This window comes from Candidatus Saccharibacteria bacterium (assembly GCA_016699955.1).
In the GTDB taxonomy this organism is placed as follows: Bacteria; Patescibacteriota; Saccharimonadia; order Saccharimonadales; family UBA4665; genus JAGXIT01.
In genome coordinates this window covers 921,827-1,037,169 of sequence record CP064993.1, presented here as the reverse complement: position 1 = coordinate 1,037,169, position 115,343 = coordinate 921,827, and the positions used below count along the sequence as shown (strand labels likewise).

General features: G+C 47.9%; 120 protein-coding genes, 8 tRNA genes, 1 pseudogene and 1 other annotated feature (2 of these 130 running past the window's edge). Of the genes and pseudogenes, 108 read left to right on the top strand and 21 right to left on the bottom strand.

The window, feature by feature from the left end; translation table 11 throughout:
* Window positions 1-1,000 carry the 5' end (the start) of a M1 family metallopeptidase gene (locus IPL85_05360; protein ID QQS19666.1) on the bottom strand. Its footprint begins 1,571 nt before the window's first position, so 1,000 of the gene's 2,571 nt are visible here — the first part of the coding sequence; its start codon is at window positions 998-1,000; the stop codon falls past the left edge of the window.
* A 37-nt stretch (window positions 1,001-1,037) separates the two neighbouring features.
* The gene (locus IPL85_05355) at window positions 1,038-1,655 is read right to left on the bottom strand and encodes a hypothetical protein (protein QQS19665.1); all 618 of its coding nucleotides are present in this window, start codon (window positions 1,653-1,655) and stop codon (window positions 1,038-1,040) included.
* A gap of 185 nt (window positions 1,656-1,840) precedes the next feature.
* Here IPL85_05355 and IPL85_05350 point away from each other — a divergent pair, with 185 nt between their 5' ends.
* The 5 genes and pseudogenes from IPL85_05350 to radA all read left to right on the top strand — a co-directional run bounded on the left by IPL85_05350 (window position 1,841) and on the right by radA (window position 8,986).
* Window positions 1,841-2,587, top strand: a complete 747-nt coding sequence (locus IPL85_05350; GenBank protein ID QQS19664.1) for a hypothetical protein — start codon at window positions 1,841-1,843, stop codon at window positions 2,585-2,587.
* Between the two features lie 110 nt (window positions 2,588-2,697).
* Window positions 2,698-3,846: a transcription termination/antitermination protein NusA gene (gene nusA / locus IPL85_05345; protein QQS19663.1), complete on the top strand. Its 1,149-nt coding sequence runs from the start codon at window positions 2,698-2,700 to the stop codon at window positions 3,844-3,846.
* Window positions 3,847-4,009: 163 nt separating this feature from the next.
* Window positions 4,010-6,492 (top strand): annotated as a pseudogene (locus IPL85_05340) (ATP-dependent Clp protease ATP-binding subunit).
* A gap of 55 nt (window positions 6,493-6,547) precedes the next feature.
* Window positions 6,548-7,534, top strand: a complete 987-nt coding sequence (locus tag IPL85_05335; GenBank protein ID QQS19662.1) for a hypothetical protein — start codon at window positions 6,548-6,550, stop codon at window positions 7,532-7,534.
* A gap of 99 nt (window positions 7,535-7,633) precedes the next feature.
* On the top strand, window positions 7,634-8,986 hold the full coding sequence (gene radA / locus IPL85_05330) for a DNA repair protein RadA (GenBank protein ID QQS19661.1): 1,353 nt from the start codon (window positions 7,634-7,636) through the stop codon (window positions 8,984-8,986).
* A gap of 26 nt (window positions 8,987-9,012) precedes the next feature.
* On the opposite strand, the gene IPL85_05325 is transcribed toward radA, so the two are convergent.
* Window positions 9,013-11,943 (bottom strand): penicillin-binding protein, encoded by a 2,931-nt coding sequence (locus IPL85_05325; protein ID QQS19660.1) that lies wholly within the window; start codon window positions 11,941-11,943, stop codon window positions 9,013-9,015.
* Window positions 11,944-12,107: 164 nt separating this feature from the next.
* On the opposite strand from IPL85_05325, the gene IPL85_05320 reads away from it, so the two are divergent.
* The 8 genes from IPL85_05320 to IPL85_05285 all read left to right on the top strand — a co-directional run bounded on the left by IPL85_05320 (window position 12,108) and on the right by IPL85_05285 (window position 20,359).
* Window positions 12,108-13,355 carry a tyrosine--tRNA ligase gene (locus IPL85_05320; protein ID QQS19659.1) on the top strand — a complete coding sequence of 416 codons (1,248 nt, stop codon included), beginning with the start codon at window positions 12,108-12,110 and terminating at the stop codon, window positions 13,353-13,355.
* Between the two features lie 14 nt (window positions 13,356-13,369).
* A complete protein-coding gene (locus IPL85_05315; protein ID QQS19658.1) occupies window positions 13,370-14,656 on the top strand; it encodes a DUF1727 domain-containing protein in 1,287 nt (428 codons plus the stop codon).
* Entirely contained in the window at window positions 14,653-15,558 is a 906-nt protein-coding gene (locus IPL85_05310) for a glutamine amidotransferase (protein ID QQS19657.1), read from the top strand. The genes IPL85_05315 and IPL85_05310 overlap by 4 nt, the downstream gene beginning before the upstream one ends.
* 215 nt (window positions 15,559-15,773) lie before the next feature.
* Window positions 15,774-17,819: an ATP-dependent DNA helicase RecG gene (recG, locus tag IPL85_05305; GenBank protein ID QQS19656.1), complete on the top strand. Its 2,046-nt coding sequence runs from the start codon at window positions 15,774-15,776 to the stop codon at window positions 17,817-17,819.
* Between the two features lie 140 nt (window positions 17,820-17,959).
* Entirely contained in the window at window positions 17,960-18,796 is an 837-nt protein-coding gene (locus IPL85_05300) for a hypothetical protein (GenBank protein QQS19655.1), read from the top strand.
* The gene (locus tag IPL85_05295) at window positions 18,793-19,326 is read left to right on the top strand and encodes an RsmD family RNA methyltransferase (protein QQS19654.1); all 534 of its coding nucleotides are present in this window, start codon (window positions 18,793-18,795) and stop codon (window positions 19,324-19,326) included. The genes IPL85_05300 and IPL85_05295 overlap by 4 nt, the downstream gene beginning before the upstream one ends.
* Before the next feature lie 13 nt (window positions 19,327-19,339).
* A tRNA-Leu gene (locus tag IPL85_05290) sits at window positions 19,340-19,423 on the top strand.
* 33 nt (window positions 19,424-19,456) lie between these two features.
* A complete protein-coding gene (locus IPL85_05285; GenBank protein QQS19653.1) occupies window positions 19,457-20,359 on the top strand; it encodes an SPFH domain-containing protein in 903 nt (300 codons plus the stop codon).
* Window positions 20,360-20,598: 239 nt separating this feature from the next.
* Here IPL85_05285 and IPL85_05280 read toward each other — a convergent pair whose 3' ends face one another.
* Window positions 20,599-20,952 (bottom strand): hypothetical protein, encoded by a 354-nt coding sequence (locus IPL85_05280; protein ID QQS19652.1) that lies wholly within the window; start codon window positions 20,950-20,952, stop codon window positions 20,599-20,601.
* 295 nt (window positions 20,953-21,247) lie between these two features.
* On the opposite strand from IPL85_05280, the gene IPL85_05275 reads away from it, so the two are divergent.
* The 8 genes from IPL85_05275 to rpoC all read left to right on the top strand — a co-directional run bounded on the left by IPL85_05275 (window position 21,248) and on the right by rpoC (window position 34,128).
* Window positions 21,248-22,000: a hypothetical protein gene (locus tag IPL85_05275; protein QQS19651.1), complete on the top strand. Its 753-nt coding sequence runs from the start codon at window positions 21,248-21,250 to the stop codon at window positions 21,998-22,000.
* A gap of 28 nt (window positions 22,001-22,028) precedes the next feature.
* A complete protein-coding gene (locus tag IPL85_05270; GenBank protein ID QQS19650.1) occupies window positions 22,029-23,390 on the top strand; it encodes a histidine--tRNA ligase in 1,362 nt (453 codons plus the stop codon).
* Entirely contained in the window at window positions 23,387-23,848 is a 462-nt protein-coding gene (locus IPL85_05265) for a hypothetical protein (protein ID QQS19649.1), read from the top strand. The genes IPL85_05270 and IPL85_05265 overlap by 4 nt, the downstream gene beginning before the upstream one ends.
* 34 nt (window positions 23,849-23,882) lie before the next feature.
* The gene (gene tig / locus IPL85_05260) at window positions 23,883-25,166 is read left to right on the top strand and encodes a trigger factor (GenBank protein QQS19648.1); all 1,284 of its coding nucleotides are present in this window, start codon (window positions 23,883-23,885) and stop codon (window positions 25,164-25,166) included.
* Between the two features lie 239 nt (window positions 25,167-25,405).
* A complete protein-coding gene (locus IPL85_05255) occupies window positions 25,406-25,660 on the top strand; it encodes a hypothetical protein (GenBank protein QQS19647.1) in 255 nt (84 codons plus the stop codon).
* Window positions 25,661-25,950: 290 nt separating this feature from the next.
* Window positions 25,951-26,544: an ATP-dependent Clp protease proteolytic subunit gene (locus tag IPL85_05250; GenBank protein ID QQS19646.1), complete on the top strand. Its 594-nt coding sequence runs from the start codon at window positions 25,951-25,953 to the stop codon at window positions 26,542-26,544.
* Window positions 26,545-26,846: 302 nt separating this feature from the next.
* The gene (locus tag IPL85_05245; protein QQS19645.1) at window positions 26,847-30,275 is read left to right on the top strand and encodes a DNA-directed RNA polymerase subunit beta; all 3,429 of its coding nucleotides are present in this window, start codon (window positions 26,847-26,849) and stop codon (window positions 30,273-30,275) included.
* 1 nt (window position 30,276) lies between these two features.
* Window positions 30,277-34,128: a DNA-directed RNA polymerase subunit beta' gene (rpoC, locus tag IPL85_05240; GenBank protein QQS19644.1), complete on the top strand. Its 3,852-nt coding sequence runs from the start codon at window positions 30,277-30,279 to the stop codon at window positions 34,126-34,128.
* A 108-nt stretch (window positions 34,129-34,236) separates the two neighbouring features.
* Here the strand turns inward: rpoC and IPL85_05235 are convergent, their stop codons facing one another.
* Complete coding sequence (locus tag IPL85_05235; GenBank protein QQS19643.1) at window positions 34,237-35,556, bottom strand: nucleotide sugar dehydrogenase; 1,320 nt, start codon at window positions 35,554-35,556, stop codon at window positions 34,237-34,239.
* A 199-nt stretch (window positions 35,557-35,755) separates the two neighbouring features.
* Between IPL85_05235 and rpsL the strand changes: the two genes are divergently transcribed.
* The 49 genes from rpsL (at window position 35,756) to rpmG (ending at window position 65,941) form a co-directional block, all read left to right on the top strand.
* Complete coding sequence (gene rpsL, locus IPL85_05230) at window positions 35,756-36,169, top strand: 30S ribosomal protein S12 (protein ID QQS19642.1); 414 nt, start codon at window positions 35,756-35,758, stop codon at window positions 36,167-36,169.
* 307 nt (window positions 36,170-36,476) lie between these two features.
* Window positions 36,477-36,956, top strand: coding sequence for a 30S ribosomal protein S7 (rpsG, locus tag IPL85_05225; protein QQS19641.1), 480 nt, complete (start codon window positions 36,477-36,479; stop codon window positions 36,954-36,956).
* Window positions 36,957-36,962: 6 nt separating this feature from the next.
* Window positions 36,963-37,496, top strand: coding sequence for a hypothetical protein (locus tag IPL85_05220; GenBank protein ID QQS19640.1), 534 nt, complete (start codon window positions 36,963-36,965; stop codon window positions 37,494-37,496).
* Window positions 37,497-37,537: 41 nt separating this feature from the next.
* Window positions 37,538-39,625, top strand: a complete 2,088-nt coding sequence (gene fusA, locus IPL85_05215; protein QQS19639.1) for an elongation factor G — start codon at window positions 37,538-37,540, stop codon at window positions 39,623-39,625.
* An 18-nt stretch (window positions 39,626-39,643) separates the two neighbouring features.
* Entirely contained in the window at window positions 39,644-40,060 is a 417-nt protein-coding gene (locus IPL85_05210; protein QQS19638.1) for a hypothetical protein, read from the top strand.
* A gap of 597 nt (window positions 40,061-40,657) precedes the next feature.
* Window positions 40,658-41,842 carry an elongation factor Tu gene (gene tuf / locus IPL85_05205; protein QQS19637.1) on the top strand — a complete coding sequence of 395 codons (1,185 nt, stop codon included), beginning with the start codon at window positions 40,658-40,660 and terminating at the stop codon, window positions 41,840-41,842.
* 88 nt (window positions 41,843-41,930) lie between these two features.
* Window positions 41,931-42,347, top strand: a complete 417-nt coding sequence (locus IPL85_05200; protein QQS19636.1) for a DnaJ domain-containing protein — start codon at window positions 41,931-41,933, stop codon at window positions 42,345-42,347.
* A gap of 49 nt (window positions 42,348-42,396) precedes the next feature.
* Complete coding sequence (locus IPL85_05195) at window positions 42,397-42,882, top strand: hypothetical protein (GenBank protein ID QQS19635.1); 486 nt, start codon at window positions 42,397-42,399, stop codon at window positions 42,880-42,882.
* 216 nt (window positions 42,883-43,098) lie between these two features.
* The gene (rpsJ, locus tag IPL85_05190; GenBank protein ID QQS19634.1) at window positions 43,099-43,431 is read left to right on the top strand and encodes a 30S ribosomal protein S10; all 333 of its coding nucleotides are present in this window, start codon (window positions 43,099-43,101) and stop codon (window positions 43,429-43,431) included.
* A 59-nt stretch (window positions 43,432-43,490) separates the two neighbouring features.
* On the top strand, window positions 43,491-43,799 hold the full coding sequence (locus tag IPL85_05185; protein ID QQS19633.1) for a hypothetical protein: 309 nt from the start codon (window positions 43,491-43,493) through the stop codon (window positions 43,797-43,799).
* Window positions 43,800-44,174: 375 nt separating this feature from the next.
* Window positions 44,175-44,795 carry a 50S ribosomal protein L3 gene (gene rplC, locus IPL85_05180; protein QQS19632.1) on the top strand — a complete coding sequence of 207 codons (621 nt, stop codon included), beginning with the start codon at window positions 44,175-44,177 and terminating at the stop codon, window positions 44,793-44,795.
* A gap of 2 nt (window positions 44,796-44,797) precedes the next feature.
* A complete protein-coding gene (gene rplD, locus IPL85_05175; GenBank protein QQS19631.1) occupies window positions 44,798-45,451 on the top strand; it encodes a 50S ribosomal protein L4 in 654 nt (217 codons plus the stop codon).
* A gap of 1 nt (window position 45,452) precedes the next feature.
* Window positions 45,453-45,872 carry a 50S ribosomal protein L23 gene (locus IPL85_05170; GenBank protein QQS19630.1) on the top strand — a complete coding sequence of 140 codons (420 nt, stop codon included), beginning with the start codon at window positions 45,453-45,455 and terminating at the stop codon, window positions 45,870-45,872.
* Window positions 45,872-46,702, top strand: coding sequence for a 50S ribosomal protein L2 (rplB, locus tag IPL85_05165; GenBank protein QQS19629.1), 831 nt, complete (start codon window positions 45,872-45,874; stop codon window positions 46,700-46,702). The genes IPL85_05170 and rplB overlap by 1 nt, the downstream gene beginning before the upstream one ends.
* Before the next feature lie 67 nt (window positions 46,703-46,769).
* Window positions 46,770-47,042: a 30S ribosomal protein S19 gene (gene rpsS / locus IPL85_05160; GenBank protein ID QQS19628.1), complete on the top strand. Its 273-nt coding sequence runs from the start codon at window positions 46,770-46,772 to the stop codon at window positions 47,040-47,042.
* Between the two features lie 3 nt (window positions 47,043-47,045).
* The gene (gene rplV, locus IPL85_05155) at window positions 47,046-47,453 is read left to right on the top strand and encodes a 50S ribosomal protein L22 (protein ID QQS19627.1); all 408 of its coding nucleotides are present in this window, start codon (window positions 47,046-47,048) and stop codon (window positions 47,451-47,453) included.
* A complete protein-coding gene (gene rpsC / locus IPL85_05150) occupies window positions 47,453-48,082 on the top strand; it encodes a 30S ribosomal protein S3 (protein QQS19626.1) in 630 nt (209 codons plus the stop codon). The genes rplV and rpsC overlap by 1 nt, the downstream gene beginning before the upstream one ends.
* On the top strand, window positions 48,083-48,496 hold the full coding sequence (gene rplP / locus IPL85_05145; protein ID QQS19625.1) for a 50S ribosomal protein L16: 414 nt from the start codon (window positions 48,083-48,085) through the stop codon (window positions 48,494-48,496). It abuts the gene before it with no gap.
* 1 nt (window position 48,497) lies between these two features.
* Complete coding sequence (gene rpmC / locus IPL85_05140; GenBank protein QQS19624.1) at window positions 48,498-48,698, top strand: 50S ribosomal protein L29; 201 nt, start codon at window positions 48,498-48,500, stop codon at window positions 48,696-48,698.
* 101 nt (window positions 48,699-48,799) lie between these two features.
* On the top strand, window positions 48,800-49,117 hold the full coding sequence (gene rpsQ, locus IPL85_05135; protein QQS19623.1) for a 30S ribosomal protein S17: 318 nt from the start codon (window positions 48,800-48,802) through the stop codon (window positions 49,115-49,117).
* Between the two features lie 2 nt (window positions 49,118-49,119).
* Window positions 49,120-49,488 (top strand): 50S ribosomal protein L14, encoded by a 369-nt coding sequence (gene rplN / locus IPL85_05130; GenBank protein ID QQS19622.1) that lies wholly within the window; start codon window positions 49,120-49,122, stop codon window positions 49,486-49,488.
* Between the two features lie 42 nt (window positions 49,489-49,530).
* Window positions 49,531-49,893, top strand: a complete 363-nt coding sequence (gene rplX, locus IPL85_05125) for a 50S ribosomal protein L24 (GenBank protein QQS20446.1) — start codon at window positions 49,531-49,533, stop codon at window positions 49,891-49,893.
* The gene (gene rplE, locus IPL85_05120; GenBank protein QQS19621.1) at window positions 49,893-50,495 is read left to right on the top strand and encodes a 50S ribosomal protein L5; all 603 of its coding nucleotides are present in this window, start codon (window positions 49,893-49,895) and stop codon (window positions 50,493-50,495) included. Before rplX ends, rplE begins: the two co-directional genes overlap by 1 nt.
* Before the next feature lie 106 nt (window positions 50,496-50,601).
* Window positions 50,602-50,871 (top strand): 30S ribosomal protein S14, encoded by a 270-nt coding sequence (rpsN, locus tag IPL85_05115; GenBank protein ID QQS19620.1) that lies wholly within the window; start codon window positions 50,602-50,604, stop codon window positions 50,869-50,871.
* An 82-nt stretch (window positions 50,872-50,953) separates the two neighbouring features.
* Complete coding sequence (gene rpsH, locus IPL85_05110; GenBank protein QQS19619.1) at window positions 50,954-51,355, top strand: 30S ribosomal protein S8; 402 nt, start codon at window positions 50,954-50,956, stop codon at window positions 51,353-51,355.
* A gap of 93 nt (window positions 51,356-51,448) precedes the next feature.
* Window positions 51,449-51,988 carry a 50S ribosomal protein L6 gene (gene rplF, locus IPL85_05105; GenBank protein QQS19618.1) on the top strand — a complete coding sequence of 180 codons (540 nt, stop codon included), beginning with the start codon at window positions 51,449-51,451 and terminating at the stop codon, window positions 51,986-51,988.
* A 2-nt stretch (window positions 51,989-51,990) separates the two neighbouring features.
* Window positions 51,991-52,347: a 50S ribosomal protein L18 gene (locus tag IPL85_05100; GenBank protein QQS19617.1), complete on the top strand. Its 357-nt coding sequence runs from the start codon at window positions 51,991-51,993 to the stop codon at window positions 52,345-52,347.
* A gap of 1 nt (window position 52,348) precedes the next feature.
* A complete protein-coding gene (gene rpsE, locus IPL85_05095) occupies window positions 52,349-53,095 on the top strand; it encodes a 30S ribosomal protein S5 (GenBank protein ID QQS19616.1) in 747 nt (248 codons plus the stop codon).
* Window positions 53,095-53,562, top strand: a complete 468-nt coding sequence (rplO, locus tag IPL85_05090; GenBank protein QQS19615.1) for a 50S ribosomal protein L15 — start codon at window positions 53,095-53,097, stop codon at window positions 53,560-53,562. Before rpsE ends, rplO begins: the two co-directional genes overlap by 1 nt.
* Window positions 53,563-53,808: 246 nt before the next feature.
* Window positions 53,809-55,332 carry a preprotein translocase subunit SecY gene (secY, locus tag IPL85_05085; protein ID QQS19614.1) on the top strand — a complete coding sequence of 508 codons (1,524 nt, stop codon included), beginning with the start codon at window positions 53,809-53,811 and terminating at the stop codon, window positions 55,330-55,332.
* 61 nt (window positions 55,333-55,393) lie between these two features.
* Window positions 55,394-55,615 (top strand): translation initiation factor IF-1, encoded by a 222-nt coding sequence (gene infA, locus IPL85_05080; GenBank protein ID QQS19613.1) that lies wholly within the window; start codon window positions 55,394-55,396, stop codon window positions 55,613-55,615.
* 145 nt (window positions 55,616-55,760) lie between these two features.
* A complete protein-coding gene (rpmJ, locus tag IPL85_05075) occupies window positions 55,761-55,877 on the top strand; it encodes a 50S ribosomal protein L36 (GenBank protein QQS19612.1) in 117 nt (38 codons plus the stop codon).
* A gap of 3 nt (window positions 55,878-55,880) precedes the next feature.
* On the top strand, window positions 55,881-56,270 hold the full coding sequence (gene rpsM / locus IPL85_05070; GenBank protein QQS19611.1) for a 30S ribosomal protein S13: 390 nt from the start codon (window positions 55,881-55,883) through the stop codon (window positions 56,268-56,270).
* Window positions 56,271-56,277: 7 nt separating this feature from the next.
* A complete protein-coding gene (gene rpsK, locus IPL85_05065) occupies window positions 56,278-56,691 on the top strand; it encodes a 30S ribosomal protein S11 (GenBank protein QQS19610.1) in 414 nt (137 codons plus the stop codon).
* 3 nt (window positions 56,692-56,694) lie between these two features.
* The gene (gene rpsD, locus IPL85_05060) at window positions 56,695-57,312 is read left to right on the top strand and encodes a 30S ribosomal protein S4 (GenBank protein QQS19609.1); all 618 of its coding nucleotides are present in this window, start codon (window positions 56,695-56,697) and stop codon (window positions 57,310-57,312) included.
* Between the two features lie 21 nt (window positions 57,313-57,333).
* Entirely contained in the window at window positions 57,334-58,272 is a 939-nt protein-coding gene (locus IPL85_05055) for a DNA-directed RNA polymerase subunit alpha (GenBank protein QQS19608.1), read from the top strand.
* On the top strand, window positions 58,273-58,815 hold the full coding sequence (gene rplQ / locus IPL85_05050) for a 50S ribosomal protein L17 (protein ID QQS19607.1): 543 nt from the start codon (window positions 58,273-58,275) through the stop codon (window positions 58,813-58,815).
* Between the two features lies 1 nt (window position 58,816).
* Entirely contained in the window at window positions 58,817-59,257 is a 441-nt protein-coding gene (gene rplM / locus IPL85_05045) for a 50S ribosomal protein L13 (protein ID QQS19606.1), read from the top strand.
* Window positions 59,258-59,259: 2 nt separating this feature from the next.
* Entirely contained in the window at window positions 59,260-59,667 is a 408-nt protein-coding gene (gene rpsI / locus IPL85_05040; protein ID QQS19605.1) for a 30S ribosomal protein S9, read from the top strand.
* Between the two features lie 76 nt (window positions 59,668-59,743).
* Window positions 59,744-60,343: a hypothetical protein gene (locus IPL85_05035; protein QQS19604.1), complete on the top strand. Its 600-nt coding sequence runs from the start codon at window positions 59,744-59,746 to the stop codon at window positions 60,341-60,343.
* 16 nt (window positions 60,344-60,359) lie between these two features.
* Entirely contained in the window at window positions 60,360-61,055 is a 696-nt protein-coding gene (locus tag IPL85_05030) for a methyltransferase domain-containing protein (protein ID QQS19603.1), read from the top strand.
* A gap of 430 nt (window positions 61,056-61,485) precedes the next feature.
* Window positions 61,486-62,514, top strand: coding sequence for a tryptophan--tRNA ligase (gene trpS, locus IPL85_05025; protein ID QQS19602.1), 1,029 nt, complete (start codon window positions 61,486-61,488; stop codon window positions 62,512-62,514).
* A 27-nt stretch (window positions 62,515-62,541) separates the two neighbouring features.
* Window positions 62,542-63,462 (top strand): RluA family pseudouridine synthase, encoded by a 921-nt coding sequence (locus IPL85_05020; GenBank protein QQS19601.1) that lies wholly within the window; start codon window positions 62,542-62,544, stop codon window positions 63,460-63,462.
* A complete protein-coding gene (locus IPL85_05015) occupies window positions 63,452-64,303 on the top strand; it encodes a hypothetical protein (protein QQS19600.1) in 852 nt (283 codons plus the stop codon). The genes IPL85_05020 and IPL85_05015 overlap by 11 nt, the downstream gene beginning before the upstream one ends.
* Window positions 64,304-64,325: 22 nt before the next feature.
* Window positions 64,326-64,979 carry a tetratricopeptide repeat protein gene (locus IPL85_05010; protein ID QQS19599.1) on the top strand — a complete coding sequence of 218 codons (654 nt, stop codon included), beginning with the start codon at window positions 64,326-64,328 and terminating at the stop codon, window positions 64,977-64,979.
* A gap of 235 nt (window positions 64,980-65,214) precedes the next feature.
* Window positions 65,215-65,291: transfer RNA gene (locus IPL85_05005), tRNA-Thr, on the top strand.
* A 14-nt stretch (window positions 65,292-65,305) separates the two neighbouring features.
* A tRNA-Tyr gene (locus IPL85_05000) sits at window positions 65,306-65,391 on the top strand.
* A gap of 3 nt (window positions 65,392-65,394) precedes the next feature.
* A tRNA-Thr gene (locus IPL85_04995) sits at window positions 65,395-65,469 on the top strand.
* Between the two features lie 268 nt (window positions 65,470-65,737).
* Window positions 65,738-65,941: a 50S ribosomal protein L33 gene (gene rpmG, locus IPL85_04990; protein ID QQS19598.1), complete on the top strand. Its 204-nt coding sequence runs from the start codon at window positions 65,738-65,740 to the stop codon at window positions 65,939-65,941.
* A gap of 48 nt (window positions 65,942-65,989) precedes the next feature.
* On the opposite strand, the gene IPL85_04985 is transcribed toward rpmG, so the two are convergent.
* The 3 genes from IPL85_04985 to IPL85_04975 form a co-directional block, all read right to left on the bottom strand.
* Window positions 65,990-67,921, bottom strand: a complete 1,932-nt coding sequence (locus tag IPL85_04985; protein QQS19597.1) for a glycoside hydrolase family 15 protein — start codon at window positions 67,919-67,921, stop codon at window positions 65,990-65,992.
* A gap of 84 nt (window positions 67,922-68,005) precedes the next feature.
* Entirely contained in the window at window positions 68,006-69,220 is a 1,215-nt protein-coding gene (locus IPL85_04980; protein ID QQS19596.1) for a polysaccharide deacetylase family protein, read from the bottom strand.
* Window positions 69,213-70,457 carry a glycosyltransferase family 4 protein gene (locus IPL85_04975; GenBank protein QQS19595.1) on the bottom strand — a complete coding sequence of 415 codons (1,245 nt, stop codon included), beginning with the start codon at window positions 70,455-70,457 and terminating at the stop codon, window positions 69,213-69,215. Before IPL85_04975 ends, IPL85_04980 begins: the two co-directional genes overlap by 8 nt.
* 184 nt (window positions 70,458-70,641) lie before the next feature.
* On the opposite strand from IPL85_04975, the gene IPL85_04970 reads away from it, so the two are divergent.
* Window positions 70,642-71,832, top strand: coding sequence for a hypothetical protein (locus IPL85_04970; GenBank protein ID QQS19594.1), 1,191 nt, complete (start codon window positions 70,642-70,644; stop codon window positions 71,830-71,832).
* Window positions 71,833-71,869: 37 nt separating this feature from the next.
* Here the strand turns inward: IPL85_04970 and zwf are convergent, their stop codons facing one another.
* The 4 genes from zwf to IPL85_04950 form a co-directional block, all read right to left on the bottom strand.
* A complete protein-coding gene (gene zwf / locus IPL85_04965; protein QQS19593.1) occupies window positions 71,870-73,258 on the bottom strand; it encodes a glucose-6-phosphate dehydrogenase in 1,389 nt (462 codons plus the stop codon).
* Complete coding sequence (locus IPL85_04960; protein ID QQS19592.1) at window positions 73,255-74,178, bottom strand: NADP-dependent phosphogluconate dehydrogenase; 924 nt, start codon at window positions 74,176-74,178, stop codon at window positions 73,255-73,257. The genes zwf and IPL85_04960 overlap by 4 nt, the downstream gene beginning before the upstream one ends.
* 13 nt (window positions 74,179-74,191) lie before the next feature.
* Window positions 74,192-74,866, bottom strand: coding sequence for a 6-phosphogluconolactonase (locus tag IPL85_04955; GenBank protein ID QQS19591.1), 675 nt, complete (start codon window positions 74,864-74,866; stop codon window positions 74,192-74,194).
* Window positions 74,867-75,191: 325 nt separating this feature from the next.
* Window positions 75,192-75,695, bottom strand: a complete 504-nt coding sequence (locus IPL85_04950) for a hypothetical protein (protein ID QQS19590.1) — start codon at window positions 75,693-75,695, stop codon at window positions 75,192-75,194.
* Between the two features lie 322 nt (window positions 75,696-76,017).
* Between IPL85_04950 and IPL85_04945 the strand changes: the two genes are divergently transcribed.
* From IPL85_04945 to IPL85_04920, 6 genes are all read left to right on the top strand, one after another.
* Window positions 76,018-76,092: transfer RNA gene (locus IPL85_04945), tRNA-Trp, on the top strand.
* A gap of 280 nt (window positions 76,093-76,372) precedes the next feature.
* Complete coding sequence (locus tag IPL85_04940) at window positions 76,373-76,525, top strand: hypothetical protein (GenBank protein QQS19589.1); 153 nt, start codon at window positions 76,373-76,375, stop codon at window positions 76,523-76,525.
* Between the two features lie 681 nt (window positions 76,526-77,206).
* Window positions 77,207-78,076 carry a Fic family protein gene (locus tag IPL85_04935; GenBank protein ID QQS19588.1) on the top strand — a complete coding sequence of 290 codons (870 nt, stop codon included), beginning with the start codon at window positions 77,207-77,209 and terminating at the stop codon, window positions 78,074-78,076.
* Between the two features lie 120 nt (window positions 78,077-78,196).
* Window positions 78,197-78,733: an AAA family ATPase gene (locus IPL85_04930; GenBank protein ID QQS19587.1), complete on the top strand. Its 537-nt coding sequence runs from the start codon at window positions 78,197-78,199 to the stop codon at window positions 78,731-78,733.
* 86 nt (window positions 78,734-78,819) lie between these two features.
* Complete coding sequence (locus tag IPL85_04925) at window positions 78,820-79,542, top strand: alpha/beta hydrolase (protein QQS19586.1); 723 nt, start codon at window positions 78,820-78,822, stop codon at window positions 79,540-79,542.
* A gap of 85 nt (window positions 79,543-79,627) precedes the next feature.
* Complete coding sequence (locus IPL85_04920) at window positions 79,628-80,101, top strand: hypothetical protein (protein ID QQS19585.1); 474 nt, start codon at window positions 79,628-79,630, stop codon at window positions 80,099-80,101.
* A 285-nt stretch (window positions 80,102-80,386) separates the two neighbouring features.
* Here the strand turns inward: IPL85_04920 and IPL85_04915 are convergent, their stop codons facing one another.
* From IPL85_04915 to IPL85_04900, 4 genes are read right to left on the bottom strand one after another with little or no spacing between them, the layout of a single operon-like run.
* Window positions 80,387-81,085 carry a hypothetical protein gene (locus tag IPL85_04915; GenBank protein ID QQS19584.1) on the bottom strand — a complete coding sequence of 233 codons (699 nt, stop codon included), beginning with the start codon at window positions 81,083-81,085 and terminating at the stop codon, window positions 80,387-80,389.
* Window positions 81,082-81,645 (bottom strand): non-canonical purine NTP pyrophosphatase, encoded by a 564-nt coding sequence (locus tag IPL85_04910; GenBank protein ID QQS19583.1) that lies wholly within the window; start codon window positions 81,643-81,645, stop codon window positions 81,082-81,084. Before IPL85_04910 ends, IPL85_04915 begins: the two co-directional genes overlap by 4 nt.
* Entirely contained in the window at window positions 81,642-83,666 is a 2,025-nt protein-coding gene (gene ligA / locus IPL85_04905) for an NAD-dependent DNA ligase LigA (protein QQS19582.1), read from the bottom strand. Before ligA ends, IPL85_04910 begins: the two co-directional genes overlap by 4 nt.
* Window positions 83,659-84,690 carry a hypothetical protein gene (locus IPL85_04900; protein ID QQS19581.1) on the bottom strand — a complete coding sequence of 344 codons (1,032 nt, stop codon included), beginning with the start codon at window positions 84,688-84,690 and terminating at the stop codon, window positions 83,659-83,661. Before IPL85_04900 ends, ligA begins: the two co-directional genes overlap by 8 nt.
* Before the next feature lie 103 nt (window positions 84,691-84,793).
* Between IPL85_04900 and IPL85_04895 the strand changes: the two genes are divergently transcribed.
* From IPL85_04895 to IPL85_04875, 5 genes are all read left to right on the top strand, one after another.
* Complete coding sequence (locus tag IPL85_04895; GenBank protein ID QQS19580.1) at window positions 84,794-86,035, top strand: D-alanyl-D-alanine carboxypeptidase; 1,242 nt, start codon at window positions 84,794-84,796, stop codon at window positions 86,033-86,035.
* Window positions 86,036-86,096: 61 nt separating this feature from the next.
* Window positions 86,097-87,338, top strand: a complete 1,242-nt coding sequence (locus IPL85_04890) for an aminopeptidase P N-terminal domain-containing protein (protein ID QQS19579.1) — start codon at window positions 86,097-86,099, stop codon at window positions 87,336-87,338.
* 10 nt (window positions 87,339-87,348) lie between these two features.
* Complete coding sequence (locus IPL85_04885) at window positions 87,349-87,735, top strand: phage holin family protein (protein QQS19578.1); 387 nt, start codon at window positions 87,349-87,351, stop codon at window positions 87,733-87,735.
* Between the two features lie 53 nt (window positions 87,736-87,788).
* Window positions 87,789-88,007 (top strand): preprotein translocase subunit SecG, encoded by a 219-nt coding sequence (secG, locus tag IPL85_04880; GenBank protein ID QQS19577.1) that lies wholly within the window; start codon window positions 87,789-87,791, stop codon window positions 88,005-88,007.
* 26 nt (window positions 88,008-88,033) lie between these two features.
* Window positions 88,034-89,824: a peptide ABC transporter substrate-binding protein gene (locus IPL85_04875; protein ID QQS19576.1), complete on the top strand. Its 1,791-nt coding sequence runs from the start codon at window positions 88,034-88,036 to the stop codon at window positions 89,822-89,824.
* Window positions 89,825-90,163: 339 nt separating this feature from the next.
* Here the strand turns inward: IPL85_04875 and IPL85_04870 are convergent.
* Window positions 90,164-90,249 (bottom strand) — tRNA-Leu (locus IPL85_04870).
* A gap of 122 nt (window positions 90,250-90,371) precedes the next feature.
* Here IPL85_04870 and IPL85_04865 point away from each other — a divergent pair.
* The 6 genes from IPL85_04865 (at window position 90,372) to IPL85_04840 (ending at window position 94,884) form a co-directional block, all read left to right on the top strand.
* Complete coding sequence (locus IPL85_04865; GenBank protein ID QQS19575.1) at window positions 90,372-92,009, top strand: FAD-binding oxidoreductase; 1,638 nt, start codon at window positions 90,372-90,374, stop codon at window positions 92,007-92,009.
* A gap of 103 nt (window positions 92,010-92,112) precedes the next feature.
* Window positions 92,113-92,196 (top strand) — tRNA-Leu (locus tag IPL85_04860).
* Between the two features lie 14 nt (window positions 92,197-92,210).
* Window positions 92,211-92,287 (top strand) — tRNA-Val (locus IPL85_04855).
* Between the two features lie 23 nt (window positions 92,288-92,310).
* Entirely contained in the window at window positions 92,311-92,973 is a 663-nt protein-coding gene (locus IPL85_04850) for an ATP-binding protein (protein ID QQS19574.1), read from the top strand.
* Window positions 92,973-93,704 carry a M48 family metallopeptidase gene (locus IPL85_04845; GenBank protein QQS19573.1) on the top strand — a complete coding sequence of 244 codons (732 nt, stop codon included), beginning with the start codon at window positions 92,973-92,975 and terminating at the stop codon, window positions 93,702-93,704. The genes IPL85_04850 and IPL85_04845 overlap by 1 nt, the downstream gene beginning before the upstream one ends.
* A gap of 73 nt (window positions 93,705-93,777) precedes the next feature.
* The gene (locus IPL85_04840) at window positions 93,778-94,884 is read left to right on the top strand and encodes a PAS domain S-box protein (GenBank protein QQS19572.1); all 1,107 of its coding nucleotides are present in this window, start codon (window positions 93,778-93,780) and stop codon (window positions 94,882-94,884) included.
* A 296-nt stretch (window positions 94,885-95,180) separates the two neighbouring features.
* On the opposite strand, the gene IPL85_04835 is transcribed toward IPL85_04840, so the two are convergent.
* Entirely contained in the window at window positions 95,181-96,692 is a 1,512-nt protein-coding gene (locus tag IPL85_04835; protein ID QQS19571.1) for a glycosyltransferase family 2 protein, read from the bottom strand.
* Between the two features lie 301 nt (window positions 96,693-96,993).
* Here IPL85_04835 and secE point away from each other — a divergent pair, with 301 nt between their 5' ends.
* From secE to IPL85_04795, 8 genes are all read left to right on the top strand, one after another.
* Complete coding sequence (gene secE, locus IPL85_04830) at window positions 96,994-97,176, top strand: preprotein translocase subunit SecE (protein ID QQS20445.1); 183 nt, start codon at window positions 96,994-96,996, stop codon at window positions 97,174-97,176.
* Between the two features lie 8 nt (window positions 97,177-97,184).
* Window positions 97,185-97,730, top strand: coding sequence for a transcription termination/antitermination factor NusG (nusG, locus tag IPL85_04825; protein QQS19570.1), 546 nt, complete (start codon window positions 97,185-97,187; stop codon window positions 97,728-97,730).
* A 1-nt stretch (window position 97,731) separates the two neighbouring features.
* Entirely contained in the window at window positions 97,732-97,950 is a 219-nt protein-coding gene (locus tag IPL85_04820) for a hypothetical protein (GenBank protein QQS19569.1), read from the top strand.
* 150 nt (window positions 97,951-98,100) lie between these two features.
* Complete coding sequence (rplK, locus tag IPL85_04815; GenBank protein QQS19568.1) at window positions 98,101-98,529, top strand: 50S ribosomal protein L11; 429 nt, start codon at window positions 98,101-98,103, stop codon at window positions 98,527-98,529.
* The gene (locus IPL85_04810; protein QQS19567.1) at window positions 98,529-98,777 is read left to right on the top strand and encodes a hypothetical protein; all 249 of its coding nucleotides are present in this window, start codon (window positions 98,529-98,531) and stop codon (window positions 98,775-98,777) included. The genes rplK and IPL85_04810 overlap by 1 nt, the downstream gene beginning before the upstream one ends.
* 111 nt (window positions 98,778-98,888) lie before the next feature.
* Window positions 98,889-99,794 carry a 50S ribosomal protein L1 gene (rplA, locus tag IPL85_04805; GenBank protein ID QQS20444.1) on the top strand — a complete coding sequence of 302 codons (906 nt, stop codon included), beginning with the start codon at window positions 98,889-98,891 and terminating at the stop codon, window positions 99,792-99,794.
* Between the two features lie 164 nt (window positions 99,795-99,958).
* Complete coding sequence (locus IPL85_04800; GenBank protein QQS19566.1) at window positions 99,959-100,618, top strand: adenylyltransferase/cytidyltransferase family protein; 660 nt, start codon at window positions 99,959-99,961, stop codon at window positions 100,616-100,618.
* Window position 100,619: 1 nt separating this feature from the next.
* Window positions 100,620-101,492, top strand: coding sequence for a deoxycytidylate deaminase (locus IPL85_04795; GenBank protein ID QQS19565.1), 873 nt, complete (start codon window positions 100,620-100,622; stop codon window positions 101,490-101,492).
* Here the strand turns inward: IPL85_04795 and IPL85_04790 are convergent.
* Genes IPL85_04790 through IPL85_04780 form a run of 3 tightly spaced genes read right to left on the bottom strand, consistent with a single transcriptional unit; the run spans window position 101,485 to window position 103,437 of the window.
* Window positions 101,485-101,922, bottom strand: a complete 438-nt coding sequence (locus IPL85_04790; protein ID QQS19564.1) for an HIT domain-containing protein — start codon at window positions 101,920-101,922, stop codon at window positions 101,485-101,487. The two genes, IPL85_04795 and IPL85_04790, sit on opposite strands and share 8 nt — an antisense overlap.
* Window positions 101,923-102,906, bottom strand: a complete 984-nt coding sequence (thyA, locus tag IPL85_04785) for a thymidylate synthase (GenBank protein QQS19563.1) — start codon at window positions 102,904-102,906, stop codon at window positions 101,923-101,925.
* Between the two features lie 42 nt (window positions 102,907-102,948).
* Window positions 102,949-103,437 carry a dihydrofolate reductase gene (locus IPL85_04780; protein QQS19562.1) on the bottom strand — a complete coding sequence of 163 codons (489 nt, stop codon included), beginning with the start codon at window positions 103,435-103,437 and terminating at the stop codon, window positions 102,949-102,951.
* A gap of 155 nt (window positions 103,438-103,592) precedes the next feature.
* Between IPL85_04780 and tmk the strand changes: the two genes are divergently transcribed.
* The 12 genes from tmk to IPL85_04720 form a co-directional block, all read left to right on the top strand.
* Complete coding sequence (gene tmk, locus IPL85_04775; protein QQS19561.1) at window positions 103,593-105,206, top strand: dTMP kinase; 1,614 nt, start codon at window positions 103,593-103,595, stop codon at window positions 105,204-105,206.
* A gap of 896 nt (window positions 105,207-106,102) precedes the next feature.
* Window positions 106,103-106,270, top strand: coding sequence for a hypothetical protein (locus tag IPL85_04770; GenBank protein QQS19560.1), 168 nt, complete (start codon window positions 106,103-106,105; stop codon window positions 106,268-106,270).
* Between the two features lie 333 nt (window positions 106,271-106,603).
* Window positions 106,604-106,972, top strand: a complete 369-nt coding sequence (locus tag IPL85_04765) for a RidA family protein (protein QQS19559.1) — start codon at window positions 106,604-106,606, stop codon at window positions 106,970-106,972.
* An 11-nt stretch (window positions 106,973-106,983) separates the two neighbouring features.
* On the top strand, window positions 106,984-108,474 hold the full coding sequence (gene ilvA / locus IPL85_04760; GenBank protein ID QQS20443.1) for a threonine ammonia-lyase, biosynthetic: 1,491 nt from the start codon (window positions 106,984-106,986) through the stop codon (window positions 108,472-108,474).
* Between the two features lie 69 nt (window positions 108,475-108,543).
* Entirely contained in the window at window positions 108,544-109,734 is a 1,191-nt protein-coding gene (locus tag IPL85_04755) for an alcohol dehydrogenase catalytic domain-containing protein (GenBank protein QQS19558.1), read from the top strand.
* A gap of 4 nt (window positions 109,735-109,738) precedes the next feature.
* Window positions 109,739-110,911: a glycine C-acetyltransferase gene (locus IPL85_04750; GenBank protein QQS19557.1), complete on the top strand. Its 1,173-nt coding sequence runs from the start codon at window positions 109,739-109,741 to the stop codon at window positions 110,909-110,911.
* A gap of 8 nt (window positions 110,912-110,919) precedes the next feature.
* Window positions 110,920-112,215 carry a phosphoglucosamine mutase gene (glmM, locus tag IPL85_04745; protein QQS19556.1) on the top strand — a complete coding sequence of 432 codons (1,296 nt, stop codon included), beginning with the start codon at window positions 110,920-110,922 and terminating at the stop codon, window positions 112,213-112,215.
* The gene (locus IPL85_04740; protein ID QQS19555.1) at window positions 112,212-112,817 is read left to right on the top strand and encodes a GNAT family N-acetyltransferase; all 606 of its coding nucleotides are present in this window, start codon (window positions 112,212-112,214) and stop codon (window positions 112,815-112,817) included. The genes glmM and IPL85_04740 overlap by 4 nt, the downstream gene beginning before the upstream one ends.
* A 27-nt stretch (window positions 112,818-112,844) precedes the next feature.
* The gene (locus IPL85_04735) at window positions 112,845-113,828 is read left to right on the top strand and encodes a hypothetical protein (protein ID QQS19554.1); all 984 of its coding nucleotides are present in this window, start codon (window positions 112,845-112,847) and stop codon (window positions 113,826-113,828) included.
* Window positions 113,817-113,951: a sequence feature (ribosomal protein L10 leader region), on the top strand. (Overlaps the previous gene by 12 nt.)
* Before the next feature lie 84 nt (window positions 113,952-114,035).
* Window positions 114,036-114,560: a 50S ribosomal protein L10 gene (locus IPL85_04730; protein ID QQS19553.1), complete on the top strand. Its 525-nt coding sequence runs from the start codon at window positions 114,036-114,038 to the stop codon at window positions 114,558-114,560.
* Between the two features lie 88 nt (window positions 114,561-114,648).
* Window positions 114,649-115,029, top strand: a complete 381-nt coding sequence (gene rplL, locus IPL85_04725) for a 50S ribosomal protein L7/L12 (protein ID QQS19552.1) — start codon at window positions 114,649-114,651, stop codon at window positions 115,027-115,029.
* Between the two features lie 269 nt (window positions 115,030-115,298).
* Window positions 115,299-115,343, top strand: the start of a protein-coding gene (locus tag IPL85_04720; GenBank protein ID QQS19551.1) for a hypothetical protein. Its footprint extends 465 nt past the window's final position; the window shows 45 of its 510 coding nt (coding positions 1-45); its start codon is at window positions 115,299-115,301; the stop codon falls past the right edge of the window.

Below are 115,343 nucleotides of genomic sequence, written 5' to 3'. Positions count from 1 at the left end.
CAAATGATTCGTTTAGCCAAAGGTCATCCCACCATCGCATGGTGACTAGATTGCCAAACCACTGGTGACTTGTTTCGTGAGCGACGACAAGGGCAATGTACTCCCGAGTAGATTGACTTGTTTCACCTGGGTAGTCGAGTAAAACGCGTTCGCGGTAGGTTATGAGCCCCCAGTTTTCCATCGCACCACTGCTAAAGTCTGGAAGGGCGACATGGTCAGCTTTAGGTAGCGGGTAGGGTACGCCAAAATAATCTTCAAAATATTCAATGCTACGGGTGGCAGCGTCTAGTGCAAATTCCAAGGATTGTACGGGCTGTACTGAGGTTGCCCACGCGTTTACCTCTACACCGGACTTTGTTTTAGAGGTTTTTTTATGCAGGTCGCCAGTTACAAACGCAAGAAGGTAAGTGCTCATGCGCGGTGTTGTGTCAAAATGTACAAATTGACTCTCACCCTGTACGGTGGCTTCCTGAGCGGGCATATTGCTGAGGACCTTTACGCCAGAACGAACATCGAGCGACAGCTTAAACACTGCTTTTGCTTCTGGTTCGTCAATGCACGGGAAGGCCTCGCGGGCATGATGGCTCTCGAACTGTGTGGCAATTAGTTTCTGTTCTTTGCCCGCAGAGTCTTTCCAGTAACATGGGTATATCCCGGTCATGCCGTTGGTAATTTTTCCTTCAAAGTCCATGGTGACAGTGTATTCGCCCGGGTACGCCATACCTTGGGTGTGGAGACGTACTTCTTGCAGAAGTTTTTGGTGATTGATACGCTTAAGCGGTAGCTCGGTTTCGCCTTTTTTGTCACGGAGTACGATTTTTCCAGAGGTAACTTTTACCCCATTTGCATGAAACGTTAGTCGCTGGCTTGGTCGCCCAACCTTTTTGCCGGTTATGATAACTTGCCCAGAAAACAGCATTTTTCCCTCGTCCAACCGAATAAAAAGCTCATACCTCTCCGGCTGGAACTGTTTGTATAACAGGGTAACAGACTTGCTCATCAGTTTATTCTAGCATGATGTAGAGCTATAAGTGTCGCTAGTTCGCCGTAGCGCCGGTTTGGCCAAGAGCCCAATACAAGAACGATGCCGTCAAGATTTGCGCGCCGACATCTGCTTTAGCATCATCACCCTCGATTCGTTCAGCGAATAAGGAATCAATATATTCATTAGCCAGTGTGGCGATCTCAAGTGAATGCGGTCTTTCCGCACCAGTTGCAAAGTTGTTTGGTACTAGTAACATGCCAAATTTATTTTTGTCGCTTTCAAGCTGTGTAACTGAGCCGATTAGTGGAATTCTACGACGGGAACAGGCCAAAGCTAGAGCCCCAAAGTCTACTTTGAATTCTCCAACAGGCACATACGGCTTAGTAGCATTTCTTATGTCATCAAGAAACGCTTGTTTATCGCCTAACGTTGCGCAGTTTACAGCTACAACAACCTGATTTGGCTTCGTTTCCGTTGCTCTCATTTCAAAAACCCCTGTGGGAGTATAAACGTCGTCGTTGAGGATAGCAGATCTTTGAGACGCTGGTAGAAGCGGTACGGCACTAAAACCATCGAATGAGCCAGCTTGAAATACGAATCGTGTTAATAACACGGATGGCAGAGACAATCTCGCAATCTCATCAAAAGCATCAGTTTCAATAGTGGCCATAAACGTAACAATACTGCAAAGTAGTAGAAACATCAACAACAAAATATAATATATTTTTTAATCGGTGTTATTGTAAAATAAAATGTACTTTTTTGTATAACAGGGTAACAGACTTGCTAATCACTCTAGTCTAACGCAAAATGATGTTGAAATATTTGACACAAGTGTTACAATAGGTCTCAATTATGATGATAATAGATGGATCGCCCGTAAGTATTACCGAGTGCTATGGAGGCCCACATATTACCGCAGAGGAAAACACGGGCTACATGTTCGATACAGAAGTGAGCGGATCGGTTGCGTGGCATACCCTTAGACGCGCAGGAGTACTTGCTAAGGATATTAACACACTGTCAATCCATTTTGGGGGTTTATCAGACGAGGTCAAGACTGAGATTGATAAGAATGGCACGCTATACGGAATTACCACTGGGTCATCATATGACCCAAAGGAAAGGAATATCACAGTTTTTGCGGGGAATATCTGGGCTCTTGCCTTACCAGATCGTTTGGCTTTCATACCGTGTCGTGATGTGACGGTTGACAGGGCTTTACGCTTGGCGCTCGGAAGATTTGTGCACGATACTCACTCTAAACATGACAAAGAGCAATCGCCACAACAGATAATGGTCGGGAGAAGGGCGGTCGATTCGAGTGTCCTAGCTCTGCCGCCCCTCGGTCCGAATCATCGTGAAATGTTGGAAGCATTTCACGTTGATTTGTGGCCGGCACTAGCAACTATGCCCTTAGGCTATTTTGGGGGTATGGTTGTTGCACAATTGTTCGGCGAAGCCGAGTATTTAAAAACTCTGCGGCAAGGTTTTTCTGGTCCAGTAAGATGTGCAGCATCTTTTGAGCGTAATACTCGGGAAACCCCGATAGTTCGTTATGCGCCGACAAACGAGCTTACGACCATATTCTTGACAATATAATCCGAGCAGAGTAAAATACCTAATTGTAATAGGTCGGCCGGCAGGTCGGCTTTTTTCGTAACTGACCGCCCTGATAAAGTGGATAAACTAAAGGAGTAGCAAAAATGGATATGGATTTCAAACAATTAGCAGTCGCCATACAGGCAATTGCCGAAGAAAAAAACTTGCCCGAAGACACCGTAACAGAAGTTGTTGAACAAGCATTGGCCGCAGCATATCGGCGCGATTATGGTGAACGCGAGCAGGAAGTTCGTGTGAGCATGAACTTGCATAGTGGTGAGGTGGATGCCTATGTAAGCAAAGAAGTGGTAGAGAAAGTCGGTGACGATGACTTTGAGATCAGCCTTGAGGATGCCAAAAAACTCAAAAAAGACGCTGCCATCGGTGAGTCTGTAGAGTTACACGAAAAAGTGACTACTTTTGGACGCGTAGCTGCCCAAACAGCCAAGCAAGTCATTTTGCAACGCCTGCGTGAAGCGGAGCGCGAGATTGTACTTGCTGAATACGAAGATAAAATTGGCACAGTTATCAATGCTATGGTGAGCCGCGTTGAGGGGATGATTGTTCGACTTGAACTTGGGAAAGCCCAGGGCATTATGCCGAAAAGTGAGCAAATTCAGGGTGAGCGCTATTACCCTAGCCAGCGACTAAAGGTTTTCCTCAAAGATGTTGAGCGTGGCCCTCGTGGCCCGCAGCTGGTGGTTTCTCGTGGTAACACACAGTTTATGGAGTGGCTTTTCCGCGCTGAGGTGCCAGAAATGGATGCTGGGGCTGTCGAAATCAAAAATATTGCTCGTGAGGCTGGCATACGCAGTAAGATTGCCGTTGCAAGCACTGTTCCTGGCGTCGACCCTGTGGGCACCTTTGTGGGTGGACATGGTACACGCGTAAACGCGGTGGTAGGTGAAGTTGGCGAGCAGGAGAAGATTGACATAATTGTTTTTGCTGAAGATACGGCGCAGTACATCATGAATGCTCTTAGCCCAACCAAGGTGAACCGCGTGGTTATAGACGAATCTGCCAAACGAGCCAAAGTGTATGTCCCAGAAGACCAGCTTAGTATTGCTATTGGCCGCGGTGGTCAAAACGTGCGTCTTGCCTCGAAACTTGTTGGCTATGAACTCGACATTGAGGCCGAGAAGGGTACCGTTTTAGAGGGTGAAGCTCAAGTGAAAGAGTTACCAAAACAGCCTCGCCTAAAGAAGAAAGAACAGCTCGAAAGCTCCCTCCTCGACGCCATCGAAGAACACGGGGAATAAATAACCCGAACTTGGCGTAAGCGCTGAGTTCCACAGGGAGCTCGCCCGCCCCGCTTTTACAACTGGACTAAACCCAGTTGTAAAAGCTTACAACCCCTAAAGGTATCTGATAAGAAATTTAGCACTCTTGACTCATGAGTGCTAATTTTGATAAAATAGTCTAATGCAACCAGATTACCAAGAATTTTCAAATTATTTGACCGAGAATGCTCGCAGAAGCCTGGCGCACGCCGGCACAATTGCTCGCGGTCTGGGAGATGCCTACATTGGTACGGAGCATTTGCTTCTTGGTTTGCTAGCACAAGACGGTTCCTTAGGCGGAAAAATCCTTGAAGACAGTGGTGTTACGCTCAGCAAGGCGCAAGTGGCGCTCAAGTTGACACCCAAAAACATCGTCGTAAACATGGGCGCAAAGGGCTACAGCGAAACGGCAAAACTTACTCTTCGCATGGCCTACGATATCGCGCAAGATTACGGGCAAGACTACTGCGGAACCGAGCATATTCTTTATAGCCTACTAAGTCAAAAGAACTCGCGAGCCAGCGTGCTGCTTCGTGACATGAATATCAATACAGATTCAGTGGTGCGAGAGCTCGAAAACTTCCTAAACCGACAATTCGACGATGCCGACCGTGAGTCTGTGGAGGCAGGCGGGCGCCGTGCCAACCGCAAGACGAGCCGCAGCGGCAAAACCATGTTGGATCAGTTTGGCACCGATCTCACGGCGCAAGCGCGCGGCGGTAAGCTTGACCCGGTGGTCGGCCGAGAGGCACAAATAAAACGCGTTATCACGATACTAAACCGTCGGACAAAAAATAATCCGGTACTTATTGGTGAGCCCGGTGTCGGTAAAACCGCCATTGTCGAAGGCTTGGCGCAACGGATTGTTAATGAAGATGTACCTGACAGCCTGTTAGATAAACGTATCGTAATGCTTGATTTGGCCGCCATGGTGGCAGGGACGAAATACCGCGGTGAGTTCGAAGAAAGACTCAAAAAGGTCATGGCCGAGCTGGAAGCCGATAAGCGCACGGTTGCGTTTATTGATGAACTCCATCTAATTATTGGGGCTGGTGCAGCGGAAGGCTCTATGGATGCCGGAAACATTTTGAAACCAGCGCTTGCTCGCGGCAAGATACAGGTTATCGGAGCGACCACCACGACCGAATATACCAAACATGTCGAAAAAGATGCTGCATTAGAGCGGCGCTTCCAACCGATACAGGTGCCCGAAGCCACGGTGCCTGAAACCATCGCAATTTTGAAAGGTCTACGCAAGCACTACGAAGAATTCCACGGAGTGACTATTTCAGATGAAGTTATTGAAGACACTGTAAACTTTGCGAAACGGTATATTCAGGACAGATTCATGCCAGACAAGGCAATTGATTTACTCGACGAAACAGCGGCAGCACTTCGAGTTGAAAAAGGTAAAACCAGTCCAGAGGTACGCAAACTTCAAAAAGAACTCAAACTCGTGAATGCTCGTATAGACGAGTCTGTTGACCAAGAGGATTACGAGCGAGCGGCTCGCAGTAAGACTCGTGCCTCACAGATCCAGCAAGAGCTTGGAGAACTGCATAAAACCACCAAAACAGGCGCTGCGCTCATCATGAATAGTGATGACGTAGCCGAAGTAGTTTCGCGGATCACTGGTGTGCCAGTACGAAAGGTCATCAAAAGTGAAGCAAAATATCTCATGCAGCTCGAAAAAACATTTCTCGGCACATTATTGGTCAAGCAGAAGCAGTAGAGGTAGTGAGCAAAGCTATCAGGCGGAATCGTAGCGGAATTGGCGCAACCAACCGACCGATAGGATCATTTATTTTTCTTGGTCCTACGGGTGTGGGTAAAACTGAGCTCGCACGTGTTCTTGCCCGCGAATTTTTTGGAAATGAAAACGCTCTCGTCAAGATAGATATGAGCGAATTCGGAGAACATCACAATGTGTCGCGACTTGTCGGCGCACCAGCTGGCTATGTTGGATATGATGACGGTGGTCAACTCACTGATAAAATTCGCCGCCAGCCGTATAGTCTTGTATTGTTTGACGAAATTGAAAAAGCACACCCTGACGTATTTAACATGCTTCTCCAAATGCTAGAGGACGGCTATATTACTGACAGCAAAGGTCGGCGGATTGATTTTACAAACACCATTGTTATTATGACCAGTAATATTGGTGCAGATAAGTTACAGAAAGAATCAGGTTTTGGATTTCAGTCCGAACGTACTAATAGCTCAAATGACCCAGACGGCTTGCATGAAAAAAACAAAGAAGACGTTCTAAGCAGTCTTAAAAAAGAGCTGCGACCAGAATTACTCAATCGTCTTGATAAGATAGTTGTGTTTCGTGGCCTTAGCAGGAAAGACATATACAAAATCATTGACCTGCAAATCGGTGAGCTCAAAACACGGCTTCAAAAGAAAGGTGTTAGCGTACAACTTACTAGCGGAGCTAAGCAGTATTTGCTTGAGCACGGCTATGATGCTAAAAACGGTGTCCGCCCACTCCGCCGTCTCATCCAAGACACCATAGAAGACCAGATGGCACTGGAAATACTCGACGATAAATATAGTAAAGGCGACATAGTTCACGTTGGTATAAGAGACAACTCGCTAACCTACTCGACGCTAAGCGAATGAGCAGTCCTAGCCTGTAGAGCTCGGCGCTTATGCCGATTTCGGGTATACTAGGCGTATGCAATCACAGGTTGGCAAAAAGAATCGTTACGGGACGCTTTTTTTCCTGCTATTTTGGCTGAGCTTACTCTGGCTGGCATATATCTATCAGCAGCAAATCTTGGACTGGTGGAAATTACGCGGCTATACACCGTCACAAGAAATTGCGCTTGTTGCCGACGAGGCGCATATGAGCTTTGCAGGAGAGCACCTGTTTTACGTCAACAAACCAAAAATAGTTGGTGGAACTTCTTTTGCCACTTCTTGCCCAATTGGGGGAGAAAAAACGATTATACTTGGATGCTATCGCGGCGGCGATAACGGCATAGTTTTGTACCAAGTGACCGACGCTCGGCTGTCTGGGGTTATAGAGGTGACTGCGGCTCATGAGATGCTGCACGCCGCGTACGACAGGCTTTCAAGTGGTGAGCGAAAACGTATAGACAGTTTGCTTAGCGCTGTATATGACTCAAGCAGCAGCGAAGGTCGCGTCAGGAACACAGTTGATGCGTACCGCTTAACAGAGCCGACTGAACTTTCAAATGAAATGCATTCTATTTTCGCAACTGAAATAAAAGATCTGCCTGAGGAACTTGAAACTTACTATAAGCAGTATTTCACTAACCGCAAAGCGGTGGTCGCCTTGGCTGAGAAATACCAATCCGAATTTACGGCGCGTCAGGAACAAATTAAAGCATTGGACACGGAGCTTGCCGGTTTGAAAAGCGATGTTAACGCAAACCAGATTGAGCTGCGAAGACAGCAAAGCGTACTTGCGTCGACGCAGCGAGAGCTTGACACGCTGCGCCGGGACGATGTTCCCGGGTATAATGCCCGGGTCGACGGGTACAACCAACAAGTACGTACCTACAACTTTTTGCTTGAACAAACCCGAAGCCTGATTGTGCGGTACAACGACACGGTTGAGAAGCGCAACGCAGTGGCCCTAGAAGAACGCGAGTTGACGCAGGCACTGTCAGCCGATACGTTGCCTGCTGCGCGTTAGCTTGAATCATCTAAGCTGTCTTTGTGGAGTAGACCATTGCGCCGGCATGCCGGCTGGCCGGTGCGATATGCGTGTATACTAGAAGTCTGAAGGGATACTATGGCTAAAAATACAGTTCGATATGTTTGCGCAAACTGCGGTGCTATTTACAGTGCCTGGGCGGGAAGGTGTGCCCAATGCGACGAATGGAATTCTATTTCCGAAGAGGTTCAGCTAGTTGGTTCTGGCCCGAATGGGGTGAAGTCGTCAGGGAGAAAACTTACCTCCCAGGTGATATCTGCCTCAAAAGCCAAAGCTGAGCGCCGAATAGCTACAGCCATAGCCGATGTTGATATGGTTCTCGGAGGAGGGCTCGTGGCGGGTGGTGTCGTGCTTATAGCTGGGCAGCCGGGAATAGGTAAAAGCACGCTACTTATGCAGTTGGCAAACGCTGTTTCCAAAGACCACGCCGTACTTTATATTAGCGGCGAAGAATCACAACACCAGGTAGCTATGCGTGCTAGTCGGCTTGGGGCGGGTGGTGATCGGCTTCAGATTGCTAGCAGTAACTCGGCGGATGATGCCGCTTCAACAATCTCCAGCGGGGATTTCCAGCTTGTGGTGGTTGACTCTGTGCAAACAATGACGGTTGCAGGGGTATCATCCGCACCGGGCAGCGTGAGCCAAATAACAAATAGTACAAATCTGCTTCTTCAAGCGGCCAAGCAGTCGGATACGGCGCTTCTTATTGTTGGACATGTCACCAAAGAAGGGTCAATCGCTGGCCCCAAGCTCCTCGAGCATATCGTCGATGTTGTATTGACCTTGGAGGGAGACGCGTACGGCGGTTTTAAAGTACTCCGAGCAACCAAAAACCGGTTTGGTCCAACTACCGAAGCCGCCATTATGGAAATGGATGCACAAGGCTTAAAAACAGTTCTCAACCCGTCTCAGGCGCTCCTAGAAGAACGGCAGATTACCGATGGGTCTGTGGTCCTTGCTACTCTGGAAGGAACTCGTCCATTGCTAGTAGAAGTGCAGGCACTTGTCAATAAAACCAGCTACGGTTACCCAAAAAGGGCTGCTAGCGGCATTGATCTAAACCGGGTTAATTTGCTAGTTGCAGTTTTGGAGCGCCGGACAAAATTGCAACTAGCTGATCAGGATATATACGTCAATATTGTCGGTGGTTTACGTCTTCAAGACCCGGCGGCCGATTTGGCAATTTGTATGGCAATTGGCTCGGCTGCAAAAGGCATGAAGCTAAAACAAAATGCAGCCGTATTTGGCGAGGTAGGTTTGTCGGGTGAAATTAGACATGTACCATTCATAGAAAAACGTGTCGCAGAAGCCCAGAAACTTGGCTTTGACTGTGCGGTTGGTCCACGCGACCGAGGCAGCAAAAAACAGAGCTCATTTTTACATGTTGTCCCAGATGTTAGAACAGCGTTGAATGAATTTTTAGAAAAGTAAAATCAATTACGCTACGTTCGAGCTAGCTAGGGGCTGCTGGTTGTCGTTGTTTCCGCTACGCTAACTGTTACGCTCGTTGTATCGGTACCTTGGTACAGAACACTATCAGTTACCTGGACAGTTATTTCTGCCGCACCCGTCGAACCAGCGCTCGGAACGTAGGTGAACTGATAGTCGCCGCTAGCACTGACTCCTTGAGATTGGACGGACTGGCCATTTACCAGCAGCGCAATTGTACCAGGGAAGCTGGGTCGGTTGCTGTCGGTTAGCGCATGGGTTCCTTGGTCAATCCGAACCATAATACTACAGCCATCTGCTGGGCAAGTTAAGCCAGCCTGGCTATCGGTTGACGCGCCATTGATAGCAGTAATACTAGCCGACGGTTTAGCGTCGTTGCAGTTGTGAATATCATCATTTCCGGTGGCAGGAGCGCTGCCGCCAGTGTTGCCTCCCGAGAAGACGTCGACATTCCAGCCTGCTGCGTTGCTGTTTGCACTGGTTTGCTTTGCTAACGGAGGCGTACAGCTGGTAGCGAGTTTGTTTGAAACTTTGTCAAGCACTTCGTTGGTTGAGGCAGCCTTGCCGACATACCACGAGGGAAACAAGTCAGTCGCGCGGCTTGGGACTATTTGCCCGGCACCGTTTTTGCTGCGGTTTACAAAGGCGGGGGCAGTTTTTATGCCGGCTGGTTCTTTCCAGTTATCGGGCGCGCCTGCTCTGTCATGAGCACCCTGCATGAACTGTTTCATAATAGGGGCCGTCATATTTTCTGGTTGACCAACGTACGGCACGGTACGCGTGTGATTACCGACCCATATGCCAGCCGAGTATTTCTTTGACCAGCTTACCATCATACCATCGAGCAAATCGTTCGTTGTGCCGGTTTTAATTGCTATCTTCCATCCTTTGTAGCGGTGAAATTTCAAACCACTACAGCCCTGTTCGTTACAGTTGTTTCCAAGGTACGAAGCACCCGGGTCTGAAGCCATATCGTTGACAATGTACGCCGAATCTGGCTTGACAATTTGCTTGCCTTCAGGCTGCTTGAACTCTTTGAGGGTTTTGCCAGAAGCGTTTGTTACTTTTAAAAGATAGGTCTTTGGAAGTGTTTTCCCAAGACGACTAATTGAAGCTATGCCATGAACATGGTCGTCAAGGTGTAAGTAAGCGCCGTCGCCGATGCCGGCAGAGGCATAGCACTGTTGCTCGTCCGCCTTTGTTGCTCTTGTAAGATCTGTCTCGTCCTTAAAGCAGCGGTATCCGTCGGGGTTATCCATGAGCCCGTCTATGGTGGAAATAACTTTATTCATTGAGGTTGTGCGCCCAGGGCTGGTGTCGTTTGGTACGGCTGACGTAAAAGCTTTTACGGCTGGTACGTTGCGTGAACCACCGAGCGCGTAGCGTATGGTCATCGGTCCAGGGTAGCGGCGGTCAAAGTCAAACAGGCAGTTTCCGGCTGGAGGTCGAGATTTATTTGTACAGGTATATTGTGCAATGGGGCCTTGTGTATCGTAGAGGACGCTACCGGCACCGACGTTTTTGTTGTTATCGATGAAAGTGAGGTAGTTGTAGGGCTTAATGCTTGAACCGGGTGATATGTACATTTGGCTCGCGTAGTTGTTCTCACCATAACCGGGGGTGTCTAGCCCCCAGCCACCGACTAGAGCAACTATTTGTCCGGTGTCGTTGTCTTCGGCAACAAATGCCCCAACCTCGGCTCTTTGTGCCGTTAATCGAGCCCGACCATCTGCCATAGATTTTTCGGCCAGTGCCTGCATGTCCATATCAATCGATGTAGTTACTTTCCAGCCACCGTTATCGACTGCACCCTTCGGAAAAGTTCTATATAGCTCGTCGCGGGCGGCTAGCACAAAATAAGGGGCTTTGATATTTGTGTATTTATCTTGACGGGGCTTCACCTGGGCGAGAATGTCAACCTTTTTAGCTTCATCTGCCTGCTGCTTGGTAATGTATTTTTCGTCAATCATGATATCGAGTATGTAAACTTGGCGTTCGAGTAGCCATTCTTTATCAAAATAGTTTGTGCCGAGGCTTTTATTGAACTCCGGGCTGCTGTAGGGTGAAAGTGAGCCGGGTGCTTTTGGTATGGCAGCCAGCATTGCCGCTTGGGCTAGACTGAGGTCTTTGGCGCTGACGCCAAAGTAGTCTTGCGCCGCCGTTTCTACGCCGTAGTTCACGTTGCCGTAAGGTGCCATGTTTAGGTACCCAGTCAGTATTTCTTTTTTGCTATATTCACGTTCGAGCTCAACGGCCAGAATCAGCTCTTTTATTTTACGACTGACAGTACGTTCGTTTTCCCATCCTTCACTAAGCTTGACCAGCTGCTGGGTGATGGTTGAACCACCCTGCCGCCCGCCGCTGCCGCCTTTGACTTCATTGACTGCTGCGCGTGCTATACCTTTAGTGTCGAATGCACCGTGTTCAAAGAAATTGCGGTCTTCTATGGCAAGAGTCGCCTGTTTCATTACTTCTGCAATTTTGTCATCTGCGACTGGTACGCGTTTTTTGGCATCATAGTCCTGGTACAGAAGTACCGTTCCAGTGCGGTCATAATATGTTATGCTCCCACCAAATGTGTTACCCGAGATGTCATTGATTTTTGGTAGATCTTTGCGAAAGTAGGCAAATACTCCAACCAATAGTAAAAAGCCAACCACAAAGCATATTCCGGTGATTTTGAGAGCCATAAGCGCGCCCTGACGGCTAAACCAATATTTGGCCACTCTTTTTGGACTAATTCTGTAGAAAAACCGTTTCCAGGGGTTAGCAGGCAGACTACTCAGATATGCAGCTTTGCGTCGGGCTTTCGCTTCTCGACCAGCTTTGAGCCTATCGTTTAGTGATCGGTTTACTTTGATTGATTTCCCACTTCGCGTGGTGAAAGTGTTGGATTTTGCGCGCGTGCGCCTAGGACGATTCGATTCAAGCTGTTTCATGAGATTAAGCTATATACTCCACTTACGTATGTCCTACAGTATAGCAAAATCTAGTTCGCGAAGCACAAGCAAAATATCACAGGCTAGAAGGATAGTTTACTGCAGGGCTAGAGCCAAGCGCCCAGGGCGCTATTACCTCGAAGTATTTATAGTATACTGTTTGAATGACACTCTCAGAGGAACTAACTTGGCGCGGTTTTGTTAACCAAACAACATACAAAGACGCCAACGTGCTAAACGGCGACCCAATCACATTTTACTGGGGTGTTGACCCCAGTGCAGACAGCATGACAGTTGGTAACTTTGCCCTCGCCATGATGGTACGGCATTTTATAGACCACGGGCACAAGGCTATTTTGCTCGTTGGAGGCGCGACTGGCATGATTGGTGACCCAGACGGAAAAAAACAAGAACGAGACTTACTTTCTCTTGACGACATTGAACGAAACAAGCAAGGAATTTCGGCGCAGTATCGTCGGATATTTGTTGGCCATGACTTTGAAATTGTTGATAATTACGACTGGTTTAAAAACTACGGCTACCTCGACTTTCTCCGTGAAGTCGGCAAGCACGTGCCGGTGCGCCATATGCTTGGCCGAGAGTTTGTTCAGGAGCGCTTAGGCGAAGATGGTAACGGCATTTCCTATGCCGAGTTCAGCTACGCACTGATACAGGGCTACGATTTCCTGCATCTATACCGCGAAAAGGGTGCCACGCTCCAAGTGGCAGGATCTGACCAATGGGGGAACTGTATTGCCGGCGTTGATCTCATCCGCCGTGTTGCCGGTGGTGAAGCGCACATTTGGACCGCGCCGCTCATTGTCAACAAGTCTACCGGTGTCAAATTTGGTAAAAGCGAAGGTGGCGCCATCTGGCTTGATCCTGCTAAAACAACGCCAACGGCGTTTTATCAGTTCTGGATCAACTGCGATGACCTCGGCGCAGAGGATTATCTTAAAATATACACACTACTTCCGCGCGAAGAAATCGAAGCAATCATGGCCAAACAGCGCGAAAATCCTGGTGTTCGCTACGCACAAACTCGCTTAGCAGAAGAAGTAACGCGGCTTGTCCATGGCGACGAAGCCCTTCTAGTTGCCCAGCACGTGACCGCCTGCCTGGTGGGAGACGCGTTTGTCGGCGATGCTGATGACACTACCTTAACAGCACTTCGGGCAGAGATTCCCTCTGTTCAAACAACCGAATCTGGTTCGTTGCTTGACGCGCTTGTTGGAAGTGGGCTTGCCAGCTCTAAAGGAGAAGCTCGCCGCCTACTGCAAAGTAACGCTATTTCCATAAATGGGGTGAAAACTTCAGATGAAAATTTGAATCCCGGGCTGTTTTCGTCTGGCCGTCTGCTACTGCGCCGTGGCAAAGCTTTTAAGGATTCTGCTCTCGTAGAGCTTGCATAGGCTATACTAAGCGCATGCGTTTTTTTAGTCTTTTAGTAGGAAAATTAACTTTTAAAGGGTTGCATCTGTTCGGCCGAACTGGTTCGGCCTTGCCGGGTCGAGTCGTTGAAAAAATTAGCCCAGGCTTTTTGGCAAAAATGCTTTCCCAGTTGCCTAGTGGAGTTATCATTGTTTCTGGGACAAACGGCAAAACAACAACCACAAAACTAATTGTCAGTCTTCTTGAAGCGCAGGGAATACGGGTTCTCAGTAATCCGACGGGAAGTAATTTTGTGCGAGGCATTATAAGCTCTGTGGTAGACAGGGCAACATGGAAAGGGAAGCTCAACTACGACATTGCCGTTTTCGAACAAGACGAAGCGCATGCGGTACATTTTGCTCGCGTTGTAAAACCTCGAGGTGTGCTCATCCTGAACATCATGCGGGATCAGATGGACCGGTTTGGTGAAATAGATACAACGCTCAAATTGCTTCAGTCGCTAGCCAGCTCGGCAACAGAATTTGTCGTTCTGAATGCAAATGACGAACGAGTTGAAACCATCGTGCCGCAGGAAACAGCCAAAACAATTTGGTTTTCACACATCCGCGATTTGCAAGCAAATTTTCTTACCGACGATCAGCTATACCACGGCGAAAGCTCCAATTATTCTGTGGCAAAAACACCGGCGGTTGAGTTGAACGGATACGACGAGGAATCGGTCTCACTGAACATATACGGAACGCCGCATCGCTACAAGTTTCATATACAGGGAGGACATAATGCGCTCAATCTCGCGGCAGCGATGTGCGTGCTGTATCAGATTGTGCCTCGACCCGACACAGCGAAAAACGCCAAAGCAATTTTGGTAGCGGAGCCGGCTTTTGGCAGGGGGGAAGTCATTAGTATCCCCGGCGGCGGCGAGTTAACACTGCAGCTTGTCAAAAATCCTGGCGGCTTTACGCAAGCGCTTCGTATGCTTGAGCTTAAGAGCTACAAAACAATCGGAATTGCGATAAACGACGATTACCCAGACGGACGTGATGTTTCTTGGCTTTGGGATGTTGATTTCACTAGTGTTCGGCAACCGGTGCTGTGCGGCGGATTGCGGGCGGCAGATATTGCCAACCGGCTCAAATACGACGAAATAACTGTGTCGAACGTGATTGACGATATTGAGACGTTCGCCAAGCAGTTTGCAGCCAGTGTCGACATTGAAACTGGCTCAGCAATCATATTTTGCACATATACGGCCATGCTTAAGATACGTAGCCTATATCTGGGTGTTCATTCGGGGCTGGACGAAGGGAGTCATGCATCATGACGGACGAATCACGTAGACAAGACACACCCGATAACCCCCTCTTCTCAGACTCACCAGGAACGTTTGTAGGTGACTTTTCTTATGTCGGTGAAGCAACGACTCCGCTTTTTGCAGATAAACTGCCTTCCGACTCGTCCCCAAGCAATTTTGAAGACGCGGGGGGTTTGCGGAAGTCGAGTCAAGACGGCGCTCGCCGTTTGACTGTTGTCCATCTGTACCCCCAAGAAATGAATATTTACGGTGATACGGGAAACAGGCTGGTGCTGCAGAAGCGCGCTGAGTGGCGTGGTTTTGACGTCCAAGTAGAGCTTGTCGGTGTTGGCGATATCATCCCAAGTGAAGCAGATATTATAATCGGTGGCGGTGGGCAAGACGCCGGACAAGGGCAGATTCAAGATGATCTGGCTCAAAAGGCACCAATATTAAAAAAAATGGCCGAAGAAGGTGTTGTTATGCTTATGATATGTGGCATGTACCAGCTGTTTGGCCGCGCCTTTACGACAAACGCCGGCGAAGTAATCAAAGGCATCGGGGTGCTACCGCTAGAAACCGTTGGCGGTGACACGCGCATGATAGGCAATACCACGTACGATACGCCGTTTGGAACAGTGGTTGGGTATGAAAACCATAGTGGCATTACGACGCTTGACGACCCGGCGCTGGCTTTCGGCACTGTGACCCGGGGAGAAGGAAACAATGGCCAGGACAAAACTGAAGGTTGTCGCTTGTACAATGTGTTTGGCACCTACAGCCATGGTCCTGTACTCGTCAAAAACCCTGTTTTCGCTGACGAGCTTCTCCGCCTAGCACTTTCCCGCCGCTATGACAACGTAGAACTGCCGCCGTTAGACGACACGCTTGAACTTTCTGCCCACCATACGGCTGAGACGCGTCCCCGGTAAATGTAACCCAGCTAGTTGGAGGGATCATTTAGTCACTAAGCATCACTAACAACATATTTCTGGTACCATTACTGGGTGCAGTACCTCCATTTGGATCAGAGCGGTGAGCCGGGTTACTCCCAAAGGATTATGTTGGTTGCAGCGAGTACTAGCCAGCCAGGCTGCGTACATGCAGCAGAACTCAAATATAGTCATAAAAAGGAAACTTGCGCCAGATGAAACTTAGTGATGACGTAACATTTGTAAAGGGCGTTGGCGAGCAGGTTGCCAAGGGACTCAGGCAGCTAGGCATCAACACGGTGTTTGATCTGGTTGATTATTTGCCTCATCGCTACGAAGATTATTCCGAGGTGTCGAGTATTCGAAACCTGCAGCCCGGTGCAGTCACGGTAAAAGCTACACTCAAGCAGGCGGGTGGGCGATATGTGCGTCGTGGAATGCATGTGACTGAGGCAATATTTTCAGACGAAACGGGTAGCGTACGCACAGTGTGGTTTAACCAGCCGTACCGGGCAGCAGCTTTGAAGGCAGGGCAGGAGTACTATGTCAGCGGACAATATGAGCTGAGCTACCAGCGGTTTCAGATTATGAATCCTAGTGCCGAACTTGTAAAAGAGTTTCCGCTTAACACGGCACGAATTGTCCCAGTTTATCGGCAGTCAAAAGTTATAAAAACAACCCAGCTTAGAAAGCTCATTGGGGCATGTGTTGCCACGCTGCGAACGCTACCAGAAACATTGCCACAGTGGTTAGTATCGGCACATGATCTGCTTTCTCGGTCCGAGGCAATTGAAGCCATGCATTATCCGAAGACAGCTGAACAGCTAGCGGCGGCACGTCGTCGACTTGGTTTTGAAGAAATATTTGAACTCAGCCTGGCTAGTTTGCTGAACAAACAGGAAAACCGCAGTGAACATGCCTTGTCGATTGTATTTGATGAAGCGCTCGCCAAGCACTTTGCTGGTACGTTGCCTTTTAAGTTAACCGATGACCAACGCCGCGCCGTCTGGCAAATTTATCAAGATATGGAACATCGCTATCCTATGAATCGGCTAGTGGAGGGCGATGTTGGCTCTGGCAAGACGGTTGTGGCAGCCATGGCAGCTCTTATGGCTATCCATCGGGGATACCAAGTCGCTTTTATGGCGCCAACAGAATTACTCGCTCGCCAGCACTACACAACACTGACTTCTTTGTTTCATGCTACCGCCCAAAATAAGAAGATAGTACTCCTAGTAGGTGGCATGACGGCTGCTCAAAAAAAACTTGCGAAACAGCAGATTGTGAGCGGGCAGGCAGGCCTTATGGTGGGTACGCACGCGCTGTTTCAGGAGACAGTCGATATGCAGCGGCTAGGCTTGATTATTGTCGATGAACAGCATCGTTTTGGAGTCGAACAGCGCAAAAGCCTCATGGCTAAGGCTGGACATATGCCCCATGTCCTAAGCCTGACGGCAACGCCGATACCGCGCAGTCTGGCGCTGACGCTATACGGTGAGCTCGACGTATCGGTACTAAAAGAGAAACCGGCTGGGCGCAGACCGATAAGCACAAAAATTGTATCCCAGGTAAACCGTAACAGATTGTATGAGAGCATCCGCGCTGAAATAGACACCGGAAGGCAAGTGTTTGTAGTGTGTCCAAGCATAGTGTCAAAAGACATGAGCCAAGAGTCAGTAGGAGCATCGGCAGAGAGTGTCTTCGCAGAGTTAGGCAAAAACCAATTGAAAGGATACCGAATTGGGCTGCTGCATGGTAAACTCAAGCCCTTAGAAAAAGATGCAGTTATGCAGCTGTTCGTTAGGGGCGAGCTGGATGTGGTCGTAGCAACTACAGTTGTAGAGGTTGGGGTGGATGTGCCGAACGCGAGCGTTATGGTTATAGAAAGTGCCGAACGGTTTGGCTTGGCGCAGTTGCACCAGTTACGTGGCCGCGTTGGTCGGGGTAGTTATGATTCACGGTGTTTTCTGGTCTTAAGCGCCGACAGCTCGCCGACTAAACGGCTGCGGGCTATCGAAACTAGCCAAGACGGTTTTCGCTTAGCCGAGCTCGACCTAGAGCTGCGTGGTCCGGGGGCAATTTACGGGGCATTGCAACACGGTGCGCTTGATCTTCGTATTGTTAAGCTAACCGACACTAAACTAATTGCCGAAGCACGGGCGGCAGCCCAAACATGCCTGAAGAAGCAAGAAAATTTGCTACAATACCCTGAGCTCTTCGCGCGGGTTAATCGGCTTCGCCGGGTGACTAATCTTAATTAAATTATGAATTATGTATTAACAATCAAGCCACAAATACCACTGAGGTCTGCTCAGACTTGTAGAATTCGTAATCCGGTAGAGCCGTCAACACGGCCAGTTTCTTTAGCGCGAAATGAGCGCTTACTTATGGCCGGAGGCCAATGATGTATTCAGGATCAACTCTTAAGCAACTTCGTACGCTCGATAAGTGGTTCGGCGCGCACCAAAAAATTGACCGACTGGCGTACCGCCATTTACGGGAACTCGACAGGGGGAATAAACTTGGAGGGCTTCCGTCTATCAGAAGTATACTGGCGTTTGAAGGGGTAAATGGCCCAGATGCTATCAAATGGAAAACTCCCGCTCAAGATGAGCCGTGGCACTACTATGACCCACACGACGCTGCCGACACAAAGCTACTGGATATTATTTCCGAACATCACGCTCGGCTTGTCGCGTCAATTCGTGAAAAAAACCAGACTCGGGCGGCGTTTGAAGCGGCCTGGCTGGCCCACGCAGTTGTCGACGGTCTGACACCGGCGCACCATTATCCGTATGAGCAAGAGCTTAAACGGCTGCGAAAAGGAGCTGGTATAGAAACGCGCAAAACCCCTAAGGACAAACTAGTAATGCCCGGCGACACAGTGCGTGAAAAAATGCGTAACAACTGGGAAATGTGGGGAGATAAAGGCCTGCTCGCGACGCACATCGCTTTTGAAGCAGGGGTGGCGTTGCTGATCTTACCAATGCGCTACAAACGACTCAAATTACCAGCAGTCTGGCCAAATGTGACTGGGCGAAAACCGTATCTGTTATTTTTTAAATCTCAGGCGAAAATGATTGCCATGGGTAGCTACTACGAGCAGTTTTATGCGTCGGCTTGGACACCTCGTTTGGCTCGCAAGGTTCGGAAAGAGCTTATACCTGAAATTGTAGTTAGCGTCGCCTATGTCTGGCACAGCGCACTTCTGGAAGCTAACAAAGGCGCACGGTCATGAGGGTAGTCGCTGGGCGACTGGGAGGGCGCATATTTGATAGTCCAGTCGGGCACCGGACGCATCCAATGAGTGAAAAAGCTCGTGGGGCAATTTTTAACGCACTAGGCGACGTAGTGGGACTCACGGTGCTTGACGCGTACTCTGGTAGCGGCGCAATTGCGGTGGAAGCAATCAGCCGTGGCGCTGCCAGCGTAGTTGCGATAGACATTGATATTGACGCAGTCAAAATTATTTCAGCGAATGTAAAGCAGCTCGGTGTAGAGGATAACGTACAAGTGCTAAGAAAAAACATTAGTGGTTGGTCGCGCAATAATCAACAGCGCCAGTTTGATATTGTGATTGCCGACCCGCCTTACGACGATATACGACCAAATGTGCTTGAGCGACTGATTCAGCATGTAAAACCGGGCGGCATTTATGTGCTTTCATGGCCAGGAAATGAAAATGTGAGAGAATTTGCGGCTGCAAAAGTAGTCGCGCACAAGCCGCTCGGCGATATTCAGCTAGTTTTTTACCGTCGTTTTAGTTAAAATAACTATGTCCGCGTGAGTGGTGGAATGGTAGACACGCCAGTTTTAGGAGCTGGTGCCGCAAGGCATGGAGGTTCAAGTCCTCTCTCACGCACCACGTTAGAATCAACATTATAAAAAGGAGAATTGCATGGGTTGGATTATTGTAGCAGTCGTATTGATTTTGCTGGCGATGGGACTTTTTACAGTCAAACAGCAGACAATTGCTATCGTTGAACGGTTTGGTCGCTTCAAAAAGGCTTCAAAGGCTGGCCTTAATATTAAAATTCCGCTTATTGATCAAATTGCTGGCCGTGTCAACCTGCGCGTGCAGCAACTTGACGTTCAAGTTGAGACAAAAACCAAGGACAACGTATTTGTGTTTGTGATTGTCAGTGTGCAGTACTTTGTACCAGCCGAAAAATCAGTCGACGCTTTTTATAAGCTGCAAAACCCACAAGAGCAAATTACAGCCTATGTATTTGATACTGTTCGTGCCCGTGTGCCGGCCGTAAACCTCGACCAGTTATTTGAAATGAAGGACGATATAGCCACCGCAGTAAAAGCCGAACTTGACACTGTCATGGACGACTTTGGCTATGCCATTGTGAAGGCACTTGTTACTGACATCAATCCAGACGAAAAAGTCAAAGTCAGCATGAACGAAATAAATGCCGCTCAGCGTTTGCGAGAAGCTGCCATTCAGCAAGCCGAAGCTGACAAGATTCGCGTTGTTAAAGCGGCTGAAGGTGAAGCAGAGAGCAAAGCATTGCAAGGTCAGGGTATTGCCAATCAGCGTAAGGCTATCATAGAAGGTCTTAAAGAGTCGGTCGAAAACTTTAGCAGTGCCGTAGACGGCGTTAATAGCCAAGACGTAATGAACCTAGTGATGATGACGCAGTACTTCGACACCATTAAAGAGCTTGGCATGAGCGGCAAAAACAGCACCATCCTCATCCCTCACGGCCCTGGTGGCATGACAGACATGAGCGAGCAAATCCGCAACGCCATGATCACCGCCGACCAAGTCAGCAAAAGCCACACAAAACAGTAGACCCTGCTTAGTCGGGTGCCCTAACTACCCAATCATTACCCGTGTTTTTATGAACCCTGTTTTCCTTTGCCCGCTTAGATACAAAGGTTACTCCCTATGGATAAATTGACTTCTTAAGTCACTATGGACAGGTTTAGCGAAGGGGTATTACTTGAGGGGGTATATACGTAAAGTTGTAAAGCAATGCTAAAATTTCGGTATAGCTACGTGGTCGGTCTTGTAAAAAATTAACAGGCTAATCAGTAGCTCGTGTTCTTGCGCACTACGATTGCTACCTCATCAGGTGGTTTTCCCACTCCTTCTTGTACTCTAGTCGACCAACGTTCCCGAATTTCACCTGTGCATCTCGCCAATATTGTTCGATAGTCTTCCGTAGGGAAAAGCCGCAGTACGTCTGTTATTTCAGTTTGAGGTGATGCATCAGGTAATAGCAATCCGTCTCCTCTAAGTCCTGCCAAAGCTAATGATTTCACACCATAAAGTGCTCCTAGAGGAGTATTCGACAGGTCTGGTAAGGGCGGTGTACCATTACTGGCTGAGGCGTCAATTCCCGTGACTCCGCGTGGAATTTCTGGTGATGTAAAATTTTTCATAGACTTATTATACTACAAATACCTTAAAAAACAAAATTATGATATGTGTACCTTATCGTTGATTGAAACTGTTGAACTAATTTGCTACACTACTCCACTATGAACACCATGTCAATACATCATTTGCATACATCGCCGGAGGTTGCCGGGTAGTTTGCTGTTGACCGTAAAACGTCTCACTTACGCCGGAAGCCTTCCGGCGTTTTGTTTTTTTAAAATCACCACAGTTTTTTACAAATTTAGATTGTCCGGCCGGACAATCTAAAACGAGATTAAATCGTAAGGAGTTAAAACCATGAACGAAGTAATAGGGTACAACAATGTCAGTTTCTATGGCATTGCTGGTGGGGAAACGAGAACGGCAATAGTGCCGTGTGCCTCCGCGCCAGCCAGAATAGCGGTTGCTGAGTACTTAATAAGCCGCGGTATTGAACGGGTAGGTTTTTTGGGTAAAAGAGATGCCTCAACGCCAGTTTTAGAGATGATGGTAGGTAACTTAAGTATAAACGTTACACTTGCTGCAGCAGCTAGCCTAGTCGGTAACAAAGGAGTATTTGATCTACTGGGCATGACTTCTGTTAAATTTAATAAAAGCGGCGATTGGGTGACTATAGAGCTAAATATTTCCCATAAAGTCTACCCGGAAGGTAAAGACAATGTTGTTCTCATAAACAATATCGGCCACGTCGTTACGCCCATAAGGCCGAACGAGGAACAGATAAGAAGAAACTCGGTTGAATATTCAAACAAGTATGGATGTCCACCGTTAGGCACGGTCTGGTTTTCACCAGGAGGTATAGTATCTTACGAATATGTTCAAGCAACGAATACATGCGCTAAGTTTCCAGTATGTGGCACTGGTAGCCTTGCGGCCTATTTAACCTCAGATGGAGGAAAAGCCGGCGTAGCCTGTGACATAAATCAAACAACTGGTCAGGCTATAACTATTCGACGCGGTACCGTCTCCGAACAGTTTGCATTTACTGCAAAAGTATCTGACGCTTCTGTGCCCGGGTCCGTCTTTGACGCAAGTGCTCTTAACTCTTAACCCTTAACTCTGTATACTAGGAGGCATTATGACATTATCGGTACAACCTTATAAGGGTGCGCGGGATTTTTACCCGGAAGAAATGCGACTGCAAAAATATATGTTTGCCAAGTTTCGTGAGGTAAGCGAAGCCTTTGGCTACGAAGAATACACGGCACCTATTCTTGAGCCAACGGATTTGTTTTTAGCCAAGGGCAACCAGGAAATAATCGACGAGCAAACTTACACATTTTTAGACCGTAGCGGCCGAAGCGTAACAATCCGGACAGAAATGACGCCGACAGTCAGCCGAATGGTGGCCGGGCGTCGTCAAGAAATTGCTTACCCCGCTCGTTGGTACAGTATACCCAATGTCTGGCGCTACGAAAGGATGCAACGTGGACGACTCAGGGAATTTTGGCAGTACAATGCCGATATTTTTGGCGTAGACAACGTATCGGCCGAGCATGAAATCATTCTGTTGGCAGACCGCATCATGAAAAGCTTTGGCGCAAAACCCGACATGTACAGCTTCCGGATTAACAGTCGTAAACTGACAACGTATCTTATGCGAGATTATCTAGGTATGAGTGAAACGCAGGAGCAAATGTTAGTGCGACTGGTAGATCGCATGCACAAAATGGAGCAGGAAAGCTTTTTGTCGCAAGTTGACGCGGTGTTGACGCCTACGCAGCGCGAAAGTGGAGTTTTAGAGAAATTCACGCAGCTTATGCAAGCAAAGAAGTTGAACGATTTGCCTGCTGGGGCAGAAAGCCTGCCATCGGTGCTAGAAATGAAACAACTGAGTGATTTGCTAGATGTATCGCGTCTGCCAAATGTGAAGTTTGATGTCACCCTCATGCGTGGGTTTGAATACTATACTGACATTGTCTTTGAGGTGTTTGACGAGCACCCTGAAAACAATCGAAGCATGTTTGGAGGAGGACGGTATGATGGGCTTGTCGGTATGTTTGGCGTAGAACCAGTGCCTACTGTTGGTATGGCCATGGGCGATGTTACCATGCAGAATTTTCTAGAGGGGCATGGGCTCGCACCTAAGCTTGCTCCAGAGACAGACGCCTACGTTATTTTACTGGGCGAAAATATGTACGAAAAGGCACAGGTTGCAATCGCTCGTTTTCGGGAAAATGGGTTGCGGGTTGCCGTAGATACGACAAACCGAAAGCTGGAAAAGCAAATCAAAACAGCGGTGAAAAAAGGTATCGACCACGTTATTTTTATTGGCGATGCGGAGTTGGCTGAAGAAAGATTTAAACTCAAAAATCTACAAACCGGCACAGAGGAAGTTCATGGGACGGAGAGGATTGTGGCAATCTTACGCGATAACCGCCGTGAACACGCTGCTGCAAATTTTGTGTTATCGGACAGTGACGACGAGTTCGATGTATGACCGCTCCCAACCATGCCCTCACCGGTGCGTTAATCGGGCTGGCGGTGCCCAGTATGTGGTTAAGTGTTCCGCTTGCTTTTGTGTCGCACTTTGTACTCGATGCTATCCCGCATTATGATGTACCCGGAGAATCAAATGAGGCGCGCATCGATTCGCGGCAATTTTTGTTTATTCAAATCGTGGGCGGCTTTGTGCTGTGTGTTGGCCTCGTGGCGCTACTCTGGTGGTCTCAGGTCCCTAACTGGCTTAGCCTGTCGGTCTGTGCGTTTATTGCCACTGTGCCCGATCTACTTTCGATTCCACGCTTTTTAGCAGTAAAACGTGGCCACAAGGATCCAGTCAACTCAAACTTATTCTGGAAATTTCATAATGATATTCAGCGGCAACACCCACGGTTCTTGCCGGTGGAATTTGTCTGGTTTGCGCTCGCGGCACTGTTGCTTACTGTCCAGCTCTAGATGAAAAGAGCAGTATCTGATATAGTAATCACCTATGCAAACCACCAAGAAACAACTCACCCCTACTACCGTACAATTAACCATTTCGGCCAGCGCCGACGAGCTTGAACCGGCAAAAGCCGCCGTGCTCGCTGAGCTTTCTAAAGAAGTCAAGCTGGCTGGATTCCGAAAAGGCCACGCACCGGCCAACATGGTCGAGAAAGTTGTTGACCAGCAGTTGCTCCAAAACAAGGTTATTGACCGTCTTGTCAATGAGCTCTATGTTACCGCAGTTAAAGAAGAAAAACTGCGGGCTGTCGGACAGCCAGAGGTCAGCTTGACGAAATTTGTGCCCTTTACGGCGCTAGAATTGACCGCTGTAATTGACGTTGTTGGCGAGCTTAAACTACCTGACTACAAGAAATTTAAAGTTAGTAAAAAAGTCGACCCCGTCAAGGATGAAGAAGTCGAAAAAGTAATCGATGATTTGCTGGCACGGGACGCCACTAAAAAAGAAGTAAAACGCCCCGCGGCGAACGGTGATGAGGTAACTATCAACTTTAGCGGCGTCGATGCGAAATCCAAGGAGCCCATCGAGGGCGCAACTGGCGAAGACTACCCGCTTGTGGTGGGCAGTAACACGTTTATACCTGGGTTTGAACCAGAACTAGTTGGCCTGAAAAACGGTGAGAGCAAGGTATTTACGGTGACGTTTCCAAAAGATTATAGCAGCGCTGCTTTGCAGAATAAAAAAGCCGAGTTTACGGTTACTGTCAAAAGCGTCAAAGAGCTAGTGCTACCCAAGTTGGATGGGACCTTTGCGGCAAAGCTTGGTTCGTTCACATCCCCGGCCGAACTACGCGCTGATATTCGTAAGCAAATTGGGGTAGAAAAAGAACGGCAAGCCCAGCAACAGGTGGAAAATAGCGTGCTCGAACAGCTGGGCCAAAAAACACAGGTTGCCATACCTGATGTGCTTGTCGAGCAAGAAATTGACCGCATGGATGAGGATGAAAAACGAAACCTTGTGTACCGTGGCCAAACATGGGAAGAACACCTAAAGCTTGAGGGTAAAACCGCAGAGGAACATAGAAACAGCCACCGCGAGCAGGCGCTACTACGTATAAAAACAGGTATAGCGCTCGGTGATATTGCGGAAAAAGAAGGTGTGCTCGTATCGCCAGAAGAATTGCAGGAGCGACTATCTGCCTTGCGTAAGCAGTACAGCGACGAGCAAATGCAGGCTGAGCTAGAAAAACCCGAAAGCCAACGCGACATATTGAGTCGCATGCTCACCGAAAAAACCATCGCTGTACTGGTTGATAAGGCTGTCGCTTAGCCTAAACCCTGAAGCAGTTTAGCCCAGACCAAGTCTTACTTGAACGAAGAAGGAAATTATTTGATCGTTTGAATAAACGAGGTTTCTCCGATTAGCTTCTTTTAGAACTTAGACAATTTTCCAGTTAGTCGAGCCAAGCCGACAAATGCCGAGCTCAGCGAAATAGATATTTTTCACTTTGGGATGGAATGTAGGGACGAATGTTTGCAAACAGCGGCGCAATAGGGTATGGTTAAGGTATGAGCAAAGAAAATTCAGGCGGTACTCCTAATTTGTCAGGCGAAGCTACAAAGGGTCAGCCAGGAAAAGGGTTGGCCGATGCAGGTACTCCATCAAGCCTGCTCAGAGGGATAGACGCGGCAAAAAGAGTGGCAACGAACGTTGCTAATGCCGTTATCTCTGGTACACCAGGGATTCCGCTGTGGGGTGGGCAAGGCTCCGACCCGACTAAGCAACTACCCCCCACACAACTCAATAGCCCTGAGCAGAAGTAAGCTTCAACAGGTTACAATTAAAGCAGAAGAATAATCATAATGTCGTTGACAATGCGGCTAGCCCACTCGTGAAGGTTGCGCTCTCGCTTGCCTAACGTTTGCAGGCGCTAACAGTTCGTGCTTACGCTGAACCGGGCGTAAATGACCTGTCCCTCCTAGCTTTTTTGGTATTAAGCCGTGTAAATCTGGTTAGCACTCTTGACATGAGAGTGCTAGTTTCGCTATACTTGAGTGACTGTAACTCATCCTGGGTAAAAACTCACAGGGGTGCATTAAGGAAATGAGGTAAAATGAGCGTACTTGTTCCAACTGTAATTGAAAGTGAAGGCCGTCATGAGCGAGCCTACGACATCTATAGCCGTCTGCTTAAGGACAGGATTATCTTTGTTGGTAGTGAAATAAACGAAGTTACGGCAAACCTGATTGTCGCTCAGCTGCTATTTTTGCAGGCAGAGGATGCCAAAAAAGATATATATTTGTATATCAACAGTCCCGGTGGTAGTGTGTACGACGCATTGGCCATTTATGACACCATGCAGTACATAGCGAACGACGTGCAGACTTTTGGCATAGGAGTTCAGGCTAGTGCAGCTGCGTTTTTGCTCAGTAGCGGCAAAAAAGGCAAACGATTTTTATTGCCAAATGCTACCGTAATGATTCACCAGCCCAGCAGTGGCACGCGCGGCAAAGTAACCGATCAAGAAATTGACTTGCAAGAATCACTACGAGTCAAGCGTTTACTTGAGAGCATCATGGCAAAAAACACTGGTCAAAAGCTAGAGAAAGTCCACGAAGACATGGAACGCGACCGCTGGATGACCGCCCCCGAGGCGTTAAAATACGGCCTAGTCGACAAGGTCATTAGCGCACCAACAACGTCATAGTAACCAGAAGTCTGTGAGCTTTATCACTGCAAGCCTTGACGAATACAGTCATACGCTGTACTCTGGTATGTAAGAAGTAGTATAAGTTGGGGCTGTGCTGGCTTAGGCGCCAAACCAGTTAAGCACCAAAATCTCCCGCTTAGTGTATCTTCCAAAAGGTAGTTAGTAGGCAGTAGTTGGTTATTTAGTATTACCGACGGTGCGCTACTGGCGAAAAACTCTGATAATTTATCAAAACGATTCGTAGATGTTACTTAATCTACGATTTACTAACTACTTATCTATAAGGAGCTCACGCGCGTATGGCTAAAGCAGTAACTGCGAGCAAAACATCACGTGTCTACCTAACCGACGACAGTCAAGACAGTGGTCTTGCGCTGCCTAATTTGGTAGACCATCAAAATAAATCATTTCAGTGGTTGGTTGACGAGGGGCTCGGTGAGCTTCTGGCCGAAATCAGTCCGGTCGATGATTATACCGGTACAAAACTGAGTCTTATTTTTAAACAGTACCATTTTGAAGAACCAAAACTGACTGAAGCTGAAGCTCGGGAGAATAATGTTAGTTACGACGCGCCCTTAAAGGCAACGGTTGAGCTGACAAACAAAGTCACCGGCGAAGTCAAAGAGCAAGAGATTTACCTGGGAGACTACCCTTGGATGACTAGGCGCGGTACGTTTATTATTAACGGTGCCGAGCGCGTCGTGGTAAGCCAGCTGATTCGATCGGCTGGTGTTTTTTATACGGCTGAGTTGCATGGTACTCGCAGCCTCTACAGCGCCAAGGTTATCCCTGGTCGCGGTGCTTGGCTTGAGTTTGAGACCGCCGCAAACGGTGCGCTGTATGTCAAGATTGATCGTAAGCGTAAGATCCCAGTAACGACTCTGCTGCGCGCGCTGGGTATGACTGAAGCAACCATGAAAGAGGCGTTTAAAAACGTTGATCAGGCAAAAGATAGTTTTTTGCAGTCAACACTCGACAAAGACCCAAGCAAAGGACACGCCGAAGCACTAATTGAAGTTTACCGCAGGCTTCGTCCGGGCGATCTAGCAACTGTCGACAATGCTCGCAGTTTGCTTGAAAACATGTTCTACAACTTTAAGCGTTTTGACTTCTCACGCGTTGGCCGTTACAAAATTAACCAACGACTTCATTTAGATGTGGCAAATACGGCCGAAAACCGGATTATGCGCCTTGAAGACCTCGTGGCTATTATCGCTGAGCTAATACGCATGAATGTCACACAGGAACCAGGCGATGATATTGATTCACTAAGCAATCGCCGTATCAAAATGGTTGGAGAGTTGGTACAGCGTCAGTTCCGGATTGGCCTGCTGCGCATGGTACGTAACACCCAAGATCGTATGAGTATGAGCGAAATCGAAACAGTCCAGCCGGGCCAGCTTATAAATGCTCGTCCTGTCGTGGCTGCTGTGCGTGAGTTTTTTGCGAGCTCACAGCTTTCGCAGTTTATGGATCAAATCAATCCGCTGTCTGAACTGGCTCACAAACGACGCCTTAGCTCTATGGGGCCAGGTGGCCTCAGCCGTGAACGTGCTGGTTTTGAAGTTCGTGATGCCCACGCGACTCACTACGGTCGCATATGTGCGGTGGAAACTCCTGAAGGCGCAAACGTGGGGTTAGTCCTTAATCTCGCGAATTTTGCCCGTATAAACGACTATGGATTTATTGAAACACCCTACCGCAAAGTGGTGGACAGTAAACTGACTGATGAAATTGTCTACCTTGACGCTGCTGCTGAAGAACATGCGGTTATCGCCGGTGCGGGTGTTAAGCTGGACAAAACAGGCAAAATTGTCGAAGAGCGTGTCAGTGCGCGTGATGGCCTAAAGTCAGCCACAGTTGACAGAGAAGATGTTACACACATTGACGCTGCCCAAAACCAGATTATCGGTAGCAGTGCCGGTCTCATTCCGTTTATTGAAAAAAACTACGTCTACCGTGCGCTAATGGGTAGTAACCAGCAGCGTCAGGCAGTGCCACTGATAGCGCCAGAGAGTCCAATTGTTGGTACGGGCGTAGAGGCTGCTGCCGCCGCAAATACCGGGCAACTAGTTATCGCAGAAGGTACGGGCGAGGTCCTAAAAGCCAACGCCGACCAGGTTGTTGTGAAATACAAAGAAGGCAACGTCACCTATGACGCAGAGCATTTTGTGCGCTCCAACGAAGGTACCAGCATAAACCAACACGTCGTTGTTTCTACTGGAGATACGGTAAAAACCGGCGATCCACTGATTGAGGGCATGAGCATCCAGGGCGGCGAACTCGCGCTTGGTAAGGATTTGATTGTGGCATTTATGCCATGGGCAGGATACAACTTCGAAGACGCTATCATCATTAGCCGCAAGTTGGTTGAAGACGACACTTTGACAAGTGTCCATATTGTCGACTACATGATTGAAGTCCGCGAAACAAAACTAGGACCAGAAATTGTCACGCGAGATATCCCAAATGTTAGCGAGGAAGCGCTTCGCCACCTCGACGACGATGGTATTGTTCGTATTGGCGCCGAGGTTCATCCTGGCGACATATTGGTTGGAAAAATTACGCCAAAAGGTGAGCAAGAACTAAGCAGCGAAGAACGACTACTTCGGGCAATATTTGGTGAAAAAGCAAAAGAAGTCCGTGATACTTCTCAGCGAATGAGCAACGGCAAACATGGTAAAGTTGTGGGCGTCAAAGTCTTTAGCCGTGAAAACGGACATGAACTGAAGGCTGGTGTTCTTATGCAAATCCAGGTTTTTGTGGCTCAAATGCGCAAAATCAGCGTTGGCGACAAACTTGGAGGACGGCACGGTAACAAGGGTGTTATAGCCCGCATATTGCCCGTCGAAGACATGCCATTCATGGAAGACGGAACGCCAGTAGAAATAGTCCTTAACCCACTGGGCGTGCCAAGTCGTATGAATATTGGCCAGTTGTTTGAAACGCACCTTGGTATGGCCGCTCGCGCCCTTGGCATGAAAGTGGCAAGCCCAAGCTTTAACGGCGTACCGATGAATAAGATTCAGTCTATGCTTAAAGACGCTGGCTTCCCGGAAGACGGTAAGCAGCAGCTGTACGATGGTCGCACCGGTGGCGCCTTCAAAGAGCGAACGACCGTGGGCAGTATGTACATGATTAAGCTCAACCATATGGTTGCTGATAAGATTCACGCTCGCAGCACTGGTCCTTACACTATGGTTACTCAACAACCACTTGGCGGTAAGGCACAAAACGGTGGCCAACGATTTGGTGAAATGGAAGTCTGGGCGCTGGAAGCTTACGGCGCAGCGTACACTCTGCAAGAAATGTTGACAATCAAGTCAGACGATGTATATGGCCGTAGTAAAGCCTACGAAGCCATCATTAAAAAGACCGAAATTGTCGGTCCAAAAGTTCCTGAAAGCTTCAACGTGCTAGTTAAAGAGCTGCAAGGCCTTGGTCTTAAAGTTGATCTTGTCGCCTCAGACCAGTTGGTCGATGCCGAAGCTGTTCTTGCCACAAATATCCATGAGGAAGCAACTCATCCGGCCATCGTCGAAGCGCCAACATCGGCTATTTCCGACATTGACGTGACAAGCGAAGAAGCTGCCGCTCAAGGATTTGAATTTGAAGACGGCCAAGGCAGCCCAATTGTAACTGATTTTGACGAAGAAGCCGCTGCTATGGTAGTTGCAAACTCAAATGACATCGATGACATTACTGATGAAAAAGGAGAGGAGGCTTAATATGCGACGCTATTCATACGGCACTAACATAGCAGATTTTGATGCAGTGCGCCTGGCTGTCGCCAGTAGTAAAGACATTGAAGACTGGAGTTACGGTGAGGTTTTAAAACCTGAGACCATAAACTATCGAACCCAAAAACCGGAGCGCGATGGACTGTTCTGTGAGCGCATTTTTGGTCCTGTCAAAGACATTAATCCTCATGATGCCAAATACAAGGGTGTCCGCTCGCGTGAAGCCGCTGTTGATAAAAACGGCGAACTTGTAACCAGGAGCATTGTGCGACGCGAACGCATGGGTCATATTAACTTGGCGGTGCCAGTAGCACACATCTGGTTCCTACGCGGTACGCCAAGTGCGATTGGACTGCTACTGGGCATGACAGTAAAAAGCCTCGAACGCGTGGCATACTTTGCAGCGTACATTGTAAAAAGTGTCAATGTGCCGTTGCGCGACCAATACCGCAGTGACAAAGAAGCTGAGTGGCAAGCTGGCCAGCAAGCAATTAAACTACGCTACGAAAAAGAAGCCGAGGCAGAGGATGCCAACGTTAAAGCGCTTGCCGAAGCACAAACCAAAGAGTTAGAAGAACTCGATAAAGACTGGGAACTGCTCAAAAGTCAGTTAGACAGTTTGGTTAAGCTAAACCTCATGAACGAGAACGATTACCGCAACCTGCCACGTGATTTACGCGACATGGTTACAGTTGGCATGGGTGGTGCTGCACTTCGTGAGATGCTGGAAGACATTGACCTCGTCCAGCTTATCGCTGACCTAACTAAAGAAGCCGAAGAAGCCAAGGGTCAACGCAAGAAGAAGCTAATGAAGCGCCTGCGTTTGCTCGAAAGCATGGAACGTGCCGGTATTAAACCAGAAAGCATGTGTCTTAGTATTTTACCGGTTATTCCTCCAGACTTGCGCCCGATGGTGCAGCTGACAGGTGGTCGATTCGCAACCAGCGACTTAAACGACCTCTATCGCCGCGTCATAAACCGCAATAACAGGCTGAAAAAGCTCATGGAGCTCAATGCCCCTGAAGTCATCCGTCGCAATGAGCAACGCATGCTACAGGAGGCGGTTGACGCACTCATCGACAACAACAACGCTCGCAGTGGCCGTGCTGTCGCTGCTACCGGCCAGCGCCGTCGCCTGAAAAGCCTCAGTGACATGCTGAAAGGAAAGCAGGGTCGTTTCCGCCAGAACCTCCTCGGAAAGCGAGTTGATTACTCTGGCCGGTCGGTGATTGTTGCTGGACCAGAGCTTAAAATTAACCAGTGTGGCTTACCGAAAATGATGGCCCTTGAACTGTTTAAACCATTTGTGATCGGCGAGCTTATCTTCCGAGAACAGGCTCACAACATACGAAGTGCGACTCGCATGATCGAAACGGGTGAAACCGAAGTCTGGGACGCGCTTGACGAAGTCATCACTGGAAAATACGTTCTTTTGAACCGTGCTCCATCGCTGCACCGCTTGAGTATTCAAGCTTTTCAGCCAGTTTTAATTGAAGGTCGGGCTATTCAGCTCCACCCGCTGGTTTGTAAGGGCTTTAACGCTGACTTTGACGGTGACCAAATGGCAGTTCATCTGCCGTTGTCAGATGCCGCTCAGCACGAAGCGCGAGATATTATGTCGGCCAATCGAAACTTGCTTAAACCAGCCGACGGCTCGCCTATTTTGCACATTGAGCAGGATATTGTGCTCGGCTGTTACTACTTGACCTATGAGCGTCCTGGGGAACAGCAGAAGCCAAGAGTATTCTCAAGTCTTAACGAGGCATCAATGGCATTTGACGCAGGAGTTGTCACTTTGCAAAGTCGAGTGCTGGCACCTTTCCGCGGAGAACTTCGCGAAACAACACTTGGCCGCATGTATTTCAACGAAATTTTCCCAGATGACTTCGCTTACCAAGACGAAGCAATGACGAAAAAGCGTTTGCAAAAAGTCATGGCTGCGGTTTACGCGCAGTACGGTCAAGAAAAAACGGCTGAAATTGCTGACAACTTGAAAGACCTCGGATTCCGTTATGCGACGCTTTCTGGGCTTAGCATGGGCATGGGCGACTTTGAACCAATCGAAGGACTCCAAGAAACTTTGAGCGAAGGCGAAACCCGAAGTGCTGGTATATCTGAACAGTTTGAACAGGGCTTCATTACTGATGATGAACGCCACCGTTTGACTGTTGAAAACTGGACCAAAATAGATACTCGCGTCCAAAACATGCTGGCTGAACAAATGCGAGACCAGGACGGTCCAATGGCAATTGCCATTACCTCTGGTGCCCGCGGTAATATTTCGCAGATGAAAATGTCTGTCGGTATGCTCGGTGTTTTCCAAGATGCCGCTGGCCATGTTATTGAGCTGCCGGTTAAGGCTGGCTACATGCAAGGTCTGACACCACTCGAGTACTTTACTGGTACTCGCGGTACTCGTAAGGCCGTGATTGACATTGCCTTGAAGACAGCCGATGCTGGCTATCTCACGCGTCGCTTGGTTGACGTTTCTCAAGACGTCTTTACCATTGACGACGACGGCGATGATGCCGCAGACCCTGGGTTTTCAATGCTTCGTGCGGACGCAGCAGCTATTGGCGTTTCCTATGCATCGCGACTTGAAGGTCGGTTTGCAGCCGAAGACGTAAAAGGACACATAAAATCAGGTGAACTGTTTACAAAAGCTACCGCCGAAGCCATCGATGCCGATGAAAAACTTGACGGCATAAAAATACGTAGTGCACTCAGTGCGACATCAGTCCATGGCGTACCGCAGAAAAGTTACGGCGTAGATCCGGCAACCGGCAACCTCGTTACTAGCCATAATCCAATTGGTGTCATAGCTGCTCAAAGTATTGGCGAACCAGGCACGCAGCTTTCGCTTGACTCAAAGCACCGTTCCGGTGCAGTTGTTGCCGACGATACGGCGCAAGGTCTGTCACGCGTGGAAGAGCTTTTTGAAGCTCGTTCACCGAAGGGTCAGGCATATTTGGCAGACATCAATGGTGTTGTCAACGCGTGGGAAGAAGGCGAACGCTACATTGTACAAGTTACCGCCAACGACAGGGAGAATCTTGAACTCGCCCTCGAAGGCCGGACTGCAAAAATTGCGAGCGGTAGCGATGTTGCGATTGGAGATGTTCTCGCCAGCCAAAGCGACGGTGCAGAACCACTTGTATCACCGATGGCTGGCAAGGCTGAGCTAACCGACAAGTCAGTCATCATTACTCCAACGAGTAAAAGTGTTGTTCGCTACGAAATTCCTGGCTTTAAGCAGCTACTCGTACAAGACGGCGACGTTGTTGTAGCTGGTCAGCGTTTGACGAATGGGTCTATTAACCTGCATGACCTTGTAAGGTTGCAAGGCGTAGAGTCGACGCAGCGCTATATCATGAACGAGATTCTTGGTATTTTCGCCGGGCAGGGTCAAAACATCTCAGACAAGCACCTTGAAATAATTGTGCGTCAAATGTTTAGCCGTGTTCAAGTAGAAGACGCTGGTGACAGCGAGTTCGTGACGGGTGATGTTGTAAGCAAACTTGCGGTTGCCGAAGCCAACGAGGCTCTTGTAGCCGATGGTAAGCAACCAGCAAAAGTAAACCAACTCTTACTTGGGATTACCAAGGCTTCACTCTCGACCGACTCCTTCCTCAGTGCGGCAAGCTTCCAGGACACAACTCGTGTACTTATAGGGGCTGCCACAAGTGGCCGAGTCGATAAGCTATTCGGTCTGAAGGAAAATGTCATACTCGGTCGCAAGATCCCTGTTGGCACAGGCTACGGAGCGAGCAATGCCCTCGACGAAGGCGATGATGTGGTCGAAGAATACCACAACGACCAAACCTTCCGCGCCGAAGGCTAAACGTCAAAATAAACAACAAGACACCCTGCTTAAAAAGAGCGGGGTGTTTTAGCTTGTCTGATGCAAAATATGACTTCAGCTAAACTCGACCTACTTAAAAACTGGCACCTATCGGCCAATGCCGCGGTAGGCAATGCCGGCTTTTTCTATAGCCGATTTATCTAGAATATTACGTCCATCTAGCACATACCGAACATGATGTTTTTTTAGAAGAGCTGGAGTGAGAATTTTCTCAAACTCAGAGTGTGCTGTGGCTATAAATACCACATCGGAACTACGCAAAGCACTTTCGAGCGATTTTGAAAGTTCAAACGGACGAACGAGTGAAGAATCGACAACGTAAGGATCATAGGCCGTAACGGATCCGGCGTAGCGCTGCAAGACAAAGCCAGCTTCAATTGCAGCGGATTTGCGCGTGTCTGCTATGTCTGGCTTGTACGCCAAACCTAGCAAGGCAACGCGTAGATCGCGCAGGTTTTCACCATGGGCTTTTACGAGGCCACTTAGTCGCCGTACCGCGTACTTTGGCATGCGGTCGTTGAGCTCGGCCGCATCGTCTAAGAAACGTGTATCTATGCCACTTTCTCGGGCGCGCTTGATAACGTAGTGAATATCTTCTGGTATACAGTGGCCGCCGGGACCGATGCCTGGGACGGCTAATTTAAGGCCAAACTGGTCAACTTTTGACTGCAACCCTTCCCGTACGCGCTGAACATCCATACCGACTGCATCGCAGATGATTGCCGCACTATTTGCCATGGCTATCATGACATTGCGCTGTGTGTTTTCCCACGATTTGACAAATTCAGCTTCTTCGGCCGACCCAAGCGGAATAATTTTGGCGTCAATGATGCTTTTGTAAAATGCCACAGCTTTTTTTGTGCAGGCTGGCGTAACACCGCCAACAACTCGGTTTAGGTTGCCGACGTAGTACTGCGGGTTGCCCGGGTCGATTCGCTCGGGGCAATGAGCCAGGTAAAAATCTCGGCCCACCACAAGGCCAGATGCCTTTTCGATAATTGGCAGCACAACGTCTCGTGTCACGCCTGGGTTTACGGTGCTCTCAAGAACAATCAGTTGGCCTTTCTGTAACTGAGCAGCCACGCTTTTTGAAGCGATTTCAATCAGGCTTAAATCTGGCACGTTGTGCTCGGTTGGCGTTGGGACACATATAATTATTGTCTCTACACTCTGGAGCGCCGAATAATCTGTTGTGGTGACAAGCTGCTTCGGTGCAACCCGGGCAAGTGCTTTCTCAAAACGCGTGTCGTTGGCATAAGGCGAGGTTCGTGCATCTACAAGACGTAAAAGGCTTTTATTTATATCTATGCCGGTAACCGTGTAGCCCTTTAGAGCTGCTTCGACTGCCAGCGGCAGCCCAACGTAGCCGAGCCCAACGACAGCGAGTGTACGAGTATTGTTCTTCATCTCAATAGTTTTTAGTGTAGCACAGTTGTCGATAAGTATTACGCCCACGCGGGTTGTCAGACTTTGCCATATCTGTTACAATGTTTCAGTCATATCAAATTCGAGCTGGTCTGCGGTATGTGCAGATCTTGGCGGTAGAGGAGAAAATTCTCTTCAGCGAATATAAGTGAGACCCTGTAGTCTCGGGAAGGGGCATACTTTGCCTACAATCAATCAATTGGTACGCAAACCGCGTACTAAGGTGACCAGCAAAACAAAATCACCGGCGCTCATGCGCGTTACCAACAACCTAAAGACTAAAAGCTACGAAAAACCTGCGCCGTTTAAGCGCGGAGTGTGCGTAAAAGTCACGACCAAAACACCTAAGAAACCAAACTCAGCCCTTCGCAAGGTAGCCCGCGTGCGCCTTGGGAACGGTTACGAAGTTTGGGCATACATTGGCGGTGAAGGCCACAACCTTCAGGAACATGCTGTTGTAATGATCCGTGGCGGCCGAGTCAAAGACCTTCCAGGTGTGCGCTATCACATTGTACGTGGCACACTCGACCTTCAGGGCGTTCAAAACCGCAAACAAGGCCGTAGCAAGTACGGTGCTAAAAAGGAGAGCAAATAATGAGCACTTGGGTAATGAGAGGTCGGACTCCCAATTGCGTGGGTGAAAAATGTTACATGTATTCTCGCACGAATCCTAAGGTTGATTGCCATGATTTATTAGTAGCTGCGGCGATTGTTTCATTGCCTGCTGGGGGGGCCTGTTTGAGGGAGACATTCGGAATACTCAGTGACTCTAGCCAAGAAGCATTAGCTCGGATTGCCACATTAAATGCTGGCGGTAGATTCACACCCAGGGGAGCGGCTGGAAGGCCAGGAACGGTTCATGAGATAGCTAATGCTCTTCAGATGGCAGGGAGGAATTTATAATGCCTAGAAAAGTTACCGCCTCACTAGTACGGGACATCCCGGCCGACCGCGTGTACAACAGTGTAGCCGTTCAGCGGCTAATAAACCGTGTCATGCGCGACGGCAAAAAACAAGTTGCTGAGCGCTTGGTCTACGAAGGTATGCAAAAAGCCGCCGACAAGCTAAAGGTCGAAAACCCACTAGAGGTTTTTGACCAAGCATTTGGCAATGTCCGCCCAAGTGTCGAAACTCGTTCTCGCCGCGTCGGTGGTGCCAATTACCAGATTCCATTTGAAGTCAAAGGCCAGCGCCAAAACCACCTAACTACTATGTGGTTTGTAGCCGCTTGCCGCAGCCGCAAGGGTATGAGTATGGCTGACCGTATTGCTTTAGAACTTATGGATGCCTACAACAACCAAGGCAACGCCGTTAAAAAGCGTGAAGAAACCCACCGCATGGCTGAAGCTAACCGAGCATTTGCTCACTTCGCCCGAGGCTAACACGTCATGGCGCGCCCAGAATGCCCACTTCGATTCGTTTGTGCAGATCCTGAAGTATGTGGAAAAACCTCTATAGCATTTGAAACACTCGATGGATACCCGTCAGGAGTTGTTGACGTCGAGGACCCTGATGCCGAAAGCAGGATTGTAAAAAGGGAAGGTTTCATAACATCAGCAAGGTTCTGGGACGTCTATTCATGGAACGAGACTGTGAATAGCTGGCCTATGACTATATGCGACGGTTCGGGCGCCGACCGTCAATATGACGACCTTGGAAATTTAACAAACCCTCGTGATGCTGCATGGCTTAAGCGACTTGGTGATGTCATTACAGGCAATACTTGGGTCAATACGCTGAAAGATGCTGTAGATGATTTTCCGAAGGCTCCTTGGGTAGATATATTCCAAAATGAAATTAAGCGAGCAGAAACACCTTGGGTTCAAGCGCGAGACCCTAAAGTGGAAGTATCGGAAACACCAAGCATAGGCCCATTTCACAAAGTTTTAGGAGCGCTTGGATTAATTGACCGTAGAAAATAACCAACTTATAAAGCTGTAATTAATAGCAGAGCGAGGATCACATGGCAGATAAGAAAGTAGAAATGAAGGACATCCGCAACATTGGCATTATTGCCCATATTGACGCGGGTAAAACAACCACGACCGAAGGTATTTTGTACCGAACTGGCCTAAAGCACAAAATCGGTGCTGTTCACGAGGGTGGAACGACTACTGACTGGATGGAGCAGGAGCGCGAGCGTGGTATTACCATTGTTTCGGCTGCCGTGACCTGTTTCTGGCAGGGTAAGCAGATAAATATTATCGATACACCTGGCCACATTGACTTTACGGCCGAGGTGGAGCGCTCACTCCGAGTCCTTGATGGCGCTTGTGTAGTATTCGACGGCAAAATGGGTGTCGAAAGCCAAAGTGAAACCGTGTGGCGTCAAGCCGACAAATACGGCGTGCCTCGTATATGTTTTATCAACAAAATCAACCAAACTGGTGGCGATTTTTACAAGTCGCTCGAAAGTATTCACAACCGTTTGAGCAAGCGTGCATTTCCCGTTCACTTGCCGATTGGTTTTGAACAAAGCATCAATGGTGTCGTAGATCTCGTTTCAATGAAGGCCTACACCTATACAGAGTTCCACGACCATGAGCTCGTTGAGGGTGACATACCGGCTGACATGATGGAACAGGTCAAGAAATACCGCAGCCTGCTCATCGAAAACGCTGTGGCCGAAGACGAAGCCATGCTCGAAAAATACTTTGAGGTGGGCGAAGAGGGGCTTACTGTGGCCGATGTTAAACAAGCCATTCGCAGCGCAGTCCTCAGTAGCAAGTTCTACGCAGTCACTGGCGGTGATGGCCGTGGCGTTATAGTCGAAAAAGTGCTGGACATGGTAAACGATTACCTGCCAGCGCCAAGCGATTGTAGCAACACCTGGGGCGTACATCCCAAAACTGGTGATGAAATAGAGCGCAAACACGACGCCAGCGAACCGCTTGCCGGCCTTGCTTTCAAAATCACAACCGACCCATTTGTCGGTAAACTTGCCTACTTCCGTGTTTACTCGGGAACTTTGCAGGCTGGTTCGTATGTGCTAAACAGCTCAACGGGTGAGAAAGAACGCGTCGGCCGTATTGTCCGTATGCAGGCAGACAAACGTGAAGACGTGACAGAAGTTGTCGCAGGTGACATTGCCGCCATTGTGGGGCTCAAGGGTACAACAACAGGAAACACACTTTGTGACCCAGTGCACCCCATTCAGCTCGAAAACATTACCTTCCCAGAGCCACCGGTGTCTATTGCCATAGAGCCAAAAACTAAGGCCGACCAAGAAAAAATGAGCCTCGCACTTCAGCGCTTGGCCGAAGAAGACCCTACCTTCCGTGTCCGTGTCGACGATGAAACCGGCCAAACCATCATTTCTGGTATGGGTGAACTTCACCTTGAAATCTTGGTTGATCGTATGAAGCGCGAGTTTAGCGTTGAAGCGAACATTGGCCAGCCACAGGTTGCTTACCGAGAAACTATTCGTAAAGATGCCGTCGAAGCGCAAGGCAAATTTGTCCGTCAAAGCGGTGGTCGCGGTCAGTACGGTGACGTTTGGCTTCGCCTAAGTCAAAACGAACAAGGTGCTGGTTTTGAGTTTATCAACTCTATTAAGGGCGGTGTTGTACCAAGCGAATACATATCGGCAGTCCGCAAAGGCATCGAAGAAGCACTCGGCAACGGTGTCCTCGCCGGTTACCCAGTAGTCGACGTAAAAGTAGAGCTTTACGATGGCAGCTACCATGAAGTTGACTCAAGCGAAATGGCCTTTAGCATCGCTGGTAGCATGGGTTTCCAGGAAGGCTTTAAAAGAGCAAATCCAGTGCTACTGGAGCCAGTCATGAAAGTCGTTGTTGTCACCCCTGAAGAGTTTATGGGTGATGTTATTGGAGACTTAAACAGCAAACGCGGTCGGATTGAGTCCATGGAAGACCTTTCATCGGGCATAAAAGAAATAACAGCATTTGTACCGCTTGGTGAGATGTTTGGTTACACAACCAACCTGCGCTCTATGAGCCAAGGTCGTGCCAGTTCCAGTATGGAACTTGCTCACTACGCAGACGTACCAAACAACGTCGCCGAAGCCATCATCGCCAAAAACAGTAAGTAGGTGTAGAATACGTTTACTATGGTAAACAAGCCAACCGATCTCGACGATGTGTTTTCAGCTATAGCTGATTTGTCTCAGATGGTATCTGATAGGTTTGACGGCGTCGACAAGCGCATAGACGGCGTCGACAAGCGCCTAGACGGCGTCGACAAGCGCCTAGACGGCGTCGACAAGCGCCTAGACGGCGTCGATAAACGCCTAGATAATCTGGACGCACGTTTGTTTAGAGTAGAAGATAAGCTCGAAGAACACGATCAGCGCTTTGATAAGATCGATAAAAAACTTGATCATATTTATGGCGTACTCGATGGCCATATGAAACGTATCGAAGAGATTATGCAGGAGAACCTAGCGCGCGATCATCAGCAAGACCGCATGGAGAAGTGGATATTTCAGATAGCAGACAAACTTGACCTCAAATTAAAATATGAATAGCAACTATAAAGCAGCTTGAAGCAACCTTCTCCAGAGATTATCGGTAATGGCATTTAGACTAGCGGAAGGTTCTAGCATCACAACGGTGGTTAACCGAAACTGCTGTGTTCAAGATATGTGTGACCTAGAACAACGTAGCTGGGGGCTGGATGTCTGCATTATCACTTTAGCCGCACTAAGTGATTTAGTTGAACTAGATACGGGAGTCCCTTTGTTAGTAAGAGTCGCAACGGCCTGCAACACAAAATGCCCTGGGCACCATGCCAAAGATTATTCTGCAGAGCCACCACCATGTACCGTCGTTGTCAGTATACAACCAAAGCCCAGTGCAGAAAGTTACGAAGGGGATTTACAAATATAAGTTATTTCCCTATACTTAACAGCGTATCTCGCGTGAGGGCGTTGCTGTAGTACGTGCAAACGGTGTAGCAATATGGACCGCGTGAACAACTTTTAATAATAATTTTTAATATAAAGAAAGGTTCGCTTGCTCACCTGATTTTTCAGGAAAAGAGCGGCCGGAGACGACGGATATATTTCGTCGCCCCGAGCGATGAGAAAAGCATACGTTTGTCTCATTAAAGCGAAGCGTCACTCATGGCAGGAACATTTGACCGCACTAAGCCACACGTAAACGTAGGTACTATGGGCCACGTCGACCACGGTAAAACAACTCTTACAGCCGCTATCACTATGGTGCTAGCAAAAAAACTACCAAGCGATGTCAACAAGGCTGTCGCTTACGACCAGATTGACAACGCACCCGAAGAAAAAGCTCGCGGTATTACCATTGCAACTTCTCACCAAGAGTATGAGAGCGAAAAGCGTCACTACGCCCACGTCGACATGCCAGGTCACGCCGACTACGTCAAGAACATGATCACCGGTGCTGCTCAGGTTGACGGCGCTATCCTCGTTGTGTCTGCTGCAGACGGCCCAATGCCACAAACTCGTGAGCACGTACTGCTCGCCCGCCAAGTGGGTGTTCCAAAGATTTTGGTCTTCATGAACAAAATGGATCTTGCTGACGCCGACCTTGTCGAACTCGTCGAAGAAGAAATTCGCGACTTGCTAGAAAAGAACGGGTTTGACCGCGATTGTCCTATCATTAAAGGCTCAGCTGCAAAGGCCGTAGACGGCGATGCTGCAAACGAAGACGCAGTCATGGAGCTCGTGCAGGCTATGGACGACTATCTTCCAGAACCAGTTCGTGATCTTGACAAGCCATTCATTATGCCTATTGAAGACGTCTTTTCAATCAAGGGTCGTGGCACAGTTGCTACCGGACGTATCGAACAAGGAATTGTCAAAATCAACGAAGAAGTCGAGATTGTTGGTATTCGCCCAACGACTAAGTCAGTTGTTACTGGTATTGAGGCCTTCAAAAAGTCCCTCGACCAGGGTCAAGCCGGCGACAACGCTGGTGTACTACTGCGCGGCATTGAGCGCGACGACATTGAGCGCGGTCAGGTGCTTGCCAAGCCAGGTACAATCACACCGCACACAGAGTTTGACGCTGAAGTTTACATCCTTAGCAAAGAAGAAGGTGGCCGTCATACGCCATTTTTCAAAGGCTACAAGCCGCAGTTTTACTTCCGCACAACGGATGTAACTGGTGAGGTTGAGCTACCGGCAGACAAAGAAATGGTTATGCCAGGTGACACAGTAACTTTCAAAGTTAAGCTGCTCGCTCCTATTGCTATGGAGCAGGGTTTGCGCTTCGCTATCCGCGAAGGCGGTCGCACAGTTGGTGCCGGCGTGGTCACAAAGATAACTACCTAGTTTTACTTGGGATGACCAAAAATAGAAGGGCGCTCCACTCCGGAGCGCTTTTTCTCTTTAACAAAAGTAACGCTATACTATGTATGGCATGAGTAACCCGCCCCCGAAAAGATTTGTCGACTATTACGAGATACTCGGACTAGAAACCGACGCTCTACCGGCTGATATACGTCAGGCATATATACATCATGCCAAACAGCAGCACCCCGACGCTGGCGGTTCGCTTGAGCATATGCAGCTGCTCAACAAAGCCTACGAAACACTTAGAGATCCACGCACAAGGAAATCATACGATAGCATGCATGGTTTCCAAACCGGTACGAGCACGGTACAGTACCGCGGCGATGTTGCATATGACGGCGCTGAGACAGACATGACGGATGACGAAATGGATGAGTTCATAGATGCAATCTTCGCCGAATATTCCGCTAAAACGGTCAAACAACCACTTCACAAAAAAGCTGCTTCTGTACTAAAATTTTATAGACCAAACGGAACGAAATAGTTAATATTCTTACAGCCACCGCAGCCGTGCAGACGTATAGTTGCCACATATGTCTATAGTTGTCGGAGAAGATCCAGGCGGACCCGAAATATGGGGTTATCAACATACCTACGGATCAATATTGGATGTATTTGTGCATCGTATCGTGGACGGGACGACTGAACGAAAAGAAAGACAGTTCGCAGTCTACTTGCATAAGCCAGGGGAGCATCTACCTGAATTATGGTGGGAAACTGACTTGGTAGACAAATCAGAAGAAATCGCCGGCTTAGTGGGGATACTCCGTGTTGTACGCGGCACGACCGGGAGATCGCATGCTTCAATGGAGGCCTTTGTAGGCGGTAAACACCTTAAAGCCACAATACCACCTTCACTCCCGTTCAATATCGAAGACATGGCGGAAAGCAAGCGTGCAATCACAAATGTCTTTTTATCGCCTAGGGCAAGAATATTTGCTGGAGCAATCGTTGTCGGAACCGCAGCTTCGGGCGCCTATAAGAGGTTGTTAGACGAGCGTCGGCAGTGGGCGGAGTAATCTCTGGGTTTGATAATGGTTCAAAGTATGGTAGAATTGTACCCGTAAACCAGTAGCTTTGACTAAAAGCCATGCGCGTTCCCAAGTGAATTCGTAAGGTGTTACAAGGCCCAGCCGGGTGAAGCCGGCCGTTTGCAGAAGGGATGTAGTGCTCAAGGGTTTTCCTTATAACCTATAACCTAGAACTAATAACCAAAAAACACGGAGGTTTTTACTATGGCAGACGCCACTCAAACGCAAGCAGGCAAACAGCGAATCCGTATTCGCTTGAAGGCCTATGACCACAAAATCATCGACCAAGCGGCCAAACAAATTGTCGACACCGCACTGCGCACGGGCGCGAGTCTGGCTGGGCCAATCCCATTGCCTACGCGCAAAAGCACATTTACAGTAGTCAAAAGTCCGCACGTTTTCAAAAAAGGTCGCGAACAGTTTGAAATGCGCGTACACAAGCGCCTCATAGACGTGTTTGATCCGACTCCAAAGACTATCGACAGCCTCATGAATCTGTCACTTCCTGCCGGCTGCGACGTCGAAATCAAAATGTAAGTTGACAAAAGTAACAAAATACGGTAAGATATTAACCATATTCGTAAAGGAGTACTGTGATGGCTAGCATAGAACAAGGTTCTGACGCCGGAGTAAGCGATATTTCTCGAAAGGAAAGATATATGGGTCATATTGCAGCAGGGGGCGCTGAAATTTCTGATAGTGATCTTAGGCTAAACTTACGTTTATTTGGTTTTGCAACTGACGAGGGTGGAGTAGCTGCCTTCAGAGACGGTTCGTACGGTGGGCAAAAAAATCCATATGCGGGCACTCAGATATCGTCGGCCGACATTCCGCGCATAAGGCAAGAGCTAGGAATTCCTAAAATTCCTAATTTAAACGATGGATCTACGGGTCAAAAGCTGTAGTTACAATTTATTAATACGACAATACTGCTGTGGTATTTTATGGTAGTAACACTGCATATCTTTAGCTGTGTACTGAAACCACTATTCAAATGTTGTGACAGAGTTTTTTGCGAAAAATTACTGAAGGTTGCAAAATAAACAACGGGTTGACAGGTGTTTGAGTTTTGTGGTAATCTGATGTTTACATACAAACATTTCCGCATGGTGATGTAAGGTAGGTCTACTAGGGTACATAACTACAGAGTAGAAACCACCGGCCACCAAAATTTTTGTGTCAATGTACAAGTCACAAAGCGCGGAATGAGTGAGTATTTGTATCAAATAACTCTTATAAACAAAGGAGAGTGTGGGTTCTAATGAGCCTGCTCAAACACTATGAAAGCACTAATAACTAGAAAGGTTGGCATGACCACTACCATCGCTGAAGACGGTACTGCGACTGCTGTAACCTTGCTTTCCGCTAGTCCCTGCGTCATTACGCAGGTGAAAACCGACGAAACAGACGGCTATACTGCCGTTCAGCTCGGCTGCGAGGAAGTGAAAGAAAGCAAAATAGCAAAGCCGCAAGTCGGGCACCTTAAAGGAGCGAAGCAAATCGTGCGTATTATGCGCGAGTTCCGCGTCCCAGAACTAACCGAAGACCTCAAAGTTGGAGAAATCATCAACGCCGAGGTCTTTTCAGTTGGTGACACAGTCCATGTAACAGGTACCAGCAAAGGTAAGGGTTGGGCAGGCACCATTCGTCGTCACAATTTCCACCGCGGTCGCAAGACTCATGGTGGCCGCAGCTACCGACGAGTTGGATCAATTGGCTCTATGTACCCTCAGCACATTCTCCCAGGTAAAAAAATGGCCGGACACCTCGGTCATGAGCAAGTTACTGTCCGCAACCTTAAAATAGCACTCGTCGATGCCGAAAAAGGCTATATCGGTGTTGTTGGGGCAGTCCCCGGCCCACGTAAAGGCATTGTTTTTGTTAAAGGGGAGGAGAAATAATTATGGCTACTCCTACATTTACATCAGCTGGTAGCAAAGCCACGACAGCCGCCAAACTGAGCAAAGAAGTTTTTGGCGTTGAAGTCAAAAATCATCAGTTGCTCCGCCAGGCGTACGAAACTTACCTTGCTAACGGCCGAAAAAACCTTGCCGTTGTCAAAACCCGCGGACTAGTTCGCGGTGGCGGTAAAAAGCCATGGAAACAAAAGGGTACTGGCCGAGCCCGTTTCGGTAGCTCGCGCAACCCGATTTGGCGCGGCGGCGGCATTGTGTTTGGCCCTACCGGTGAAGAAAATTATACAAAGAAAATTTCAACCACAAGCAAGCGGGTAGCTTTGCGTCAGGCGCTTAGCCTCGCCAGCACCAGCGGCAAGCTTATTGTGATGGAAAAGCTGGCGAGCAAAGAAGGCAAGACTGCCGATATGGCTAAGCTTTTGGCCAAAGTTGGTGTGACCCGTGATGCCTTAGTAGTTGTTGACACAAAGACAGCAGAGCTGGTCAATGCTACTGCCAACCTGCAAAACGTCATGCTGGTAAGCGCAACGTATTTGAATGTCTTTGACATTATGAATGCTGATCACATTGTCATAACCAATGACGCCCTAAAAGCGGTTGAAACTTGGCTAAAGCCAGTACAGAAAGCTGAGGTAAAATAATATGCATTTTGTAAAACCTCGCTTAAGCGAAAAAGCTTTTGGGCTAAGCCAGTTGACTAATACATTTGCAGTCGATGTCCCAAGTGGTCTCAACAAACACGAAATTGCCGATGCTGTAGAGAAGCAGTTTAACGTCAGCGTAAAACGAGTGCGTGTTGTGAATCGACCAGGCAAAGTAAAGCGCGTTATGAACACAACTGGTAAGCGTAGTAGTAACCGCAAGGGCGTTCAAGCCGACCTCCGGAAGGCCTATGTGACCCTAGCCGCTGGCAGCCATCTACCGTTCTTTGCAGCTGCCGAAGAAGAAATTGCCAAAGAGGCAAAAGCCGCCGAAAAAGCCAAGAAAACCGAATCTAAAACAAGTGACAAGCCGAAGGTTAAAGGCCTCAAGAAACTTGTTGGCAAAAAGGAGGCTAAATAATGGCTATTAAGCAATACAACCCTACGACGCCAGGTCGGCGCGGTATGTCCAGCCAAGATTTTTCTGGCGTGACAACAAAGAAGCCTGTCAGATCGCTCGTCAAAAGTGTTAAGCGCGGCAGCGGTCGAAACAACCAAGGTCGTATTACCACCCGTCATCAGGGTGGTGGTGCGCGTAGGCACTACCGTGTGATGAACTACAATTTCCAAGGCGAAGGAACAGTTGAACACATTGAGTACGATCCAAACCGCAGTGCCCGAATTGCCCGCGTCAAAGACGCTGCCGGCTCTTATCATTATGTGCTTGCGGTGAGTGGCATGAAACAAGGCCAAAAAGTAAGTGGCCACGAAGAAGCTGCTATTGAAATGGGAAACCGTCTGCCACTTGCAAACATCCCAGTTGGCACAACCATTCATGCACTTGAACTCAAGCCTGGCCGCGGCGCTCAAGCTGTGCGCAGCGCCGGAAACAGCGCTATGCTTATGGCCAAGGAAGGCGAATACGCTCAGGTGCGTATGCCGAGCGGCGAAGTTCGCAGGTTCCTACTGACCTGCACAGCCTCTATAGGTGTTGTTGGTAATGAACAGCACCAAAACGTCAAAATCGGTAAGGCTGGTCGCAATCGTCACTTAGGCAAGCGCCCAAGTGTGCGTGGAGTTGTTATGAATGCAGTCGATCACCCACACGGTGGTGGTGATGGTGGTCGTCACCGCATGGCTAAAGCCCCTCGCACTCCATGGGGTCAAAAGACACTTGGTTTAAAGACCCGTCGCCGCAAGAGTACTAGTAACATGATCATAAGAAGCCGCCACGCGGCCAAGAGGAAATAATTATGATGGCAACAGGAATTGTATGGGGTGCCATAGGCGGAATAATAGCAGCAAGAGGAGTTAATTAATGAGTCGTTCACTTAAGAAAGGGCCGTTTATTGATCCGAAGCTGGCGAAAAAAGTCGCTGCGCTTGGCCCCGAGGATCGCACAATTATCAAAACATGGGCTCGTGCTTGCACAATTGCGCCAGATTTTGTGGGCAAAACTTTTGCGGTGCACAACGGCAAAGTTCATGTACCGGTTTTCGTTACCGAAAACATGGTCGGCCACAAGCTGGGCGAGTTCAGCCCCACTCGTAAGTTCCGCAACCACGGCGGTAAGTTAGCGAAGGGGAAATAAGCCATGGCCGTTAAAGCAGAATCAAAAGGCGTCCGCCTGAGCCCACGCAAAGTTGCAGCAGTTGCTGCGCTTGTCCGAGGCCGAAGCGTTGCCGATGCCATTGTCATACTTGAGCACACGCCTCGCCGCGCGGCTCTCTCAGTCCTCAAGACAATTAAGAGCGCACAGGCAAATGCCAGCCACAACCATAATTACAAAGCAGACACGCTCGTTATCTCCGAAATCACAGTCAATCATGGTGCACGTATGAAACGTTTTCGACCAGCTGCCATGGGTCGGGCGCTACCATACATGAAACGCAGTAGCCACATTCGTGTACTTGTTGAGGGCGAACAACGTCCAGCCAAGAAGTCAAATGAAGTAAAGCCGACAGTAGAAAACAAGCCAAATGAAGTGAAAGGAGCAAAATAATGGGACAAAAAGTAAACCCCATTAGCATGCGCCTGCAAGCCAATAAGGATTGGCGCAGCAAGTGGTTTGTTGGCAAGCGTGAGTATGCCAACTATCTAGCCATGGACCTGAAGGTGCGCAAGCTTATCCAAGACAAATTTGGCTCACGCGGCGCTATCAACAAAGTAGATATTGAGCGTTCACCCAACCTAGTAACCGTAACAATCGCCACCGCTAAAGCGGGTGTTGTTATCGGCCGCGGCGGTCAGGGAGCCCAAGAGCTCAAAGCTGCCCTAGAAAAAGTGTACGGCGTTCCGTCCCGCGTAAATATTGAAGAAGTCAAGAAGCCTGACCTGTATGCCAAACTTGTAGCCGAAAACATTGCTCACCAGCTTGAGCGGCGCATGAGCTTTCGACGAGCCATTAAAAGTGCTAGCGCGGCAACTATGCGCGCTGGAGCCAAGGGTATTCGTATCGAGGTGGCAGGCCGTCTGAACGGTGCCGAAATGTCACGGCGCGAAAAAGAAGCGGTTGGTTCTGTGCCACTGCACACGATCCGAGCCGATATTGATTATGCCTCAGCTCGTGCCAACTGGCCGGGCGCCGGCATTATTGGCATAAAAGTATGGGTCTACAAGGGGGACAAATAAATGCTGCTCCCAAAACGAACCAAGTTCCGCAAAGTCCGCAAAGGTAAGATTCGTGGTGTCGCAACTGCCGGCAACTATATTGCCTACGGCGAATACGCGCTTCAGGCACAAGGCCACGAACGTATTACAAGTCGCCAAATTGAAGCCAGCCGCCAGGCTATGACCCGTTATATTAAACGCGGTGGTAAAATTTGGATTCGTATTTTCCCACACACACCAGTGACTCGCAAACCACTGGACGTCAAAATGGGTAGCGGCAAAGGCTCTCCAGAGTTTTTTGTGGCCAAAGTCCGACCGGGTACGATTATGTTTGAAATGCAGGGTGTAACTGAGGAAATTGCCCGCGAAGCAATGCGACTGGCCGCCCATAAATTGCCGGTTAAGACAAAATTTGTTGTGAAGGAGGGTGCATAAAATGACAATTGCCGATATTCGCAAGCTAAGCACCGCTGAGCTAACCAAAGAGACTACTAAGCTGAAGGAAGAAATAGCCGAACTTCGCCGCCACATATACATGGGTGACAACCAAAATGTTCGAGCCGTACGCAATAAGCGTAAAGACCTAGCCCGTATGCTGACAGTTTTAAGCGATAACCTAGTGAAGGAGGCCAAGTAAATGATTAGCATGCAACAGGTAGCATGTAGCATGGTTGGGCTTCCAAAATCCCTTACTAATTACTACGTAGTACCTACTACAAAAGCCGGAGGTAGCAAATAATGCCAAAGTCAATTACCGGTGTTGTCTCCAGCAACAAAACCGACAAAACAATCGTTATTACGGTACGTGAGAAAAAAACTCACCCCTTGTACCGGAAGCAGTACACAACAAGCAAGAAATTTATGGCACACGATGAAAACAACGAAGCACAAGTGGGAGATACGGTTGTAGTGGTCGAGACACGACCAATTAGCCGTCGCAAACATTTTACCTTGCAGTCAATTGTCGAAAAGGCTGAAGTCAAGCACATCGAAACTGCCGTTCAAGTACCTGGCGTGACTGACAAGCCTGCAAGTGTGAAAGGCGAGGAAAAATAGCCATGGTTCAACAAGAAACAAGGCTGGTCGTTTGTGACAATAGCGGAGCAAAAGAAATTCTTTGCATCCGAGTCCTTGGCGGAACGAGACGACGTTACGCAAAAGTTGGCGATGTTATCACCGCAACCGTTAAACAAGCCAGTCCGACCGGAACCGTTAAGAGGAAAACAGTTGTGCGAGCCGTTGTTGTCCGTACTAAGAAAGAGCTAAAGCGCAAAGACGGTAGCACAATCAAATTCGACGACAATGCCGCAGTTATTATTGGGGATGACAAAAACCCTAAAGGGACGCGAATCTTTGGTCCAGTGCCAAGAGAGCTGCGCGACATGGGATATGCCAAGATTATTAGCCTTGCGCCGGAGGTACTATAAATGAAAGTCAAAAGTCAAAAATCTACAGTGAAAAGGTTCAAAATTCGTCTAAAAAAAGGCGATGTTGTGCAAGTTTTAAGTGGAAAGTATAAAGGCAAGCAAGGCAAAGTATTGGCGACACATGTTACGGAAAATAAAGTAACCGTTGAGGGTATAAATATTGTCAAAAAGCACCAGAAACCCAACCAAGCTCACCCTCAGGGCGGTATTTTGGAAATAACTAAACCAATTTGGGTTAGTAAAGTTTCGGTGGTTGATCCTAGTACCAAAAAACCCAGCCGCATTGGCTTTAAGCTTGATAAAGATGGCAGTAAGACTCGCGTTTACAAAGCGAGTGGCAATGAGATCAAGAGTGAATCTGCGCCAAAAAAGACTGAAGCCAAGAAAGAAGCGAAGGTACTGTAATGGCAGAAGCAACAATAACGAAAAAACCGGCAAAAACTGCTGCAAAATACGTTGCACGTTTAAAAAATGACTATAACACGAAATTTGCCGCCGAGCTTCAGAAAGAACTTGGGCTAGTGAACTCTCACCAAGTTCCTAAACTTGAAAAAATTGTGGTCAATGTCGGACTTGGTAAAGCCAAGGATGACAAAAAAACAATTGAGGCTGCCAAGAATACGCTTCGCAAAGTCACCGGACAAGAACCAGTGGAAACAGTTGCAAAAAACTCAATCGCTGGGTTTAAACTGCGCGAAGGCAATATGATTGGCCTCAAACTGACACTTCGCGGCGAGCGGATGTACGAGTTTATGGATAGGCTCATTAACATTGTGTTGCCGCGTCTGCGCGACTTTCATGGTGTAAGCAACAAGGCATTTGACAAGCAAGGAAACTTCAGCCTGGGCTTAACTGACCAAAGCGTTTTCCCTGAACTAACTTTTGAAGAAACAACCACGACACACGGCATGCAAGCGGTTTTTGTGGTGAAGTGCAAAGATAAAGCCCATAGCAAAGCGCTACTACAGAAATTTGGTATGCCGTTTGAAAAGGAGAATTCAAAATGAGACAACAGGCAAGAAACAAGAGACAAGAACTAGCTACCGGTCGCAAAGTGACTGTCAAGATTTATGACTCATGCTGCATGACTCAGCGGCTGAAAGGAACTGCATAATGGCCAGAAAATCAAATCTAGCGCGCGACAAAAAGCGCATTAAGATGATCGAGCAGTACGCTGTAAAGCGTAAAGAGCTGAAAGAACTTGGTGATTACGAAGGTTTGGCAAAGCTGCCACGCAACTCTTCACCTACCCGAAAAAAGAACCGTTGTATAGAAACCGGCAGGCCGCGTGCCTTCATGCGCCAGTTTGGCCTGAGCCGTTTGTCTTTCCGTGAACATGCCAGCAAGGGTGAAATCCCTGGCGTAACGAAAGCGAGCTGGTAATGGGTACTTCGCTTCAAATGAAACCTGTTACATCTCTGTCATATACCCAATGCTCTCTGCCAAATGAGAAAGGAGGCACTGTATGAGCACCACTACAACCGATCCAATTTCAGACATGCTGACACGCGTACGAAACGCAGTAGCAGTTGGCAAAAATGAAGTTAGCCTGCCACACAGCAAAATAAAGGAAAACGTCGCCATTTCTTTAAAGAATAATGGTTTTCTGCAAGACGTGAGCGTTACCGACCTCAGTGTTGGCAAACAGCTGCACATCACGATAAACCTTGCCGGTGAAAACGCGCGCATCACTGAGATCAAGCGTCTGAGCAAGCCCGGTCGACGTGCCTACACTAACGCTCGTGAAATGCCTCGCGTCAAACGTGGCCGCGGTATACTCATCATTTCGACCTCAAAAGGCTTAATGACCGGTGAGGAAGCCAAAGCTGTAGGGCTTGGCGGCGAATTAATCTGTCAAGTTTATTAAACAAGGAAAGGAGAGCTAAGAACAAGAGAAACGAGAAAAGAGCACTAAATACTCTTAACTCATCACTTGAATAGTTCTTAACTCTAAATCACAATGAGTCGAGTAGGAAAACTACCCATCCAAATCCCCAGCGGTGTGACAATCACTGTCGACTCAGATGCCATTAAGGTATCTGGCTCAAAAGGGAACCTAGAAACGCCTCAGCTTGAGGCTATCACTGTCAAAGTAGAGGACGGCGTCCTTACTGTGACGCGTGCGAACGATGAGCCAAAAATCCGTGCCGCCCACGGCCTCATGCGTGCTCTTATCAACAACATGGTACAAGGTGTCAGCCAAGGCTTTAGCAAACAGCTAGAGCTAAATGGTGTTGGCTACCGCGTGGCCATGCAAGGAACCGACTTAAAGCTCAATATTGGGTTTAGCCACGATGTTATCTACAAGGTACCTCAAGGCACGCAGGTTGCCGTAGAGCAGAATAAAATGACCATTAGCGGTATAGACAAGCAGCAGGTTGGCCAAGTCGCCGCCGAAATACGCGCACTCAAGAAGCCAGAACCGTACAAGGGCAAGGGCATTAAGTATGTCGACGAACGCATACTGCGTAAAAGTGGTAAGTCAGGAAAGGATAAATAATCATGAGCGTTGCACAAAAATTAGTCCAGCGCGCTCAGCGAAAAAATCGCATTCGCGCTACAGTGATCGGCACAAGCGAACGTCCTCGCCTGAGCGTTTATATTAGCAATACAAACATTAGTGCCCAACTTGTCGACGACAGCAAACAACATACTATCGCAGCCGTCACAACGGCAGGCAATAAAACTGTCGCCAAGGCTACCATGACTGATAAAGCCGTATGGGTCGGTGCAGAAATTGCCGCCGCCGCCAAAAAGGTAAAAATATCCTCAGTTGTTTTCGACCGCTCTGGTAAGAAGTATCATGGTCGTATCAAAGCCCTAGCCGACGCGGCACGGGAGAAAGGTTTGGAGTTCTAATATGGCCGACGAAGCACAAGCCGCACAAGCGGCAACAGAACAAGCCGCCCAAAATCAGAATCGCTACGGTGGGCCTCAGCGTGGTGGTCAGCGCCAGGGAGGCAATCGTCCGCCTCGCCGTGATAATCGCGGTCCTCAGGCTCCAGAAGAAAAGCAGTTTGACGAACGTGTCGTACACATTGACCGTGTGGCACGCGTCGTAAAAGGTGGACGAAGGTTTCGTTTCCGCGCACTCGTTGTGGTGGGAGACCGTAAGGGCAAAGTCGGTATTGGCAGCGCAAAAGGCGCAGATGTTACTGCGGCTGTTACCAAAGCAACGGAAGTTGCCAAAAAGCACTTTGTACCGGTCGTGCTCTATAAGGGCACCATTCCTCATGATGTTGAGGGCAAAGTTTCCGGCGCCCGCATACTCGTAATGCCAGCCGCGCCTGGTACTGGCTTGATTGCTGGTGGTGTTGTCCGAACAGTGCTGGAAGTTGCCGGTGTGAGCAATGTGCTCAGTAAGTCTCTTGGTTCCAGTAACAAGACCAATATAGCCTACGCAACTATTGCTGCACTACAGTGTCTTGAGCCAAGCAAAAACTGGGTTACGACAAAGCACAAAAAGGCAACAGAACAGCCTAAAAAAGTAGTCGAGGTAAAACCTGCCCCAGTTAAAACGGAATCCGAAGTGAAAAAAGTTGTTCCAGCTAAAAAACCAACAGCCACCAAAAAAGCCGCTCCAAAGGAAAAGAAGGAGACTAAATAATGAAGTATAACGAGCTAACAGCCGCTCCAAAGCAGTCACCAAAGCGTGTTGGTCGCGGTATTGCCGCAGGCCAAGGCAAAACAGCTGGTCGTGGTACAAAAGGCCAAGGTGCACGCACCGGCTTTAGCAAGCGACCAGGGTTTGAAGGTGGCCAAAATCCACTCATGCAGCGCTTACCAAAATTACGTGGGTTTCGCAGTTACCGCGTCAAAGCCGAAAATATCTATACGCAAGATCTCAATGATTTGGGTACGACGGTTAACAACAAAGTCCTAGCGGATGCTGGGCTGACCAGTGGTGAGTTTGTTCGGGTGAAACTGCTTTTCCGTGGTGAAGTCAGTAAAAAGGTTGTTGTTGAACTACAGGCCGCAAGCGTCAACGCGGTAGAGGCAATCCAAAAAGCTGGGGGTAGCTTCAAAGCTGTCTCGCGTACCATGCGCCAAGCAAAGAAAAAAGACGACAAGTAGTATTCTACTTTAGCTTAGTCCCCACGTTCGTTACCTAAACTTAGGCATTAACGCCTTAGCTCTAAAGCTGCGCCCCTGTAGGCTTCGCTCAGGCTCGCCTAACGCCTATAGGCGCTAACAGTGGATCGAGAGGGTAAATTCAATGACTATCGATAGGAAGCGCTTAAAATGAACGCTTCTTATTTTATTCTGGGGCAGGACTATGTATACTGGTAGCAGATTTAGCAGATAAAGAGGAAGAGCAAAGTGAACTGGAAGATTATTGGCGCGTCGTTTAAGCAGGGTGACATGCGAAGGCGAATATTTGGAGTACTTGGCATACTGCTTGTTTTTCGCATACTAGCTCACATACCAGTTCCGCTTGCAGACCCGGAAACATTGAAGCAGGTGCTGAACAATTTGTTTTCTTCCCAAGACACGCCCCAATTGCTAAGCTTTATAAACGTGCTAAGCGGTGGCGCCCTAGCCAACTTTTCTATAATGATTGCCGGCCTCGGCCCATACATCAACGCCAGCATTATTATGCAGCTGCTTACTAAAGCCATACCCAAGCTTGAAAACATGCGTAAAGATGGTGAGTCTGGCCAGAAGCGTATCAATCAGTACACCAGGCTGCTGACATTCCCACTGGCCATCATTCAGGCAATCGGTTCAATTTATCTTGTTCGTCAGTACGCACAACAAGTAGGCGGTATTGGCGACATTACTGCAAATACTTCTATGTGGCAATGGGCACTTATGGTTGCGGCGCTTACCGGTGGTTCTATGTTGCTCATGTGGATGGGTGAACTTGTGACCGAAAAGTCGGTTGGAAATGGTATTTCACTACTCATTACTGTCGGTATAGTCAGTGCTCTGCCTGCAACAATCAGCCAGATTGCGTCGTCTATTTACGACAAAAACAACAAATGGGAATTGTTTGGCCGCGAGCTTCCAATAAACCAAAAGGCATTTTGGCTCTCTCTCGCAATCTTGGGCGTTGTGCTGCCGGTAACTTGGATTGTTGTTATGCTGAACGAAGCGGCGCGCAGGCTGACCATAAACTATGCCAAACGCGTCCAGGGAAACCGAGCCTACGGGGGTGTTACCACAACACTACCAGTTAAGCTCATCACAGCCGGCGTTGTGCCGATCATCTTTGCCATTGCTTTTCTAAGTGTTCCAAGCTTCGCGGGACAACTCATGACGTCAAGTAGCAACCCCAAGTGGCAAGAACTTGGGCAGAACCTCGTGACATGGTTCCAAAACCCAACAGCTCAAACCCTGGCTGCTGGTGGCTGGCATGCTTACATTTACCCTGTCACGTACTTCATGCTGGTGTTCCTTTTTACCTTTTTCTACACCAGCATTACCTTTAACAGTAAGGAAATTGCTGAAAATCTACAGAAACAAGGAGGATTTTTAGAGGGTGTCCGATCGGGCACGCAAACCGAACGGTATCTTGCCAAAACTGTCAATAAAATTACGCTGTTTGGCGCCATATGCTTGGGGCTTCTCGCAATTATGCCAATTATTGCACAGATGTTTGTACCAGAAAACATTGCCTTAGCGTTAGGCGGTACGAGCGTGCTCATACTTGTTGCCGTTTCACTTGAGACTCTGCGCGCCGTCGAATCCCGAGCACTTATGATTACGTACGACCAGTACAGCAGTGATGACTTTTTCTACGAATCTGCCGGGGGTGATAAACAAACAGGTACTACTCGCGCTGCAAAAATACTACGCTACGTACCTAAGCGACTACGCCGTAGTGCCGACAAGAAGAAATAACTCTATAAAACACTTTACATCCTGTCGTAAAAAATGCTATACTCTTATGACGATATAACCTATGGCGAGTAATAAAGAAGTCATCGAACTGAACGGCGTAATAGTCGAGACCCTGCCGGGTACTCAGTTTCGTGTCGAACTTGAAAACGGTCATCAGATTATAGCGCACGTCGCAGGTAAAATGCGGAAACATTTTATTCGTATTGTGCCTGGCGACGCGGTCACCGTAGAGTTGACACCCTACGACTTGACCAAAGGTAGAATTACTTACCGCAAGGGATAATTTTGCTACTGTTGAACTTTCTAGGGATTGGTTCATCCGGACTGGCCTAATTTATTAGACCGATGTACGGATCAATCCTTCGAAAGTTCAATACCATTATAAAACTAAGCAGTGTGTCACCGTCCTGAAAGGAGATGATCCGTACATGAAAGTACGTGCAAGTGTCAAAAAGATTAGCCCCGACGACAAGATTGTTCGTCGCAAGGGTCGTCTGTATGTTATTAACAAATTTAAGCCGAAGCATAAGCAGAGGCAGGGGTAAGCAATGGCAGCACGAATTTCTGGTGTTACAATACCCGCCGAAAAGCAAGTTTGGGTTTCACTCACCTATGTGCACGGCATCGGCCCAAAGACGGCCGACGATATACTTTTGGCTGCAAAGGTTGAACGCACAGTACGCGTAAAAGACCTGACTGACGCCGAAATCGGACGTATTCAAGAGTTTATTAATGAGCACCTCACCGTTGAGGGCGAGCTGCAACGTATCGTTAGCGGCAACATTAAGCGCCTAAAAGATATCGGAAGCTACCGTGGCTTACGCCATAAAAATAGTCTACCGTCTCGCGGCCAGCGCACTAAAACAAATGCACGTACCAGGCGTGGCAAAAAAGTAACTGTCGGCGGTACGGCTAAGAAAGTAGCAAGCAAGACGTAGGAATATTATGACAGATACAGCTTCAACAACTCCAACAACCCCTGTAGCAAAGAAAAAGAAAGCCAAGCGCAGCGTTTCGGCTGGCCAGCTTCACATTCAAGCTACGTTTAATAATACAATCGTTACACTCACTGACTCCCAAGGTGGGGCTCTGGCCGCTTCAAGCGCGGGTGCCTGCGGCTTTCGCGGCTCCAAAAAAGGTACCGCCTATGCCGCTCAAATTGCTGCTGAAAAGGCGGGCAATCTTGCAAAACAAGCTTACGGACTTAGTAAAGTAAATGTGTTTGTTAAAGGCGTCGGCTTGGGCCGAGATGCTGCAATTCGCGCCATGCAAACAGCCGGCATTGCGGTAGATAGCATTACCGACATCACCGGTGTGCCACACGGCGGCGTTCGACCCAAGAAAGCAAGGAGGGTCTAAAGTATGGCACGAGATACTCAGTCCATCGTTAAAATGTCACGTCGGGAAGGCTATGCGCTGCACCCAAAGGCGCACAAAGCGCTTGCCAAACGCACCAACATGCCTGGCCAAGCCGTCAACGCCCGAACTCGTAACAAACCAAGCCAATATGCACTCCAACTTCGAGAGAAGCAGAAAGTTAAGCGCCTTTATGGTCTCCTCGAGAAGCAGTTTAGCAATCTTATGGCTGAAGCTTCACGCACACCGGGTCAATCTGGTGCGACACTGCTCCAATACCTCGAAAGACGGCTCGACAATGCCGTTTATCGTGCCGGTTTTGCGCCGTCAAGGCGGGGATCCCGTCAGCTGGTAACCCATGGTCATTTTATGCTAAATGGTCGCCGTGTTGACATACCATCTATTCGCGTCCGTGAGGGCGATGTTATAGAGCTTCGTGAGCACAGTAAGTCGAGTGAATATTTTAAAAAACTCGACGACACTAGCCCAGCCCCAAGCACCGTGCCAACCTGGCAAACTGTTGACCGTAAAAAAGTTCAACTGAAAATCACCGGTTTACCCGTTCGTGAGGATGCTGAACCAGAAATTAATGAACAATTAATCGTCGAGTACTACTCACGCTAAGGAAAGGACGTTTCACTAGATATGTCAAAAATGATTCATACCCCAGGACTTGTCGCCGTCGATGACCACAGTGCAACGAGCAGTACATTTGTCATCGAGCCTCTTCAAACAGGCTACGGAATGACTCTCGGTAACAGTATGCGCCGAGTGTTGCTTTCAAGCATCAGTGGTGCTGGAGTCACAAGCTTCAAAATCGATGGTGTTACGCACGAGTTCACAACAATAAAAGGTGTCAAAGAAGATGTTGTTGCAATCATGCTCAACCTCAAACGCCTTCGTTTTCGTTCTTATGGCGACGATGCTCAAACTGTACGCATCGTTAAAAAAGGTAAAGGCGTTGTTACCGGCAAAGACATTCAAGGAAATGCCGATATCGAGGTGGTTAATCCCGAGCAAGTCATTGCATCAATCGATGACGATAAAGCCAGTTTCATCATTGATTTGGTTGTAGAAGTCGGCCGAGGGTACCAGACCATCGAAGAAAGCACCGCAAAAAAGCAAACCGATTTTGTTGCACTCGACGGCATCTTTAGCCCAGTTGTACGTGTTCGCTACAGGGTTGATAAGACCCGTGTTGGTCAGACAACCGATCTCGACAAGCTAAATATCACTATTGAGACAGACGGTACTATTACTCCTCGTGATGCCTTTGAAGAAGCTGCCGCGATTTTGGTAAATCAGTACGCTGCACTTGCTGGCAAAACCCGTGTCCAAGTTCATGAGGCCTTAAGTGTCGTCACAGATGGCACAGAATTGCCAACAGACGACGGCTCACTATTGCACACCAGCATCGAGGATCTGAATTTAACTGCTCGCACTACAAATGCCCTAGTCAATAACGACATTCACACCATTCAGGATTTGTTTGCGCTGTCCGATGCTGAATTGCGAGATCTGAAAGGCTTTGGCAGCAAAGCGCTTGACGAAGTCAAAGATAAACTGGCGGAATTGGAGCTGTAGATGCATCGTCACGGATATCAAGGAACAAAATTTGGTCGTGAACGCGACCAGCGAGAGGCGCTCCTACAAAGCCTTGCCGAAGCGCTGATTATACACGGCAGGATTGTTACGACGGTGCCAAAGGCAAAAGCCGTTGTGCCGTATGTTGAAAAACTGATAACAAAAGCCAAAAAAGGCGATTTACATAATCGTCGTCAAATTGTTGCCTCTTTGCAGACGGTAGCGACAGCACATCGATTAGTTGATGAACTTGCACCGTTACTCGGTGGTCGCAACAGCGGATACTTCCGCATTGTGCGTCGCGACAATCGCCGCGGAGACAATGCAGAAATGGCCGAAGTGAGTTTTGTAGATGACCTCAAAGCAGCTCCCGTTGCCAAAGCCGTCAAAAAGGTACCTCAGAAACAGCACCATGAACAAGATGAAGTAAAAGCTACCCCTGTCAAAAAAGCCATCCCAGGTGCAAATAAATCAGTTAAAGCAGCCGATAACCACCTAAGCCACAAGCCTGCGGTGCAAGTAAGAAAGAGCGGGGAGCGCTAATATGAAAACCTATTCTGCAAAACCAACCGATGTGACACGCAAGTGGTACGTCGTTGATGCCTCTGAAGTAACGCTTGGTCGTGCTGCCACACAGATTGCAACATTACTGACGGGTAAGGGTAAGCCCATGTTTACACACCATATTGATTGCGGAGATTTTGTCGTTGTTATCAACACCGATAAACTCCAAGTCACTGGTGGCAAAGAAGAAAAGAAAATGTACTACAACCACAGCGGGTTCCCAAGTGGTTTGCGTGAACGCCAGCTGAAAGATCTTATGGCAAACGATTCAACAGAGGTGATACTAAAAGCTGTTCGCGGTATGTTGCCAGTCAATAAGCTTCGTGATGGTCGTCTCGCTCGGCTTAAAATTTATGCAGGTGCCGAGCATAACCACGCAGCGCAAAAGCCTGAAACACTAAGCTTGAAAGGAGCGAAATAGCTATGGCTGAATCGAAAACCCACTATTATTACGCTCTGGGTCGCCGTAAAAGTGCGACAGCTCGTGTCCGTCTTATGAAGGGTAAGGGCAGCATTACAATCAATGGCAAGCCGGTAGCTGAGTATTTTGCCGAAAGCAAACTGTTACTCGGTGAAATCCAGAAGCCGTTTTCGGTACTGGAGCTTCCGTTAAAAGATTTTGACGTTACCGTTGTTGTCACCGGCGGTGGTCATGCCGGACAAGCCGACGCTATTCGTCTTGGTATTGCTAAGGCATTTGTAGAAAAAAACGAAGACTACAAAGCAACCCTTCGCCGCGCTGACCTACTTGGTCGCGACAGCCGTGAGCGTGAACGCAAGAAGTTCGGCCTCAAAGGTGCTCGCAAACAGCGCCAATTCACCAAGCGCTAAAAGGTGTCTTTTAGTTACCAGTAAAAACAATAATCTTACTCATGAGGTTTTTGTTGTATAGTCAGAATATATTATTATGGCTAGAGCAGAGCGCAATTTAGACTGGAACCGCTACCAACATGCTGGTAGTCTGATTCATCACTTATTACAACACCGGTTGGCCGAATCGGGCTTTGTAGGCATGCCTCAGGGAGAAGCTTCCATCGGCGAAATTACTACAGCGTTTATTGGAGAACTCGACTACCTGAGGATTATGGAAGAAGGTATAGGTAGAACTGTGTTAAATGGATTGCAGGGGACTTTAAACAGCATGCCTCTTCGTATGCTTGGAAGGATAGGGACTATTGGAGGAAAAATACCATTACATGATGCACAGATTTCACGTAATGTGCTAGAGCGTGATGGACAAGCACCACCAGAATATTGCTTTTCCCGCGTCGGTGTCAAAGTAGTAGGCTATAATGCAAGTGGTAAAATTGGAAAATATGAACCACCCCAGTTTAAGCTAGATTTTGCTAAATTTGTAAGCTATAACGATGATGATAAGCCGGTTTCAACCATTTTTCTTGTTCCTCGCAATGAAAACGTTACACCAAGTGGATTTGTAATTTCTGATCCATTAGGTTATTGCATTGGTATACTAGAACAGATCTCGTCTAATCTTCCGAAAATTTAGATGCTAGGATTATGTAGTGAGAAAACAGCAACAAATTTGGCAAGAAGAGCATGAGAAAGGGCTGACATTGTCGCGGATGGCGAATGAGCATCCGGCGAGTGGAGTGGTGAAGTTTATTAATTGGTTACATGCCAATGGGGTAAAACCAAGTGGTCGAGCGGTCGACATAGGTAGCGGTAAAGGACGTAATGCTGTCTTCTTGGCAAGTCTCGGTTACAAAGTCGAAGCGCTGGAATACATTGAACTTGCCCGAAAGGTAACTGAGCAGCTAGCGAAGTCACAAGGTGTTGCCAAAGACGTTACTGCAAAAAACATCGAAATTGATATGCCTTGGCCATACGCAGATGACACCTTTGATATAGCAATTGATTCATTTTCTTCCATAGATATCGAGACAAAAGCTGGTCGTGAAATGTGCCGCGATGAAATGCTTCGTACCCTAAAGTCGGGTGGCTATGCGCTTGTGACAGTTTGTTCAGCCGATGACGAGTGGGAAAAAGAACTCATCAGAGACTCCCCCGGCTCTGAGCCAAATAGCACCCTATGGCCTCAAAACGGCAAGTTTCAAAAAGATTATACAAAAGATGAACTCCGTAACTTCTACTCTGTTTTTGAAGTTTGCGAGCTGCAAACTATAACAAAGAAAACTTATAAACTTAACCGCGACGGTACGGCAACAAACTTTTGGCTTGTACTTCGAAAAACTTTATAGCGTAAGACTGTAGCATGTGGTAATATAACAAACATGCGAACAGTTCAGGGCAGCTCCTATTGGTTTACCGACACTTCCGTGACGGTCTGTTCTGTGCGCTGAAACCAAATTTGAACCCACTAAAGAGACCGCCACACCGGCGGTATTATTAAATTATTAACAGAGGAAATTATTTATGGATGGTCTTTTTAACCCACATGCTGCGCCGCCTGAGTCTACGAAGCTGTACACTCGACCCGATAGTGTTGCTAGTACTGTATTGGGATGCCTTGGTTGCAAGCATGCTTTCATGTCGAATCGATTCCTTGGAACTTGCTATGAATTAAAAAAGCATAGCGGTCCCGTTACTTATGATATAGCTGAAGAAGCCTGTAATGTTGTAAGAGGTGTAAAGTGCTAAAGCTGTAAAATTCTGGGGTATACTACTAATATGAATAAACCAGTGATACTTACGGGGCTGAGGGCCAATAACGATTTGCATATCGGCAACTATTTTGGGGCTTTGCTGCCTATGATCGACATGGCCAAGACGCTTTCGGAAGAGTACGAGGTTAATCTATTTGTACCAGATCTGCACAGCTTCACTACGCCAATCGACCACAGCCAGTTGCAACAGCAAATAATGCACAATTTGCGACTTTTTGTTGCAGCCGGGCTACCACTTGATAATCAAAGCGTACATATCTATCGCCAGAGTTACGTGCCGGCCCACAGTGAAATGACGGTAATTCTAAACTGTTTTACTGGAGTGGGTCAGATGGAGCGGATGACACAGTATAAGGACAAGTCTAGCAAACTCGGGACAGAATCAATCAGCCTTGGTCTTTTTGACTACCCAGTGCTTATGGCGGCTGATATTTTGCTGTATGGTGCGCAGTATGTGCCAGTGGGCGAGGATCAGACGCAGCATCTGGAGTTTACGAGGGATATTGCCGAGCGGATGAATGGTAGGTTTGGGCAGCTTTTCACTGTTCCTGAGCCAGTCGCCAAACAGCATGAATTTTTCGGTAAGGAGCAGGGTTTACGCATAAAAGACCTTCAAGACCCTACGAAAAAAATGAGTAAAAGTGACGAATCTGGCAAAGGAATAATATTTTTAGGAGATTCACCAGATGATGCAGTTAAGAAGATTCACAGCGCCACAACTGATAGTTACGGCAAGATTGATGTCGATAACCAAGATCAACCAGGCATAGTGAATCTCATCCAAATCCTAGCACTTGCCACCGGTAAACCCTACGACGAAATAAAAGACCATTACACCAGTCAAACACAGTATGGCCCGCTTAAAGAAGATGCAGCTGCAGCCGTTTCTGAGTTCCTTCGCGGCTTCCAAGAGCGACTTAGCCGAGTAAACGACGAACAGCTAATGCAAAAACTGGAAACCGACGAACGTGCCATGAATGAGATAGCAAATACGGCTCTTCATCGAGTACAACAAGCTGTCGGCTTACGATAATGGCTCACCTCTGTTAGAATGTAATCAATGGCAAATATTGAAATCAGCCGGGCGGAGAGATTAGATCAGCGAGTTGTAGCGATGCTTCCGCAGCTAAGCCGCGCATATGCCGCTAAACTCATTGAAGGTAAACGAGTCTCAGTTAATGGCGCATTCCAGGTAAAAGCTGGTTACAAGATGAAACCGAATGACGTTGTCGCTGTCGACTATGACCCCGCAAAAGAGGAGAGCATACCAGATATTGACTTAGAGATCGTGTATGAAGACGATGACTGCGTGGTTATAAATAAGCCAGTGGGATTGCTTACACACAGCAAAGGCGCCTTCAACCCCGAACCAACTGTGGCCACCTGGCTCCGAAAAAGATGTGAAAGGTTAGACCTCGCACATCTAGATAACAGAGGCGACGAGCATATGCGAGGTCTAACATTTCACACGAGTCGGGCGGGTATTGTGCATCGACTCGACAGAGCAACAAGCGGCGTCATGATATGCGCCAAAACACCTGAGGCGCTCAGCTGGTTGCAAAAACAATTCGCACAGCGTAAAACTAAGAAAACTTACCGGGCCGTTATAAAAGGTACCATGAACCCCGAGGCCGCTGTTATAGACATGCCTATAGAACGAAACCCAAAAGCACCAGCCACATTTCGCGTAGGCCCCCAGGGTAAGCATGCGCAAACCATGTACAGAACACTGGCCACTGGCGGCGGCTACAGTCTACTGGAGCTCAAACCTGAAACTGGCCGTACCCACCAGCTTCGCGTACACCTTGCGCACCAGGGAGCCCCAATTGTGGGCGATGTGCTGTACAACGGAGAACCAGCCGATCGTCTGTATTTGCATGCTGAGGAGCTAGAACTGACTATTCTGGCTGGCCATGAGCGCAAAGTTTTTCGTGTTAATACGCCAGGTGGCTTTGAAGACAAGCTGAAGCATGGATCCTGACCTGCTCGTGCACCCTGAAACAGTAGCAGCCCTGGCGCGCTATATTAGCAACCCAACGCACGCCGTACTACTTACAGGCACTGTTGGAGTCGGTAAAACGCACCTGGCGATCGAACTCGTAGGAAAACTGCTTGGCGTACCATCCAATAAAGTAACGGGGCAGGCATTTGTGCGGCTAATTACGCCCGAAAAGGGTGTTATTGCCATAAAACCCATAAGAGATTTAGTTAGCTTTGTGTCGCTAGTAGTTCCGGGTGAGAAAAGTGTTTCCCGTGCGATTGTAATTGTAGACGCAGAAACCATGTCGCGGCAGGCTCAAAACGCGCTACTTAAATTGCTCGAAGAACCACCAGAACGGACGGTACTTATTCTGACATCTTCTGCCCCTGGCAAATTGCTAGCAACCATAAGATCTCGGGTGCAGATTCTTCGTGTGCGTCTCCCCGAACCAGAAGACACAAAAAAGTATTTTTTGACAAAAGGGTTCGATACAGCGCACGTAGAACAAGCGATATTGCTCGGCGGCGGAAGCCCGTCGGTAGTCAACCAACTCCTTGAGGAATCTGCCAGTGAAGGTTTTGCCGTTTATGGGTTGGTAAAACGAGCGCTGACTGGTGATAAATTTAGTCGGTTAACGATTATTGATAGCGATCTCAAAGATAAAGAACAGGCAGCTCAATTTGTCGACACGCTTGTGCTGGTGGCGTCAATGAGCCTCAGACAATCAGAGAATACAGTGCAGTGGCAGCGGATTTTAACCAGCGGTATTATTGCGCAAAAAGCACTCGCACAGAGGGGGCACACCAAACTTGTATTGACAGAGCTTATGCTAGAACTGTGATGTGCTATACTGTAAGGAAGATATGTACGAACTATTAGTAGTAAGCGCATTTGGTTTTATGGGCCTACTGCACACCCGAAAACGCACAGAAGACGAGTCAGATATTTCTCGTAAAGTTGGTGACCGCATAGGCAAGCTCTGGGATATAGCGCATCAAGGCATGAGAGAAAACCGTTTTTTACGTGCTGAAAAAGCACTTCTGACCATCTTGAAGATTGACGAGAAAAACGCGGCGGCGTATAACCGCCTGGGAATTCTTTACGCCAAACAAAAAGAATATCGTGACGCCATAGATTGTTTTGAAATTGCCAGTAGTATAGAAGCAACACCCTCGAGCCTCCATAATTTGGGGCTCATATACTATGAAACAGAAAATTATGAAAAAGCCGGCATAGCTTTTGAGCAGGCGCTCAGGCTAGAAGAAAATTTGGCAGCCCGACACGTAGCTTATGCAAAAGTAAACGAAAAACTTGGGAATGAAAAGCTAATGTTTGCGTCGCTGCATCGGGCTGTTGAGCTGGAGCCAAATGAAGAAACATATTCTTTATTGCACCGAGCTTTTTTGGAACGTGGCATGGATGAAAAAGCCGAGAAAGTAGCAGAAAAGCTCAAGACTCTTATTGTTCCTTCAGGCAAACCTCGCCGCATCCTTCGTCCCCGTCGAGTTGTTATCTAGGTAGCTGCAGATAAGTTCCACGTCCGTGAAGTATTTTAAGCGAATGTGTTAGTAAGAAAAAGGCCGTTATTTCGATTCTAGAAAGACCCAGGGATGTTCTCAAGCGACATCTGGCTAGCTTGCTACATCTGTTGCGCAAGATATTGCATAACGAAGGGTAAGCGACAAGGGAAGCACAGGCAACAAGCGTTGTTGCCAGATAACCCCTGTTTTGATACACTACTCGTGATTGATTGCCACCTTAGCTCAGTTGGCCAGAGCGGCTGTTTTGTAAACAGCGGGTCGTGGGTTCGAATCCCTCAGGTGGCTCCATGGTTCTTTAATGCGCAGGGTTAGTGAAGCGGTCAAACACGACAGACTGTAAATCTGTTGGCTTATGCCTTCGTAGGTTCGAATCCTACACCCTGCACCACTTGCCGTCATAGCTCAGTGGTAGAGCACTTCCATGGTAAGGAAGGGGTCCCGAGTTCAACTCTCGGTGACGGCTCCAAGAATAGTACTTGACAAAGCGTAAGCGTAGTAGTAATTTAAAAGTAGTAAGCGCATTGGCGCAAAAAACCAAACACTTACAACTAATTGGCCCAGAGGAACGTATAAAAAGCGCACCGAAACGGTCATACCTTGTAAACTATCGTTAGCCAAACTAGCGAACAGGTTTACATAAAACTTCTCAAATTCCTGCAGGAATCAAAAATACCGAGTTGATCACTCGGTATTTTTGTTTACATTCCCGGTTCTGTCTGTTAAAATAACCGGATATGGCAAAAAAAGGTGAAAAGCGCAAACTTATAGGACTAGTGAGTGAAGAGTCTGGTGAACGCATATACTACACAAGTAAGAACACAATGAACACTCCAGAAAAGCTGAGTCTGAAAAAATACAGCAAGAGACTTCGCAAACACGTTGTATTTACTGAGACCAAGAAAAACCTCGGCCGCAACGAAGTAAAACCTAAGAAGTAAAAACATTGTCCCAGGTGAAAAACGCCCGAAAAACGGGCGTTTTTGCTATTAGCCGTATAGGTCAAGAAGGGTGTTGATAAGCTCCGCATGGCTCCAAACCAGTGGGAGCACAGACAGCGGTTCACCGGTTGTGGGATCAATTTGCTCGCTTAAGGCTCCGCTGGGGAGGGCGTGTTGGAGCGTCCATTCTACCAGTTTTTTGGCTTCATCTTCTCTGTTTGTCTGTATGTAAGAGCACGCAACCCATAGCGTTGTGACAAACCAGGGGTTGCCCATGTGCGGTGGATCTGATCGAAAATAGGTGTCGTGTTCATAGCGAGGCGCTCCGCCAGAAGGCGATTTATGAAGAAGCACCGATTCTATGCCCTCAAACGTTTTTTGAATATGAGCAGAGCCAATCGCCTTGGTAGCAAACATCATACTGCCATAGGCACTCGATACATCTAGGGTATTATCAAACTGCAGTGAGCCGTCTTCTTGAAGGAGAAAGCCTTTTCTTAGGTACTGTCGCTCTGGGTCAACAAACACCTTTGTATTCTGGGCTATGTGATCGGCGGTTTCGCGCCATTTGACGGCGTCATCAGGGAAGGCAAAGATATCTGCAAAGTCTGCGGCTGCCATAAGAGCGCGGTGAGTGAGCGCGGTAGTGTAAGTGTTTGTGAGAAATTTTTCTTCCCACAAGTCGTAGCTGGCGTGAGGGAGGCCTGTTGCTTCGTCCCGAAAATCGGTCATAAAATTTGCCATTGGTTGTACCATGGTACTGTACAAATTTGAGACAAATTCTTTGTCGCCAGTTTCTTCGTAGAATTTGTGCAGCATAAATATAATGATTGCCGTCTCGTCTTCTTGAATAGCAAGCTCACTGCGTTTGCCATGTACCAGTGGGTGCCACGTGCTGCCTATGGCTTTATCTGGCTGATACTTGTGCATCATATAGCCTTCGGGGTTCATAATGTCTCGACAAAACTCAAAGAACATCTTTGGTTCCTCAGTGTAGCCGAGTCGTATGAGTGGCCACATGGCGTAAGCGCCGTCCCTGGGCCAGACATAACTGTAATAGTCTCGGCCATAGTTGTAGATGCTTGAATCGCAACTTGCAATTACACCACCGCGTCTGTCGGTGTGGGCTTTAATAACCATAAGTGACTTTTTGATTGCCATTTTTTCTTTGTCTGGTATGTTCGCGGTAGCTGCCTCAGCGGTTTGTAGCCATTTCTTCCAGTGAGAGCGCGCTTTATCCAGCCTGCTTTCTAGACCAAGGGTGAGAAGCTGGTTATGAATTTTCTCTGCGCTGTACTGTGAGTCCGCGGCAACAACCCAATACTCGACCACTGTTTCTCCGTTGGCTGGTACCGTAACGGGAATAGCCAACACAGAATCGACTCCGCCGTGCTCTACAGCGTTTCCAGAGAGCTCGCCGTCTTCGGCGTCTTTCCAGCTACCCTCTTTCCCTTCAATGCCGTAGTTACCGACACAATACTGGTCAAATGGCGAGTCATCATCAGCACGACCAAAGATAATGAGGCTGCAGCGGCCCTTATAATCGAGTATGTAAGGTCCGTCTGGAACGTATAGCGCGGTATCACCGCGGCCACCCCGCGAAATTTCAAAAACCTGGTGCATAAACAGACGTACAGAACGGCTGGCTTCAGAAGTATTTTTCACCCGAATCTGACGGCAAAAAGCGTTGTATTCTGTATCGACAAAATCACTGCTTTCAAGCGACAAATTTAAGTCATGATTTGACATGGATACGCTACTGATAAGTGCGTCAGTTTCGCTGAGCACACTTGTGGTCCAAGTGCCATCGTCAACCCAGCTAAATGTTTGATCGCAAAAAACACCAATGCGGTGTTGTAGACTCCGTGCAGTTGTAAGGTTGTCAAGCCCAACATACGGGTAGTAAAAATCGTGCACAAGACCAGCTTCGTTGAGTCCGACCGTTAGGGCACCGTTGCCGAGAATAACCGGTCTACCCATTGCAAGGCTCTGCCTTGCAAAAGAAAGAAGATAAACTGTAGGAGAGAAGTAATCTTAAACCTGTTTTCTCAAGCTTTAATCTGGTCATACCGAAAAGCCTTTTTCTGTCAGGCGGTATTTAAGGTCGTGGTACGCATTCATAAAGGCAATGTATGCTTCATGGGGTGATTCGTAAGGGCTAAAGTAAGCGTGTACATCCCCGTCGGTGAAGTATTTTGTGCACATGTAATAAAAATGGTCGCTGGTTTGAAGTTTGCGCCAATCTTCTATGAGTGCAAAATCACCGGTTTGCAAGATTGATTCAGTAAGCCCGTATAAACTGGCGATTGCCCCTTGTTGCATTTTGTTGCCAACCCACGCCGTTAAGTCGCGCTCTGTGTCTGCCCAGGTAATTGTTTGCGGACAGTCGACAGTGTCTACTGCAGAAAACTCTGTGGCGGCCTCGGAAACTGTCATAAAGGTATGTTCTGGGGTTTTTAACCATGCCTTAGGCAAGGCTTCAAGGAAGTCAAAAATGCCACTATCAGCCCACTGGTGCTCGCCAAATGTTTCATAGTCCATGAACAGATTGAGTAACGGTTGATCCCAGCTGTCTTTTGTCCATCCCATAAATTTGTCAACTGTCATCGGGTATTCTTCCCAGTCTTTATTACTAAAGCGGAAAGCAATGTCGTCGCTGAGCTTGTAATTTTTAGTCAGCAGTTTAATATGTTCGGTGTGAGCCGGCCGATACATAAAGTTGGGGCTCCGCCAGCCGAGTACTGGATCCCAGCCTTCACTCAAAATTGCTTTGTAGCCTGCTTGGTCAGCCCAGTATGCCAGATCATTGTTGTAGCTAAGCTCAGTGTTGCGGAAAGCGGTTGTTGTAACGTTAAAAAGCCGACGGACAATGTCACGGTGCATTTGTACTTGTGCTTCAAACTCGTTACGGTTGTAGAAGAAGGCGAGTGAATGATGGTATGTTTCGTTTACAATTTCAACTCTGCCCGTGCCAACTAAATTTTGAAAGCTATGCAACACTTCGGGTGCATATGCTTCGAGTTGTTCAAGCACAGTGCCAGTTATGGAAAGTGACAGTCTGAACTTGGGATTATCGGCAATCATACGCATGAGCCGCTCGTTTGTCGGTAGGTAGGATTTGTGAGCAACCTTGCGCACTATGTCGGCATTGTTTTGAGGGCTACCAGCTTGGGCATCAAAGTAGTCGTGCGTGCGACCAGCATCGAAAATGGTGTAGTGCCTAACCCGATAAGGCTGGTGGACGTGTAGATATAAAACTATTGCGCGTTGATCAGACATAGGCCAGCTCCTTTCGGGCGCTCGCGTGACGATGGTAGTGATGAAGAACGGTTTCGGCCGGTTTCTGCCAGCTTTGTCTTAAAAGTTCTTCATGACCTTCTTCAGCCAAAGTTGCTTCTAGATCTGCATGATCGAGTACAGCCACAATTTGGTTAGCCATTTCGTCTGTGTCCCAATAGTCTACCTTGAGTACGCTATGCAGGATTTCACTAGCTCCGGTTTGCCGACTAATAAGGGCAGGTGTTTTTTGCGCCAAGGCTTCGAAAGGCGTTAGTCCAAAGGGCTCAGAGACGCTCGGCATCACAAATAAATTGCCTGCGCGGAAGGCATCGCGCCACTGTTTGCCGGTACCGTTCAAATGACCGGTAAAAATGACATTACCGCTGAGACCGAGCTCGGCCGCAAGCTCAACTAGCTCAACGTACTGTTCGCCCGGCCCAACTATAAGTAGTAGACTCTTTGGGCGCTTGGAAACGGCTTTTTGAAAAGCCCGTAGCAGGTGAGTAAGACCTTTTTGGATAGTGAGGCGTCCTGCGCTTACAACCACCCCATAGCCGGCTTCTTTCATGCGAGTCAGGTAACGAAAAGTATTGTCACTGCGATCCTCGTACAGCTCATGTGGCTCAAACTCCATGGCGTTATGGACAACTTCTACTTTACTAGGGTCAATGTCGTACTCACGCACAATGGTGTCTTTGGTCGCTTGACTGACTGCAAATATTCTATCGGCCAGTTGCATACCCATGTACTCAACTTCTCTGACTAGTGGATTACCGCTGTTACCACCTGATCGGTCGTATTCTGTCGAGTGAACATGAACAAAAAGCGGTAAGCCCGTCGCCTGTTTTGCTGCGAGCCCGGCGCGGAAAGTCAACCAATCATGTGCGTGGATAACATCGTACTCACCAAGTTGCACCAACCGAGATACGTATTTTGCGTAATTTAGCTGGTGTTCATTCATAGCCGCCCCGCGCGTAGATCCATCACGCAGTACGTATTCAAAGTGTTGGCTATCGTAAGTACTACCTGCCACATTGCCAATGACTTGTTCGACATCATCTGGCAGAGCTGGGTTTATAGTCATAAAGTTTATATGAGAGAAGTCAGCGGTATACGGCAGTACAAATTCAATTTGTGCTCCGTTGCGTGCTAGTTGTTTGCACATTTGATAACAGACAATTCCCATCCCACCGGTATGATGAGGTGGTAACTCCCATCCTAACATTAATACCTTCATTCTTAGTCTCTCTGTTTTCGCTCTGTTTTAAATATTGTTGTTTTATCAACTTTTAGTATAAGCACATTCTAAACCAAGTACAAGCAGAACGACTTAGCTCATCTAAAATCTTTCCGAAATAGTATTCGTTAGCTCATTAATAATGTTTCCAAAAAGCTACCTCTAGCCCTACGCTGTCAGGACTATGAGTACAAACGGAAAGAATTATCAAATGAGCAGATTATCCCGCCAGGAATATCTTGGCGTAATGCGAAAGAAATACAAACGTCTCAAGAAGAACCAGAAAAAAGAACGCAGCAAATTACTTAGTGACGTGGTAGACATTACTGGCTATCACCGAACCTATGCTAGCGTCTTGCTGCGCTCCCCGCCGCCCAAGGCGATTATCCGTAAGCCGCGGACTGCTCGCTATTCGGTCGAAACTAAGCAAGTTGTTTTGCTACTCTGGCATGCCACTAGTAACATCTGCGCTGAACGCTTGCAGCCATTCATGCCAGAGCTTTTAGATAAGCTAGTAGCGTGCGGCGAACTGGCCGTAAGACCCGAAATCGATGATCAGCTTAGGCAAATTAGTCTAGCTACTGTTAAACGCATTGTCTCCCGCGAGAAGCGACGCAGCATCATCCGAATTGGCGGTACAACCAAACCAGGTAGTCTGCTAAAACGGCAGATTAGTGTGCGTTATGGTCGCTGGGACGAAACAACACCGGGTTGGTGCGAAACAGACACCGTAGCCCACTGTGGCGACACATTAGCTGGCACGTTTATCTACAGTCTAAATTTAACGGATGTAGCTACTAGCTGGAGTGAGCAGGTGGCTATTATGGGCAAGGGTGAACGAGCGTCTGTAACTGGCCTTGACAGTGCCCGTAAGCGTTTGCCGTTTAAACTACTGGGTATTGATTCGGACAACGGCAGCGAATTCATCAATTGGCACATGGCGCGCTATGCTAAGAATAATCGATTAACCTTTACCCGTTCTAGGCCATACAGAAAGAACGACCAAGCCCATGTCGAACAAAAGAACTGGACTGCCATACGGCAACTAGTGGGTTACCAACGTATGGACACAAATGAACAGCTAGAAAGCCTAAATGACCTCTACCAAAACGAGTGGAGGCAGTACCTTAATTTTTTCCAACCAACTATGAAAGTTAAAGAAACCGTTAAAGACCAGGCTACGGGCAAGAAAACCAAACGCTATTACCCAGCTCAAACACCCTACCAACGGCTGATGAGTCACCCTAACGTCAGCGACAAGCAGAAAGCCATGCTACAATCACAATATGACAGCTTGAATCCCGCGAAATTACAACGTGAGATTCAACGGAAACTTAAAGCTTTAGAAACTAGTTTCAGCAAGATTGTTAAATGAGCTAATACGGCAGAATTGCAAGAATTTTTACATTTTTTTAATTAATATCAGAAGCAGGCGAGCCAACAGGGTAAATTTGCAGGCTGTGATCGCTCTCAGACCAGTTTTTTAGCACGTTTTCGACAATACGCCACGAAGTAAGCACCTCTTGCGCTGTGGCAAATAGTGATTGATCACCGCGCACGGCATCAATAATTACTCTTTCGTAAGCATCTCCGGTTTGGCCGAAAAAAGCGCGTTCATAGTCAAAATCCATCTTGACCATTTCGGTTTCTTTGCTTAAGCCTGGTCGTTTGGCTTGGAGGGAAAGGGTTATGCCTTCCTGTGGCTGTACACGGAAGGTAAGAATGTTTGTGCCCGGTGCATCTTTGTTCGCTCGAAATCGCACAATAATTTCGGTGCATTTTTCGTGGAGCGCTTTACCTGTTTCTATGCTCACGTTTACGCCGCGCCACTGCTCGTTGTCGATGGTTAAATGTAACCGAGCAAATGTTTCAACGTGACTTCGCGGGTTGTTCACTTCTGCTTTGTAGCTATCGTACTGCCCGCGGACAGCATGTGTTTCTACCTGTTCTGCTGAAATTGTGTCAATGCTTTCAAGTAAGCGTAATTTTGCTTTATGAATGTCATGGCTCTCAAGAGCGGCTGGTTTCTCCATGGTAATAAGAGCAAGCAGCTGCATAAGATGGCTTTGCAAAATGTCGCGCAGAGCGCCAGTTTGCTCATAAAAAGTGACACGGTTTTCGATGCCAATTGTTTCGTAGGCTACAATCTGGATGCTTTCAATGTGTCTGGTGTTCCAAATTGTTTGGAACAGCGGATTCTGGAAACGAAACGTTAAGATGTTTTGAGCCGTTTCTTTGGCTAAGTAATGGTCAATACGAAAAGTTTGCTGCTCGCCAAAATGTTCGTCGGCCGCTTTTACGAGCGTTTCGGCTGAGGCAAAGTTGTAGCCGAAGGGTTTTTCAACGAGAAGCCGTGGCCTTTCTCCATCCTGCTCAAACGGTTCGTGGTGACGAGTTTCTCCCAAGTGGTGTACAACGTTTACAAAGGCCTGGGCAGGAATAGACAGGTAGTATAGGCGGCTTACTCCTGGTCCAAGTTCTTGAGACATGACGCGTAAGTTTTCTAGCAAACGCTCATAGTCTGCTATATCGTCTAGGTCAACTTGCAGCATTTCGGTTGCATCGTGTAGCTGTTCAATCACTGCTTTATCGTAGTCTCCGCCATGAATCTTCTGGTGAAGATTTTCGTAGACGTGCGAAACAGGCACGTGGTGGCGGCTGATACCGACAATTTTCATCTGTTCTGGCAGCTGGCGATGTTTTACCAGGTGATACAGTGCTGGTAAAAGCTTTCTCTGAGACAGGTCGCCTGTTATGCCAAAGATAACAAGTATAAACGGTCGGTTTATGTAGTCGTTCATGCTTTGCCTTCGCCGTTTAGGTTGTGTCCACCAAACTTGTTGCGTTGGGCGGCAACAACTTTTGTTGCAAAGTTGGTCTCTCCTTGCTGCGAACGAACGCGCACATCAAAAGCCGCTTGGATGGCAGGCAAGTCGATGCCCATTTGTTTCGCTGCTTCTAATGTCCACCGAGCTTCGCCACTCTCGGCAACATAGCCGGAAATGCCGTCGAGCTCTGGATTCTCCGCGAGGGCATCGTGGCTCAGTTGAGTCAGCCAGCTCGTAATCACACTGTGGTGTTGCCAAAGATCAGCGGCCTGTGCTAGGTCAATTTGTCCTGCGTATGGGCCATCATGTAGCATACGAAATCCCTCGCCAAGGCTTTGCATCATGCCGTATTCTATGGCATTGTGCACCATTTTGACATAGTGCCCAGCGCCGCTGCTGCCAAATCTGGCGTACATGCCGCCGGGTTTTGCCAGTGTTTCAAGCGCAGGGCTAACAGCCGCAAAGTCGGCCTCGCTGTCGCTGCCACACATGAGGGGGAAACCATTTTGATAGCCCCAAACGCCGCCACTGACACCAACGTCAACCATAGCCATTCCTTTTGCCTGTACTAGTGTGTTAAGTCGTTTTGTTTCCCGAAAATCAAAATTTGCTCCGTTGATTATGATGGAACCTTTTGGTAGACGCTCAGTCCACTCAAGCACGACTTGCTCGGTAATCTCTGCTGGGAGCATGACCCACACAACTGCTTGTTCCTGGCCGAATTCACCTGGGATGGTTGTTATATCAGAGATGGGTTTTACCCCGTAGCCTGCAGCTTCTTGCATCGGCTCTGGGCTACGGTTGTGGCCAATGACTTCATGGTCTCCACTTTCTGCCAGTTTGCGCGCAATTTGCATACCCATACGGCCAAGACCGTGAATAACAATTTTCATAGTAAGTTACCTCTCACGTTTGTATGTAATCATTATAGACGGTCACACTCGCCAAGTCATAGAGGATTTTTGCCGGCAAGTGTTCAACTGATTCAGCGTTGCGCTGCAGGCGCTTCAAAGATTCTTTTTTTGTCTCACCATAAGCAAGTACCCACGCGTGATTTATTTTAAGCAGCATAGGTACTCCTAACGTCATTCGTGCAAAATCACTCCAGCTATAGCCAACTACTGTGGAAACGGTATCTGTCAGAGCGGGGCTCTCGGGTAACAGCCCGGCAGTGTGCGCATCTGCTCCCATACCAAGCGTGGCAACCACAACATCCGCCTCGGCCATAGCGTCTTCTGCAAGTTGGGCGTAGTAGGAAACTGTTTCGGCCATAGGCTGATTTTTATTGAGAACGTCTAGCCATTTTGCCTTTTCTGGCTTAAAGCCTGCTTTTTGCATCTGCGCGCTATTTGAATTTTCATGACCATGTCGTCCAAACCGCTCGTCAACCGGCAAAATCGTTAGCAAACTGAGTTTATCGGGCGCAGCCTCCCGCAGCCGCTTCATTACGTCCACCTGCACTGCTACGCAAGAACCACCGCTCACCAGCCACAGTAGGCGCTTTCCAGACTTTAGCTCGCCAGCTAGTACAGTGGCTATCTCTGCCTTAGCCAGGTCTATACCCTCGGTGCTATATTTCATGGTAGAAGTATACGATAAGCTCCACAGAATGCCCACTCGTAAGGCGTCGCTAGCACCTCCCACGTATATCGCACCAGCATACGATTGGGTTTTTGAGATTTTAGGTTTAAAAAGTATTTGACAAGGTGCTTATGCTCGTGTAACGTAAAAATATGTTAAGGTAATTAAAAAATACCTAACAAAACCAAAACTCCTACTAGCTAGAGGAATAAAAACACTGGTCCGATCAACCGGTGTTTTTATTTTTAAGGACAAAGCGACAGCTAGCACTAAAAAATCATTGTGCCTGCCAACCCTTGATCAAATTCGCATTATTGCGGCAGTATCAGGCGACGCTTGTCATACCAATAACGTAGTTTTTGCCGTAATGTTTGGCGCATTTTGGACAGGTCGTATAGAAGAAATAAGTGTCGCCTGGTATTTTACCCTGGCTCGTGACATAAGTTTGCAGCGAGTTATACCAGTTTCTGATGTTTTTAAACGGACCTTCAAATACTTTTGTTATGTACGTACCACTCAGCACTACGTTGTCTGCACCGCCGACCTCTTTGGTAACTGCGTAAAGATGTTCGGCCTTCCACGGCGATACGTCGCGGGACAACGTCATGGCCTCGTTTGGTACCATGGCAGCTCCTGCATCTTCGGCTGTGCGTTGAATTTCAGTCATAACTTTCGACATATTGAGGGGCATGTATAGAAAGCTGCGCGTATGCATTCGGATGAAGCGTTTGTCCTCAAAAACTACTTCTTTGTTATCCCACTCGTCGACGTTTGGGACTGCGCAGCACCCTGTGTCGTTTTTGTCTGTGTAGGTTTTTGGTAGCTCCACTTTGAACCTCCTTAAATGGGGGTTATCCCCCTAGTAATTTTAGTATACTCCTTGCTAGCCAGTGCCAGCATATTTTTACAGTGATAAACGTGTAGAAATTAGCGGGATATATTACGCCAGCTATAACGTTGCCCGATCACAATAGATAACAAGCAAAAAACAAAACCAGGTAAAGCTAATAGAGATAAATTCATAATCCCAGGTGCAAACACACTATCCCTCTCTACCCAGAACTCTGTGCCCACACCGAGCCAAGGTTACGCTACGCTACTCGTTGGATTTTAGTAAGCAAAAAGGTATAATTGTATCTGTTCAAAGCCAAAGGGGCATAGTACAACGGTTAGTATAAAGGTCTCCAAAACCTTAGATCGTGGTTCGATTCCACGTGCCCCTGCCAAATCGCTTATGCTAAAAGGACTTCTTCGGAAGTTCTTTTTTGTTTTGGTATTATAAAGTGATGTCGCACTCAGAAAAGTCAAAGAAAATTCTCCTTTTTATCTTGATTATAGTTGTGGTAATTGTCGGTATTCTATTCAAGCTTAGTGGCGGTGTACTGGTATTTAGTTACCTAAAGCCAACGTACTTACCCTCAGGCATTTCTATAAAAGATGTTCGTGTGACGGCAACTAAGGCTGACGTATTTACAGAACTTAATTTTACAACTGAAGACTGGGTCTATGAAATACAGCAATCGCAAACACGAAGCACCACATTACCTGCCGCCAAAGGGAACTATGATGCTACCAGCACTAATTTTACTTGCAGTCTGTTTGTTTCTCCGCACCAGAGACATTACCGACTTTGTCATTCGGTGGATTACGGCAAAATAAGTAGATATGAAGTTACTCAGCTGAATGGCTCGACGTTAATATCTTCGGCAATACCGACAACCACCAATCATGTGATACACACTGATGAAATAGGAAAATTTGTAGATTCGTTTAAACATACACCGAGATTATTTGCTCCCACATTCAGGCATGATGGACCTTAGTACAGCAGGTCGCCCGACAAACTAAATGATGTGACTAAGTATTTGAGCTTAGAATCGTCACCGGTATTAATGGCTGCCGTTTGAAATGCGTCCGCATACCCCTGCCAATGTAAAACGGCCAGTCGCAAGATTGGTCGTTTTACATTGATAGAGCTTTTGAAGTCTGACCAAGGTCTAGCGAACGAAGTGAGTGTAGATCGTGGTTCGATAACGTAGCACTGCGCACAGGAATGTATTCCGAGCCCAATGCAAGGCTATACAAAGTATTCCACATGCCGCTACCAAGCTTAATAAGATTTGAATAACAGAAAAAAATATGACCGGTTTTTCTGCATGCAATCTGCTCCGATATATTTGTCAAAACTATTTGTGTTAAATACCTTTGGTTCCTAACCCCCGGTCATGTTTCGGGTCTCGGCTGAACCACTTTTAGCGGAATAATCGTGAATCTGTCTGGATTTTACTACATATTCACGCGTTATTGACAATAATACGTGAATTCGGTACAATCAATAGCATGATAAGCGAATTAACAAAATCAAAGATAAGAACTCTAAAGAAGGAATACGAACAGCGTAAAGGCGGCAAAGAGTCACTTTTAGGGCTGCTACGAGAGGTAGAACTGCCCGAATTAGTCTATAACTCAAACGCCATAGAAAACTCATCATTAACATTGAAGGAAACTGAACGAATTATACTTGAGCAAGAGGTAATGCGCGATGTTTCCGTCCGTGAGCTTTTTGAGGCAAAAAACTTGGCTAGAGTTCTGGAATATTTGTCAACTCGGCCAAATATCGAACTATCCACTGAGAATATACTACTGTTGCATCAGATGCTAATTGGTGGAATTAATGATAATATTGCAGGCAGATTGCGCAAAGAAGGCGAATATGTACGGGTCGGTTCGCATATCGCCCCAGCGCCAGAATACGTTAGTGCGCTACTGGACGACCTAATCGATGATTATTTGAGCGATCACGGTCGATACTTTGTCGATAGTATTGGACGTTTTCATGCGGAATTCGAGCATATTCATCCCTTCTGTGACGGAAATGGTCGTATAGGCAGGGTATTGGTTAATGTCCAGTTAGCAGCCTTGGGGTACCCGCCAATCATAATCCGAAACAAAGGTAAGCACAGTAGCTACTATCCATTGTTTATTAGTTACCAAGAAAAAAATGATTATGACGGAATGTCAGAATTGTTTGCCCTTGCCCTGCAAGAATCGTTAAACAAGAGGATCGCCTATTTGAAGGGACAGAAAATTGTAAAGTTAACAGATTACGCAAAACAACGTAATTTAACAACAAACGGCCAACTTAACGCCGCAAAACGACAGACGATACCAGCCTTCCGCGAAAAAGGTATTTGGAAAATAGGGGAATAGCTCAATATTGTTTCCGAGCACCCTGCAAGGCTATACAAAAGTATTCCACGTGCCCGTGCCACATATATTCACTAAGCCCACTAGTTTTATCTGAGGACTATTTTTGCTACTGTAGAAACTATGATGCAAAAAGTCCTAATCTTTAGGGGAGCACCAGCCAGCGGAAAGAGTACGATTGTACCAGAGATAGCCAAACTACTGACCAAACCAGTAGTTTTAATAGAGGAAGACAAGTTTCGTTGGGGATTCCATATCATCGGTAGATCCGTTAGTGAGGTCGGCTCCGATGAACATAGATTTGCTTATGAGAATACTCGAATGCTATACGAAAGATACCTTGAAGTCGGAATGTACAGTATTGTTCTCGAAGGTCTTTTTACGTGGAATAATAAATCTTCCCCTGAAGGTAGCGCCAAAGAACTGGTGGATTTAGCAGAGCAGCATGGCTTTGAAGCAATCTCGATTGTACTAACGGCCGAAAAAGAAGAACTGCGTAGGCGCAATACTATGCGTGAGTACACGGTTCCAGCAAAAGAGTTCGAAGAACTGTATAACGGGGTCCACCAGGAGCTTAATTCTTCCGAGATTATTATTGATACGACCAATGAATCAACGGAAGAAACAATTGCACGGCTCAAATTACTGCTATCTTTGTAAAGCGGCAGTCCTGGCTTTTGTCACCGCCGCTTAAAGACTTGCTCGCATTTTTGTACCCCATGAGAAAAATTTGCTAGAATTGCAATATGAATGGAATACAAATAGATTGCACCGGGTATGCTGTTGCGGCCGATTGGTATGATGGCGGTAGTACCGACAAAATATTGCTAAGTCTTAATGGTTACAGCGCCAAGAAATCAAACCAAGTAGATCTTGTTAGCAGTATCGTTGCCGGAACCGGAATGAGCGCTCTCGTCTTTGATTACTCCGGTCACGGTGAAAGTCCGTTTAGGCTTGAGGACACTCGTCCTGCGCAGCACTTCCTTGAAGTTATCTACGTATTTGATTGGTTGCATGAGAAATACCCAGAAGCCGAAATAACTGTCATGGGCACTAGCTACGGCGGGTTCCTCGCAACGCAGCTTACAAAGTACCGGGTCTTCGCAAATCTTATTCTCCGAGCGCCTGCTATATATAAACCTTCTGATTTTTATACCACTTGGCGCGATATAGATCGTGACTGGACTCGGAACGTTTTCCGTAAAGATGTTGAGGCTCTTATGAATCATCCACTCCTGGCTCGAGCCTCTAGGTTTGCTGGACGAACCTTTGTTATGATTCACGAGCATGACGAATATGTACCGGCTGAAACAACTGACGCATTTATCAAAACATTTTCTGCAAATACATATCTTGCCGAAGGCTTCTGGCATGCGCTCAGTGATCCACGTAACCCCAAGGACAAATTCTCCGACTATCAGAAGGCAATTTCCAACTGGATTAACCATTCCGACACATCAAATAACTAGCTACATTACAATGGGTTCGACAAACGTCCTCACGTTAAGATTTTCATTCTGACTCCTTCTTTGATAAATAGTTATAATAGGATCAATGAAGTATGCCGTACAACTAGAACCAGCGCTAAAATATATGCGATCACCCGAGGAAGCGAAAGATGTGTTTTTGTCTTGGCAGCGTGATGATACGTCTTTCTTCGCGGCAGGCGCCTGTCACATCTTAGCTCATATGTTCCTCTCGCTTCATCCTGGGGAAGGCTTTGACCTCGTTTTTATTAAGCCTACTGACCAATTCCCGGGCAATCATATGTATGCGGGCAACGGAACATGGGCGTTCGATTTTAATGGGTGGTCTCTAGAAAAAGATTTGCTGCGGGTCAATGAGGAATTTGCGAAAGTAAAATACCCCGGATGGAGTTATGAGCGGATTGTTATCAAGGAGGGCCTTCCTGAGTATCTGAAACATTCCAACTATCTGCGCGGACCAGAATATTTTCCCGAGCTCCCCTGGAAGCGTGCCTATGCATATATTCAGAGCTTTCCATCTTCTCAGGCTGAGAAAAAGTAGCTATATCAGGGTAGCTTCAATAACCGTCCTGAAGTTTCTGCCAAGTTAAGTCGCTAGAAAGGTGGGTTGATTTGACCCGAAAACAGATCCCCTTGGGACCTGTTTTCGCTTCGTGCGCGCCCACCCTGCGGCGGGTGAAGCGTCATATGAGAGACGACCGCTCAGCGCATGTATACTGTGGCACGCGCTGCCGGCACAAATCCTTTTATTTTTAAGGTGTTTGTTTCAAACGCCGCAATGAAGCGCACGAACTACTGCTAAGCGTAAGCCTGATGCCGCAAATGGTCAAGGTCTAATCTGTGCACTTCGTGGTAGAACATACAATGTTACAGTGAGTGCCAAGAAAACGGCAAATCCGCACATTATGCTCGGCACGGCGTGGATGAGCTCGGGGTTGATGATGTTTACCGTAGCGACGGGCAAAATGAGCATAAGATATGCAGCCGTGACCCCGTAGAGTGCGTGTCTTTTTCTGGGATTTTTAGTCGAGCGTCCCAGCGACCAGGCGCTAATAAGCGCAGCAAGCTCAAGCCCATAGTAATACAGCGTATACCAAGAGGTTGCCTTGTTATCGGTTTTGAAAATTACATAGTTTCCACCGCAGGTGCTGGCCGTTAAACCCTGAGTTGAGAAAAGGAAATATGCCATAAACACAGCCATTGCGGCGTATGATCCGGCGACGAGCCAGGGCATTTTTTTACCAGCCAAAACGGTTACCATGTGAATACCTAAAGCTGGCAAGGCAGTGATTGCAACGTACCCTAGCCGTGCCCAAGTGATCCCTGCCAACCCGAAAAGACTTTCGCAAATGTTATATTCTGCCAGCTGAAAAAAAGCCAAACAGACCAGCATGAGCACAACAAGTTTAACTAGCCGTGTATGTTTATATCGCCACAGCGTCCAAGCTGCTAGCCCAATTTCTATCAGAAAAGTAGCCATCATTACTGGCGGTGAAAAACAATAGAAAGTGGTGCGTTTTTTCAAAGTTTTTCCTCCAAATATTTTTTTAGTTTTGCAATTGGTCTAATTTGCGCATACACCTCGTCAAATTCTTTTTGTGAAAGTTCTGCGAGGGTTTTGCCGCCGTGGCCGTCTAAACAGAATACGTTATCCCAACCGTGAGTAAAGCCGCCATTACCGCGTGGGTGATCAGCGATTTCACCGGAAATTTCACCATGCATAATCGTCATTGTTTCCCCGTCGTATATACCAAAATAAGCCTGAGCAGTAGCGCGGCGAGAGGCCAGGCCGTCAGCCATGCGACAGAGGTTTTCAAGTCCACTCGGCGCATGCACAAAAAGTTTAATCAGCGGCCCAGGCAGGCCATTTAAGGCATTGAACCACATACTAGCATCATCGACAAGCACAGGTTTCGAGACCGCACCGTAGGCTTGCCTAGCTTTGTGGTCAATAACGACGCTTGGGTCGCTTGACTGTATTTCGTCAAGATCAAGCTTCAAGTGTTCAAGCTCTAATCCAAGCAGTCTACCTAGGCGATTTGCCTTTTCTTGGTTGCCAGTAATAAAGACGGGGAGCCGTTTCATAGCAATGCCAAAAACTCTCCCTCAGACAAAATCTTAGTACCATAGGCTACGGCTTTTTTACGTTTACTAGCGCCAATGTTACCGCCAGCTACGAGGTAGGTGGTGTCTTTGCCAACACTGCTTTGGAAAGTACCTCCGAGCGCGCGGATACGGTCAGCTGCGGCGTCACGGCTCATGCTCTTAAGCGTACCCGTGACTGCAAAACTCATGTTTGCAAATTTGCCAGATTTCGCTTCGTAGTGTGGCACAACTTCTAATGAATTGAACTTGTTTAGCAGCGCAAGATTATCTTCGTCTGCAAACCAGGCAGTGATGCTTTCAGCCACAACCTCGCCCACGCCGTCAACTGAGAGCAGCTCCTCGAGCTGGGCCTTGGCTAAGGACTCAAGCGAACCAAAGCTTTTAACAAGATCAATAGCAGTCTGTATACCGACGTGACGAATTCCTAGGCCGTAGAGAAAACGTTCGAGGGGAGGGGTTTTTTTGGCCTGGACTGCGTTAATTAACTTTTGAGCAGAAACTTCGGCGAATCGGTCAATTTTAAGCAACTGGTCTTTTTCTAGGGTATAAATATCTGCGAGATCTTTGATATATCCGGCGTCCACTAAGGCAACAACGTTTTTTTCGCCAAGCGTATCAATATCTAGCGCGCCCTTGGAGGCGAAATGCTCGATGGAGCGCTTTAAAATCAGGTCCGAGGTGGCTCCTTTTACACGGTAGACAACCTCGCCGACCGCCCGTTCAAATTCAAGCTCAGGGTATTGGCGCGCGAGCTCCGCGGCGTAGTTGATTATCTGAGAAGTCGATGGACGCAATTCAGTAAGTACGCGCTCCACCTGAGGGATAATGTCACCGGCTTTAAATATTATGACGGTATCACCGCGCCTAATGTCTAGCCGGGCAATTTCGTCGGCATTATGCAGTGAAGCATGCTGAACCGTTGTTCCCGCGACTTGTACCGGGTCAAATACCGCAACTGGTGTTGCGGCGCCGGTTCGGCCTATGGAAATAACAATATCTTTGACAACGGTAGTCGCTTCTTCTGCGGCGTATTTGTAAGCAACCGCTCCGCGCGGTGTTTTGCCGACGACACCTAGCTCCGCGTATCTGTTTCGGTCGTCAACTTTTATTACAAGGCCATCTGTGTTGTATGGTAGCTCGTGACGTTTTGCTTCCCAAGTATCTGCATATGTCATTATGCCGTCAATGCCGCTCACAACTTGCGCGTCAGTGCTACGGGTTATACCGAGGGCGCCCAGCGCTTCGTAAGCAATTTGGAAAGTTGGAATTTCACTCGGGTCATCTCGAAGCACATCGTAGCCTCGAAAGTTCAGTGGTCGCTCGGCAACAAGACGAGGGTTTAGCTGACGAATCGTGCCAGCCGCAAGGTTACGCGGGTTCGCAAATTTGGGCTTGCCAGTAGCTATTTGTTGCTCATTTAGTGCTGCAAAATTGGCTTTTGTCATAATTATTTCACCGCGGATTTCTGTGCGCCCCTGGAGAAAATGAGAAAATTTCACTTCGTTACGCAGTCGAAGGGGGACGTTTTGGATGGTGCGGACGTTCATGGTTACGTCTTCGCCAACGCGACTATCGCCGCGGGTTACGGCTTGGACAAGGACGCCGTTTTCGTAGATTAGCGCACAGGCAAGGCCATCCATTTTCACATCGCAAAAAAACTCGTGTTTGTCGCCAGGTAGAATTTTATCAATTCGTTTGACCCACGCTGCTATTTCCTGCCGGTTAAACACATCTTGCAAACTAATCATTGGCACACGGTGAGCAACTTTAGCAAATGAATCAAGTGCCTTACCGGCGACGCGTTGCGTCGGACTGTCTGGCCTGACTAAGTCCGGATACTGTTCCTCGAGCAGAGACAGTTCGTGCTTCAAACTATCGGCCGCCGCCTCGCTCATACTAGATATGTCAAGAACGTGGTATTTGTAGCGGTAGTCGTCAATAAGCTCTCTCAGCTTTTGGGCACGCTCAAGTACTGCCTGGGGAGCGTGAGTTTTAGGCATGGTTTAGTAGCTCGCGGTATAGGGAGTAAAGATAACTATGGATCAGAGCAAACCAAGCGGTTGAAAGCAAAAAGAAAACCCAGACTGCAAACGGGGTCAAAAACAGCAAAAAGGGTAGTACTACCAAAGTAGAACCAATTAGCATAACCACCGGTAGAAGAATAATTTTCCGCCAAATGAGCAAGCGCCTACCCTTGACGAGTAGTTTGGCACTGCGAACTGCCTTTAGAGGTGTCATATCGCCAAGAGTGACAATGTATAGAGCAAAAATAGAACTAGTTACCATGCGGAGTGACCAGAAGGCACTCAGAACAAAAAAACCTAGCGTAAGCAACTTTTCCCACTGGTGTACGACAATGCCGTTACCAATAAGCGTCGTGTAAATGTACGAACCGATGGTCAGGGGTAGCAGTTGCAAACCGATAATGAGTATTACTAAGCTGAAGGGTATGAGTGGGTACATGCCATTGTAGAACGCCCGCTTAGTCGAAACGGGTTGTTTTGCCTGCTTCTGCCGGAAGACCCAGATAAGAGCTAGGCTACAAATTATTAGCAAAATTGTTTGGTACAAACTGGCGTTAGGCAATGTATTCTCGTTGCCGCCGCCACCGAACAGGAACGTTAGCTGCAGGGCTATGCTCTGCAGTTTGCCGCCCGCGCCTTGGAGTAAGCCGTCGAGCAACGTTTGAAGCGTTTGTAAATCTTGGCTGGCGGAAAACCCTCTCACGAGCAGAATAACGCCCAGACCATATACAGCCGTCACGCCCGCAACTGCTTTTTTTGCTCCACTTAGGCGCTTGAGTGATTGACTGAGTAGCATTCGGGCCTTTGGCAACGGGGTATAGCTTGGTTTTGGTCTGCGCCAGCTACCAGGTTTGTACCAGACACGGGCTTTGGTTGCCAAGCGTCTTACTGGGAGCGGCGTACCGCGTTTACTAGCAGTGCGAACCGGCTGTTTTGCAGTTTTTGGTCGTTTTACAGCCCGAGTTGCCGCGGGCGTTGCTTGTTTTTTTATGTTTGCCATTTTGGCCTCACTTGCATATATCTAGTATAGCCGATATGTGGGTGTCGAAACAATTACCGAAACGTTTGGAGATGCAAAATAGCCGGATGGTATGATAAAAGGCATGAGATTAGTCCAGCCTCCAAGAAAAACCTCGGAATTCTACAGTGTCAACAAACAGCCACGCCGTCGACTAAAAAAACGAATCTTTTTTACGCTCGCCATACTAGGTTTATTCATAGGCGTACAACTTATGCGCCCACTGCCAGAGGCAGCAGTTGCATTCGAGTTGCCGGCTGTACCGGCTCCTCAGCCGGTGTCGCTATTGTGGCCTGACTCGCTGCGAGCAGCCGTTGGCGCTGGGGGATTTGGGGTACTCGCTACTTCTGGAACGACCGAACCGCTTGCAACGGCGAGTATAGCCAAAGTCATCACTGCTCTGTGTGTACTCGAAAAGTCCCCGCTGCAGCTGCATGAATCAGGCCCGCTTATTGCGATTACTAGCCGAGACGTTGCATTATACAACGACCAGATTCAGCAAAACGGGTCTCGCTTGCCAGTCCAAGAAGGCATGCAACTGAGCGAATATCAAGCACTTCAAGCTTTAATGATTCCATCTGCCAACAACATTGCCGACACATTGGTCATATGGGCTTTTGGGAGCAATGAGGCATATAGCACGTATGCCAATTCCTATCTTGAGAGGCATGGCTTGGTGCAAACACAAGTTGGCAGCGACGCCAGCGGTCTCGACCCGTCTACTGTTAGTACGGCGAGCGATCTGGCTAAACTTGGTCTGCTTGCTAGAAAAAACAATGTTCTGATGGAAATTGCCGGGCAACGAACCGCCGTTTTTCCGTTTGGGGACGAGTATGAAAACTACAATCGCGTTCTCGGAAGGGCTGGAATAAATGGTCTAAAAACTGGTAACAACGACCAAAATCCAGGTGCACTCCTTTTTACCGCTGACTTGGCTGTTGCCGGTAAGACGCTGCAGCTTTCTGGCGCTGTTATGGGTGCTGAAAGTCTGTCAGCGGCCATGGAAGCATCTGTAAACTTGGTAGGTAGTGTTGATGAAAATTTTGAACAAACAACATTCGTCCAAAAAAACCAAAAAGTTGGTACAGTACGTACGGCGTGGGGCAGTGTGGCAACTGTTACGGCAAAAGATAATTTATCGCTTCTGCGCTGGAAGAATCAATCGGTGGAGTACCGTAAAAGTGCAAAAACCTCGACTGCATTGGAGCCTCAAACCATTGGGGCTTTAGTCGCGCATGCTGGGCAGCAACAGGCAAGTACGCCACTCGTTATTTCCTCTCCTGCTGCTGGCCCAAGCCTATTGTGGAAACTGACACGGCTTCGGTAAGAATTTTTAGAAGCATACAAGCCCGCAGCTGCCGAAAATAAATCTGGTATACTCGACTACTATGGAATCATATTTCACGCACAATTTTTTTGCGGGTAATCGAAAACGCTTGTATGAATCCATGTCGCAAGATGGTCTGTGTGTTGTTGGTGCGCACGGCATCTTACAGCGCAGCCGTGACACGACGTTTCCTTTTGCTCAGGATAAGAACTTTTGGTACCTGACAGGCCTCGATATGCCCGATGCCGTTCTGGTTATGGCCGGCAACAGGGAATATCTGATACTTCCAAAGCGCAGCCGTGAACAGGACATTTTTGACGGCGCTTTTGACTTAAAGCACGTTGCCGCGCGGTCTGGCTTGCACGAACTGCTGGATAACACTGAGGGTTGGCGGCAGTTAAGGGCCGACGTAAAGCGCTATGAAGTTGTCTCGACACTGTTTTCTGAGCCCTCTTACGACCGACGCCATGGCGTATACGTAAACCCGGCACGAAACCGTTTGATTGGCCGCTTACGTCGGCTTCAGTCTGGAATCGCACTCGCAGACATACGTCCTAATCTGGCTGAACTGCGCATGATAAAACAGCCGGCTGAAATTGCTGCCGTCTCGCAGGCGGTCGCCATAACAACTCGTGCGATAGATGCTATGCGCAGCAGCGCTGTACTGGCTGGCTTCGCTACAGAGTATGAGTTTGAGGCAGCTCTGTCACAGTCGTTCCGTGCACAAGGCGCTAGGGGGCATGCCTATGACCCAATTGTAGCGAGCGGCTCAAACGCAACGACTCTTCACTATATTGCCAATAGCGCCCAGCTGGCAGCAGGACAGCTAATTGTCGTTGATGTTGGCGCAGAGGTTGAAGAGTACGCCGCCGATATTACACGCACAGTTGCCTGTGAGCAGCCGACTCATCGTCAACAGACAGTTCTGGCTGCTGTGCGGGATGTGCAACAGTATGCCTTGACCCTCTTAAAGCCTGGAGTACTGCTTCAGGAATACGAAAAAAAAGTTGGACAAAAAATGGCGACGGCTCTAGTAGAGCTAGGTTTAATTTCTGATGCAACAGACACCATGAGCATGCGGAACTATTTTCCACACGCCACGTCACATTTTCTTGGCCTTGATGTTCATGACGTCGGTTTTTACGACAGACCGCTTGCGGCCGGTGTGGTTCTCACGTGCGAGCCGGGCATCTACATCGCAGAGGAGGGCATTGGCGTACGCCTAGAGGACGACGTTTTGATAACCGAATCGGGACACACTAACCTGAGCCGTGATTGCTCGTATGACGCTTACGTTATATGATGTTTAATACATGACCGCTATTAACAACAAACAGGGCTTTCTGTACTCCTATATGCTCCGGTGGTTTGTTTGCAGCTTGGGACTGTGGGTTGCCGCTGGGTTGCTTCAGGGGTCAGTCAACTATCAGAACCGAATCAGTGTTGTCGTGGGAGCGGGGGCACTTCTGGCACTTATAAACGCCTTTCTTAAACCGTTGCTGGTGCTACTAAGCCTTCCTGCTATTTTGCTAACCCTAGGGCTGTTTATGTTGGTTATAAACGGTGCAACGGTCTACCTGGCTAGTAAACTGTACTCCCCACTCCAGATTGATAGTTTCGGGGTTGCTATTTTGACGGGAGTTATTATTGGACTAATTAATTACCTTGTATCCGCGATTTTAGATAAGCCCTCAACGTAATCGATTTAATCCAATTATTTCGTGTCGCCGTAGAATTTGCTATACTACAGGGCATGATGAGCATATACAACTACATAGCCATGGGTGCCATGCTGCTAATGACGCTTCTAATACTGGTTCAAACTAGGGGAGCTTCCCTAGGTGCAGGTATTGGCAGCAGCGGCGAAGTAAACACCGAACGGCGGGGCACTGACAAAACAATTTATCAGTTGACCATAGTGTCGGCGCTCGTGTTTGTGCTAGCGATACTACTGGGTATTCTTATCGGCTAAGTGCCACTGGTGGGAAAAAATCAGCAATGAATGTTATAAATCGTGCGACAAAACTTCGGCTTCGACGGTCGCTTCGTAATCGCCAAAAGCAAGTCGAATCAGTCACATCACGCGCTGAGACAAGTTTTGACTCCAACTTTATAGATCGTCTGGAACGATTACTGGATGTGAAGCGATTTGTTTTAGGTTGGCTGCTGCTGGTTGTTTCACTGGCAACCGTAACCGCCTTACAAACCGTACAGCTGAACAGCTATTATTTGCACCCAGGGCCAGTGGCAGGGGGTAAGTTTAATGAAGGGATGCTAGGTACCTATAGTAATGCAAATCCTATTTATGCAACAGGACCCGTCGACACCAGTGTTTCGCGGCTGCTTTTTGCGGGGCTGTTGAAATATGGCGTCAACAACGAACTCGTTGGCGATTTAGCAACCGGCTATACGGTAGATGCCTCGGGTCGACAGTACACACTGACTTTGAAACCTGGACTAACATGGCATGACGGTACGGCGATTACAGCAAAAGATGTTGTTTTTACATACCAGCTTATACAAAATCCAGACACACGGTCGCCGTTGCTTAGCAGCTGGCAGGGTATAGTGGTTGCCGCCTCCAACCCTAATACTGTTGTGTTTACCTTGCCAAGTGCATTAACTGCCTTTCCGCATAGTCTGACAACGGGTATTGTGCCGTTTCATATACTCGGAGACGTGCCTGTTTTTCAGCTTCGCTCTGACAGCTTCAACACAACTACCCCTGTTGGCGCGGGTCCGTTTATGTGGGACAATCTCCAGCTAGGTAGCGGCGCAGGCACAGGCGATGCAACAACGCTGATTTCATTGAAGGCTTTTCAGAATTACAATGCTGGTGCTCCAAAGCTAGACGGGTTTGTTCTGCATGTTTACGACGAAGAAGATCAGCTTGTGGCGGCATATAAAAAACGTTCTATCGAAGCTATTGCCGGTGTAAAAAATGTTCCTGAAGCCCTAAAAAATGATACATCAGTCTATTTAAGTAAATTTACTACCACCGCGGCGACGATGCTATTTTTTAGAACAAGTGAGGGTTTGCTGGCGGACGCTACGGTACGCAAGGCGTTGGCACTGGCGACCGATAGGCAGGCACTTATTGAGGAGCTAGGCGGTGGCCTACGCCCTGTTAACGCACCGCTACTGATTGGGCAGCTTGGCTATGCCAAAGAGTACGCGCAGACACAGTATGACCCCGCTCTAGCTATTAGTCTTCTTGAGAAAGCGGGATGGGTTCAAGGGAAAAATGGCGTCCGTAGCAAAAATAATCAGCCGCTGAGTTTTGTTGTGATTGGCGAAGATACGCCTGATAATCAAACCCTCTTAAAGCAGGTGAAGGGGCTCTGGAAGGGCATTGGCGCCGACATACAGGTGCAACTCTTACCAAGGTCGGATTTCCAAAGTTCTGTAGAAACACATTCATACGCTGCTTTACTATACCGTATATCCATTGGCCCCGATCCCGATGTATACGCTTACTGGAGCAGTACCCAGGCTGACCCGCGCAGTAATAACAGATTAAATTTCTCTGAATATAAATCGGCTGTTGCTGACGCAGCGCTTGAAGGCGGAAGAACGCGTCAAGACCCACTCGTGCGCGCGCAAAAATACAAACCTTTTTTGAAGGCATGGCAAGAAGACACACCGGCGATTGGGCTATACCAACCGGTTGCTCTATACCTGACGCGCGGTCAGGTAAATGGCCTGGTGGAACACACCATAAACACTGACGCCGACCGCTACTACTCAGTAACTGAGTGGGCAGTCAAAACCGGATATCTCCCCAAGTAATCAAACTAGAAAGCTCCACAGGGTGGATCAAATTTAAGTCAAACCGCTGACAGGGGCTTGGATTGTATAAAAATGATATATGTTTGGAAAGAATGCTTTCCAAACTATACAGTATTTGTAAGTTTGGAAAACGTTATACTTATGTTTTTACATTGGTGCGGATGAGAGGACTTGGTCACCTTTTCGGCTACCCCAACTCGACAGATTTGAAGCATAGCTTCAAATCTGTCTCCGTCCCTGAGGAGTGAAGACTTCCACTCCTCACCTCCACGCGCGTATCGATTCATGCACATTAATGCCAAATTTATAATACCAAGCCAAAACTTGATATTTAAAATTTGGTGCGGATGAGAGGACTTGAACCTCCATGGAGTTGCCCCCACTAGTACCTGAAACTAGCGCGTCTACCATTCCGCCACATCCGCATGTACTGCCAAAGGTAGGATAACTGCTTTGTAGTAGTATTTCAAGTTTAGGCAATGCTATGAAATGCCAAACTGTTTATGCTATGATAAAACGAAGAAACATAAGGAGTTAGTCGGGAGCCATGAGTAAAGTCGCACACTACTTGCAAGAGCATTTACTCGGTGAAGTAATGACCAGCATCGATGCACGGCGTTATTTTTCGACAGACTGCAGTGTTTTTAGTGTTGCGCCAAGCATAATTGTTTACCCCAGGAACGAGCAAGATGTTCGTAAAACAACACGTTTTGCCTGGCAACTAGCCGAACGAGGACGCATTATACCGATAACGCCACGTGGCTGGGGCACCGATGTCACTGGCGGCGCACTCGGCAGCGGCATTATGGTCGTTTTTCCTGCTCACATGAATCGTATCGTTTCGCTTGATCAAAAAACCGGTATTGTGGTGGTAGAGCCAGGGCTCAACTACGGTCGGCTTCAACAAACACTGCAAACTCACGAACGCTTTTTACCACCGTACCCCGCCAGTATCGAATACAGTACCATTGGGGGAGCCGTAGGCAACAACGCCGCTGGAGAAAAATCTGTTAAATACGGTGTTACACGTGATTATGTCAAGTCACTACGCGTCGTTCTGGCTAATGGCGAAGTTATTGAGACAGGGCGCATTACTCGACGAGAACTAAGTAAAAAACTTGGGCTCACCACATTTGAAGGTGAGGTATACCGCTCCCTTGACACGATTATGGAAGAAAACCGCGACTTAATCCAAAAAACCGTACGAAATACTAGTAAGAATAACTCTGGCTATAACCTGTTTGATATTAAGCGCAAAGATGGCAGTTTTGACCTGACACCTCTGTTTGTCGGGTCTCAAGGCACACTCGGTATTGTGACGGAAATTACCTGCGAAACTGAACCCCATAACCCCGAAAACATTGTATTTGCCGCTTTTTTTGAAAGCATACAAGCAGTAGCAGATGCAGCCCAAGAATTACGAGATTTGTCCGATACCCCTAGTGCAATAGAATTTGTGGATGGTAAGCTGCTGCAAATAGTCAATCAGCTCAACCCCAACCAGTTAAAGACTGTCATACCAAGCGTCGTTCCAGCCGGTGTTTTGATTGTTGAGCTCGATAACCCAAACGACCGTCGAAGAAAAAAGAATGTCAAAAAAATCCGTAACATTTTTGAAAAACACGCACAAACCTTTCGCGAAGAAAGCCAGCCTGCCGCTCAAGCTGAATTATGGAAAATACGACATGCCTCGGCAAGCTTACTGTCGCATAGTGAAGGTCAGAACAAATCGATTCCCCTCATAGAAGACGGCGTTGTGCCCATCAGTAAAACTGCCGAATTTGTTGCCGAAATATACGCCCTGTTTGGCGCTCTCAAGCTCGATGTAGCCATTTGGGGCCACATGGGTGATGGCAATCTGCACGTCCAGCCGTTTCTAGACTTGAGCCAGCTAGGTGACAGGCAAAAAGCGTTCAAACTAATGGATCAATACTACGATCTTGTTATTCGGCTGGGTGGTTCAACAACCGGACAGCACAACGATGGTCGCTTGCGCGAGCGATACGTAGAAAAAATGTACGGCGCTGAAGCTTATGAATTATTTAAGAAAATTAAACAAATATTTGACCCGTTTTCCATTTTGAACCCCGGTGTCAAAATCAACATGACTGGTGAAGACAGTCGCTCGGCTTTGCGAACAAATTATTCACTTGATTCTCTCTACAAACACATGCCCCGGAGTTAAACTGGATTACCGGGCATATGAAGGCTCGGCGCACGTCTGACCGAATATTTACTACTTGAGTTTTCGCTCAAAAATAGATACCATGTAGGCTGTGTCACTTTGGGCGGACGTGGCGGAATGGTAGACGCGCTACTTTGAGGTGGTAGTCCTGCAAGGGGTGGAGGTTCAAGTCCTCTCGTCCGCACCACAGAAGCACAATTCGGGTGATTAGCTCAGTTGGCTAGAGCATCTCGTTTACACCGAGAGGGTCGGGGGTTCGAGTCCCTCATCACCCACCATATTTGATATACTGTAAAGAACCATGGTAAAATTACAACCGACAAAACCGCTGCTTATCATGCTTTATGGCATGCCCGGGTCAGGCAAGACATTTTTTTCGCGGCAACTCTGCGAACAACTTGCGGCCGCCCACGTTCAAGGCGATCGTATTCGGGATGAACTTTTTGAAAATCCATCGTACAGCAAAGAAGAAAATCATATCGTTGCCAGCCTGATGGCGTACATGACCAGCGAATTCTTACAGGCAGGGATCAGCGTGGTTTTCGACACAAACGCTATGCGATTATCGCAGCGCCGTGCCCTTAGAAATCTTGCTATCAAAGCCGCGGCTCATCCTATTTTGCTGTGGTTGCAAATTGACCCAGACTCGGCTTTTAAGCGCTCTAGCAAACGCGACCGCCGCAAACACGATGACCACTACGCTCAAGAAATGGAGCCAGGAACGTTCCGTGAGCTCATGTCTGGCATGCAAAACCCTGAAATTACCGAAAACTACCTTGTTCTTAGCGGTAAACATGTCTTTAACACTCAAAAAAACGCTGTTATTCGCTACCTTGTCGAAAAACGGTTGATAGCTCTCGATAACACCCCAGCACAGCTAAGTAAACCCGGTCTTGTCAACATTGTGCCAAACCCTGCTGCCGGTCGAGTAGATCTGTCTCGGCGCAACATAAGCGTCCGCTAATGGCCACCAAAATTATTGAGGTGCCCGAAATTGGCTTTGTTTCATTTACAAAAACAGCTCAAAGTAAATCAATACGTATAAGCGTAACTGCGCACGGTGTACGCGTGACGTTACCACGCTGGACGCCCTATTTTACTGCTGTAACTTTTGTACGCCAGCACACTGATTGGATTCGCCTTGAGCTTGCAAAAACAACTCCCACAACCTTGAAAGAGGGCGACAAAATTGGAAAACTACATAACCTGCATTTTGAGCAAATTCCAGAACGAAGTGAAGCGAAGTCACGCGTAACAGCGACAAAACTGATAATATATTACCACCCAGGTGAAACCCTCACCTCAGAAGCGGTGCAAACGCGCGCCGAGCAAGCCGCTATACGCGCCCTAAAAAAGGAAGCTCGTGTGTTACTGGTGCCTCGGTTACAAGCAAAGGCCGAAAAAAACTCGCTGACGTGCGGCACCGTGACAATTAAACATTTGAAACGTCGCTGGGGCAGCTGCGACAGCAATGGCAACATAACGTTAAACCTTTTCCTTATGCAACTCAGCTGGCAGCAGATCGATTATGTTATATGTCATGAGCTAGCACATACCCAGCATATGAATCACAGCGCTGCTTTTTGGCAGGCAGTTGAGAGTCTGATTCCCGATGCCCGCATGATTGCCAAACGTGTTCGTCATATTCAGCCCGCGCTTATTCCACGGCCATCCACCGAACCCCTAGAAGAGTAGCTTCCTTCAGTTGTGGTAAGTCGTCCTGATAAACTGCTACTGCTTTTCACGCGGATATGGCATACTAAAACCCATGAGTGGGAAAAATCGGCCCGCCGGTCTTATTGCAGACGCGGCAATCGAACACGAACGCCTCCAGAGTCTAATCGGGAGTATGGCAGACGGCGTCATCACGGTCGATGACGACATACGGGTAGTGCTATACAATGGTGCCGCACTAAATATTCTCGATACTAACCGATCAATCTCTGGCAAAAATCTTAAGCAGCTCTTGCAGCTCTTTGACAAAAACGGGCATCATGTCGACGCCGAATCACTTGTTCAGGGCTGCGAACGAGCCACGAGCAACCGCGACCTGTTACTACATTATGACGACGGAAGCCGCATAAACCTATATCTATCAGTAGCACCGGTACATCTTGGATATGGTGCAGCCGGTGATAGAGGCTACGTCTTACTGCTGCGTGACATTACCCATGAAAAATCGCTAGAAGAAGAACGTGACGAGTTTATTTCTGTCGTTAGCCATGAACTTCGTACTCCGATTGCAATAGCTGAAGCCAATATTAGCAATGCCCAGTTCATTATTGACAAAGCCGGCGGCGATCACGTCACAGTAGAAGCGCTTAAACAGGCTCACGAGCAAATTATGTTTCTTGCGGGAATGGTTAACGACTTGTCGACACTGAGCCGTGCTGAACGAGGCAAGCTCACCCTAGAAATTTCTGCCTTCAACGCCTACCAACTAGTAACCAATCTCGTAGACGGCTATGCGACTGAGGCAAAAACCAAAGGGCTCATACTGCGCGCCGACGTCAGCCCCCACCTTGAAACTATGTCTTCGAGCGAGTTATACGTGCGCGAAATATTGCAGAATTTTGTGACCAATGCTATTAAATACACCGAGAAGGGAAGTGTCATTGTTGGCGCTCAACCAAAGGATGACGGGGTGCTGTTTACCGTGTCAGATACCGGCATTGGTATTAGTAAGGGCGACGAAGAGCGGGTGTTCGACAAATTCTTTAGAAGTGAAGATTATCGGACGCGCGCCACCACAGGAACAGGGTTGGGGCTTTACGTCACCATGAAACTGGCTCGCCTCATTCACGCCGATATAAATCTAACAACCGAGCTAAACCATGGCTCAACTTTCTCCATTTTCATCCCGAATCTCAAGTAACTTATAGTTAACCTTTCGTCTCAGCTATTTCTCAAAAAAACTGCTTGCCATTGTGCCAAGCCAGACATATAGTAACAGGCAGAGAGCGTTAACCAAGTGGAGGTACTCCACGCATTTCGCATTTTTAGCTCGCATAATGCATTTTCTCCTGCAAGCACGGAATGATTCGTAAGGTTAAGTTAAGTGGTATCGCAGCTGCCCATCATAGGCTTTCGCAGGGTCAGCCAAGCCCCCCAACGTGGACTCGACTTATGCTAACATCAAGCTGCTACGATTTAACGACTAGACAGGCACTATCAACTTACCTTGGGAAGGCGGGGTTCGACGCGCATAACAGGTATGCAGACATTGCGCCCTTTCCAATTTACCGTGCCAAACTCGTATCGCAGCATAGAAATGTGCAGCATCACAACGTCTGCCGCAAAGCCAAAAGGCGCGGTTACAAAGGCTACCCAGGCGCTATTGAGCTTTGTCTGCACGGCAATTAGGTAGTACATGAGCTCAACGGCTAGCACTGCTCCAAACCATATCGCAAAATACGCGCCGGTGTGAGGCAGTAGAAAACTAACGGGTAGCCCTACAAATGGCCCAATGAAAAAGAAGAGCTCAAAAAGCGTTGTGGCCGCAACCAATTCGAGGCGCCTGTGAAGCTGCGGATAGCGTAAGCGCACAGTCGTATTAAACTGTTCGCCCAAGGTCTTAGTACTGTGAATTTGCAAATCACCGTGGCTTCGTACAAACGTATATATGTCTTTAGCGACAGCCAATTTTGCAAAATGTGCCTCCGGAGAAACACTTTGCGAGACAGCGCCCAGACCGCCAAATTCCTGCAGCAAGTCTTTACGGACAATCCAACAGGTGCTGAGCACTGGCGGACGTTTAAACATTCTTCTTGGCAAACACAGTTCCCAATAGTACCGCATGGTTTGCAAAAACGACACTGTTTTATCTTCAGTAGCAGCGCGCGTCGGTAAAACGCTCATCATTTCTTTTTCTCGAGACAACATTGTTTCCACAATTGCGCGAATTGCTCGCGGTTCAAACACTGTATCGACACCACAGTACAGAAGCACATCACCGGAGGCATCGCGGCGGAGTTGTTCATAACCGTAGTTTTTAGCAATCCAATCCTCCGGCGGTAGCTCGCCCTTTATGAAACGTACACCGGACTGAGCATAGCTGCGGATTATTTCAGGCGTTTTTTTGCTAACAGAGCAATCGTCTAGCACCAGTATTTCTAGCCTTGGGTAATCGTTTGCAACAAGACTGTCCAAACAAACACGCAGAGCCTCTGTTTCGTCGCGCGCCGGTATGAGCACACTGACACTCGGCAGTTGGCTGTTAGAGTAGTGCTTGGCCAGGGGTACTGGCTTAGCATGTTCCCACGTTTGCATACTTGCTCTTAGCAATGTAAGCACACCAAGCAGTTGCGCCGAGGCAACCAATGCAACCAACGTCGTTAGCGGAACAGTATGCAGTGCCAAACAAAGGCCAAGAAGTACTAGCTGAGCGGTAATCTGCCAGCCATGCGCACGTAAAGACACAGCCCGCAAACGTTCAACGTGCAAACGGTGCTTCACAAACCGTGCCAGATTGACGAGCCGGTAAGGGGTGATAAATACGGCTAGCAACCAGTACTTCCAGGCGTTCAGTAGTAACCCAACATCTACTACAACAAGTGCCGTACCAAGCACCAGAGATACAGCCAATCTGCCAGACAAGGTCCGTTGCAGTATTTTTGAGCCAAAAGCATAAAGCAGCGCCTCTAGCGCGGCAACGACAGCCCACAGGCCGAGCCAAACATACATAATCATACTATAGCATCTTGACTTTATCTGTCCCATACCGTAATCTTGACATTAGACGCCTACAACACTGTAGGCTTTTTAAATGGCTAATCATTCGAAAGAGAGAACAACGGTGGCAAAAAAGGTACGTAAACAAACGCAGGAACAAACTCTTACGCAAGTTTTTTGGAGCGGTTTTTTCTTGCCCGCTAGGCTTGTCTGGCGCGCACTGGTATGGCTATCACACCATTTCCCGCTAAAACATATCGGACATGTTTTGCGCTATGTTGCACAGTTGCCGCCTTTCAAGCTACTCTGGCGTATACTTGGGCTCACTTATATACGCGCCAGCTGGAAAGAGTTGCGCGGTGTCACCTGGCCAACGTTCCGGGAAAGTGTGCGTCTTACCTCCGCCGTTGTTATTTTTTCAATTATGTTTGGTCTGATAATCGCGGTGGTAGATTATGGTCTTGATAAAGTATTCAAACAGCTATTTGTGAATTAAGGAGTTTTATGAGCAACAAGCGTTACGACACAAGCAAACAATGGTACGCCATCCACACGTACAGCGGGTACGAAGAAAAAGTAGCCGAAAGCATCCGCCAGCGAGCAGAGTCACTTGACATGAAAGATAAGATTTTCCAAGCGCTCGTGCCCAAAGAAAAGCAAATTGAAATCAAAAACGGCAAACGCAAAATTGTCGAGAAGCGTATATTTCAAGGCTATGTGCTTGTGCAAATGAAACTAAGCGAAGATGCTTGGTACATTGTGCGCAACACTCCTTCTGTTACCGGGTTTGTCGGGAGCGGCACCGAACCAACGCCTGTTGACCAAGACGAAATAGAGAAAATCCAGAAACGCATGGGTCTCGAACAGCCAAAACATAAGATTGATTACGCCATCGGCGAAGTTGTCAGCATTATTGACGGGCCTTTCAAAGGTTTCGATGGCTCAGTCAGCGAGCTAGACGCACAAAAAGGCAAGCTCAAAGTACTCGTCAATATGTTTGGCCGTGAAACACCAGTAGAGCTCGACAGCCTCCAAGTAAAGCGTGTCTAGTATGGATAACTCAGGGGAGTTTCTTGTAGCTGGGCAGCCGTATTTTCTAGTTTTTCGTGGCAAGCGTATACCCGACCTACTTGTTCCCTATGTTGAGATAGTCGACGGCACCACAATACGACGCCCCGAAATTGGTCACGGTCTAAACCCTTTAGCATATTTGTCCAGTTCGGCAGTAGGCGGCTCGAATGTCTTTACGAAGGATGGCCCTCGTATTTGATAGCCACAATTAGAATTCCTCGTGCCTCAAACCTTGTGCTTCAAGGAAAAATATGATACGATCTTATCTGTTACGCACTACTTAAAGGTAGGAGAACGGCGAGACTAGCTTCAAACGTCTCATAATATCCCGTTCGAAAGGAGAAAACTGATGGCAAAAGTCGTCAAAGCTAACTTAAAAATGAAAATTAAAGGCGGGCAGGCATCTGCAGCGCCGCCCGTGGGTAGTACCCTCGGCCAATACGGTGTCAACATGATGGATTTTATTGGTCCATTCAACGACGCCACCAAAGACATGATGGGTAAAACCGTTACCGCACACATTACCATATATGAGGACCGGACCATGAGCTTCCGTGTCGTTGCTGAACCAACCGACGACCGCATACGTGCCGCGCTTGGCATACAAAAAGGCAGTGGCCGACCAAACAGCGAGAAAATCGCCAAGAAACTTAGTCAAGCAGACCTCCGTAAAATTGCCGAAGAAAAAGCTCATGATATGAACACCAACGATGTCGAAGCCGTCATGAAAATGGTCGCCGGCACCGCCCGCAGTATGGGCGTGGAAGTAGCAGCATAATGGGTGGCAACGAAACAAATCCAGCGCGTGCTCTAGGCTTTGCGTTTACTCATGCGCCTCACCTTGACCGTCATCAGACTGCCGCAGCCTCAGCTATTGCCGGTGTTAGCGCTGAACATACGGGCTTCCCAGTCAAGATAACTGTTAAACCCTTACCTAACGCACGGGGCGGAGGTCTAGATGAACAAGCCGGAATGCCTTCTGCCACACCACCGACTATCTTACCTAATAACCGAAAGAAAAAATAACTATACTTATCAATGTACCAACAGTAAGTGGGACCGAATTTAGTAGGGTTTGAACCACAAAAGGAGAAATAATATATGGCAAAGAAAAATGACGACGCAGCAGTAGCTGCCATGGCACTAGAGGCACAAGCAGCGGCTGCTGAGGTAAATGAAGTTGAAGTACCAGAGGAAAAAGACGCATCCGCGGTGAAAGTGGCCAAAGTAGCCAAAGCTGGCAAGCGCAGCACCAAAGGGCTTGAAGAAGCCGAAGCCAAGCAAGAAAAAATTGAACATCAGAAACATCGCACCGAAGAAGAAGCAGAAGCCGAGGCAAAGCCAAAGGCACCAGTAAAACCGACTCGTAGCCGTCTAGAACGACGCAGCAAAGGCTACCGCAAAGCAGCCGAACTCATAGAAAATGGTAAGGTTTATGGCCTTGCTGAAGCACTTGAGCTGGCCACCAAAACAAGTAGCGTAAAGTTTGACGCCAGCGTCGAGCTGCACATTAACCTCGGTGTAGACCCACGCCAGGCCGACCAAAACATTCGCGCCAACCTTGTCTTGCCACAGGGCACTGGCAAAACCATTCGCGTCGCGGTTTTTGCTGATGATACAGTTGAAGGAGCAGACTTGGCAGGTGTCGAGGAAATCACCAAGCAGCTTGAAAAAGGTGAGATTACATTTGATACGCTTATTTCAACACCGGCAAACATGCCCAAGCTTGGCAAATACGCCCGCTTGCTTGGCCCACGTGGTCTTATGCCAAACCCAAAAAGCGGTACGGTTACAACAGATGTAAATAAAGCCGTCGCAGAAGCAAAGGCAGGTCGTGTGGAGTACCGCGTTGACAGCACAGGTATTATTCACTTGGCCATAGGCAAAGTAAGCTTTGGCGGAGTAAAACTAAACGAAAATGCAGCTGCCGTCATGGCAAGTATCAAAAATGCTAAGCCGCAAAGCGTCAAAGGCACCTTCATAAAAGCTGTGCACGTCACCACAACCATGGGTCCGAGCATCACCGTCAACCCCAACGAATAAACTCGACTGTCGCATAATCTCCACGGTTGTCAAGGAGCAAATCAGAATTTACAGCTCTGCTAGCAGACTGGCTGATTGAGTTATGCGTGATTGCTAGAAAAAAGTAAGACGATGTGGCCAACAGGACTATGTGCAACGGGCTGTTTGTATTACTATAGAAGCAAATGGGAAATGTAAAAACTACTGCTGATAAGGCTTTCTCAAGCGAACGTGGCGTAATGGGTTACGGTTCAAACCCGGAAGCTCGCTTTATTCAGGATCACGAAAAACTGCGACTGTATGTTGAAGCACTCAAAACACTTGGGATGAAAATTGTGCTCACTAGTGGTACATTTGACTTGATTCATGTTGGGCATGCCCGGTACATGGAACGGGCAAAATCATACGGTGATGTGCTGATTGTCGGCGTCGATTCCGATGCCAAAGTAAAACTTCGTAAGGGTCCAACCAGACCAATCGTACCGGAGCAAGAACGAGTTCAGATGCTCGCTTATTTACGCTCAGTTGATCTAATAACGTCAAAGCAACCGGATGACCCCAAATGGACCCTCATTAAGCTAGTACAGCCCGATGTGCTTGTGGCGACTGCAGAAACCTACACTGACAAAGAGCTTAAAAAACTCGAGGATCTCTGTGGAAAGGTCGTTGTGCTTGCCCCGCAAGCCACGACATCAACTTCCGCGCAAATCCGCCGCATGCAAATCAGCTGGAGTGCAAATATCGTTGAGCCACTTACCGAAGTATTGTCACTTGGCGGCCTTCCAGAAAAGTCTCGTCAGATAATACAAAAGATTTTGAGCGGCGCAACCGGGTCAAAGAAATAGCATGGCATCGCAGCATATCATCTGCTATGTACCAGTAATCCACGAAGGCTACGTCAACTTTTTTGCTAAATACCCAGGTGCTTCCATAGGTGTCCTTGGTAAAGACGTTCTCAGCAAGCGGTTTGACTATTTGCGGAAAGATATCCGAGCGCTCCATCCAGAAAAGGTGGCCACAATACTTCGTGGCATTGGCCGAGTGGCAGAGGTTATTGACGAACCTACCCTAAAAGAAGTCTTACGCTCAGGTGGAGTTGTTATGCCCGACGACGATATTTCCCATGCGCTTGCAAAAGAGTTTGGAGCTTCTGAAGTAACTTTTGAGCCTGTATTTTTACGGTGGGATCGTCAAGCAATCGACACAAATCAAGTCGTCCACCCTGATAAAGTCCTTAGTGTGGCTGGAAATGATTCTATCATTGCGGCGCTCTACGCTGAGGCTAGCAAGAGCACAAACTGGTGGCGTACAGTCGGGGCTGCGATTGTAGCTGATGGTGAGCTTGTCGCAACAGCACATAACGGCTCAGTGCCGACCGCTTTTTCATCTGCTATCGACGGCGACCCTAGGATTCTTGCTAACCGTGGGTCTGCAATCGATACAAGTATCGATATTCATGCCGAATCTCGATTGATTGGCAAAGCAGCGGCAGAGGGCAAAAAGTTATCAGGTACATCAATTTATGTTTCAACCTTTCCGTGCCCGACATGTGCTAAGCTTATCGCTGCCAGCGGCATCACGCAGTGTTACTATGTCGAAGGATATGCCAGCATTGACGGCCAATCGATATTAAAGAATAACGCCGTTGAAATCATAAAAATTACTGCTAAAACACCTGCTACTTCTCGACAAAAGCTTAAAAAGTATCCGACTAGCTGATCTTGAAACGCACTTTTGCGTCAGCCGGCTTGTCTTTATTCGGTACAATCAAATGTGCGTGAAGGTGGTTAACTGATGCACCATTGTGCTTCACGTCGCCAAAACGCATGGCAAGCCCGCCAAAGTCGACATGATATTTTTTGATTGCCCAGCTAACATGTCCAAACAGCTCTTCGCCAGCACCATCTGGTAGTTGCTCTATTGACTCTACATGCTTTCTGGCAATGGCTAACAAGTGAATCTGGGTGTACTCGTATGGCCACTGGTTTGCAGTAATTGACCAATACTTTCCTTGTCTGAGCACAGGCAGTTTATGGTATTTTGCCAGGTGTTCTTCGTCGAACGGGCATACCTCGGCTTCTTTGATATTTTGCATAACCTGACGCTGATCATCATGCCGCGCATTATCGAGATTGACGTAGCCTGCCATCTAGACCGCCGTCCCCCCCATGCGAAGAGGTGGGTGAGCTTTATACTCGTGAATCGAAAAATGTTCAGTGCGAAAATCTTCAAGGCGCTTGATACTTGGGTCGACTTTGAGTAGCGGAAATGGATAGGCCGGACGCCTTAATAGCTCTTCTACCATTTCTGTGTGTTGGTTGTACATATGCGCGTTAGAAATAATATGCACAAGTTTGCGGGGTTTATAACCCGTCACTTGTGCCACCATAATAAGCAGCAGGGCGTAATGCACCATGTTAAACGGCACCCCAATTGGCACGTCACCGCTGCGCTGGAAATGGACAAGCGACATTTCACCTCGTTCAATATCAATATTGTAATGCTGCAGACCGTGACACGGCACAACGAGCACTTTTTGCTGTCGTCCTGGTGCCCTAGAAATGTACTGTGGTATAAATGGCGTAATTATGTGCGTTCGTAGCTCTGGTCGGGCTTTTATCTGCTCTAACATAACTTTGTACTGGTTAAAGCCGCCTTCTTCAAGAGTCGGGAAGTCATGAAAAGCCGCACCATATGAACCCGGGCCTAAATCACCTAGTTCAAGCCCTCGTTTTTTAGCCTTGTCTTCGTCAGACGTCCACGGCTTCCAGAACTTGCAGCCATATGTTTCAAGCTCTTCCTGCGTCCTAGCACCGTTAATAAAGCCGAGTATTTCTCCGACAGACTGTTTCACCATGCCCGCGAGTGGCCGGTGACTGACGTCAGGCACGTATGCAGCAATTGCTTCTGGTGTCGATACCTGAGTTAGGTCACGTTCGGTAATGAGCGGAAAGCCGTTTTCGAGATCATATTCTAGAATAGCGCCGAGCACCTCAGTAGAGCCTTCGTCCATACCCGACTTCGCTGGTGCTCCAGTGCCGCGAATACGCTCTAATAACCGTTTATATTGCTCGTCTGGACTACGCTCTTGCCGGTATGCTACCGGCGCATTGTGTGTACTTATTGCTGCCATCAAATCTCCCCTCGCTACATGTAGTATACCACTGGAAATTTCCTAACGGCAACGCTTGTACACCACAAAATCGTAGTCATACTGATTTCTTTCGTCTGCCACATGCGACTCACGCGAAACTTCCTGCCATTGTGCTGGGTTTATGCCAGGGAAATGCGCATCCCCAGAAATGTTGGCATGCACCTGCGTCACGTAGAGCATATCGGCACTACTAAGCATGGCCGCGTAAACCTGGGCACCCCCAATAACGTAGACGTCTTCTGCAAGCGTAGCAATCTCTTGAATGTCGTGTATAACCGAAGCTCCCTTGTGCTCAAAAGATTTATCCCGCGACAGAACTACGTTTTTACGGTTCGGCAAAGGCTTTCCAAGGCGCGCTACAATTGACTCAAATGTAGTTCGGCCCATTACCACTGTATGCCCACTGGTAACTTTCTTGAAGTGCTTCAGGTCGGCAGGCAAGTACCACGGCAGGTCATTCCTCGACCCAATTACTCCGTTCTCGGCCACCGCCACAACAATTGCAATCATATTACACCACTATAGCATTTCCGATTCGTCAGCATACAACAAAACCCCATAACATTTGTGTCGCGGTTGCAATACTTTTGTTATGGGAGCCAGTGTGAGTGTTCGATTGGACAGTGTACAAATGAGGGGTGTTAGTTATATTATGTTACAGAGCTATGAATGATGGCAAATATATTGTTTTAGAAGGTGCTATGGGTGTTGGCAAAACTACAATTGCCGATATGCTTGTGCATGAGCTACAGCGTTTAGGACTTAGCGTGCGCAAGATGCAGGAACCCGATGCCCAGGCAGATCCGACCACAACTGAAATTCGCCGCTTAACACAAGACCCAAAATACCCCATGAACAGTCGTACGGAGGTGTTGTTGTACAACGCTGCCCGCAGCCAGTCACTTGAAGCAGTTCGCGAAGCGCGAAAAGCCGGTAACATTGTCATTGTCGACCGAAGCTACTTAACAACGTTGGCCGTGCAATTTTACGGCCGAGGTGACATACCTGAATATAACCGCTTGAACGACATTATTGCGTTCGCGGTTGGTGATATGTGGCCAGATATGACCTTAGTGCTTGACGCGCCCGTCGACGTTTTGCAAAAAAGAGTTCAGAAGAGGGGCGAGAACGAACGGTTTGACAATCTGAGCGCCGAAATGCTGGAACGCATCCGCGCTGGGTATTTATGGGAAGCGAAGCAGCGAAACATGCCTGTCATCTATGCAACCGGCCGAGCCGACGAAACGTTTCAAGATGTCTGGCGCTATGTTGCTCAGCTGCTTGGTTTGAGCGAAGCAGTAGTGCGGGAACCAGTTGCAGTGGCGGATCTGCTTGCTAAAAGCCCGGCTGCTCAGGTACTCAAAACAAAGCGAGACATGCAGCACGGTGAGCAACAAACAACCTACTTCGTACCGCCATCTCTACCCGACGACATACAGTGTGACTACTGTGATGATATAGAACGTATCCTGACAGCTCGACGGAAGCTGGCAAAAGCCCTCACAGGGTACATGCAAAAACAAGGTACAACAACCGACAGCGAATCTAGCGCCTACGCGCGTTCCCTCGAACTACTCAAATCTTTGCTACCAGTAGCCTGCGCACCAGAGCCGCTACTATCGTTACTGGCAAACAAACAACAACTGCAGCTCCCAGGCGACGTCTTATCAACCCTTCCAAACGCATACAGCAGCGACACAACACCCGTCCGGCTAGCTTCTGTAATACCGCGTAACGAACTCGACTTGCTACCTGCCATGCTTTACGAGGCATTCGACATGCCGATGAATGAAGTGAAGGAAACAGTGGAGAAATGGCCATACGAAGTAAAAGCACGCCTTTTTCTGGACTACTTGCAGAAGTACCCAAGCAGCAAAGTGCTTGAATCAACGCGTTTTGAATTTGATTTGTTGACAGACCTTTCTGCCTTGACTGACCTTTCACAAGAGTTGCAGCAGCACGTTCAACTTCAAGCCCTCACGCCTCGCTATGGCTACGACATGCCCCCAGAGATAGAGGCGGCCGACCTAACCGATGATTACGATGCCATATTTGATCAAAGCCTCACCCTAGTAAGCATCCTCCAGGCACGTGGCTTCACCGCCGAGTCTCAGTACGCCACCCTACTCGGCCACAAACAACGCTGGCATACCGTCGTTTCATTTATTGGCCTAAGTGACCTAATCAAATCATCCACAGCGTCTCAACAGCAACAAATACTTAGCGCAATTGAAACACGGACAACTTTCTTACATCAGTTAATCACTAGGGAAACCTAGCTTGGCTGTTGGAAAACGTAACTTTAGCGATATCGTCGAAAGCATACAGCTTGAACGACTAAAATACGACGTTAAAAAAATCGGAAATATCATTGCTTGGCAGCGCAGAGCCGTACACATGGCTCGAAAGGAAATTATTCCGAGTGACATACAGGCGCTGGAGATACTGGCCGCAATACTTTTAGAGCTGAAAATCCCCCACGTTAAAGCGCCAGCGCCAGATGAAAATAACAGCGTCGAATTTCGGCATCCTGCCCTATACAGGGCATTTATGGGTATTAGCGCTGAAAGGTTAATGGGTTCGAGGATCATCGGTTCATCAGTTCGTTTTGCCTCCCCCCGCCCCCCCCCCCCCCCCCCCCCACCCCCCCCCCCACCCCCCACCCCCCCACCCCCCCCCCCCCCCCCCCCCCCGGGGCCGACGTTCGCATGTAATAAATATCTTAACTCCAGATGCAAGCGATGTCGAAAGGATGTTTATGCTTCAACAAGGATTAGGTGCAATGGGGATACAGGCGTACGCACAACCTATGGTAACGAATACATCACTCCCATGGATAACTGCTAACGAAACGGAACTACAAGTCCCGTTAGTATCAAACCCACAGTATATGCAAGAATTAGGTTGGCTTAGCTCGTACGACCCACCACTAGTATTTACATGTATGCCTGGACTGAGCCGAAAAAAAGGTTGACAAAGCAGCAAACGAAAGTTAGTATAACCAACATGTCATCAACTTTGAAGCAACAGCTAATAATTATTCTCGGCCTTAACGGGCTGTGCTTCAGCATGGTTGAAGCCTCGAGAACATAACTCGTCAGCACAGTCCGAAACCCAAAATGGCTTCAACCGAAGCCTTTTTTAATAATTTAAGAATATAGATAGGATAATTAATATGAATAATAATACATGGAATAGCTTTCCCTTTTTAGAAGACCCTGAAAGACATGCTGCCTGTTATCCAGGCCGTCCTGATGTTCAAGATTCTATTCGTTTACAAGGAGACACCGGACAAAGAATCACTACTGATGTTATGAAAGCTTGCGTCGAGGTAGTAGTATAGTGGCTAAAAGAAACTACGCAGGAAAATATGGTACGAGAGAACAAATAAGCATAGCACAATCCGCAACAGCAACACGGCAAAGAGCATGGGAAGCCTTCCTGGATGATGGAAAAATAAACCCAATCAAACTAGAAAAACTGAAGAATATGCTTTTTCTGTTACAAATGCCCTTGATTCTATGTACCGTCGTGGCGCCAGTCGTCGTGGACGTGCGGAACAATTTGCTGAAGTAGAAAGAAGAAGACAGATAGGTAGAGACGCTGGCCTATGCTTCACTGGATATGTTGTTGAGCCACCACATGCAACCAAAGTAAATACAGGAGAAATTAACTTATGAAAACTTATGGGCCGTATAGTCCTGCTAGGGTGGCCAACGGTTTTGTGTACACATCTGGCCAGGTTGGGGCGGTGAAGGGGAAGGCCGAAGCAGACATCACACCCCAAGTTAAACAAGCGCTTGAAAACCTTGCGAGCGTGCTAGATGAGGCCGGAAGTGGGCTTGACTGTGTCGTAAAAACGACCGTTTTCTTGATAGACATGGGGCACTACGCCGCTATGAATGAGGTATACGCCGCTGTGTTTGAGGCTGCAGGAACCGCACCCGCGCGCACTTGTGTTGCCGTTGCGCAGTTACCACGCGTAGCCGACCATCCGCTACTTGTAGAAATTGAAGCCGTTGCGCTCCTTCGGGAGTCAAAGTGAGCCCAACAACTATCAACGATATCGTCCGCGAGGTACTGACATCTCGCGTGTACGATGTCGCCCAAAAAACTCCGCTCGAGAAAGCCCAAAAACTGAGCAGGCAGCTCGGCGCACACGTTTATCTCAAGCGAGAAGATATGCAACCAGTGCACAGTTTCAAACTCCGAGGTGCGTATAACAAAATATGCCGGCTAAGCGAAGCAGAAAAACAGTGTGGTGTTATTGCCGCCAGCGCCGGCAATCACGCTCAAGGGGTTGCACTCGCCGCCCAGAAACTTGGTATTTCCGCGCTCATCGTTATGCCACGTACAACTCCAGCCATAAAAATAGACGCCGTCAAAGCATACGGCGCAGAGCTTGTGCTTATTGGCGACAACTACAGCGAGGCGGCCGAGGAATGTGCGAGACTTGTCAAACAGACAAAGCGAGTATTTATTCATCCTTTTGACGACCCGTTAGTCATTGCCGGACAAGGCACAATTGGACAGGAAATTATTGAACAACTCCCCGATGTAACTCATATTTTTGTGCCGGTGGGTGGCGGAGGACTGATTGCCGGTATTGCCCACTATGTCAAAGCAGTACGCCCAGACGTAATGATAATTGGCGTCGAGCCGGTCGACAGCGCTGCTATGACAAAAAGTCTAGCCAAAGGCGAACGCGTCACGTTAAAACACGTCGGTATTTTTGCCGACGGTGTTGCCGTAAAACAGGTTGGAGAACATACATTTGCTGCCGCCCAGCGGCTGGTTGACAGTTGTATTACGGTCACCACCGATCAAATATGCTCGGCAATTAACGATTCATATGAAGCAGCACGTACCATTTTGGAACCATCGGGGGCGCTAGCGCTCGCAGGGCTAAAAACTTATCCATTACCATCTGAAGCACACGCTGTCGCCATCTGTTCAGGAGCAAATGTTAGCTTTGAACGACTCCAGCAAATAGCTGAACGAACCCTGATTGGTTCTGGCCGAGAAGCGCTGATTGCGGTCACCTTACCCGAACGACCCGGAGCATTTCTTGAGTTCTGCGATAAAATCGTCGGTCGGCGCAGCATTACGGAGTTTTCTTACCGCTTCAGGGAGCGCAATGTAGCTCATGTTCTAGCCGGTATATCTGTCAAAGACGCCGACGACAAAGCAAAACTCCTGGCGCAAATGAAAACCAAGGGCTTTGACCATGTTGATCTTTCTAACGACGAAATTGCCAAAGAGCACGTTCGCCACATGATTGGCGGTCCAGGACCAGGCCACAATGCTGAAATGTTATACCACGTCGAATTCCCAGAAAGGCCGGGAGCGCTTGGAGAATTTCTTCACACCGTCGGCACGCAGTGGAACGTGACACTTTTCCACTACCGCTCAACCGCCAGCGATATTGGTCGTGTCTTGATAGGATTTGAAACGACTGACCAGAAAAATCTCGAAGAGCGGCTCGACGCTACCGGTTTTGAATATACCCGTGCTGGTAACAACCCTGGTTTACTACTATTTTCATGACCGACTGGTGACAAACCCATGACACCGCGTATACTAGAGATATAAGCGTCAATGGGAGAAACTAGTACGATGCGTGGATTAGTTATAGATACAGCACAGCAAACATGGGACGAGTCCCGTGGCTTTTCGTTAGCACAACTGGATAAACCTCGTCTTGACGAGGCACTTTTTCCGGACGATGCCAGTTCGGTTATTGTCCGCATAAAGTACGCCGGAGTTTGCGGTTCAGACCGAGGTTTATGGTATCGAAACGCGTTTAAAGACCAGTTTCTCAGTGCATTAGAGCGAGACAGTAAGAAGCAACGTGTTGTTGGTCACGAGTTCCTAGGCGAAGTTGTCGAAGCCGGTTCTAAAGTTAATTCTCTGTATTGGGATCCAGATCCAAAAAATATTGCAAAAATTGAAGTCGGCAGTTTAGTTTCGGGCGATAGCCATGTTACCTGTGGCAAATGCTACCAATGCCGAGTAGGCGAAGCAAATGTTTGCATGAACGAAGCCATTCTTGGCATTACCATAGACGGAATTTTTGCAGAATATGTCAAACTGCCAGCAAAAAACCTCTGGGCAATAGACAAAAATCGCATCCGCCCAGAAGTAGCGGCCATTATGGATCCTTTTGGCAATGCCATTCACGCACTCAGTAAAGTAGACGTTCGCGGACAGCGCGTTGCCATTTTTGGCGCTGGGCCTATCGGCCTTTTCAGTGTGCTTATAGCCCAAAAGTTTGGTGCAGCCAAAGTAATTGCGGTTGATGTTAGTAGCACTAACCTCGAACTTGCTCGACAGTGCGGCGCCGACGAAACCATTCTCATTGAACCGAGCGAAAAAGCTCAGCCGTGGCAATGCGACCCAAATGTCATCGACCGCATAAAGGAAATTACTTACGGCAAAGGTGTCGATGTTAGCATGGAAATGGCTGGCCCGGCCAGTAGCGTCAATAACGCCATAGACTGTACCCGCCGCGGCGGCCACGTCGTACTTTTTGGTGTAAAAGATGGCGATTTAACCATACCTCATTTCCCCCGTCTCATCGTCGCAGGCTTGACGTTGCATTGTATTATTGGGCGTGAAATCTTTAACACGTGGCAGTTATCTCAGCGCGTTTTGTCGCAAGAAAGCAATGGCATACAAGAAAAAGTATGGAAAATCATCCTAAACAACGGCGAAAATACCATCGTAAACCTGAGTCAGTTTGACCCTGCCATATTTGAACAGAAAATGAACGAACATCCGAAACTTATCTTTAACATGGAGGCTTAAGCCAATGTACACAGATCTAAAACCAATCCTAGACGCTGAACTACGTAGTATCAAAGACCAATCATTATGGAAAGAAGAACGCGTCATTATGTCACCACAAGGCCGTGAAATCACGGTCGGCGACAAAAAACTCCTAAACTTTTGCTCCAATAATTATCTTGGGTTTTCCGGTACAGACGGTGTCCGTGAAGCTTCCGACGCAGCTTTAGCAAAATGGGGTTTTGGTCAGGCAAGTGTGCGGTTTATCTGTGGCACGCAAGGAATTCACAAAGAGCTCGAAGCTGCCACCGCTAAGTTTCTCGGTACGGATGACGCAATTTTGTACTCGTCTTGTTTTATGGCGAATGTTGGTCTTTTTCAAACATTTTTTGGTCCAGAAGATGCCATTATCAGTGACGAGCTAAACCACGCGAGCATTATTGATGCTGTTCGGCTTACCAAGTCAGAACGCCTTATTTATACCCATATGGACATGGCTGATCTTGAAACCAAGCTCGAAAGCGTCAAAGACAAACGCCTGAAAGTCATTGCAACTGACGGCGTGTTTTCTATGGATGGCCACATTGCCCCGCTGAAAGACATTTGCGACCTTGCAGACAAATACGGCGCACTTGTCATGGTGGATGATGCCCATGCAACTGGTGTTCTCGGCGCAACAGGGCGAGGCACACCCGAGTTTACTGGCACTCAGGGACGTATTGACTTCCTCACAGGTACATACGGTAAGGCTCTTGGCGGCGCCGGCGGCGCTTTTATTGCCAGCCACAAAGAAGCTGTGGACTTCTTACGGCAGCGGTCACGCACCTACCTTTTTAGTAATGCCATGGAAGTCGGTACTTGCGGAGCATCGCTCTATACACTCGACTACATCCAGAACCACCCAGAGCTCGTCAAAAAACTCAAAGATAACACCTCGCTGTTCCGCGAACTTATGACAAAAGCTGGTTTCAATGTCGCAGGCAGTGAGCACCCTATTACACCCGTGATGTTTGCAGAAGAAAAAGATGCCGTCGAAACAGCCGCAAAGCTTTTTGAAGAGGGGATTTATGTTGTCGGATTTAGTTTCCCGGTAGTGCCGAAGGGCAAAGCGCGTATTCGCGTCCAAATCAGCGCCGCGCACACTGAAGACGACATCCGCCGTCTGGTTGAAAAGTTTGCTAAAGTTACTGGGCAGTAAGCGGGTACATGAGCCGAGAACTATTTGGTACAGACGGTGTGCGGGCACTGGCCGGTCAATACCCGCTGGATGACATCGGTACGGTTGCCATTGGTAGAGCAGTTGGCACCCAATTCGCTCGAGACAAGGAACACATAGTCATTGCGTGCGACACACGTGAGTCATCGACGCATCTTGTGCAGATGATCACACAGGGACTGCAAGCCGTTGGCGTTAATGCTGTCTTTGCAGGCGTTCTTCCCACACCAGGCCTTGCTTACATTACTGCTCAGCACGACGAATTTGTGGCAGGCATCATGATAACTGCCAGCCACAACCCGTATGAATTTAATGGCGTTAAGGTGTTCAGCGCCAGCGGGAGCAAACTGCCCGATGACGCAGAAGAGCGCCTAAACCACGATATTGAAGCAGGCGTCCCCAACCGAAGCCCCGGCAGCTTTGCAACACGAGACTTAGCGCACGAATACGAAGATTTCCTAGTTTCCTCCGCCCGAGGCTTAAAACTTGATGTTTACAAGATTGCTGTAGACACTGCCAATGGCGCCGCCAGTGCTCTCGGTCAACGAGTATTTGAGCAACTTGGTGCCGAGGTAATCGCACTTGGCAACGAACCAAATGGACGCAATATTAATGTTCGCTGCGGTGCCACCGACACGACAGAGCTGCAACGCGTAGTGCGTGAACAGCACTGCGACCTAGGTATTGCAGTTGACGGTGACGCGGACAGGCTTATTTTGGTAGATGCAGCAGGACGAGCCTGCAACGGTGATTACCTAATGTACATGCTGGCCGTTGCAAATGGCTATAAGCACGTCGTAGCAACAGTTATGTCAAACCTTGGCACCGAACAAGCTCTAAAAACAAAGGGAATTTCGATGGAACGAACCGCCGTCGGTGACCGCTACGTTCTGGAACGACTGCTCGCAACTGGCTACAAACTGGGCGGTGAACAGTCCGGTCACATCATCTTACCCGACTTTGCCACAACCGGCGATGGTTTGCTTGCCGCTGTGCAGGTTTTGAGCGCTATCAACTCGTCTGGAAAATCCTTAAGCGAATGGCGAGATGAGGTTTCTATGCTGCCACAATCACTCGTGAATTTCCCCATAGCAGATAAAACCAAGCTAAACTCACCAGAGGTAGAAGACTACGTCCGAGTGAAAACGGCCGAGCTAGGCAACTCTGGCCGCATACTTGTGCGTCCGAGCGGCACCGAACCACTTGCTCGCGTAATGGTGGAAGCGCCAAACGCCGAAGCCCTTGCTACCGAAATGGCCAACCACATCCAGGAGCTCGTACTTTGAAACCATTCCCCACAACTTATAGCGAATCATCAGCAGCAGTAGAAGCGGATAGTTTAACCGAAAAAGGGCAAATTGCACAAAAAAAACTGGCTGAAGCTGGCTACGAAGTTCGTTTGGGTCTAACTGAGACAGACGCTGCAACAATTCAACAACTCGCACTGGAACCATCTATCATAGAATACTGCCCGAATGACTGCGACTCACGTTTTCGAGATAAAAAGGGCACTACCAACTGGCTTAGCAAAGGTCGGGCAGTTTTTTTGCTGGTCGAGAAAGCGACGGGTGACTTAGCAGGTTATGCCTGGGCGGGTGAAAGCCAAAGTGATCATGTGCCTGACGGAAAAGTAACAGTGGCGGTGCGACTTAGCGAAAGGCATCAGGGTAAAGGGCTCGCTACTCCTTATCTGGCTGTTGTTCTTGACGCCACCATACATTTGTACGATGCAGACAATTTATGGTTAGAGTCTTGGGCAAGTAATACTGGAGCTGTTCACATCTACCAAAAACTTGGGTTCACCCTAGTTGCCAGCGTCCCCTCCACACGCCCCACAGCCACCGGCTCGCTAACCCCCGACACCCGCCTGTACATGACCCTTACGTAATTATGTCTTTTGTGATATAGTAATCCTGTGTCTAGACTTAATCCAGGTGATATTTATTACGAAGTACACGGTCCAGTCTTGCATGAAATACTCAGCATGGCTGACGCTCTTCAAAAAAACAACCAAGCCGACTCACAAGTTATGGGTTTTTTAACGGATGCTCCGCGCGAGGCTGTCTATGAACATACGATTAGTGGACTATCGCAAACGGATGCAATTGATTCCAGGCTGCTAGATCTACCGAAATCCAACGTTGAAGCATTGTTCCGGTTATCGGCAGCAGAGGCTTTAATGCCAGTAACTCTTCTTAGTGGTAATCTTTCAAGGTTTACTTTTTTCAATGTACTCCACCGTCTTATTGCTACTAAAGAAAATGCACATGACGAGAAAGACTTCACAAATGCATGGCTCAATGTAAAACCACTGACAAGTACTCAGTCCTATGTAATTGAAAAATATGATTTCCCGCTTGAAGATGATACCTCATTAAGAGTCAGATTTTGCATGGTTACAGGTGCAGCTGCATGCGCTAGAGAAGTGGCTATTGAATATTCTAAAGGTATTACTGAAGTACTGCGTATCACTGAGTTCAACGATTACGTTGACCCATCTGCTCTCCAAAAAGAACTTGATGTAATGCATGAATTCAAAATGGAAAATGATGAACTTAGTAAAGACATAGAAGGACTTATTCAACGTAGTAAAAGAGAAGACATACGTAGGTCTACCCAAGAATTATTCGCTAAGTTGTTGTTTGGACCTGATAAAACGAATGAGAGAACTCCAGAAGTAATTGAAAATGAAATGCGCGCGAGTTTCGAAAATCCATTTGATCGACTCGTGATTGAAAGAATTATTGATAATATTAGACTTACGGTAGAAGGCTACGATAGGGCATTATCTCTCGAACGATTATTTCCGGATTTAGATCTTCCAAGCCCGTATGTCTTGAAAACTACCGTACCATTCTTGCTACTCTTGCACAACCCGGGAAATAGTATTAGAATGTAATTGTTACCAAAGACAGTGACTGGGGCGAGAGCTTCTTGATTTGTCACCGAGGCGACGAAATCACTTTATTTCGTTTTGCAAGGGCGCTTTTGGTATCACTAAAAGCGCTTTTCTTTATGTAACAAGAACGATGAAATCGCACCGGTCGATAGCGTCCATTCATTATTCTTCATAAAACAATTTATCATTCACTCCAAAGGAGAACGAATGGCACTTAATAAATCACAAAAAGATGACGTTGTTGCGGAAGTCTCTGACTTACTGCAATCTGCCAAGATGACAGTTGTCGCAAAGTACCAGGGCACAACCGTAAAAGCGCTCCAACAGCTTAGGCGCGATGCACGCGAAAACGGCACCAAAGTCAAAGTGGTCAAAAATCGGCTCGTTATCAAGGCGATGACTGGGCATGACAAGCTGAAAAACGCCGACACCAGCTGCCTTAACGGCATGCTACTCTACGCTTTTAACAGCGAAGACGAAGTCGCTCCCGCTCAAGCACTGAAAGCGTTTACCAAACTAAACCCAACGCTTGAGTTTGTGGGCGCCTACAGCGCAGACGGCACCTTTATGGATGCCTCTCAGGTAAAAACGCTCGCTGACTTGCCAAGCAAAGACCAGCTCATTGCCGAAGCAGTTGCTATGCTACTTTCACCGGTAAACGACATCACAAATGGCCTGTCCGGCAACCTTCATGCGTTGCTCGACGGCATTCGTGACAAAGCGACGGCCTAAAAGTCGCACCAAACGTTGATCATTGAACAGTAATCAATATTTGACCATTTTTCATTGGTCAAATATCACTAAATAAGGAGAAAATTTTATGGCTGATATAAAGAAACTCGCCGAAGAACTTACTAAACTAACTGTCTTAGAAGTTAACGAACTTAAAACTATTCTTAAAGACGAATACGGCATCGAACCTGCAGTCGCCGCTGTTGCCGCAGCTGGTCCAGCTGCTGGTGGCGAAGCAGCCGATGCTGCCGACGAAAAGGCTGAGTACGATGTCATGCTCAAAGATGCTGGCGCCCAGAAAGTCGCTGTCATCAAGGCTGTCAAGGAACTGACCGGCCTCGGTCTTGGCGAAGCCAAGGCGATTGTCGACGGCGTACCAAAGGTTGTACTTGAAAAAGCCAAAAAAGAAGATGCTGAAGCAGCCAAAAAAGCTCTTGATGCAGCTGGCGCCACAGTAGAACTTGTCTAGTATTACTCCGGCTCGGTGTCATCACCGCTACTAGCGCCTTCCGGCGTGGGTGGGGGCTAACTCGGCGTTTACGCCGAGTTAGCTATATTGAAACCATATGCACGCTAGGAAAAATATCTAAACCGCAATTTATCCACAGATAAGATAGGGGCGCAGGCTGATATTTTGACTTGCTGGCCAGGGTATGCTAGGGTTAGATTAAGGTATTACAGACCTAAATGGTGGAACATTAGGGAAGTGCAACAAAAGGGAAATAGAAAGAAACAGTTATGGCCGATTTACCAGATAAGCAAATCAAAAGACTTCGGGCACTC

Bases quoted from the DNA above. Each gene is read 5' to 3' on its own strand.
- IPL85_05355 (QQS19665.1), bottom strand. From the start codon at position 1,655: ATGGCCACTATTGAAACTGATGCTTTTGATGAGATTGCGAGATTGTCT.
- IPL85_05350 (QQS19664.1), top strand. From the start codon at position 1,841: ATGATGATAATAGATGGATCGCCCGTAAGTATTACCGAGTGCTATGGA.
- nusA (QQS19663.1), top strand. From the start codon at position 2,698: ATGGATTTCAAACAATTAGCAGTCGCCATACAGGCAATTGCCGAAGAA.
- IPL85_05335 (QQS19662.1), top strand. From the start codon at position 6,548: ATGCAATCACAGGTTGGCAAAAAGAATCGTTACGGGACGCTTTTTTTC.
- radA (QQS19661.1), top strand. From the start codon at position 7,634: ATGGCTAAAAATACAGTTCGATATGTTTGCGCAAACTGCGGTGCTATT.
- IPL85_05325 (QQS19660.1), bottom strand. From the start codon at position 11,943: ATGAAACAGCTTGAATCGAATCGTCCTAGGCGCACGCGCGCAAAATCC.
- IPL85_05320 (QQS19659.1), top strand. From the start codon at position 12,108: ATGACACTCTCAGAGGAACTAACTTGGCGCGGTTTTGTTAACCAAACA.
- IPL85_05315 (QQS19658.1), top strand. From the start codon at position 13,370: ATGCGTTTTTTTAGTCTTTTAGTAGGAAAATTAACTTTTAAAGGGTTG.
- IPL85_05310 (QQS19657.1), top strand. From the start codon at position 14,653: ATGACGGACGAATCACGTAGACAAGACACACCCGATAACCCCCTCTTC.
- recG (QQS19656.1), top strand. From the start codon at position 15,774: ATGAAACTTAGTGATGACGTAACATTTGTAAAGGGCGTTGGCGAGCAG.
- IPL85_05300 (QQS19655.1), top strand. From the start codon at position 17,960: ATGATGTATTCAGGATCAACTCTTAAGCAACTTCGTACGCTCGATAAG.
- IPL85_05295 (QQS19654.1), top strand. From the start codon at position 18,793: ATGAGGGTAGTCGCTGGGCGACTGGGAGGGCGCATATTTGATAGTCCA.
- IPL85_05285 (QQS19653.1), top strand. From the start codon at position 19,457: ATGGGTTGGATTATTGTAGCAGTCGTATTGATTTTGCTGGCGATGGGA.
- IPL85_05280 (QQS19652.1), bottom strand. From the start codon at position 20,952: ATGAAAAATTTTACATCACCAGAAATTCCACGCGGAGTCACGGGAATT.
- IPL85_05275 (QQS19651.1), top strand. From the start codon at position 21,248: ATGAACGAAGTAATAGGGTACAACAATGTCAGTTTCTATGGCATTGCT.
- IPL85_05270 (QQS19650.1), top strand. From the start codon at position 22,029: ATGACATTATCGGTACAACCTTATAAGGGTGCGCGGGATTTTTACCCG.
- IPL85_05265 (QQS19649.1), top strand. From the start codon at position 23,387: ATGACCGCTCCCAACCATGCCCTCACCGGTGCGTTAATCGGGCTGGCG.
- tig (QQS19648.1), top strand. From the start codon at position 23,883: ATGCAAACCACCAAGAAACAACTCACCCCTACTACCGTACAATTAACC.
- IPL85_05255 (QQS19647.1), top strand. From the start codon at position 25,406: ATGAGCAAAGAAAATTCAGGCGGTACTCCTAATTTGTCAGGCGAAGCT.
- IPL85_05250 (QQS19646.1), top strand. From the start codon at position 25,951: ATGAGCGTACTTGTTCCAACTGTAATTGAAAGTGAAGGCCGTCATGAG.
- IPL85_05245 (QQS19645.1), top strand. From the start codon at position 26,847: ATGGCTAAAGCAGTAACTGCGAGCAAAACATCACGTGTCTACCTAACC.
- rpoC (QQS19644.1), top strand. From the start codon at position 30,277: ATGCGACGCTATTCATACGGCACTAACATAGCAGATTTTGATGCAGTG.
- IPL85_05235 (QQS19643.1), bottom strand. From the start codon at position 35,556: ATGAAGAACAATACTCGTACACTCGCTGTCGTTGGGCTCGGCTACGTT.
- rpsG (QQS19641.1), top strand. From the start codon at position 36,477: ATGCCTAGAAAAGTTACCGCCTCACTAGTACGGGACATCCCGGCCGAC.
- IPL85_05220 (QQS19640.1), top strand. From the start codon at position 36,963: ATGGCGCGCCCAGAATGCCCACTTCGATTCGTTTGTGCAGATCCTGAA.
- fusA (QQS19639.1), top strand. From the start codon at position 37,538: ATGGCAGATAAGAAAGTAGAAATGAAGGACATCCGCAACATTGGCATT.
- IPL85_05210 (QQS19638.1), top strand. From the start codon at position 39,644: ATGGTAAACAAGCCAACCGATCTCGACGATGTGTTTTCAGCTATAGCT.
- tuf (QQS19637.1), top strand. From the start codon at position 40,658: ATGGCAGGAACATTTGACCGCACTAAGCCACACGTAAACGTAGGTACT.
- IPL85_05200 (QQS19636.1), top strand. From the start codon at position 41,931: ATGAGTAACCCGCCCCCGAAAAGATTTGTCGACTATTACGAGATACTC.
- IPL85_05195 (QQS19635.1), top strand. From the start codon at position 42,397: ATGTCTATAGTTGTCGGAGAAGATCCAGGCGGACCCGAAATATGGGGT.
- rpsJ (QQS19634.1), top strand. From the start codon at position 43,099: ATGGCAGACGCCACTCAAACGCAAGCAGGCAAACAGCGAATCCGTATT.
- IPL85_05185 (QQS19633.1), top strand. From the start codon at position 43,491: ATGGCTAGCATAGAACAAGGTTCTGACGCCGGAGTAAGCGATATTTCT.
- rplC (QQS19632.1), top strand. From the start codon at position 44,175: ATGAAAGCACTAATAACTAGAAAGGTTGGCATGACCACTACCATCGCT.
- rplD (QQS19631.1), top strand. From the start codon at position 44,798: ATGGCTACTCCTACATTTACATCAGCTGGTAGCAAAGCCACGACAGCC.
- IPL85_05170 (QQS19630.1), top strand. From the start codon at position 45,453: ATGCATTTTGTAAAACCTCGCTTAAGCGAAAAAGCTTTTGGGCTAAGC.
- rplB (QQS19629.1), top strand. From the start codon at position 45,872: ATGGCTATTAAGCAATACAACCCTACGACGCCAGGTCGGCGCGGTATG.
- rpsS (QQS19628.1), top strand. From the start codon at position 46,770: ATGAGTCGTTCACTTAAGAAAGGGCCGTTTATTGATCCGAAGCTGGCG.
- rplV (QQS19627.1), top strand. From the start codon at position 47,046: ATGGCCGTTAAAGCAGAATCAAAAGGCGTCCGCCTGAGCCCACGCAAA.
- rpsC (QQS19626.1), top strand. From the start codon at position 47,453: ATGGGACAAAAAGTAAACCCCATTAGCATGCGCCTGCAAGCCAATAAG.
- rplP (QQS19625.1), top strand. From the start codon at position 48,083: ATGCTGCTCCCAAAACGAACCAAGTTCCGCAAAGTCCGCAAAGGTAAG.
- rpmC (QQS19624.1), top strand. From the start codon at position 48,498: ATGACAATTGCCGATATTCGCAAGCTAAGCACCGCTGAGCTAACCAAA.
- rpsQ (QQS19623.1), top strand. From the start codon at position 48,800: ATGCCAAAGTCAATTACCGGTGTTGTCTCCAGCAACAAAACCGACAAA.
- rplN (QQS19622.1), top strand. From the start codon at position 49,120: ATGGTTCAACAAGAAACAAGGCTGGTCGTTTGTGACAATAGCGGAGCA.
- rplE (QQS19621.1), top strand. From the start codon at position 49,893: ATGGCAGAAGCAACAATAACGAAAAAACCGGCAAAAACTGCTGCAAAA.
- rpsN (QQS19620.1), top strand. From the start codon at position 50,602: ATGGCCAGAAAATCAAATCTAGCGCGCGACAAAAAGCGCATTAAGATG.
- rpsH (QQS19619.1), top strand. From the start codon at position 50,954: ATGAGCACCACTACAACCGATCCAATTTCAGACATGCTGACACGCGTA.
- rplF (QQS19618.1), top strand. From the start codon at position 51,449: ATGAGTCGAGTAGGAAAACTACCCATCCAAATCCCCAGCGGTGTGACA.
- IPL85_05100 (QQS19617.1), top strand. From the start codon at position 51,991: ATGAGCGTTGCACAAAAATTAGTCCAGCGCGCTCAGCGAAAAAATCGC.
- rpsE (QQS19616.1), top strand. From the start codon at position 52,349: ATGGCCGACGAAGCACAAGCCGCACAAGCGGCAACAGAACAAGCCGCC.
- rplO (QQS19615.1), top strand. From the start codon at position 53,095: ATGAAGTATAACGAGCTAACAGCCGCTCCAAAGCAGTCACCAAAGCGT.
- infA (QQS19613.1), top strand. From the start codon at position 55,394: ATGGCGAGTAATAAAGAAGTCATCGAACTGAACGGCGTAATAGTCGAG.
- rpmJ (QQS19612.1), top strand. From the start codon at position 55,761: ATGAAAGTACGTGCAAGTGTCAAAAAGATTAGCCCCGACGACAAGATT.
- rpsM (QQS19611.1), top strand. From the start codon at position 55,881: ATGGCAGCACGAATTTCTGGTGTTACAATACCCGCCGAAAAGCAAGTT.
- rpsK (QQS19610.1), top strand. From the start codon at position 56,278: ATGACAGATACAGCTTCAACAACTCCAACAACCCCTGTAGCAAAGAAA.
- rpsD (QQS19609.1), top strand. From the start codon at position 56,695: ATGGCACGAGATACTCAGTCCATCGTTAAAATGTCACGTCGGGAAGGC.
- IPL85_05055 (QQS19608.1), top strand. From the start codon at position 57,334: ATGTCAAAAATGATTCATACCCCAGGACTTGTCGCCGTCGATGACCAC.
- rplQ (QQS19607.1), top strand. From the start codon at position 58,273: ATGCATCGTCACGGATATCAAGGAACAAAATTTGGTCGTGAACGCGAC.
- rplM (QQS19606.1), top strand. From the start codon at position 58,817: ATGAAAACCTATTCTGCAAAACCAACCGATGTGACACGCAAGTGGTAC.
- rpsI (QQS19605.1), top strand. From the start codon at position 59,260: ATGGCTGAATCGAAAACCCACTATTATTACGCTCTGGGTCGCCGTAAA.
- IPL85_05035 (QQS19604.1), top strand. From the start codon at position 59,744: ATGGCTAGAGCAGAGCGCAATTTAGACTGGAACCGCTACCAACATGCT.
- trpS (QQS19602.1), top strand. From the start codon at position 61,486: ATGAATAAACCAGTGATACTTACGGGGCTGAGGGCCAATAACGATTTG.
- IPL85_05020 (QQS19601.1), top strand. From the start codon at position 62,542: ATGGCAAATATTGAAATCAGCCGGGCGGAGAGATTAGATCAGCGAGTT.
- IPL85_05015 (QQS19600.1), top strand. From the start codon at position 63,452: ATGGATCCTGACCTGCTCGTGCACCCTGAAACAGTAGCAGCCCTGGCG.
- IPL85_05010 (QQS19599.1), top strand. From the start codon at position 64,326: ATGTACGAACTATTAGTAGTAAGCGCATTTGGTTTTATGGGCCTACTG.
- rpmG (QQS19598.1), top strand. From the start codon at position 65,738: ATGGCAAAAAAAGGTGAAAAGCGCAAACTTATAGGACTAGTGAGTGAA.
- IPL85_04985 (QQS19597.1), bottom strand. From the start codon at position 67,921: ATGGGTAGACCGGTTATTCTCGGCAACGGTGCCCTAACGGTCGGACTC.
- IPL85_04980 (QQS19596.1), bottom strand. From the start codon at position 69,220: ATGTCTGATCAACGCGCAATAGTTTTATATCTACACGTCCACCAGCCT.
- IPL85_04975 (QQS19595.1), bottom strand. From the start codon at position 70,457: ATGAAGGTATTAATGTTAGGATGGGAGTTACCACCTCATCATACCGGT.
- IPL85_04970 (QQS19594.1), top strand. From the start codon at position 70,642: ATGAGTACAAACGGAAAGAATTATCAAATGAGCAGATTATCCCGCCAG.
- zwf (QQS19593.1), bottom strand. From the start codon at position 73,258: ATGAACGACTACATAAACCGACCGTTTATACTTGTTATCTTTGGCATA.
- IPL85_04960 (QQS19592.1), bottom strand. From the start codon at position 74,178: ATGAAAATTGTTATTCACGGTCTTGGCCGTATGGGTATGCAAATTGCG.
- IPL85_04955 (QQS19591.1), bottom strand. From the start codon at position 74,866: ATGAAATATAGCACCGAGGGTATAGACCTGGCTAAGGCAGAGATAGCC.
- IPL85_04940 (QQS19589.1), top strand. From the start codon at position 76,373: ATGAAATACAGCAATCGCAAACACGAAGCACCACATTACCTGCCGCCA.
- IPL85_04935 (QQS19588.1), top strand. From the start codon at position 77,207: ATGATAAGCGAATTAACAAAATCAAAGATAAGAACTCTAAAGAAGGAA.
- IPL85_04930 (QQS19587.1), top strand. From the start codon at position 78,197: ATGATGCAAAAAGTCCTAATCTTTAGGGGAGCACCAGCCAGCGGAAAG.
- IPL85_04925 (QQS19586.1), top strand. From the start codon at position 78,820: ATGAATGGAATACAAATAGATTGCACCGGGTATGCTGTTGCGGCCGAT.
- IPL85_04920 (QQS19585.1), top strand. From the start codon at position 79,628: ATGAAGTATGCCGTACAACTAGAACCAGCGCTAAAATATATGCGATCA.
- IPL85_04910 (QQS19583.1), bottom strand. From the start codon at position 81,645: ATGAAACGGCTCCCCGTCTTTATTACTGGCAACCAAGAAAAGGCAAAT.
- ligA (QQS19582.1), bottom strand. From the start codon at position 83,666: ATGCCTAAAACTCACGCTCCCCAGGCAGTACTTGAGCGTGCCCAAAAG.
- IPL85_04900 (QQS19581.1), bottom strand. From the start codon at position 84,690: ATGGCAAACATAAAAAAACAAGCAACGCCCGCGGCAACTCGGGCTGTA.
- IPL85_04895 (QQS19580.1), top strand. From the start codon at position 84,794: ATGAGATTAGTCCAGCCTCCAAGAAAAACCTCGGAATTCTACAGTGTC.
- IPL85_04890 (QQS19579.1), top strand. From the start codon at position 86,097: ATGGAATCATATTTCACGCACAATTTTTTTGCGGGTAATCGAAAACGC.
- IPL85_04885 (QQS19578.1), top strand. From the start codon at position 87,349: ATGACCGCTATTAACAACAAACAGGGCTTTCTGTACTCCTATATGCTC.
- secG (QQS19577.1), top strand. From the start codon at position 87,789: ATGATGAGCATATACAACTACATAGCCATGGGTGCCATGCTGCTAATG.
- IPL85_04875 (QQS19576.1), top strand. From the start codon at position 88,034: ATGAATGTTATAAATCGTGCGACAAAACTTCGGCTTCGACGGTCGCTT.
- IPL85_04865 (QQS19575.1), top strand. From the start codon at position 90,372: ATGAGTAAAGTCGCACACTACTTGCAAGAGCATTTACTCGGTGAAGTA.
- IPL85_04850 (QQS19574.1), top strand. From the start codon at position 92,311: ATGGTAAAATTACAACCGACAAAACCGCTGCTTATCATGCTTTATGGC.
- IPL85_04845 (QQS19573.1), top strand. From the start codon at position 92,973: ATGGCCACCAAAATTATTGAGGTGCCCGAAATTGGCTTTGTTTCATTT.
- IPL85_04840 (QQS19572.1), top strand. From the start codon at position 93,778: ATGAGTGGGAAAAATCGGCCCGCCGGTCTTATTGCAGACGCGGCAATC.
- IPL85_04835 (QQS19571.1), bottom strand. From the start codon at position 96,692: ATGTATGTTTGGCTCGGCCTGTGGGCTGTCGTTGCCGCGCTAGAGGCG.
- nusG (QQS19570.1), top strand. From the start codon at position 97,185: ATGAGCAACAAGCGTTACGACACAAGCAAACAATGGTACGCCATCCAC.
- IPL85_04820 (QQS19569.1), top strand. From the start codon at position 97,732: ATGGATAACTCAGGGGAGTTTCTTGTAGCTGGGCAGCCGTATTTTCTA.
- rplK (QQS19568.1), top strand. From the start codon at position 98,101: ATGGCAAAAGTCGTCAAAGCTAACTTAAAAATGAAAATTAAAGGCGGG.
- IPL85_04810 (QQS19567.1), top strand. From the start codon at position 98,529: ATGGGTGGCAACGAAACAAATCCAGCGCGTGCTCTAGGCTTTGCGTTT.
- rplA (QQS20444.1), top strand. From the start codon at position 98,889: ATGGCACTAGAGGCACAAGCAGCGGCTGCTGAGGTAAATGAAGTTGAA.
- IPL85_04800 (QQS19566.1), top strand. From the start codon at position 99,959: ATGGGAAATGTAAAAACTACTGCTGATAAGGCTTTCTCAAGCGAACGT.
- IPL85_04795 (QQS19565.1), top strand. From the start codon at position 100,620: ATGGCATCGCAGCATATCATCTGCTATGTACCAGTAATCCACGAAGGC.
- IPL85_04790 (QQS19564.1), bottom strand. From the start codon at position 101,922: ATGGCAGGCTACGTCAATCTCGATAATGCGCGGCATGATGATCAGCGT.
- thyA (QQS19563.1), bottom strand. From the start codon at position 102,906: ATGGCAGCAATAAGTACACACAATGCGCCGGTAGCATACCGGCAAGAG.
- IPL85_04780 (QQS19562.1), bottom strand. From the start codon at position 103,437: ATGATTGCAATTGTTGTGGCGGTGGCCGAGAACGGAGTAATTGGGTCG.
- tmk (QQS19561.1), top strand. From the start codon at position 103,593: ATGAATGATGGCAAATATATTGTTTTAGAAGGTGCTATGGGTGTTGGC.
- IPL85_04770 (QQS19560.1), top strand. From the start codon at position 106,103: ATGAATAATAATACATGGAATAGCTTTCCCTTTTTAGAAGACCCTGAA.
- IPL85_04765 (QQS19559.1), top strand. From the start codon at position 106,604: ATGAAAACTTATGGGCCGTATAGTCCTGCTAGGGTGGCCAACGGTTTT.
- IPL85_04755 (QQS19558.1), top strand. From the start codon at position 108,544: ATGCGTGGATTAGTTATAGATACAGCACAGCAAACATGGGACGAGTCC.
- IPL85_04750 (QQS19557.1), top strand. From the start codon at position 109,739: ATGTACACAGATCTAAAACCAATCCTAGACGCTGAACTACGTAGTATC.
- glmM (QQS19556.1), top strand. From the start codon at position 110,920: ATGAGCCGAGAACTATTTGGTACAGACGGTGTGCGGGCACTGGCCGGT.
- IPL85_04730 (QQS19553.1), top strand. From the start codon at position 114,036: ATGGCACTTAATAAATCACAAAAAGATGACGTTGTTGCGGAAGTCTCT.
- rplL (QQS19552.1), top strand. From the start codon at position 114,649: ATGGCTGATATAAAGAAACTCGCCGAAGAACTTACTAAACTAACTGTC.